General features: G+C 38.7%; 104 protein-coding genes, 4 pseudogenes, 3 riboswitches and 1 other annotated feature (2 of these 112 only partly in view). Of the genes and pseudogenes, 92 read left to right on the forward strand and 16 right to left on the reverse strand.

The features are described 5' to 3' along the window. A protein-coding gene (locus V7108_RS08300; RefSeq protein ID WP_335567866.1) for a DUF2238 domain-containing protein crosses the window boundary here: on the reverse strand, positions 1-342 show its 5' portion. The gene continues 285 nt to the left of window position 1, outside the view; 342 of the gene's 627 nt are visible here — the first part of the coding sequence; it begins with the start codon at positions 340-342; its stop codon lies off the left edge, out of view. Between the two features lie 192 nt (positions 343-534). Between V7108_RS08300 and V7108_RS08305 the strand changes: the two genes are divergently transcribed. Next, positions 535-2,139 carry a catalase gene (locus V7108_RS08305; RefSeq protein WP_335567867.1) on the forward strand — a complete coding sequence of 535 codons (1,605 nt, stop codon included), beginning with the start codon at positions 535-537 and terminating at the stop codon, positions 2,137-2,139. 54 nt (positions 2,140-2,193) lie between these two features. Here the strand turns inward: V7108_RS08305 and V7108_RS08310 are convergent, their stop codons facing one another. Continuing rightward, the gene (locus V7108_RS08310) at positions 2,194-2,643 is read right to left on the reverse strand and encodes a YhcH/YjgK/YiaL family protein (RefSeq protein ID WP_335517542.1); all 450 of its coding nucleotides are present in this window, start codon (positions 2,641-2,643) and stop codon (positions 2,194-2,196) included. 274 nt (positions 2,644-2,917) lie between these two features. After that, positions 2,918-3,168: a binding site (T-box leader), on the forward strand. Positions 3,169-3,292: 124 nt separating this feature from the next. On the opposite strand from V7108_RS08310, the gene V7108_RS08315 reads away from it, so the two are divergent. The 24 genes from V7108_RS08315 to V7108_RS08430 all read left to right on the forward strand — a co-directional run bounded on the left by V7108_RS08315 (position 3,293) and on the right by V7108_RS08430 (position 26,650). Beyond that, the gene (locus tag V7108_RS08315; RefSeq protein WP_335567868.1) at positions 3,293-4,099 is read left to right on the forward strand and encodes a YitT family protein; all 807 of its coding nucleotides are present in this window, start codon (positions 3,293-3,295) and stop codon (positions 4,097-4,099) included. A 149-nt stretch (positions 4,100-4,248) separates the two neighbouring features. Further along, a riboswitch (cobalamin riboswitch) is annotated at positions 4,249-4,451 on the forward strand. Positions 4,452-4,640: 189 nt separating this feature from the next. Beyond that, positions 4,641-5,627, forward strand: coding sequence for an ABC transporter substrate-binding protein (locus tag V7108_RS08320; protein WP_420489180.1), 987 nt, complete (start codon positions 4,641-4,643; stop codon positions 5,625-5,627). Then, positions 5,590-6,660, forward strand: a complete 1,071-nt coding sequence (locus tag V7108_RS08325; RefSeq protein ID WP_335567870.1) for a FecCD family ABC transporter permease — start codon at positions 5,590-5,592, stop codon at positions 6,658-6,660. The genes V7108_RS08320 and V7108_RS08325 overlap by 38 nt, the downstream gene beginning before the upstream one ends. Beyond that, a complete protein-coding gene (locus V7108_RS08330) occupies positions 6,657-8,048 on the forward strand; it encodes an ATP-binding cassette domain-containing protein (protein ID WP_335567871.1) in 1,392 nt (463 codons plus the stop codon). The genes V7108_RS08325 and V7108_RS08330 overlap by 4 nt, the downstream gene beginning before the upstream one ends. A 120-nt stretch (positions 8,049-8,168) precedes the next feature. After that, positions 8,169-8,362: riboswitch (cobalamin riboswitch) on the forward strand. 247 nt (positions 8,363-8,609) lie between these two features. Beyond that, positions 8,610-9,278 carry an energy-coupling factor ABC transporter permease gene (locus tag V7108_RS08335; RefSeq protein WP_335568133.1) on the forward strand — a complete coding sequence of 223 codons (669 nt, stop codon included), beginning with the start codon at positions 8,610-8,612 and terminating at the stop codon, positions 9,276-9,278. Position 9,279: 1 nt separating this feature from the next. Further along, a complete protein-coding gene (locus V7108_RS08340; protein ID WP_335517554.1) occupies positions 9,280-9,561 on the forward strand; it encodes an energy-coupling factor ABC transporter substrate-binding protein in 282 nt (93 codons plus the stop codon). A gap of 18 nt (positions 9,562-9,579) precedes the next feature. Continuing rightward, positions 9,580-10,362, forward strand: coding sequence for a cobalt ECF transporter T component CbiQ (gene cbiQ / locus V7108_RS08345; protein ID WP_335568134.1), 783 nt, complete (start codon positions 9,580-9,582; stop codon positions 10,360-10,362). Between the two features lie 27 nt (positions 10,363-10,389). After that, positions 10,390-11,214 (forward strand): energy-coupling factor ABC transporter ATP-binding protein, encoded by an 825-nt coding sequence (locus V7108_RS08350; RefSeq protein WP_335567872.1) that lies wholly within the window; start codon positions 10,390-10,392, stop codon positions 11,212-11,214. 93 nt (positions 11,215-11,307) lie between these two features. Then, a riboswitch (cobalamin riboswitch) is annotated at positions 11,308-11,485 on the forward strand. A 139-nt stretch (positions 11,486-11,624) separates the two neighbouring features. Beyond that, complete coding sequence (gene cobJ, locus V7108_RS08355; protein ID WP_335567873.1) at positions 11,625-13,247, forward strand: precorrin-3B C(17)-methyltransferase; 1,623 nt, start codon at positions 11,625-11,627, stop codon at positions 13,245-13,247. A 9-nt stretch (positions 13,248-13,256) separates the two neighbouring features. Beyond that, positions 13,257-14,033: a precorrin-6A reductase gene (gene cobK / locus V7108_RS08360; RefSeq protein WP_335567874.1), complete on the forward strand. Its 777-nt coding sequence runs from the start codon at positions 13,257-13,259 to the stop codon at positions 14,031-14,033. Further along, positions 14,023-14,688: a precorrin-8X methylmutase gene (locus V7108_RS08365; protein ID WP_335568135.1), complete on the forward strand. Its 666-nt coding sequence runs from the start codon at positions 14,023-14,025 to the stop codon at positions 14,686-14,688. The genes cobK and V7108_RS08365 overlap by 11 nt, the downstream gene beginning before the upstream one ends. Next, complete coding sequence (locus V7108_RS08370; protein ID WP_335567875.1) at positions 14,663-15,799, forward strand: cobalt-precorrin-5B (C(1))-methyltransferase; 1,137 nt, start codon at positions 14,663-14,665, stop codon at positions 15,797-15,799. Before V7108_RS08365 ends, V7108_RS08370 begins: the two co-directional genes overlap by 26 nt. Continuing rightward, the gene (cbiE, locus tag V7108_RS08375; RefSeq protein ID WP_335568136.1) at positions 15,774-16,967 is read left to right on the forward strand and encodes a precorrin-6y C5,15-methyltransferase (decarboxylating) subunit CbiE; all 1,194 of its coding nucleotides are present in this window, start codon (positions 15,774-15,776) and stop codon (positions 16,965-16,967) included. The genes V7108_RS08370 and cbiE overlap by 26 nt, the downstream gene beginning before the upstream one ends. Next, positions 16,967-17,671, forward strand: a complete 705-nt coding sequence (gene cobI, locus V7108_RS08380; protein ID WP_335567876.1) for a precorrin-2 C(20)-methyltransferase — start codon at positions 16,967-16,969, stop codon at positions 17,669-17,671. The genes cbiE and cobI overlap by 1 nt, the downstream gene beginning before the upstream one ends. After that, a complete protein-coding gene (gene cobM, locus V7108_RS08385; protein WP_335567877.1) occupies positions 17,671-18,453 on the forward strand; it encodes a precorrin-4 C(11)-methyltransferase in 783 nt (260 codons plus the stop codon). The genes cobI and cobM overlap by 1 nt, the downstream gene beginning before the upstream one ends. Next, complete coding sequence (locus V7108_RS08390; RefSeq protein ID WP_335567878.1) at positions 18,446-19,582, forward strand: cobalt-precorrin 5A hydrolase; 1,137 nt, start codon at positions 18,446-18,448, stop codon at positions 19,580-19,582. Before cobM ends, V7108_RS08390 begins: the two co-directional genes overlap by 8 nt. Further along, positions 19,579-20,964, forward strand: a complete 1,386-nt coding sequence (locus V7108_RS08395; RefSeq protein ID WP_335567879.1) for a cobyrinate a,c-diamide synthase — start codon at positions 19,579-19,581, stop codon at positions 20,962-20,964. The genes V7108_RS08390 and V7108_RS08395 overlap by 4 nt, the downstream gene beginning before the upstream one ends. Continuing rightward, positions 20,933-21,562 (forward strand): precorrin-2 dehydrogenase/sirohydrochlorin ferrochelatase family protein, encoded by a 630-nt coding sequence (locus V7108_RS08400; protein WP_335567880.1) that lies wholly within the window; start codon positions 20,933-20,935, stop codon positions 21,560-21,562. The genes V7108_RS08395 and V7108_RS08400 overlap by 32 nt, the downstream gene beginning before the upstream one ends. Then, positions 21,559-22,320 (forward strand): uroporphyrinogen-III C-methyltransferase, encoded by a 762-nt coding sequence (gene cobA / locus V7108_RS08405; protein WP_335567881.1) that lies wholly within the window; start codon positions 21,559-21,561, stop codon positions 22,318-22,320. Before V7108_RS08400 ends, cobA begins: the two co-directional genes overlap by 4 nt. Continuing rightward, on the forward strand, positions 22,314-22,868 hold the full coding sequence (locus V7108_RS08410) for a nitroreductase family protein (RefSeq protein WP_335517220.1): 555 nt from the start codon (positions 22,314-22,316) through the stop codon (positions 22,866-22,868). The genes cobA and V7108_RS08410 overlap by 7 nt, the downstream gene beginning before the upstream one ends. A gap of 91 nt (positions 22,869-22,959) precedes the next feature. After that, a complete protein-coding gene (locus tag V7108_RS08415; protein ID WP_335567882.1) occupies positions 22,960-23,799 on the forward strand; it encodes a class I SAM-dependent methyltransferase in 840 nt (279 codons plus the stop codon). Positions 23,800-23,903: 104 nt separating this feature from the next. Continuing rightward, positions 23,904-25,103: a CbiX/SirB N-terminal domain-containing protein gene (locus V7108_RS08420; RefSeq protein ID WP_335567883.1), complete on the forward strand. Its 1,200-nt coding sequence runs from the start codon at positions 23,904-23,906 to the stop codon at positions 25,101-25,103. A 140-nt stretch (positions 25,104-25,243) separates the two neighbouring features. Then, positions 25,244-25,792, forward strand: coding sequence for a cob(I)yrinic acid a,c-diamide adenosyltransferase (locus tag V7108_RS08425; protein ID WP_335567884.1), 549 nt, complete (start codon positions 25,244-25,246; stop codon positions 25,790-25,792). A 21-nt stretch (positions 25,793-25,813) separates the two neighbouring features. Next, a complete protein-coding gene (locus V7108_RS08430) occupies positions 25,814-26,650 on the forward strand; it encodes a cobalamin-binding protein (protein WP_335567885.1) in 837 nt (278 codons plus the stop codon). A 561-nt stretch (positions 26,651-27,211) separates the two neighbouring features. Here V7108_RS08430 and V7108_RS08435 read toward each other — a convergent pair. Continuing rightward, positions 27,212-27,892 carry a phosphoribosylaminoimidazolesuccinocarboxamide synthase gene (locus V7108_RS08435; protein ID WP_335567886.1) on the reverse strand — a complete coding sequence of 227 codons (681 nt, stop codon included), beginning with the start codon at positions 27,890-27,892 and terminating at the stop codon, positions 27,212-27,214. Positions 27,893-28,052: 160 nt separating this feature from the next. Between V7108_RS08435 and V7108_RS08440 the strand changes: the two genes are divergently transcribed. Beyond that, positions 28,053-28,223, forward strand: a complete 171-nt coding sequence (locus V7108_RS08440; RefSeq protein ID WP_335567887.1) for a hypothetical protein — start codon at positions 28,053-28,055, stop codon at positions 28,221-28,223. Positions 28,224-28,433: 210 nt separating this feature from the next. On the opposite strand, the pseudogene V7108_RS08445 reads toward V7108_RS08440, so the two are convergent. After that, a pseudogene (locus V7108_RS08445) lies at positions 28,434-29,108 on the reverse strand (CPBP family intramembrane glutamic endopeptidase); the annotation flags it as partial. Between the two features lie 236 nt (positions 29,109-29,344). Here V7108_RS08445 and V7108_RS08450 point away from each other — a divergent pair. The 8 genes from V7108_RS08450 to V7108_RS08485 all read left to right on the forward strand — a co-directional run bounded on the left by V7108_RS08450 (position 29,345) and on the right by V7108_RS08485 (position 39,854). After that, the gene (locus V7108_RS08450; protein ID WP_335517238.1) at positions 29,345-29,995 is read left to right on the forward strand and encodes a TetR/AcrR family transcriptional regulator; all 651 of its coding nucleotides are present in this window, start codon (positions 29,345-29,347) and stop codon (positions 29,993-29,995) included. 347 nt (positions 29,996-30,342) lie between these two features. Further along, complete coding sequence (locus V7108_RS08455) at positions 30,343-30,831, forward strand: biotin/lipoyl-containing protein (protein ID WP_335517240.1); 489 nt, start codon at positions 30,343-30,345, stop codon at positions 30,829-30,831. 13 nt (positions 30,832-30,844) lie between these two features. After that, entirely contained in the window at positions 30,845-32,197 is a 1,353-nt protein-coding gene (gene accC, locus V7108_RS08460; RefSeq protein ID WP_335567888.1) for an acetyl-CoA carboxylase biotin carboxylase subunit, read from the forward strand. Between the two features lie 28 nt (positions 32,198-32,225). Further along, complete coding sequence (accB, locus tag V7108_RS08465; RefSeq protein WP_335567889.1) at positions 32,226-32,750, forward strand: acetyl-CoA carboxylase biotin carboxyl carrier protein; 525 nt, start codon at positions 32,226-32,228, stop codon at positions 32,748-32,750. Positions 32,751-32,784: 34 nt separating this feature from the next. Beyond that, a complete protein-coding gene (locus tag V7108_RS08470; protein WP_335567890.1) occupies positions 32,785-34,935 on the forward strand; it encodes a methylmalonyl-CoA mutase family protein in 2,151 nt (716 codons plus the stop codon). Then, positions 34,932-37,097: a methylmalonyl-CoA mutase gene (gene scpA / locus V7108_RS08475; protein ID WP_335520307.1), complete on the forward strand. Its 2,166-nt coding sequence runs from the start codon at positions 34,932-34,934 to the stop codon at positions 37,095-37,097. The genes V7108_RS08470 and scpA overlap by 4 nt, the downstream gene beginning before the upstream one ends. Before the next feature lie 2 nt (positions 37,098-37,099). After that, positions 37,100-38,215: a methylmalonyl Co-A mutase-associated GTPase MeaB gene (meaB, locus tag V7108_RS08480; RefSeq protein WP_335520310.1), complete on the forward strand. Its 1,116-nt coding sequence runs from the start codon at positions 37,100-37,102 to the stop codon at positions 38,213-38,215. Between the two features lie 97 nt (positions 38,216-38,312). After that, positions 38,313-39,854: an acyl-CoA carboxylase subunit beta gene (locus V7108_RS08485; protein WP_335568137.1), complete on the forward strand. Its 1,542-nt coding sequence runs from the start codon at positions 38,313-38,315 to the stop codon at positions 39,852-39,854. Between the two features lie 459 nt (positions 39,855-40,313). On the opposite strand, the gene V7108_RS08490 is transcribed toward V7108_RS08485, so the two are convergent. Then, positions 40,314-41,438 carry an NADH:flavin oxidoreductase gene (locus V7108_RS08490; RefSeq protein ID WP_335567891.1) on the reverse strand — a complete coding sequence of 375 codons (1,125 nt, stop codon included), beginning with the start codon at positions 41,436-41,438 and terminating at the stop codon, positions 40,314-40,316. Positions 41,439-41,697: 259 nt separating this feature from the next. On the opposite strand from V7108_RS08490, the pseudogene V7108_RS08495 reads away from it, so the two are divergent. The 19 genes and pseudogenes from V7108_RS08495 to V7108_RS08590 form a co-directional block, all read left to right on the forward strand. Then, positions 41,698-42,022 (forward strand): annotated as a pseudogene (locus V7108_RS08495) (heterodisulfide reductase-related iron-sulfur binding cluster); the annotation flags it as partial. A 419-nt stretch (positions 42,023-42,441) separates the two neighbouring features. Continuing rightward, positions 42,442-43,385, forward strand: a pseudogene (locus tag V7108_RS26985) (DnaD domain-containing protein). Between the two features lie 388 nt (positions 43,386-43,773). Next, positions 43,774-44,943: a TetR/AcrR family transcriptional regulator gene (locus tag V7108_RS08510; protein WP_335567894.1), complete on the forward strand. Its 1,170-nt coding sequence runs from the start codon at positions 43,774-43,776 to the stop codon at positions 44,941-44,943. Between the two features lie 211 nt (positions 44,944-45,154). Next, a complete protein-coding gene (locus V7108_RS08515) occupies positions 45,155-45,943 on the forward strand; it encodes a crotonase/enoyl-CoA hydratase family protein (protein ID WP_335567895.1) in 789 nt (262 codons plus the stop codon). Positions 45,944-45,964: 21 nt separating this feature from the next. Next, positions 45,965-47,110, forward strand: coding sequence for a thiolase family protein (locus tag V7108_RS08520; protein WP_335567896.1), 1,146 nt, complete (start codon positions 45,965-45,967; stop codon positions 47,108-47,110). Positions 47,111-47,136: 26 nt separating this feature from the next. Beyond that, complete coding sequence (locus V7108_RS08525; protein ID WP_335567897.1) at positions 47,137-47,556, forward strand: Zn-ribbon domain-containing OB-fold protein; 420 nt, start codon at positions 47,137-47,139, stop codon at positions 47,554-47,556. A 52-nt stretch (positions 47,557-47,608) separates the two neighbouring features. Continuing rightward, positions 47,609-49,741 carry an acetate--CoA ligase family protein gene (locus V7108_RS08530; protein WP_335567898.1) on the forward strand — a complete coding sequence of 711 codons (2,133 nt, stop codon included), beginning with the start codon at positions 47,609-47,611 and terminating at the stop codon, positions 49,739-49,741. A 119-nt stretch (positions 49,742-49,860) separates the two neighbouring features. Continuing rightward, positions 49,861-51,447: an MFS transporter gene (locus V7108_RS08535; protein WP_335567899.1), complete on the forward strand. Its 1,587-nt coding sequence runs from the start codon at positions 49,861-49,863 to the stop codon at positions 51,445-51,447. A gap of 240 nt (positions 51,448-51,687) precedes the next feature. Further along, positions 51,688-52,632 carry a DnaD domain-containing protein gene (locus tag V7108_RS08540; RefSeq protein ID WP_335567900.1) on the forward strand — a complete coding sequence of 315 codons (945 nt, stop codon included), beginning with the start codon at positions 51,688-51,690 and terminating at the stop codon, positions 52,630-52,632. Next, complete coding sequence (locus V7108_RS08545; protein WP_335568138.1) at positions 52,632-53,888, forward strand: replicative DNA helicase; 1,257 nt, start codon at positions 52,632-52,634, stop codon at positions 53,886-53,888. The genes V7108_RS08540 and V7108_RS08545 overlap by 1 nt, the downstream gene beginning before the upstream one ends. A gap of 48 nt (positions 53,889-53,936) precedes the next feature. Then, complete coding sequence (locus V7108_RS08550) at positions 53,937-54,359, forward strand: hypothetical protein (protein ID WP_335567901.1); 423 nt, start codon at positions 53,937-53,939, stop codon at positions 54,357-54,359. A 22-nt stretch (positions 54,360-54,381) separates the two neighbouring features. Further along, positions 54,382-54,984 (forward strand): thermonuclease family protein, encoded by a 603-nt coding sequence (locus V7108_RS08555; RefSeq protein WP_335567902.1) that lies wholly within the window; start codon positions 54,382-54,384, stop codon positions 54,982-54,984. A gap of 214 nt (positions 54,985-55,198) precedes the next feature. Further along, positions 55,199-56,257, forward strand: coding sequence for an undecaprenyldiphospho-muramoylpentapeptide beta-N-acetylglucosaminyltransferase (locus V7108_RS08560; RefSeq protein ID WP_335567903.1), 1,059 nt, complete (start codon positions 55,199-55,201; stop codon positions 56,255-56,257). Between the two features lie 641 nt (positions 56,258-56,898). Next, on the forward strand, positions 56,899-58,188 hold the full coding sequence (locus tag V7108_RS08565; protein WP_335567904.1) for a PucR family transcriptional regulator: 1,290 nt from the start codon (positions 56,899-56,901) through the stop codon (positions 58,186-58,188). A 251-nt stretch (positions 58,189-58,439) separates the two neighbouring features. After that, a complete protein-coding gene (locus V7108_RS08570) occupies positions 58,440-60,410 on the forward strand; it encodes an FAD-dependent oxidoreductase (protein WP_335567905.1) in 1,971 nt (656 codons plus the stop codon). Positions 60,411-60,962: 552 nt separating this feature from the next. Then, positions 60,963-61,445: a DUF2975 domain-containing protein gene (locus V7108_RS08575; protein ID WP_335567906.1), complete on the forward strand. Its 483-nt coding sequence runs from the start codon at positions 60,963-60,965 to the stop codon at positions 61,443-61,445. A gap of 11 nt (positions 61,446-61,456) precedes the next feature. Further along, positions 61,457-61,672 (forward strand): helix-turn-helix domain-containing protein, encoded by a 216-nt coding sequence (locus tag V7108_RS08580; RefSeq protein ID WP_335567907.1) that lies wholly within the window; start codon positions 61,457-61,459, stop codon positions 61,670-61,672. Positions 61,673-61,720: 48 nt separating this feature from the next. Beyond that, the gene (locus V7108_RS08585) at positions 61,721-62,968 is read left to right on the forward strand and encodes a DUF4153 domain-containing protein (RefSeq protein ID WP_335567908.1); all 1,248 of its coding nucleotides are present in this window, start codon (positions 61,721-61,723) and stop codon (positions 62,966-62,968) included. 360 nt (positions 62,969-63,328) lie between these two features. Beyond that, complete coding sequence (locus V7108_RS08590; protein WP_335567909.1) at positions 63,329-63,562, forward strand: hypothetical protein; 234 nt, start codon at positions 63,329-63,331, stop codon at positions 63,560-63,562. A gap of 205 nt (positions 63,563-63,767) precedes the next feature. Here the strand turns inward: V7108_RS08590 and V7108_RS08595 are convergent, their stop codons facing one another. Beyond that, the gene (locus V7108_RS08595; protein WP_335567910.1) at positions 63,768-64,835 is read right to left on the reverse strand and encodes a DmpA family aminopeptidase; all 1,068 of its coding nucleotides are present in this window, start codon (positions 64,833-64,835) and stop codon (positions 63,768-63,770) included. Positions 64,836-65,064: 229 nt separating this feature from the next. On the opposite strand from V7108_RS08595, the gene V7108_RS08600 reads away from it, so the two are divergent. Together V7108_RS08600 and V7108_RS08605 are read left to right on the forward strand one after the other, a co-directional pair. Continuing rightward, positions 65,065-65,610 (forward strand): GNAT family N-acetyltransferase, encoded by a 546-nt coding sequence (locus V7108_RS08600; protein WP_335568139.1) that lies wholly within the window; start codon positions 65,065-65,067, stop codon positions 65,608-65,610. Positions 65,611-65,857: 247 nt separating this feature from the next. Continuing rightward, entirely contained in the window at positions 65,858-66,364 is a 507-nt protein-coding gene (locus V7108_RS08605; RefSeq protein WP_335520289.1) for a hemerythrin domain-containing protein, read from the forward strand. Positions 66,365-66,522: 158 nt separating this feature from the next. Here V7108_RS08605 and V7108_RS08610 read toward each other — a convergent pair whose 3' ends face one another. Beyond that, positions 66,523-66,987, reverse strand: a complete 465-nt coding sequence (locus tag V7108_RS08610; RefSeq protein ID WP_335520293.1) for a YfmQ family protein — start codon at positions 66,985-66,987, stop codon at positions 66,523-66,525. A 451-nt stretch (positions 66,988-67,438) separates the two neighbouring features. Then, positions 67,439-67,576, reverse strand: a pseudogene (locus V7108_RS08615) (SDR family oxidoreductase); the annotation flags it as partial. A gap of 481 nt (positions 67,577-68,057) precedes the next feature. Between V7108_RS08615 and V7108_RS08620 the strand changes: the two are divergent. The 10 genes from V7108_RS08620 (at position 68,058) to V7108_RS08665 (ending at position 77,722) form a co-directional block, all read left to right on the forward strand. Beyond that, positions 68,058-68,630, forward strand: coding sequence for an SDR family NAD(P)-dependent oxidoreductase (locus tag V7108_RS08620; protein WP_335567911.1), 573 nt, complete (start codon positions 68,058-68,060; stop codon positions 68,628-68,630). Next, on the forward strand, positions 68,624-68,797 hold the full coding sequence (locus tag V7108_RS08625) for an SDR family oxidoreductase (RefSeq protein WP_335567912.1): 174 nt from the start codon (positions 68,624-68,626) through the stop codon (positions 68,795-68,797). Before V7108_RS08620 ends, V7108_RS08625 begins: the two co-directional genes overlap by 7 nt. Positions 68,798-68,903: 106 nt before the next feature. After that, entirely contained in the window at positions 68,904-69,440 is a 537-nt protein-coding gene (locus V7108_RS08630) for a CueP family metal-binding protein (RefSeq protein ID WP_335567913.1), read from the forward strand. Between the two features lie 301 nt (positions 69,441-69,741). After that, a complete protein-coding gene (locus V7108_RS08635; protein ID WP_335567914.1) occupies positions 69,742-70,494 on the forward strand; it encodes a helix-turn-helix domain-containing protein in 753 nt (250 codons plus the stop codon). 215 nt (positions 70,495-70,709) lie between these two features. Then, positions 70,710-72,074, forward strand: coding sequence for an MFS transporter (locus V7108_RS08640; RefSeq protein WP_335518244.1), 1,365 nt, complete (start codon positions 70,710-70,712; stop codon positions 72,072-72,074). A 45-nt stretch (positions 72,075-72,119) separates the two neighbouring features. Beyond that, the gene (locus V7108_RS08645; protein ID WP_335567915.1) at positions 72,120-72,971 is read left to right on the forward strand and encodes a creatininase family protein; all 852 of its coding nucleotides are present in this window, start codon (positions 72,120-72,122) and stop codon (positions 72,969-72,971) included. Positions 72,972-73,791: 820 nt separating this feature from the next. Beyond that, entirely contained in the window at positions 73,792-74,454 is a 663-nt protein-coding gene (locus V7108_RS08650; protein ID WP_335567916.1) for a DNA-binding response regulator, read from the forward strand. Between the two features lie 396 nt (positions 74,455-74,850). Continuing rightward, positions 74,851-76,098, forward strand: a complete 1,248-nt coding sequence (locus tag V7108_RS08655) for a TerD family protein (protein ID WP_335567917.1) — start codon at positions 74,851-74,853, stop codon at positions 76,096-76,098. A gap of 229 nt (positions 76,099-76,327) precedes the next feature. Further along, complete coding sequence (locus V7108_RS08660) at positions 76,328-77,050, forward strand: 3-ketoacyl-ACP reductase (protein WP_335567918.1); 723 nt, start codon at positions 76,328-76,330, stop codon at positions 77,048-77,050. A 138-nt stretch (positions 77,051-77,188) separates the two neighbouring features. After that, on the forward strand, positions 77,189-77,722 hold the full coding sequence (locus tag V7108_RS08665) for a GrpB family protein (RefSeq protein WP_335567919.1): 534 nt from the start codon (positions 77,189-77,191) through the stop codon (positions 77,720-77,722). Between the two features lie 107 nt (positions 77,723-77,829). Here the strand turns inward: V7108_RS08665 and lspA (V7108_RS08670) are convergent, their stop codons facing one another. Continuing rightward, entirely contained in the window at positions 77,830-78,267 is a 438-nt protein-coding gene (gene lspA, locus V7108_RS08670) for a signal peptidase II (protein WP_335567920.1), read from the reverse strand. A gap of 233 nt (positions 78,268-78,500) precedes the next feature. Then, a complete protein-coding gene (locus tag V7108_RS08675; protein WP_335567921.1) occupies positions 78,501-79,055 on the reverse strand; it encodes a cysteine hydrolase family protein in 555 nt (184 codons plus the stop codon). Positions 79,056-79,174: 119 nt separating this feature from the next. Here V7108_RS08675 and V7108_RS08680 point away from each other — a divergent pair, with 119 nt between their 5' ends. The 11 genes from V7108_RS08680 to V7108_RS08730 all read left to right on the forward strand — a co-directional run bounded on the left by V7108_RS08680 (position 79,175) and on the right by V7108_RS08730 (position 89,564). Further along, on the forward strand, positions 79,175-79,618 hold the full coding sequence (locus V7108_RS08680; protein ID WP_335567922.1) for an Lrp/AsnC family transcriptional regulator: 444 nt from the start codon (positions 79,175-79,177) through the stop codon (positions 79,616-79,618). A 127-nt stretch (positions 79,619-79,745) separates the two neighbouring features. Next, positions 79,746-80,600 (forward strand): peroxiredoxin family protein, encoded by an 855-nt coding sequence (locus V7108_RS08685; RefSeq protein WP_335567923.1) that lies wholly within the window; start codon positions 79,746-79,748, stop codon positions 80,598-80,600. A 440-nt stretch (positions 80,601-81,040) separates the two neighbouring features. Continuing rightward, complete coding sequence (locus V7108_RS08690) at positions 81,041-81,628, forward strand: TetR/AcrR family transcriptional regulator (protein ID WP_335567924.1); 588 nt, start codon at positions 81,041-81,043, stop codon at positions 81,626-81,628. A gap of 20 nt (positions 81,629-81,648) precedes the next feature. Next, on the forward strand, positions 81,649-82,854 hold the full coding sequence (locus tag V7108_RS08695; RefSeq protein WP_335567925.1) for an acyl-CoA dehydrogenase family protein: 1,206 nt from the start codon (positions 81,649-81,651) through the stop codon (positions 82,852-82,854). Positions 82,855-82,868: 14 nt separating this feature from the next. Further along, positions 82,869-83,864, forward strand: coding sequence for an NADPH:quinone oxidoreductase family protein (locus V7108_RS08700; RefSeq protein ID WP_335567926.1), 996 nt, complete (start codon positions 82,869-82,871; stop codon positions 83,862-83,864). Then, a complete protein-coding gene (locus tag V7108_RS08705) occupies positions 83,861-84,637 on the forward strand; it encodes an enoyl-CoA hydratase/isomerase family protein (RefSeq protein WP_335567927.1) in 777 nt (258 codons plus the stop codon). The genes V7108_RS08700 and V7108_RS08705 overlap by 4 nt, the downstream gene beginning before the upstream one ends. A 123-nt stretch (positions 84,638-84,760) precedes the next feature. Further along, entirely contained in the window at positions 84,761-85,519 is a 759-nt protein-coding gene (locus V7108_RS08710) for a 2-phosphosulfolactate phosphatase (protein WP_335513788.1), read from the forward strand. Further along, positions 85,486-86,265, forward strand: coding sequence for an enoyl-CoA hydratase/isomerase family protein (locus V7108_RS08715; RefSeq protein ID WP_335513790.1), 780 nt, complete (start codon positions 85,486-85,488; stop codon positions 86,263-86,265). Before V7108_RS08710 ends, V7108_RS08715 begins: the two co-directional genes overlap by 34 nt. Positions 86,266-86,285: 20 nt before the next feature. Further along, a complete protein-coding gene (locus V7108_RS08720) occupies positions 86,286-87,335 on the forward strand; it encodes a phosphotransferase family protein (RefSeq protein WP_335513792.1) in 1,050 nt (349 codons plus the stop codon). A gap of 70 nt (positions 87,336-87,405) precedes the next feature. Then, positions 87,406-88,581, forward strand: coding sequence for a thiolase family protein (locus V7108_RS08725; protein WP_335567928.1), 1,176 nt, complete (start codon positions 87,406-87,408; stop codon positions 88,579-88,581). 149 nt (positions 88,582-88,730) lie between these two features. Next, a complete protein-coding gene (locus V7108_RS08730) occupies positions 88,731-89,564 on the forward strand; it encodes a 3-hydroxyacyl-CoA dehydrogenase family protein (protein WP_335513795.1) in 834 nt (277 codons plus the stop codon). Between the two features lie 235 nt (positions 89,565-89,799). Here V7108_RS08730 and lspA (V7108_RS08735) read toward each other — a convergent pair whose 3' ends face one another. Together lspA (V7108_RS08735) and V7108_RS08740 are read right to left on the reverse strand one after the other, a co-directional pair. Next, a complete protein-coding gene (gene lspA, locus V7108_RS08735) occupies positions 89,800-90,246 on the reverse strand; it encodes a signal peptidase II (RefSeq protein WP_335567929.1) in 447 nt (148 codons plus the stop codon). A 446-nt stretch (positions 90,247-90,692) separates the two neighbouring features. Then, positions 90,693-91,745: a phosphotransferase family protein gene (locus V7108_RS08740; protein WP_335567930.1), complete on the reverse strand. Its 1,053-nt coding sequence runs from the start codon at positions 91,743-91,745 to the stop codon at positions 90,693-90,695. 273 nt (positions 91,746-92,018) lie between these two features. On the opposite strand from V7108_RS08740, the gene V7108_RS08745 reads away from it, so the two are divergent. The 7 genes from V7108_RS08745 to V7108_RS08775 all read left to right on the forward strand — a co-directional run bounded on the left by V7108_RS08745 (position 92,019) and on the right by V7108_RS08775 (position 99,102). Further along, positions 92,019-93,779: a sigma 54-interacting transcriptional regulator gene (locus V7108_RS08745; RefSeq protein WP_335567931.1), complete on the forward strand. Its 1,761-nt coding sequence runs from the start codon at positions 92,019-92,021 to the stop codon at positions 93,777-93,779. 344 nt (positions 93,780-94,123) lie between these two features. Continuing rightward, the gene (locus V7108_RS08750; protein ID WP_335567932.1) at positions 94,124-95,275 is read left to right on the forward strand and encodes a thiolase family protein; all 1,152 of its coding nucleotides are present in this window, start codon (positions 94,124-94,126) and stop codon (positions 95,273-95,275) included. A gap of 53 nt (positions 95,276-95,328) precedes the next feature. Continuing rightward, on the forward strand, positions 95,329-96,099 hold the full coding sequence (locus V7108_RS08755) for a 3-hydroxyacyl-CoA dehydrogenase (protein WP_335567933.1): 771 nt from the start codon (positions 95,329-95,331) through the stop codon (positions 96,097-96,099). 47 nt (positions 96,100-96,146) lie between these two features. After that, on the forward strand, positions 96,147-96,938 hold the full coding sequence (locus tag V7108_RS08760) for an enoyl-CoA hydratase/isomerase family protein (protein WP_420489057.1): 792 nt from the start codon (positions 96,147-96,149) through the stop codon (positions 96,936-96,938). A gap of 55 nt (positions 96,939-96,993) precedes the next feature. Further along, positions 96,994-97,494, forward strand: a complete 501-nt coding sequence (locus tag V7108_RS08765; RefSeq protein WP_335567934.1) for a flavin reductase family protein — start codon at positions 96,994-96,996, stop codon at positions 97,492-97,494. 66 nt (positions 97,495-97,560) lie between these two features. Further along, complete coding sequence (locus tag V7108_RS08770) at positions 97,561-98,103, forward strand: NADPH-dependent FMN reductase (protein WP_335567935.1); 543 nt, start codon at positions 97,561-97,563, stop codon at positions 98,101-98,103. 18 nt (positions 98,104-98,121) lie between these two features. Continuing rightward, on the forward strand, positions 98,122-99,102 hold the full coding sequence (locus V7108_RS08775) for a 3,4-dihydroxy-2-butanone-4-phosphate synthase (RefSeq protein ID WP_335567936.1): 981 nt from the start codon (positions 98,122-98,124) through the stop codon (positions 99,100-99,102). 162 nt (positions 99,103-99,264) lie between these two features. Here the strand turns inward: V7108_RS08775 and V7108_RS08780 are convergent, their stop codons facing one another. Further along, positions 99,265-100,059 carry a GntR family transcriptional regulator gene (locus V7108_RS08780; RefSeq protein WP_335567937.1) on the reverse strand — a complete coding sequence of 265 codons (795 nt, stop codon included), beginning with the start codon at positions 100,057-100,059 and terminating at the stop codon, positions 99,265-99,267. 213 nt (positions 100,060-100,272) lie between these two features. Between V7108_RS08780 and V7108_RS08785 the strand changes: the two genes are divergently transcribed. Continuing rightward, entirely contained in the window at positions 100,273-101,229 is a 957-nt protein-coding gene (locus V7108_RS08785) for an alpha/beta hydrolase (RefSeq protein WP_335567938.1), read from the forward strand. Between the two features lie 174 nt (positions 101,230-101,403). On the opposite strand, the gene V7108_RS08790 is transcribed toward V7108_RS08785, so the two are convergent. From V7108_RS08790 to V7108_RS08800, 3 genes are all read right to left on the reverse strand, one after another. Further along, positions 101,404-102,366: a DMT family transporter gene (locus V7108_RS08790; RefSeq protein ID WP_335513134.1), complete on the reverse strand. Its 963-nt coding sequence runs from the start codon at positions 102,364-102,366 to the stop codon at positions 101,404-101,406. Positions 102,367-102,414: 48 nt separating this feature from the next. After that, on the reverse strand, positions 102,415-103,137 hold the full coding sequence (locus V7108_RS08795; RefSeq protein ID WP_335567939.1) for an SDR family NAD(P)-dependent oxidoreductase: 723 nt from the start codon (positions 103,135-103,137) through the stop codon (positions 102,415-102,417). 385 nt (positions 103,138-103,522) lie between these two features. After that, entirely contained in the window at positions 103,523-104,245 is a 723-nt protein-coding gene (locus tag V7108_RS08800) for a response regulator transcription factor (RefSeq protein WP_335567940.1), read from the reverse strand. 366 nt (positions 104,246-104,611) lie between these two features. On the opposite strand from V7108_RS08800, the gene V7108_RS08805 reads away from it, so the two are divergent. The 8 genes from V7108_RS08805 to V7108_RS08840 all read left to right on the forward strand — a co-directional run. After that, positions 104,612-106,252 carry a flavin-containing monooxygenase gene (locus V7108_RS08805; RefSeq protein WP_335567941.1) on the forward strand — a complete coding sequence of 547 codons (1,641 nt, stop codon included), beginning with the start codon at positions 104,612-104,614 and terminating at the stop codon, positions 106,250-106,252. A 141-nt stretch (positions 106,253-106,393) separates the two neighbouring features. Next, on the forward strand, positions 106,394-107,893 hold the full coding sequence (locus V7108_RS08810; RefSeq protein ID WP_335567942.1) for an aldehyde dehydrogenase family protein: 1,500 nt from the start codon (positions 106,394-106,396) through the stop codon (positions 107,891-107,893). A 194-nt stretch (positions 107,894-108,087) separates the two neighbouring features. Next, positions 108,088-109,131, forward strand: coding sequence for a zinc-dependent alcohol dehydrogenase family protein (locus tag V7108_RS08815; protein WP_335567943.1), 1,044 nt, complete (start codon positions 108,088-108,090; stop codon positions 109,129-109,131). Between the two features lie 19 nt (positions 109,132-109,150). After that, complete coding sequence (locus V7108_RS08820; RefSeq protein WP_335567944.1) at positions 109,151-109,462, forward strand: carboxymuconolactone decarboxylase family protein; 312 nt, start codon at positions 109,151-109,153, stop codon at positions 109,460-109,462. A gap of 152 nt (positions 109,463-109,614) precedes the next feature. Next, on the forward strand, positions 109,615-111,201 hold the full coding sequence (locus V7108_RS08825) for an AMP-binding protein (RefSeq protein WP_335567945.1): 1,587 nt from the start codon (positions 109,615-109,617) through the stop codon (positions 111,199-111,201). 353 nt (positions 111,202-111,554) lie between these two features. After that, positions 111,555-112,595: a quinone oxidoreductase family protein gene (locus V7108_RS08830; protein WP_335567946.1), complete on the forward strand. Its 1,041-nt coding sequence runs from the start codon at positions 111,555-111,557 to the stop codon at positions 112,593-112,595. A 1,198-nt stretch (positions 112,596-113,793) separates the two neighbouring features. Beyond that, positions 113,794-114,870, forward strand: a complete 1,077-nt coding sequence (gene dctP / locus V7108_RS08835; protein WP_335567947.1) for a TRAP transporter substrate-binding protein — start codon at positions 113,794-113,796, stop codon at positions 114,868-114,870. A 214-nt stretch (positions 114,871-115,084) separates the two neighbouring features. Continuing rightward, positions 115,085-115,343, forward strand: the 5' portion of a protein-coding gene (locus tag V7108_RS08840; protein WP_335567948.1) for a TRAP transporter substrate-binding protein. It continues 818 nt past the right edge of the window; the window shows 259 of its 1,077 coding nt (coding positions 1-259); the start codon lies at positions 115,085-115,087; its stop codon lies beyond the right edge, outside the window.

The raw sequence follows: 115,343 nt of genomic DNA on the forward strand, positions 1-115,343 counted from the left end.
GATGACCATAAGCCCCTTAAGAAAATGACCAAACCGATCATAGTTGTTTCGTTGTAAATCAAAATAATCTTTGATCCATGTAAAGAGAGGAACTTTGGCGTAAGAATAATGCCCTCCGATAAACGTCAAAATGACAAGAAGAGTAATAATGACATAGGAAACAGTGGTAAGCCGAAACTTATTGTAGCTTGATACCAAGAATAGTAAAACCAACACGGAAGGTGAAATCTCCATCATCAAAACCCTATAACCTTCCTCTGGTTTAATTAGAGACCAAATAAGAACTAGCAACACAACAAATAACAAGAGAAAATGTATCGAACTACCTTTTTTACGTGACATTCAAATCACTCCATCAGAAAACATGATGTATATAGTATTAGCTAAACAATTAAATAGTATAGATGCGGTTAAAACGAAGACATTAAACTACCTTGATTAAGATTTAGTTTAATATTTCTTCCAAAATAATACATAACAAACTCCATTTGGAAAAGAATAAAAAGGATTTTTCCAAGTTGTGGAGGGTGAAAAATGGTAGAAGAAAATAAGAATAAAGAGAAGCTGGGTACTGGTGAAGGGAATGATTCCTTAACCAATCGCCAAGGTCATCCCGTAACCGATAACCAAAATACCAGAACCGTAGGAAACCGAGGGCCTTCAACCCTTGAGAATTATGACTTCATCGAAAAGATCTCTCATTTTGATAGGGAAAGAGTACCTGAGAGAGTGGTTCATGCTCGGGGAGCTGGTGCCCATGGATATTTTGAGGCTTATGGAAAAGCAGGGGATGAGCCGATTGCAAAATACACTAGAGCAAAATTGTTTCAGGAAGCGGGAAAACGTACTCCAGTCTTCGTTCGTTTTTCAACGGTAGCAGGTGCAATGGAATCACCGGAAACGGCACGGGACCCTAGAGGCTTTGCTGTGAAATTTTATACGGAGGATGGAAACTGGGATCTTGTCGGAAATAATCTGAAAATATTCTTTATCCGAGACGCGATGAAATTTCCTGACATGATTCATGCATTTAAGCCGGATCCGGTTTCCAATTTAAGTAATCCTGAACGAATGTTTGATTTTCTTTCTGGTACACCAGAAGCGACACATATGGTGACATTTCTTTTTTCTCCTTGGGGAATTCCTGCAAATTATCGCCAAATGCAGGGATCAGGTGTCAATACATACAAATGGGTTAACAAAGATGGAGAGGCTGTGCTAATTAAGTACCATTGGGAACCCTTGAAACAAGGTATTAAGAACCTTACTCAAAAGGAGGCAGATGAGATACAAGGTAAAAATGTAAGCCATGCTACACAAGATTTGTATGAGGCTATTAAGAATGGTGATTATCCTGAGTGGGAGCTTTGTGTTCAAATCATGAGCGATGATTACCATCCTGAGCTGGATTTTGATCCATTGGACGATACCAAATTATGGCCGACTGATCAATATCCATTCTTAAAGGTAGGAAAAATGGTTTTAAACAAGAATCCAGAAAATTATTTTAATGAAGTGGAGCAGGCTGCATTCGGTACAGGAGTATTAGTCGATGGATTGGATTTTTCTGATGATAAAATGTTACAAGGCAGAACTTTTTCCTATTCCGATACACAGCGACATCGGGTGGGCACAAACTATTTACAGCTTCCGATTAATGCACCTAAAAAGCGTGTGGCCACCAATCAGCGAGGGGGACAAATGTCCTATCAAGTGGATGTAGGATCTGATCAAAATCCACACGTAAATTATGAGCCTTCCGTTATCGGTGGGTTAAAGGAAGCTGAACAAATAGGAAAAGTCCATGAGCCACACTATAATGACAAATTGGTCCGCGAAAAAATTGATCGTCCAAACGATTTTGGGCAGGCCGGTGAAACGTATCGGAGCTTCGAGGACTGGGAAAGAGATGAGCTCATCAGTAATCTTGTCGATGCACTGAAAGTTTGCAGGCCAGAAATTCAGGATAAAATGATTGAGTATTTTACGAATGCCGACGAGGATTATGGAAAACGAGTCAAAGATGGTGTAGCAAAAGCGATGGAAATGAGAAAGGATACTACACATACAAGCACAGCTGAAGCAGATGAGACGACACAAAAGGCAAAACAAATGGGACATGAAGCAGATCCATATTAAAATCAAAAGACCGAACTTTTAGTGAGTTCGGTCTTTTGTCGTCAAGCATAATCTTTAATCTAACAGCACCTTGACAACGGCTTTTTTAATAGATTGTGGTGTACGGTCATAAATTTCAGGACTATGGACTTCTTCCGGTAAAAAGATGGCAAATGATCCTTGGTTCACAAGCATTAGATCGCCAGTTCCTTCATAATAATAATGGTCTTTTTCTTCATGCCGCTCGATTTCGTTCATTCCTTCAATCGTTGAATATCCCATTCTTTCCTGACCGCTTATCATGTATTGAATATCTGCGTATTTTAGATGGGATTCCCAACGTCCTTGTTCTTTTGGTCTCGTCTCGTATTCTTCTATAATAATAAACAAATTTAATCCATCTATTTCGTATTTACCTGGTGCGAATGAATTCAAATCATGTTCAATCAGATACTCTAGTCCTTTTTGCATTCTCGGATGAATACCATAATAAAATTTTGCATTCGCTAGCTTATCTATGATCATTGTAATCCCTCAAACTTTCAATTTTTAGAATTTGTTTAGAAAAACTTAGTGTTAATATGAAACGAGCGTTATTCACATAATTACCCATATAGTGAAACCGTTGTACCACTATGCAGTTAGTTTGAGTATATACACTTTTTAAATATATGTAAAACAAATATTTTGAACTGAAATAGAGGAAATTGGGAATTCAATCCATACTATTCAAAATATTGATATATTGGGAAAGTATATTGACAACTTTATTTGCCTTCTGGTAGATTACTCTTAATAATATAAATCAGTGACGAGAACGAGTAAGAAAAGAATTATGTTCCCCAGAGAGTCGGCGCATGCTGAAAGTCGATGAACACAACTTCTCTGAAAATCATCTCCGAGATGCAAAGCTGAACTAGGTAAGCTTTGACGAATTTCCACCGTTACAATGGAACACGTATGATGGTACGTTGACTGAGAGCCGGATTGTTTCATTTTGCGAAACTTGCGGAATAAGGGTGGTAACGCGAGTAATAACTCGTCCCTATTTTAGGGGCGAGTTTTTTTATACAAAAAATAGTAATGCCCATCAGTTATTTCAATCGATTATTCTCGTAAATCAGATCTGTTTATGTCCCAAGTTACTTTTTTTAGAAACGAGGTTTCATGAAGTATGAAAAATATAATTGTTGTCGTTGGATCGTTAATTGTTGCTTTTAGCTTTAATTTCTTTCTGGTTCCATACGGGATTTTAAGTAGTGGAATAAGTGGTATTGCCATTTTGATTGGGTTAATCACTCCATTTGATATAGGTTTAATGAATCTATTGCTCAATCTGCCTATACTTATATTGGGATACTTTAAGCTTGGTAAGTTGATTACGGTTAATACATTGATTTGTGTTGTATCACTTTCCGTTTTCTTATCTCTTTTGCCAGTCGTTCCTGTAACAGACAATATCTTGCTGTCGGCAATTTTCGGAGGAATCATCGGCGGCATTGGGATTGGCGTGATTTTGAAATATTCAGGCACCTCTGGCGGATTGGATATCATTGCGATTATCATTTCACGCACTAGTAATGTTAGTGTGGGTCTTCTCCTGACGGGCATGAATGGCGTCATTGTCCTTATTTCTGGTGCTGCTTTCGATTGGAATATTGCACTATATACGCTATTGTCGATTTTTTTGACTGGTAAAATGATTGATACTATTCACACGAATCACATCAAATTAACGATGCAGATTGTTACGACAAAAGGGGAGTTAATACGAAAGGAATTACTAGAATCAATCTATCGAGGTATCACCATTACAGAAGGTTATGGCGGCTATACAAAGGAGACAAAACAAATATTAATGATTGTGGTTACACGCTACGAAATGCTGCAAGTTAAAAAAATTGTCCGCAGCCATGATGAAAAAGCCTTTATTAATATATTTGAAACGGTAGAAGTCGATGGAGAATTCGCAAAAAATTAGATTCGGGTCAGACCTCCGGCGAGTTAAAGCTTTAAATCGCCGAAGGTTCACACGATTGTGCGAGGTGAGTACGTATAATATTAGATAGAACAGTTGAAATAGTTTACAAAGGTGGAATACTCTACTATAATGACCTTTATAGCAAAAAAATGAATACGAGACAAATAGGTTTCTTAAATAATCTAAAGTGAGATTCATTTGAGACTAAGAGGGAAGTTGGTTAAAGTCCAACACGGTCCCGCCACTGTAAGCGAGAAGGAAGGTTATAAAAATCCACTGTGTTTATAACATGGGAAGGGATAACCAACGGTGATTCGCAAGTCAGGAGACCTGCCTATTATGTTTTTAAGCTTCCTCGAGGAAAGGAATGTTTAAAGTGCAGGTAATCGATTATGTAAATAATTTTTTATTTATTATGAAGATTGCAAGTTACATACAGTCCACAAGACTTAGTAGTATAAAACAAACTGCCTTTTTACTTTAACGCTTTCCTCCGGAACAGCGTTTTTTTGTGTTCAAAAATAGAAGGGGGAAAAAAATGATGAAACTGATCGGAAAAAAATGGGGTCTTTTCCTTGTAGTTCTACTGTTAAGCATGGGTATCATGGCAGGCTGTGGCACGGAAGGACAAAAGACGAAAGAAGATGCGGCTGCTAAAACGGATGAAGTGGAGAAGGAAAGTGGAGAACAATTCCCTATCACCATCACGGATGATGCGAATCGAGAAGTGACGATAGAAGAGGAACCTGAAACAATCGTTTCAATTCAGACAAGTAATACTGAAATAGCGTTTGCACTTGGGTTAGGCGATAAAATAATCGGAGTATCCGATTATGATAACTATCCCCCAGAGGTAGAAAAAATAGAAAAGGTTGGAGCACAGGATATCAATTCAGAGCTGGTTCTGACACTCCTTCCAGACATTGCACTTGTTACGGATTATCATTATAAAACGCATCCAGAAACCTTAAAACAGTTTGAGGAAGCTGGTATTGACGTGGTGGTTGTTGGAAGTGCGGTATCTTTTGAGGACGTATATAGCAAAATTGAAATGATTGGTACGGCAACCGGAAGTAAGACGGAAGCAGATGAAATCGTTACAGATATGAAAGAGCGTCTTCAAGCAATCAAAGACAAAGCAGCAGCGATCAAAGATAAAAAGAAAGTTTGGGTTGAAGTTTCACCGGCTCCAGATATTTTTACAACAGGACAAAATACCTTTATGCATGAAATGCTTGAGACCATTCAAGCCACTAATGCCGCAGAAAATCAAGATGGCTGGGTAAAGATGACGGAAGAAGAAATAGTAAAATTAAACCCTGATGTGATTATTACCACTTATGGCTACTATGTAGATAATCCAACAGCAGGGGTGCTAAGTCGTGAAGGATGGACAGAAGTGCCGGCTATAAAAAATAAAAACGTATTTGACGTAGATAGTGATACGGTTACAAGACCCGGGCCTCGTTTAATTGAAGGAGTCGAGACACTTGCGGAATTTATCTATCCGGAAATATTTAAGAAATAAAATAGGTTGGATGTATTTGATTAGCGGAGGGCTTTTACTTGGTACAAGCCTTCTTGGCTTATTTTATAGTAGTGTCGCAGTTCCAGTCCCTGTCATTTTACATATAATTCTGGAAAAAACGTTTAACATAGGTTGGCTTGAGATGGTACCAAAAAATGAAGAAATGATCATTTGGAATATCCGACTGCCACGAGTTCTTCTTGGTTTTTGTATAGGTGCGTCTCTGGCATTAGCGGGTGCTGCTTTTCAAGGGCTATTACGCAATCCTTTAGCAGACCCCTATACCATAGGAGTATCATCTGGTGCCTCTTTAGGTGCCGTATTGGTTTTATTTTTTCAATTTACGATTGTTGGTTTAGGCAGTTTTACGCTTCCGTTTGTCGCCATTTTATTTGGATTAATCTCTTTACTCGTTGTATTTGGACTCGTTCACTTAAGCAGTAAAAGTCTTGCGATTGAAACGATCATATTGGCGGGAATCATTGTAAGTGCCTTTATTGGTGCAATTGTCTCTCTCATTATTTCATTAAGTGATAGAGACTCCATGACACAAATTATCTACTGGTTATATGGCAGTGTGGGAATGAGAGGGTGGAGTCATGTTCAACTTATTCTCCCATTTATGCTAATAGGTTCTTTTATATTATTCTATCACTACCGTGAATTAAATGCCCTGGCACTAGGTGAGGAAGCAGCAGATCATATTGGGGTGGATGTTAAAAAGGGAAAGACATTCGTTCTAATCGGTGCGTCGTTATTAACAGGTGCAGCAGTAGCGGTTTCAGGGTCAATTGGATTTGTTGGACTTGTTATTCCACACCTAGTACGACTAGTTACGGGCCCAAATCACCGACATGTTCTTCCGCTTTCCTTGATCATAGGCGGAGCTTTTCTCATATTAGCTGATTTAATGGCTAGAACCATCATTGCTCCTAAAGAACTGCCAATTGGCGTAATCACTGCCCTCATTGGTGCACCTGTATTTGCCTTTTTATTGATTAGAGAACGACTTGGGAGGGGGATTAGAAGATGATCAACGTTCAAAACTTGGTAGGAGGATACTTCAATTCCCCCGTTATTAATGGTTTAAATTTAGAAATAAAAAAAGGAGAATTTTTTGCTCTTCTTGGTCCAAATGGGAGTGGGAAAACAACCCTTTTTAAACTCATTACAGGGCAGTTACCGACGATTAGCGGGAAAGTATCAATCTGTGGTAAAGAAATTTCTTCTCTCTCAAAACTAGAGAAAGCCAGAAAAATGGCGGTTTTAACACAGGAAGTTCAAGTATCCTTCGATTATACGGTTGAGGAAATCATTAGTCTTGGCCGCTATCCACATCAAAAGGGAATTTTTAAGCAGCTTTCGAAAGAAGACCGGAAAGTCATTGAGGAGGTAATGGAAGTAACCCAAATTAGCGACTTTCGAAATACTCAATTTCGGCGGATTAGCGGTGGTGAAAAACAGAGGGTCTTATTGGCCAAAGCTTTAGCACAGGAGCCTGAAATCTTACTTTTAGATGAGCCTACCAACCATCTAGATATTAAACATACCTTTCACATGTTGAATCTATTAAAAGAACGACAACAAAAAACGGGGCTAACCATTTTTGCTATCCTGCATGATTTGAATGTTGCTTCGCTCTATGCAGATCGTATTGCCTTACTACATAATGGTAGTTTTTTAGAAGTAGGGGATGTAGACCTATTAAGGAAAGAAGATCAATTAAATACGGTGTACGAGGTAAAAGTGAAATCCCAATCACACCCAACTGTTCCGAAACCGCAGCTTCTCATGACACCAAACTACGCCGCATCAAGTCAGTCATGTAACTTTGAAGAATCTTATAAAATAAAACAAACAGAAGAATATATTCATGTTCAATTTAATCAGCCCTTACGCACACTATCCAATACGGCCATTGGTGCTGGTATACAATGGTTAAAATATTTTTGTCATTTTTATGTGGCGGAGAATGATTTTGGTCTACACCCTGATTTAGAGCAATTGATGGAACAATACTCCATTCCTCATGAACAAGCGGCCGGGATCATGATGGCTGCAAAACTCGAGCATACTGTAATTGTAAAGAAAGAAATAGATGATTTTCATATGATGGCAATTGTGACAGCAGGGAGAGGGACAAACATCATGGTTTTCTTGGATGCAAATTTTACCGATGGTGCTTTAGTGGATGGATATATGGCTGCTACGGAAGCAAAAGTGAAAGCATTACAGGAATACAATTTAGTAGACTCTCATTCTTCAACCGATACACTGCTTCTTGCCCTTACACAGCAAAGGGAAAAATTATCTCACGCTGGTTCAGGAACGATTGTTGGGGAAGGAATTGGCCAAATCGTGTATCATGCTGTAAAGGAAGCATTTAGCAAGTATGAAGAAAAGGTATCAATTTCGTTGTAAAACAAACTATATGTGAGCTCGTTTTTTCATTTGCAAAACAAAGAATAAGGAAATTTCCTTAGGGGTTACAAGCAAATATGGTAGACAGGACCCGTCTGGAAATGTAATATAAAGAAAATCAAATACATATTTTAAACAGGCGTTATGCATCTAAGAATGTATAGCTTAATAGGGAAGTTCGGTGAAAGTCCGACACGGTACCCGCCACTGTAATCCGGAGCTAATTGCACAATGTCACTGCTTTATTTTAAAGCGGGAAGACGCAAAGAGCATCGATGGTAAGTCAGGAGACCTGCCTGTTTAGAAAGCACGACGTGACCTACGGGATATAGGGATGTGTTTACGGAGACGGAAGTATGCTTTTTTTAAAAAGCAGAACATACCATTGTTTTTTGTGAGCATTTAAACCCACCAGGTTTAAATGCTCTTTTTAGTTTGGTCACTATTTTATACGACGGAGGTAAGTTTAAAGTGAAAAAAAGATCATTATGGGTTTCATTTGTTGTCCTGTTAGGTTTAACAAGCTATTTTTGGGCGAACTCTTATCGTCCAGCCTATGCAATGCATATTATGGAAGGATTTCTACCAATTGGCTGGGCTGTTTTTTGGTGGGGAATCACCATTCCATTTGTTGCCGTTGGAATACGATCGATTTCGAAAAAATTAAAAGAAAATCCTGAATTGAAATCAATGCTAGGTCTATCTGGTGCATTTGCATTCGTTTTATCTGCGTTGAAAATTCCTTCAGTGACAGGTAGTAGTTCTCATCCAACGGGTGTAGGATTAGGGACTATTTTATTTGGTCCAACGGCGATGAGTGTTTTAGGAACAATAGTTCTTTTATTTCAATCACTACTGTTAGCACATGGTGGAATTACAACGTTAGGAGCGAATGCCTTTTCCATGGCAGTCGTCGGACCTCTACTCGCCTATGGAATATTTAAGTTTGGAAGAAAAATGAACTTATCTATAGCTGTTGCAGTCTTTTTAGCTGCAATGTTAGGGGATTTTGGGACATATTTAGTGACGTCGGTTCAATTAGCGTTAGCTTTCCCTGCTGAGGTGGGTGGCTTTGTGGCTTCATTTGTAAAGTTTGCTAGTATCTTTGGTTTTACACAAGTTCCTTTAGCGATCAGTGAAGGCTTACTTACGGTAATTGTGATGAATTTACTTCAAAAATATAATATGGCAGAAATAAAGCAATTACTATCAATTAAGGAGGCAAGCTAACATGAAAAATGGAGTACTATTTTTAATTGTAATTTTATTAGCAATTATTCCATTAATTTTTCTAAATGGTGCTGAATTTGGTGGAGCTGACAGGCAAGCGGAGGAAGCGATTATCGAAGTGGCACCTGACTATGAGCCATGGTTTACTGCTATATGGGAACCACCAAGTGGAGAGATTGAAAGTTTACTATTCTCATTACAAGCGGCTCTCGGTGCCATCATCATCGGCTATGTCATTGGATATGGAACAGCTAGAAAAAAGTATTCTTCACCCAAACAATAGTGGAATGAATTGAATGCTATGATAAAAATTGATGATTATGCTTATACCAGCGGATTAAAAGATGTTCATCCCGTTGAGAAGGTTAGTTTTGCACTGATCTTTCTCTTTTTTACAATTATTTCAAAAAATATTTCCGTGGCTTGTTTTACTTTTACTGTAATGAGTATATTGGTGATATTCAAGGCGAAAATCCCGTATATAGCATATTTGAAACTTCTATTCGTCCCTTTTGTTTTCTTATTGACAAGCTTGGTTGCCATTTTATTTTCCATTGCACCTATTTATCAAGAAGATTTAGAAGTGCTTTGGATGGCCGAAATAGGTTTATGGCAAATCTATATAAGTTCATATAGTATCCAACAATCATACGAACTAGCCACAACGATTTTAGCAAGTGTGAGCTGTTTATATTTTCTTGTTTTATCAACACCTCTTAATCAATTTATCTGGGTATTAAAAAAAGTAAAACTACCAACTGTATTTGTAGAATTAATGGGGCTTACGTATCGATTTATCTTTGTTTTATTGGAAAAGATGAATGAAATTTATATTGCACAATCTAGCAGGCTTGGCTATCAAAATTATAGTAGCTGGTTTTACAGCGTTGCACAGCTTATTGTCAGCCTTTTCGTTAAATCGATGCTCTCAGCAAAACAACTTCAAATCGCAATTGATAGTCGTGGTGGAGATGAACATTTGTATGATGTGGATTTATCAATGGGCTATAATCGTGGGCATTTTGTCATTATTTTTATATCGTTTGTAACACTTTTCATGATATATGTTATGTCAAAATCATGAAAGATCAATGAAAAGGACGTATGCAGAGTGAGTGAACAAATAATAACGTTTGAACAAGTTTCTTATCAATATGCAGATGGAACGATGGCATTGAATAATATAAATCTTTCAATTGAAAAAGGGAAAAAAATAGCCTTATTAGGGAATAATGGCGCTGGAAAATCGACACTATTTCTGCTTATGAACGGTATTTTAAAGCCAACAAGTGGAAGCATTTTATACAGTGGAAAGAAGTTAACCTATAAACGGAAAGAGATCCAGCAATTAAGGCAGCAAGTCGGTATTGTATTCCAAAATTCTGATACCCAACTTTTTTCATCTAGTGTTTATGAAGATATTAAGTACGGTCCAAAAAATTTAAATTTACCCACCGAAGAAATAGAGAGGCGTGTAAAGGAAGTCATCACATTAACAGAAACGGAATCGTTTAAAGATAAACCTCCTCACTTTTTAAGTATCGGACAGAAAAAAAGGGTAGCAATCGCTGGAATTCTTGCTATTGAACCAGAATTAATCGTGTTAGATGAACCAACAGCTGGACTCGATCCTTACTATTCAAATAGAATAATGGAAATTTTGGATAAAATTAATCACCGAAATCGGACGATTTTATTGTCTACTCATAATGTAGATTTAGCTTTTGAGTGGGCAGATGAGGTCATCATCTTAAACAATGGGCATTTGATAGCTCAAGGAACAGCCGTTGAGGTTTTTAATAAAAGAGAAATTCTCGAAAAAAGCCATTTGCAAGTACCTTGGATCATGGAAGTGTTTGAAAGATTACAAAGAACGAATTTATCGAATAAAAAGTATCCGAGATCGAAGGCAGAACTGTTTGAAATGATGGAATGACTGCGTATATGGAGTTGCTCTACAAAGCTTTTATAAAATTATTAAAAAATAGTGTATCAAATATTTAGATTATATGATATATTTAAAAAAATTAATAAAGTAATTTAAATAAGTGCTCACATTTGTGAGGTAATAGGGAAACTAGTGAAAGTCTAGTACAGCCCCCGCTACTGTAAGAGCTGATGAAATTACAATGCCACTGAGAAATCGGGAAGGTGTAAGAGTAAAAAGAAGCTTAAGTCAGGAAACCTGCTTATTTAAACGACACTTGCTTTTCGGAGGGAGAAGTATAGGCGGGACAATTTTACCTATTGTTTTTGAGTTTCAGTATGCTATTTTTATACTGTCATATCACATGCCTGTATTCCTTTTAAAAGGAGTGCAGGCATTTTTTATTTGGAGGTAAGCCTATGAAAAAGGGAAAAATTTTTGTTGTTGGCTTCGGTCCAGGTGATCGTGAGCATATTACAAATCGAGCTGTAGCTGCATTGCAGCAAAGTGATTGTATTATTGGCTATAAAACATACGTGGAGCTAATTGAAGCTTTCGTAACAGCAAAATCCATTGTCAGTACGGGTATGACAGAAGAAGTGTCACGTGCACAGGATGCAGTAAAGAAAGCTGAATCAGGCCAAATTGTCTCAGTCATTTCCAGCGGAGATTCAGGCGTTTATGGTATGGCTGGATTAGTGTATGAAGTGCTGATTGAGAAGGGCTGGACTGAAAAAGAAGGAATTGAGGTAGAAATTGTACCAGGTATTTCAGCGATTAATTCTTGTGCGAGTTTATTGGGTGCGCCTGTCATGCATGATTCCTGCACGATAAGTCTAAGTGATCATTTGACGCCTTGGACTGTAATAGAAAAGCGCATTGAAGCAGCTGCGATGGCCGATTTCGTAATAGCTTTATATAATCCGAAAAGCGGTAGACGGACACGCCAAATTGTAGAGGCACAAAATATTCTATTAAAATATCGTTCTCCTGAAACACCGGTGGGACTTGTGAAAAGTGCCTATCGTGAAAATCAACATGTGGTGCTGACAACACTGGCTGAAATGCTTGAACATGATATAGGAATGCTGACAACGGTTATTATCGGGAATTCTTCTACTTTCTTTTATGACAATAAAATCATTACCCCTCGAGGGTATCAGCGTAAATATACGTTAGGTGAAGAAAAGCAAAGTTTAAAACCGCATCAGCGTTTGAAAAAGGAAGCCGAACCATGGGCATTAAATCAAGAAACAGGGGAAGCGCAATCTGGTTATGAGCAAATTGAAAGAAAAAAACAAGAAGTTAGCTCATTAGATTTGGCCTTAAAGGCTTTATCCATGGTGTCTAAATCGGAAATAGAATATCCGCATTTAGTTCAGCAGCCGATTGAAAATATATTTGAATTTGCAGTTTCACCTGGTGTTGCCAATAAATTTATTAAGCCAGAGCAAATGCGCGTATTGGCCGAAACAATTGGCGAGAGCGGCACCATGGAATATACACCAGATCATCGTTTTTTACTAAAGATTCCAACAGATCAACCTGAATCGATTGTTGAAAGACTTAAACAAAATGATTTAATTGTCATGCCTGTCGGCGATGTTTTAAATGTAAAAGCTTGTGATTTTTGCTACGGTGAAAAAGCAGAATCTATTCCATATGCAGAAGAAATAGCAGCAAAATTGGGGGGCTTAAAGCTTCCAAAAGAATTACATATTGGTTTCAACGGCTGCGGTATGGCCTGTTATCGGGCAGTATTCGATGATATCGGGATCGTCTACCGCAAGAAAAAATTTGATTTATTTATTGGCGCAAAGCCGGTTGGCCGAACTGCCCATGCTGCACAGCCAGTAGCAGAAGGAATTGAACCAGATCAGCTGCTGCCGTTATTAACGAAAATGATAGAAGAGTATAAACAAAATGCCCATCCAAATGAACGCCTTTTTAAATATTTTAAACGTGTGAAAAAAATTCAGTATTTTAACTATCAGGATATGAGCTCCAAAATTGAAGTCGAGCCGGCACCATGTGGAGATTAGGAGGAACACATGATTTTATTTTTAGCAGGCACAAGTGATGCGAGAGCATTAGCCATTCAATTACAAAATCAAGGCTATCCTTTATTAGCAACAGTTGTCACAGAATCTGCAGCCGAAAGTTTAAATGCCCACCATATTCCTTATCAAGTCGGGCGGTTATCAGTTAATGACATGATGGCGCTTATTCAGAAGGAAAAGATGACCTGTGTCATCGACGCCAGCCATCCATATGCAGAAGAAGCGTCGAAAACGGCAATGGCAGCAGCAAAAGCATGTGGTATTCCATATATTCGTTATGAAAGACCAGAAGAACAGTTTATTTCTCCACTAATTACAGAAGTTGAAAGTTATGAAGAAGCAGCCAAATTAGCACAATTTCATAAAGGAACGATCATGCTGACAACAGGCAGCAAAACGTTAGAAATATTTGCTAAATATTTAATGCGTGATGAAATCCGGCTTATTTGCAGAATGCTTCCAAATATAGGGAATATGGAAAAGTGTAATAGTTTAGGTATTAAACAAAAGGACATTATTGCGATCCAGGGCCCATTTTCGGAATCATTAAATAAAGCACTATGCGAGCAATATAATGTGTCTCTAATGATTACAAAAGAAAGCGGCAAAGTGGGATCTGTAGATGAAAAAATGACAGCTGCTCTACAATTAGGGATTCCTGTTATTTTAATAAAACGGCCAGCGATTGAATATGAAAATTTTTGTACTTCTTTCGAAGAAGTAACTCAACTATTAGGAGGTTTTATTCTTGGCAAACATGAACTTTAATACAAAGTTTATTCCCGTAACGGTAGATCCAGACAAGATTTATGATCACAGTTTCGCCATTATTAAAGAGGAAATGGGCGAACATTCATTTACAGATGAGCAATGGCTAGTTGTTCGACGGGTGATTCACGCTTCAGCAGATTTTGAGTTAGGCCGCAGCATGATTTTTACACCTAATGCCATTGAGGCAGGGGTTCAATCCATTTTAGCGGGCCGACATGTAGTGGTGGATGTACAAATGATCGAAAGCGGTTCAGGAAGGAAACGATTCCAAAAGCATGGCGGGGATTTACATTGTTATATTGCGGATGAAGATGTGTCAAAAGAAGCGAAGGCTCAAGGAACAACACGTGCTATTATTTCCATGCAAAAGGCAACGCGTTTACATGAAGGAGGAATCTATGCCATTGGCAATGCACCAACCGCATTGCTGGAGTTGATTCGATTAATAAAAGATGGTGCTGCAAAACCGGACTTAATTATTGGAATGCCAGTCGGCTTTGTATCAGCAGCAGAGTCGAAAGCGGAGTTAGCAGTGCTGGAAGGGATTCCATTTATTACAAATGTTGGGAGAAAGGGTGGCAGTACAGTGACAGTCGCTGCACTTAATGCCATTTCGATTATGGCGGATGAACGAGCAAAAGAAACGAAATAAAAAAGACCCTTCACAAATGCGTCATGGCTACACGACAGGAGCATGTGCAACAGCGATGACAAAAGCGGCACTGCAAGCACTTGTGAGTGGAAAGGTACCAGATGAAGTTACGATTTATTTACCGGTTGGTCAGTATGCAACATTTAAAGTAACGGCATTTGAAGTCTCAGATGACGAGGTAATGTGTGAAACGATTAAAGATGCCGGGGACGATCCTGATGCTACACACCAGGCACGAATTCAAAGTACCGTTCGCTATTCAAAAGAAGAAGGTATCCATTTAGATGGCGGGGTTGGTGTAGGACGAGTGACAAAAGCGGGACTTCCTGTACCTGTAGGTCAAGCGGCGATAAACCCTGTACCGCGTAAAATGATATGTGGTGTTGTACAAGAAACAATTGAAAAATATTTATTAAATTGTGGAATTGAAGTGGTCATTTCCGTACCAGACGGTGAAGAGATTGCTGAAAAAACATTGAATGGGCGGTTAGGCATTATTGGCGGAATTTCGATATTAGGTACACGGGGAACAGTGGTGCCATTTTCAAGTTCTGCTTATATGGCAAGTATCGTGCAAGCAATCAATGTAGCAAAAGAATCAGGATGTGAGCATTTAGTCATTACAACGGGCGGACGCAGTGAAAAATTTGCAATGAAGCAGTATCCTCATTTACCAGAAGAAGCATTTATAGAAATGGGCGATTTTGTTGGTTTTACATTAAAAAATATTGCACGGAAGAAGATTCCGAGAGTCTCGTTAGTAGGGATGATGGGGAAGTTCTCAAAAGTTGCCCAAGGCGTTATGATGGTTCACTCAAAAAGTGCACCGATAAGCTTTGAGTTTTTAGCGGGCATTGCCAATAAAGTGGGTGTTGATGAGGCGAAGCAGCGAGAAATTTTACAGGCGAATACGGCTTCACAGGTTGGTGAAATGCTTCAGGGAAACGAGGCATTCTTTGCAGCACTTTGCAAAAACTGCTGCTACTATGCACTGAATCATATGAATACTGACATCAAAGTGTCGACAACCTTGTATGCCATGAATGGAGATTGTTTAGGAAAGGCGGAGAACATTGACAAATTGGATGAAGATGATTGGTATAGGGGATAATGGCGCGGAAGGTTTGCTCCCCCAATATGCTGAGTGGATCAATGAATGTGATGTACTTGTAGGCGGGGAACGTCATTTGCAATTTTTCCCGGAATATAAAAAAGAGAAAAAAGTAATCAAAGGCGGTTTGTCAGCGTTAATAGCTGAATTACAGCAAGAAACACGGAATGCCGTTATCTTAGTGTCCGGTGATCCACTGTTTTATGGACTTGGCAGTGTACTTGCGAAGAAGCTGCCATTAGAGATTTACCCTTATACCAGCTCGGTACAGCTTGCTTTTTCTAAAATGCAGGAAAGCTGGCAGGATGCGTATATTGTCAGCTTGCACGGCCGTTCCATTAAAGGGTTTGCACAAAGAATTGATGGACGTAAGAAAATTGCTGTTTTAACAGATGAAACGAATTCTCCCCAGGCAATTGCAAAATATTTAAAGCGTTTCGGCATGACAGAATATGATGCCTTTGTTGCTGAAAATCTACAAGGTAAAAACGAGCGCTGCCGCTCCTTCACATTGGACGAGATGGAGCAAACTTCCTTTTTTTCATTGAATGTTGTGATTTTAAAACAGCGTGAGTTAGTCGAACGCACCCCTCTTGGTATTCCGGATGATGCGTTTTTTCAGCGAAAACCAGATAAAGGTTTAATTACAAAAAGAGAAATTCGAACTCTTTGTCTGCAGGAGTTAGGTCTAAAAGAAAATAGTATTGTTTGGGATATTGGGACTTGCACTGGTTCAGTAGCAATTGAAGCAGCAAAAATAGCTCGGGAAGGTGCCGTGTATGCAATTGAAAAAAATGAGGGTGACCTTGAAAACTGCTTGGAAAATCAATTAAAACATCGGACAGATTTTGTTGCAGTGCTAGGGAAGGCACCTGATCGTCTGGATGAATTTCCAGATCCGCATGCCATTTTTATTGGCGGCAACGGTGGAAATATGGAGCATTTATTGCACACATGTATCTCACGCTTACAGCCAAATGGACGCCTTGTTATGAATATTGCAACGATTGAAAATCTGGCAGAAGCGCTTCAGCGTCTAAAAGCATTAGGCTGTGAAGTATCGATATTACAGGCACAAATTTCAAAGAGTAAACCAATCTTAAATTTAACGCGTTTTGAACCGTTAAATCCAATCTATATTGTGACAGCAAAGAAAGGAAAAGAATAATGAGAATGGGAACGTTATTTGGATTAGGTGTTGGGCCGGGAGATCCAGAATTAATCACAGTAAAAGCATTTCGTAGATTGCAGGAAAGCCCAGTCATCGCATATCCTAAAAAATTAAAGGGCAGTAAATCATATGCCCATCGTATTGTGGAAGTGTATATTAACCCGGCAGAAAAAGAGATGCTTGGTTTGGTATTCCCCATGACAAAAGATGAAGATACATTGCGCACTGAGTGGACAAAATCAGTGGAAGCGATTTATAGCTATTTAGTTCAAGGAAAAGATGTAGCGTTTGTGACTGAAGGGGATCCGATGCTATATAGCACATTTATTCATTTAATGAATTTAATGAAATCGATGCACCCAGATGTCCCGATTGAAACTGTAGCAGGTATTTCGTCATTTAATGGTTCTGTTAATCGCTTAGGGATTGCATTGGCTGATGGTGATGACCATGTCGCTATGATTCCTGCTACAGAGGATATGGAAGAAATGCGCCGGGTGATTGAAAGCCATGATGCAATCGTCTTTATTAAAGTAGCAAAAGTTTTAGACGCAATGCTCGATCTGCTGGAGGAAATGGGTTTATTAGAAAAAGCACATGTCGTTACAAAAGTTACTTCTGACGAAGAGGTAATTTGGAAGATTAATGAACTTCGGGGTGCAGAATTAAATTACTTGTCATGTATGGTGGTGCGCAAATAATGAAGAAAATTTGGATTATTGGAGCAGGTCCGGGAGATCCGGATTTAATCACGGTGAAAGGTTTTAAGTTATTAAAAGAAGCGGATGTTGTGATGTATACTGATTCACTCGTAAGTGAAACGTTAGTAGCGGAAGCGAAGGAGTCGGCAGAAATTATCCGCACAGCAGGGATGCATCTCCAGGAAATGGTGGATTGTATCGTTGAGCGTGTCAACGCAGGCAAAACGGTTGTACGTTTACATACAGGCGATCCGGCGATGTACGGGGCAACGATGGAACAAGTGGCACTGCTGAAGCAGCATGATATTAGCTATGAAGTTGTGCCAGGTGTAAGTTCTGTTTTTGCATCTGCAGCCGCTGTTGGCGCAGAGTTGACGATTCCTGATTTAACCCAAACGCTTATTTTAACACGTGCGGAAGGACGTACACCTGTGCCTGAACGTGAAAAATTACAGGCACTGGCAAGCCATCACTGTACAATTGCCATGTTTTTAAGTTCGACATTAACAAAGAAAATTACCAAAGAACTGCAGGCAGCAGGCTGGGCAGACGATACACCAGTTGCGGTTGTGCAGCGTGCTTCGTGGCCAGACCAAAAAATTGTACGGACAACAGTTGCTGAATTAGATGAAGCAATGCGTGTCAATGGTATTCGCAAGCATGCGATGATTCTAGCAGGCTGGGCATTAGACCCGGATATCCATGAAAAAAATTATCGTTCGAAGCTATATGACAAAACCTTTACTCATGGCTTCCGCAAAGGTGTGAAGGAGAATGATTAGTTTACATGAAGGTGAAATTCCTGTAATAGAAAAGCGCAAACCATATGCTCTCGTCGCCATAACCAAACATGGGGTGGCACATGCAAGAAGCTATACGGAAAAATTCCCATATGCGGACCTTTATTATATGAAGAAATTCGAGCAGGGTGACGAAGACACGCGCCAAATTCAGTTATTTGATGGTACGGTTCGCCTATTATTGCCTGCTTTGTTCCAGCAGTATAAAGGAATCATTTGCGTCATTTCCCTCGGTGCTGTCGTTCGCATGATTGCTCCGCTTTTGATTGATAAAAAGAAAGATCCTGCAGTGTTAGTGGTGGATGATAAAGGACAGTATGTCGTCGCCGTTTTATCAGGGCATATTGGCGGTGCTAATGCCTTAACCCATGAATTTGCCAATGCGATTGGTGCAGTACCTGTTGTTACAACCGCCTCAGATGTTCAAAAAACGATTTCAGTGGATTTATTTGGCGCACAATTTGGTTGGATTTGGGATAGCGAAGAAAAATTAACTCCCGTTAGTGCATCGGTTGTCAATGAAGAGCATGTTGCGATCGTGCAGGAAACGGGAGAAAAAAATTGGTGGATGTACGACCGCTCATTACCGGACAATTTGAAAATTTATCCATCGATAGATGAAGCGATCATGGCAAAGCCACAAGCGGCCCTTCTTATTACAGATCGGTTAATTGAGGCGCATGAAGAGGTGCTGCTCGAGAACGGCGTTATATATCGTCCAAAATCAATTGTACTTGGCATTGGCTGTAATCGTGGCACGGTAATGGCAGAAATTGAACAAGTCATAGATGAAACATTAGCAGAGCTGCGTTTAAGTAAAAAAAGTGTCAAAGCAGTTTCGACCATCGACTTAAAGAAAAACGAAACAGGCCTGCTTGAATTAACGGCTAAACATAACTGGCCGTTTGTAACCTACACACCTGACCAGCTAAATGAAATACCAATGCAAAACCCATCAGAAACAGTCTTTAAATATACAGGTGCATATGGGGTCAGCGAGCCGGCCGCATTGCGTTATTCGAATGCGAAAGAATTACTGCTCGAGAAAAAGAAAAGCGGAAATGTGACCATTTCCATTGCACGTTTCAACTTTCAGGAGGAAGTACAATGAATCGATTTGTTCTAGCCGGCACAGGAAGCGGTGTTGGAAAAACAACATTCACAATCGGCATCATGCGTACGCTTATGAAGCGTGGATTAACAGTCCAGGGCTTTAAATGCGGCCCTGATTATATTGACCCAACGTATCATACAGCTGTCACAAAACGCCCTTCTCGTAATATTGATAGTTTCATGATGTCCCATGATACAATCCGTGCCATTGTCGCAAGAGCGAGCCAAGATGCAGATGCAGCAATTATTGAAGGAGTGATGGGCTTTTATGATGGCAAATCCCCATTATCAAATGAAGGATCTGCTGCTCATATTAGTGTGATTACAAAAAGTCCCGTCATTTTAATTGTCAATGCAGCAAGTATGGCAAGAAGTGCGGCTGCGATTGTCAAGGGATTTCAAATGTTAGATGAAAGCTCCAATATTGTTGGTGTTATTGCCAATCAATTAGGAAGTAAAAGCCATTTTGAAATTGTCAAGGCAGCGATTGAACAAGAATGTGGAATTCCAGTCATTGGCTATCTGCCAAAAGGAGCTGTACCTTCGATGCCAAGCCGTCATCTCGGTTTAGTTCCCGCCATTGAACGTGGTGATCTAGATTCCTATTTTAATAGTCTTGCAGAAGCAATCGAAGAAACAGTGGATATTGAACAGCTGCTGGAAATTACAAAAACACAATCATTGGACGTTACTGAATCTATATTCGATATACAGGAGCAAAGACAAGAAGTACATATTGCAGTTGCAAAGGATGCCGCTTTTAACTTTTATTATGAAGAAAATTTAGAATTACTCCGTGCATATGGTGCCACCTTGCATTACTTTTCTCCATTACAAAATGAGGAAGTTCCAGAAAAAGCGCAGGGGCTATATATTGGCGGCGGTTTCCCGGAAGAGTTTGCGGAACAATTGGCGAAAAATGAAGAAACAAAGCAATCAATAAGAGCCGCTCTTAAGCAAGGGATGCCAACATTAGCGGAATGCGGCGGTTTTATGTATTTAACAGAGGAAATTGTGAATCGTCAAGGACAGGTATTCCCAATGCTCGGAATCATTCCAGGACGTGTACGGATGCAGGATAAATTAGCGGCACTTGGCTACCGGGAAATTACAGGTGTTCCGGGGAACTTTCTAATCAATGAAGAGGAGCAGGCAAAAGGGCATGAGTTCCATTACTCAACGTATGAGGGGGAGCATACATCACCAGCTTATTTTAGTAAAGGCCGTTTGCGTGCTCAGCAAGAAGGTTATCTACATAAAAATATTGTTGCTGGCTATACACACTTTCATTTTGCTTCGAATCCACAGCTTGTGAAAAACTGGCTTACAGCATGTTTGGAGGTAAACAATGAATTATTTCCCACTATTAATGAATATTGACTATAAAAAGGTTGTTATTGTTGGGGGCGGACATGTAGCACGTCAAAAGGTGGAAGCGCTGCTGCCAACAAATGCGCTAGTGACAGTGATAAGCCCTGAGGTAACCGAAAAATTGCAGCACTATATCAATGAAGGGCTTGTGACATGGAAAGAAAAAGAATTTGAACCTGCTGATTTAGATGATGCAGCACTGATTTTCGCCGTTACAAATGAGGAAGAGGTAAACAATGCAGTGGAAGAAGCGGCCCAGCATTGGCAATTACTCAGCCGTGCGGATGCAAAAGGACGTGTTGATTTCATCAATCCAGCAGTAGTTCGCCGCGGTGATTTCGTTTTGACTGTATCGACGTCTGGAGCAAGTCCAGGTCTGACACGCCAGGTAAAGACGAATTTAGAAGAGCAATTTGGAGTACATTACGCGCAGTATGTTGCTTTTTTAAAGGAAGCACGGCAGCACATTTTACAAGTGTCTACAGGCGATGAGAAAAAACAGCTATTAGCAGAGCTCCTGGATCCACAGTTATTACAATGGATCGAGCAAGATGAAAAACAAAAATGTGAAGCGTGGCTGCAGCAGCGTATAGGAGAAAAGCGGTGAGCGGATTTGTATATATTGTAGGAGCTGGTCCTGGTGACCCAAAACTATTGACGATTCGTGGATTAGAGTGCATTCAGCAAGCAGATGTGATTTTATATGACCGTCTGGTGAATGTTGAATTATTAAAACATGCGAAGCCTGACGCCGAGCTGATTTATTGTGGAAAAGAACCCGGCAGGCATGGACTGATTCAAGATGAAATTCATCGTGTGCTAGTGGAACAAGCCAATCTTGGCAAGCAGGTTCTCCGCTTAAAAGGCGGTGACCCATTTGTCTTTGGACGTGGTGCAGAAGAGGCCGCGATTTTACGTCAAGCCGATATTCCATTTGAAATCGTGCCTGGTATTACAGCGGGAATTGCTGTGCCTGCTTATGCAGGGATTCCTGTAACACATCGTGATTATGCTGCAAGCTTTGCAATTGTTACAGGTCATGGCCGTCAAGAAAAGGAGCAGGATTTTTTAAATTGGTCCGCGCTAGCTCAAATTGATACGGTGGCCTTTTATATGAGCATTGGCAATATCGCGCATATTACGAAAAGCTTAATTACCTATGGCAAAAGTGAATCAACACCTGTTGCCGTCATTGAATGGGGCACAACCAAAAATCAGCGTACGATTACAGGCAATCTATCCACGATTGCACAAGATATTCAAAAACATCGTATCTCTAATCCATCCATGATTTTAGTTGGTGAGGTTGTTAGCGTACGGGATCAAATTGCCTGGTTTATAGAAAAGGAGCATGAATTATGTTAGATGCATTAAAAAAACGCCGTGCGATTCGCCAATTTGAAACGCGCGAAGTCGAACGTGACAAAATTGAGACTTTATTAGAAGCAGCAACGTATGCACCAAATGACCGTATGCGTGAGCCCTGGCATTTCTATGTATTACAGGGCGATAGCTTAAAACGATATGAGCAAGTGGCGCTCGATTATTTACAAAAACGCTTCCCAACAAAACCGCATTTAGTGGAAAGCTCAATGGAAGCTGTCACAAAGACACCGCTTGTCATTGTCGTGACTTCTGCGATTGTCGATGGAGACGAAGGTGCAACAAAAGATAATACCTTTGCAGTCAGCAGTGCGATTATGTCGATATGGTTAATGGCTGAACAGCTTGGTTTAGGCATGGTATGGCGTACACGTGGTGTTGGCTTAGTGCATGATACAGCATTACATGATTTTATTGGTGCGTCGGTTGGGGAGCAATTAGTAGGGACGTTATGTATTGGTTACCCTGCAGAAGAAATCACTTCCGCGAAAAAGCGTACACCATTTGCAGAAAAAACCACTTGGCTATAAGGCGGTTTGTACGTGGCACGATTGTACGGGCAACTGTTGCAAATACTGTATGATTGTCCATTCGTATTGTGGAGATTAAGGAGAAAATTCAATGATAAAAAGCCCCCCTTTACAAATTGATTTTGAAAAGCTGTGGAAAGACGGCATGTTAGACTGGCATGGCAAGATGCCAGAAAGAATGATTCATGATGAACTGGAAGAAGCATATTGGGCTCAGTCCATGATGAAAAAAACATACAAGCAAACAGATAACTATGCAAAAAAAATTTATGAAAAAATGAAACATTATATCCCCAAAAATTCAAGTTGTATTGAAATTGGGCCGGGATGGGGCAACTATACATTCCCACTCAGTCAAGATGTCAAAAGTTTAACGTTAGTTGATAGTTCTGAAAGTGTACTTGCCTACTTAAAACAATACTTTGAAAACGATGCACCTGTTCAGTTCGTTCAAAGTAAATGGGAAGAAGCGCAAATTGAGCAGCATGATGTTGTTATTGGGGTGAACTGCTTTTATCGTATGTATGAAATGAATGCGGCGCTGAAAAAAATGAACAGGCTTGCTAAAAAGCGCGCCATCATTGGTTTAACAACAGGACCTATTCAGCCGCATTACGTTATTTTAGATGAGCAGATTGGCTATGACATTAAATATCCTCGCCGTGATTATATTACCATCGTTAACATGCTGTATCAGTTAGGGATTTATGCAAATTGTGAAATGCTCAAGCTGGAGCGTGTGTATCGTTATGATACATTACAGCAATTATATGAAGCACAAAGCAAAAAAATCTTATCACCACAGTTTGACATGGCGCATGTGAAAGCATCACTCGAACGCTTTATTAGTATGGAGGATGACCAGTATGTGTACCGTCACCCATTCTATGCAGCGATCATAAGTTGGGAGCCAGTGAAGTTACATAACTAAGTTTCGTTTTGCCATTTCAAATATGGGCTTTTAATCGGCGGCACTGTTGATATAACAAAGAGACATAGAGGCTACAAGATGATGGAAGAGGGGGAGGTCACTATATGACAACCTGGAATTTAACGCAAATGCAGCGTCACTTACTCATTTGCAATGGTGCAACCTGTATGGGAGCAGGAGCTGAAGAGGTCACCCAGCAAATTCGTGATGAGATCCGTAAAAACCGTTTGGATGAGCATATTCATACATCGCGTACACGCTGTAACGGTCGTTGTAAAGATAAATGTGTCGTAATTGATTACCCAAAAGGGACATGGTATTCGGTTCAACATGAAGAAACCGCACGTGATATTGTTCATGAAGCAGTTGAACAAGATGCGATCATTTACTCAATGGAGCACGGTGTGCGGAAACGCAGCGAAAATCGAATTAAAGGAATTGATAAATACAAGAAAGATAAAGGACCAATGAAAAAAGCTGTATTATTTGTTGGACATGGCAGCAGGCTCGAGGCAGGGAATATAGAAGTTCGGGAATTTATCGGGCAAATGAAAGAATACATTGATCCAGCCCTTTTAGTAGAAACATGTTTCTTAGAATTCGCGTCACCAAATATTGAAGATGGGATTCAGTTGTGTGTTGAACAAGGTGCGGATGAAATCCATGTAATTCCCATCATATTATTACATGCAGGACACTCAAAACTCCATATTCCAGCAGAAATCGAACATGCTAAAGAGCATTTCCCCGATGTTCAATTTACCTATGGCCAGACGATTGGTATTCATGAGGAGGTCTTTGAGATTTTAAAATCAAGACTTACTGAAGCAGGTTTTGATGTGGATCAAAATCATGAGGATACGGCCATTTTATTAATTGGACGAGGCGGCAGCGATCCATATGCAAATGGTGATTTTTATAAAATCAGCAGATTATTGTGGGAGAAATTAAATGTACCAATCGTTGAAAGTGCCTTTATGGGGGTAACGACGCCAACTGTGCAGGATGGGATGGAACGCTGTATTAAATTGGGAGCAAAAAAAATCATCATGCTGCCGTATTTTTTATTTACGGGAATTTTAATGGAAAGAATGAATAAAATGGCCGAACAGTTTAAAGAGTCTTATCCGCATGTATCAATTGATATTGCTCAGTATTTTGGCTATCATCCAAAGTTAAGAACGGTACTGTTAGAACGTATGAATCAGGCCTTAAACGGTACTTCGACTGGTATGCAAGATTTAGAAAATTTCCGTAAATATGCGAAAGAACATGGGTATGAACATCATCATCACCATAATTAATGGATAGATAACCGGTTTTTGTTTTATAGGCCGGTTCTTCTTAGTCTAGTAGCTGGTTATACTCATTTTCATTTTGCCTCTTGCCCTGAAATGGTTGAGAACTGGATTAGAAAATGTTTAGATAATAGGGGGAAAGAAATATGAATCAACCAATCAATCGAAATGGCTTAACACTGGTGTATACCGGTCATGGAAAAGGAAAAACAACATCCTCTTTAGGGTTAGCACTTAGAGGAATTGGCAGAGGACTGAAAGTGAAAATCTATCAGTTTATCAAATCACCTGAACGTACATATGGTGAACAAATAGCCCTGAAAAAGCTAGGTGTGGAAATGGTTCAACTGGGAATTGGTTTCACCTGGACCAAAACACCAGAGGAACATAGAGAAGCCTTAAAAATAGGATGGCCGAAAGCAAAGGAAGCGGTTATGAGTGGGGAGTATGATTTGGTAATCTTAGATGAACTGAATAATGCGTTAGCCATTGATAAGTTTCCAATCGATGATGTTTTGCCTCTTAACGAAGTCATAGAATTAATCAAAAATAAACCTTCCCATGTTCATCTTGTTATTACCGGAAGAGATGCCAAGCAGGAAATTAAAGACATAGCTGATCTTGTTTCAGTCATTGAAGCGGAAAAACATTATTACAATGAAGGCGTTCCCGCTGTAAAAGGAATAGAATTTTAGAATCATAAAGGAGGCTTTGATATGAGATTAATATCCATTTGTCCAAGTAATACAGAATTAGCAGCTTACTTAGGTTTAACTTCTTCGTTGGTAGGAGTGGATAACTACTCGGATTGGCCGGAGGATATTCAAACATTACCGAGACTGGGGTCAGATTTGGACATTGATATGGACAAAGTGGAAAAATTACAACCAGATTTAGTATTAGCCTCGCTTTCTGTACCTGGAATGGAACGAAATATCGAAGAGTTAAAGAAACGAAACATACCGTATGTCATTGTCCCTAACCCCAAGACATTAACAGAGGTAGGAGAAAGTATATTATTCGTTGGGGAAGTGACGAATACTTCTGACAAAGCAAACCAATTATTCAAGAAATACAATCATTTTCTCGAAAACTACCGATCTTTATGTAAGCAGGTAGAAAAGCCGGCAAACCTTTATTGGGAATGGTGGGCTAAACCAATTTTTACTCCTGGAGCAACCAACTGGATAACTGAGATTAGTAAGCTCGCAGGGGGAAGAAACATATTTGAGGATATGCCTCAGTCAAGCGTAAAAACGCATTGGGAAGAAATCGTACAAAGAAATCCCGATGTGATTTGCGTTATTTGGGTGGGGGTACACAAAGAAAAAGTGAATCCAAAGGTAATCCTAAAACGCCCTGAGGTGGAGAAGATGGAAGCTATTAAAAATAATCAATTGTATATATTGGATGAACCATTATTTTGCAGACCTTCACCAAGATTATTACTTGGGTTAAGTAAGATAGCAAGTATCCTTCACCCTGATATCTATCCAGAGTTTAACGAAAATAATGATCCTTTATTAGATGAAGAGGTTGAGTTTCATATTTAATTAAGGTTAAGTTTGTTGCGTTAAGTAAATGACTTTGGGGTTTATTGGAATAAAATGGTCACTGATTCCCGTTGAACCTGAAAAATCACGCTAGAGGGAATCAGATGAGCCCTCTGATTCCCGTTGAACCTGAAAAATCACGCTAGAGGGAATCAGATGAGTCCTTTGATTCCCATTGAACCTAAAAAATCATGCTAGAGGGAATCAGATGAGCCCTTTGGTTACCGATGAACACGAAAAACCTTGCTAACGGGAATCAAAAGATCCCTTTGGTTACCGTTGAATCTGAAAAATCAAGCTAACGGGAATCAAAAGATCTTTTTGGTTACCGTTGAACCTGAAGAATCATGCATACGGGAATCAAAAGATCCCACTGGTTACCTGTGAACCTGAAATTTCATGCTAGAGGGAATCATAATAGTACTAATCCGCATTTGAACCAGATTTACCAAAATATCAAGGTTTCCGAAAACATCCTTAATTTAAAATAGTGTTTTGGTAATTTTAGTGTCGTAAAAGACAAGAAAGCATCCCCTTCATCTGAAAGGGATGCCTTTTCGTTTATAGGAACATTTTTTCTAATTCTAAAGGTTCGATGTACTCTCCATCTTTATAAGCACGCATGTTACCGCCGGAGATTTCATCAATAAGAACGATTTGCTTGTCCGCACCAGTTCGTCCAAATTCAAATTTAATGTCGTATAACTCGATGCCTTTCTTAGCAAGTTCCTCTTTGACTATATTTCCGATTTGCTGCGTGAGGTCTTTTAACACGATGTATTCATCCTTCGATAAAATACCAAGCATATCTAATGCGTCCTGATTAATTGGAGGATCTTCGCGATCATCATCCTTTAAGGTAACTTCTACAAATGCATCAAGAGGTTGTCCTTCTTGTGCGTACAAGCCATATCTGCGTAAAAAACTCCCTACTGCACGATATCTGCAAATGACTTCTAGTCCTTTTCCAAATACCTCAGCAGGTTTAACCGTCATGGTTGCTTGTTCGATGTCAGCATCAATATAATGAGTTGGAATTCCTTTTGCTTTTAAAACCTCAAAGAAGTATTTCGTTAGTCTTAATCCCGCACGTCCAGCCCCTTCAATCGTTAGACCCACTGTATTTGCACCTGGGTCAAAAACGCCGTCTACACCTGTAACATCATCTTTAAATTTAAGTAAATAATTACCATCTTCCAATGCATAAACATCTTTTGTTTTTCCTGCGTACGTAAGCTTCATGTTAGATCTCCTCGTGTATGAAATTAAAATTTACTTTGATATAACGCTAATAATTATAATAATCTTAAAATTATAGTTGCACAAGGTAAACATTCCGAAACTAAAAAGGTTTTGATTCGTAACACTGAATAGAAGAAAATAAACCGGGGGTGTTTAAGATATGGATTTTTATTTTTACCTAACCATCATTATAGGCTTTTCTCTAATTTATTATGGGTATGTGAAGAAAAAAGATAATGAACTAAAGATAAAAGAATTAGATTTAGAGGAAAAAAAGTTAGAGTTAGAGATGAAAAAATTGGATCATGAAAAAAAGACTAGCATACTATGAGGAAATGCTAGTCAGTGGATTAGGTTATTATCGACGATATTATGCCGGCACTTAAACCAAGTATTATAAGGAGTGCTAAGTATGCGGAGGGAGCCTAAAGTCTTTTTGGATGATATTTATACTGCTGCAGAAAAAATAAAGGACATGGGAGAGTAAGGTCCCAGTGTCCCTCTAGAGAAAAATGACTGTTATTCACTTCTTATAAACAAACTATTTAGCTATATTTTCATTATTACTAATTCCTATTTGAAGTGAAGTTTGGCTATATCCCAGTTTGCCTTTTGTAACGATAAGTATGACCAAAGCGAGCATTGCTAATCCAATAGTAAAAGGCAAATCTGAACTTTTTAATTCAGAGTTTACAAGGAATGGCTGGATCAAACTAAAGGTATTCAGACTAGCATGAACCAACATGACAATAAACAAGTTTCCTTGTTTGCAATTGAAAACCCACGTAAGAATAATCGAAACAGCAAAACACAACATGAGAAAAATCGGCAAATGAGCAAGAATGGTAGAAAGGTTTGAATCTGGTCCACCCTTTTGAGCAGTCGTTAAGAAATGTGGCACATGCCAAAAAGCCCAGAGAATAGCGAGTAGCAGGGTTGCCTTTAAAGGACCAAATTTGGATTGCATACGTGGTAAAGCAAAGCCTCTCCAACCGATTTATTCGGGAAATGGACCACCGCCAAAGAAAACGGCAACGAGATAGAAAGGATATGTAATAAAAAATGCTACAGTAAGACCTTCGAATTTTGGAATTCCTCCATTTACGATCACCATCCCCACATACATCACAGCAGGAATGAGTACAAGAGCAAATAAGTACCATTTTAAACCGACTTTAACTTTCCAAATACTTTTTCTAACGCTTTTCCATGCTTCAAATCGGATTCCTACGAGGTATTAACTCAATTCAATGCATATGTACAGCAGCTTAATTCAAAATCAGTTAGGTGTTATTTTAATAATTGCAAAAGTATTTGCAACTTTTGTATCGATTGTTTATACTATGGGTAATAGTAATTTAAATTTTCAAAAAATTATATTATTTGTGCATTTAGAAAATAAAAATAGTTGCGTCTTAGGGGGTATGATAAAATACACTGGGGTGAATTTAAATGGCTGAACAATCATTAAGAGATCGAATTATAGAAACATCGCTTCGCATGTTTGAAGCAAAAGGCTTTCACAAGGTGACTGTTGATCAGATTGTGAAAGAAAGTAAGACTTCGAAAGGTGGATTTTATCACAATTTCACGTCAAAAGATGAATTGCTTTATCTTATCCACGACCATTTTATTTCCTATGTCTTAGAACAAGGGAAAAAAGCAAACGAACAGTGGGATACGCCTACGGAGAGACTCCACGCGTTTATTAAGTCGTTTGTTTCCATGATTGATCTTTATAAATCAGAAGTAACGGTTTTCTATGAAGAGTACATGTATCTAGCTCCTGAATACATTAATGACATTAAGATAAAAAGGGATCAATATAAACAATTAATATTTAAGGTGATTCAGGATGGAATGGATTGCGGTGAATTTCGAGACCTGCCAGTCCCTATTATTTCGATGGCTATTTTCGGAATGGTGAACTGGACCTATAAGTGGTATAAACAGGATGGTCAATACTCAATTGAAGAAATTGCAGACATGTATGCCGATATTATCTTGCATTCATTATTGACTGAGGAAGCGAGGGAAAATCCCAAATTTTCAAAGTTCTTTCTGAAATCCTATCCGCAAGACTTTAAAACTCAGATGTTCTAAAGGGAAATAGTAATGCTAGTTGGTCAGGATTTGGACTGTTTGAAGGTGTCCTGTAAAGGCCTTTGTTTGATTCAGGGTCATGTAAAAGGGTTAGTTTAATTCAAAGACCAACTAGTTGGTCTCTTTAAAAAGGACTAACCTTCAACACGTTAAAAGGGTTTATTACTAAGGACCAACTAGTCGGTCTTGCGAAAAGGATAACCTTCAACACAATAAAAAGGTTTTTTATCTCTAAGACCAACTAGTCGGTCTTAGCTGAACTTAAGTTTAACGGATCTTCTTCGTCGTGTTCTCGTTCATAGAGATTTGAAAGTATGTCGAAATCAAACTGGCAGGAGTGTTTATTTATGATAAAAATGCTTGAATTACGAGAAATGATTAGATTAGTTAGCAAGTCTTCCATTCAAGAATTTAGCATAAAAAATAATGGAATCAGAATTACGATGATAAAACAGATTTCAAACCCCGGATTCACAGAAGAAACCGTTCAAACGGCATTCAACGAGGCGGCTACCACATTGGAACTAGGACCTCAAAATTCAGCCCGGGTTGTGCCAAAAATAGAAGATGAGGGATTTAAGGCAGCCTTGCACCAAATTGTTTCGCCTGTAATCGGTGTATTCGCTTCCACCTCTGGACAAGGTGGCCAACCGTATGTAACCATCGGTGATCATACCACAAAAGGCACTATTGTAGGTCATTGCAAAGTGGAAAAGTTAGATCTGGATCAGGAAATCATATCCGATGTAGAGGGAGAAGTGGTCGAGCTTCTTGTGGAAGACGGCGAGGTCGTGGAATACGGACAACCGCTATTTTTGGTGAAGTTAAAAAGCTAAGGGGGAAGGTCGAATGTTTAAAAAAGTACTGATCGCTAATCGTGGAGAAATTGCTGTTCGTGTCATTCGTGCATGTAAAGAAATGGGGATTCAAACCGTGGCCGTCTTCTCCGAGGCAGATAAAGAAGCCCTTCATGTAAAATTGGCAGATGAAAGTTTTTGCATCGGGCCGACTGCGTCAAAAGATAGTTATTTAAATATGACCAATATCATGAGTGTTGCCTTGGTATCCAATGTGGATGCCATTCATCCTGGATATGGATTTTTAGCGGAAAATGCTGATTTCGCAGAATTCTGTGCACGAAAGGATGTGACCTTCATCGGACCGGAAGCCGAAGCGATTAATAAAATGGGTGCGAAAGCGGTGGCAAGGGAAACGATGAAACGTGCCGGTGTTCCGACTGTCCCGGGTACAGAGGGGCTCGTCGACGATATAGAAGAAGCAGTAAAAGTTGCTAAAACAATCGGTTATCCGGTGATTGTCAAGGCCACAGCAGGTGGTGGTGGAAAAGGTATGCGGGTTGCGAATGATGAGGATGAATTGAGAAAAGCGATTCGCCAAGCGCAGAAAGAAGCTGAAACCGCATTTGGCAATCCCGGTGTTTATTTAGAAAAGTATTTAGAAGAGCCCCGTCATGTAGAAATTCAAATTATGGGCGATCAATACGGAAATGTGGTTTACCTAGGGGAGCGTGATTGTTCGATCCAACGCCGCCACCAAAAACTTGTAGAGGAAGCGCCATCCCCAGCTCTTGATCAGGAACTCCGTGAAAAAATGGGAGAGGCAGCTGTTGCTGCAGCTAAGGCCGTTAACTACCATGGTGCCGGAACCGTTGAATTCCTATTAGACAAACATGGCCAATATTATTTTATGGAAATGAATACCCGCATCCAGGTTGAGCACCCGGTTACGGAAATGGTAACAGGATTTGATTTGATTAAAGAACAAATTTCTGTCGCTGCCGGAAACCCGCTTTCATTTGAACAAAGGGATGTACAGATTAATGGTTGGTCGATAGAGTGCCGCATTAATGCAGAAAACCCTGCAAAGAACTTTATGCCATCTCCTGGAAAAGTAGAGGTCTATCTTCCACCAGGCGGGTACGGCGTCCGGGTCGATAGTGCCGTTTACCCAGGTTATCAGATTTCTCCATTTTATGATTCGATGGTAGCGAAAATTATTGTTTGGGGAAAGGACCGTGATGAAGCGATTCAACGGATGAAGCGTGCATTAGAAGAATTTGTGATCAGCGGTATTAAAACTACGATTCCGTTCCATCTGCAATTATTGGAGCATGAAGCTTTTGTTAAAGGCGATTTTAATACGAAATTTCTAGAATTACATCCGATTAAAATAGAAGATTAAACCCATTGAAAAAAAGGAGCGAAAGTCCATGTGGAAAATGCATGAAATTAGAGAAATGATTAAGTTGTTTGAAGAATCGGCGCTTGAGGAAATGAAAGTCGAACTAGAAGGATCAGAATCCAATATTTTTTTAAAAAAGCAAGCAGGGGCAACGATTCAATTAAGCAATGAAACTATCGAAACTGTAAAACCAAGCATGAAGCAGGAACCTGTTGCTGTAGCTGTTAAGGAGGCACCGGCCTCGATGAAAAAAGAAACAGTGAAGCCTGTTCAAGAAGAACGTCTGAAACCAGTTAATGCGGATGATTCAAGTTTAAAGAAAGTCGTTTCACCAATGGTTGGGACGTTTTACAATGCCTCATCGCCTGAGTCACACCCGTTTGTGAGAATCGGTGACAAGGTTGAGTCATCCACCGTCGTTTGTATTCTTGAAGCAATGAAGCTATTTAATGAAATCGAGGCGGAAGTAAGCGGTGAGATTGTCGATATTTTAGTTGAAAATGGCCACTTAGTCGAGCACGGCCAAACACTGTTCCTTGTGAAACCAGAATAGGATGATAGTTTCCTAGATGAAAGAGGGATCCCTAATGATAATAAATGCAAATATGGATGAAAAAGAAAAGCTAAATAAAGAAAATAGTGGGTTCGCTGAGTTCCCAGCTCCTTCTTTTAATGAGTGGAAACAAGCGGCGGTCAAGGCGTTAAAAGGGGCGTCATTTGAAGAGAAGCTTGTTACAACGACGTACGAAGGGATTGCCATCCAACCAATGTATACAAAAGAGGATATAATCGGAATTTCTCACCTTTCCTCATCACTCGGGACCGCTCCATTTGTACGCAGCACAAGGGAAATAGGAGAACAAAGAAAACCGTGGGAGGTCAGTCAAGAGCTGCCTTATGGCACACCTTCTGAATTTAATGAGGCGGTAAAAATCGACTTAACCCGGGGCCAGACGATGGTAAATCTTGTTCTTGACCGTGCTTCAGCATTGGGACAGGATCCGGATCAGGCAGCACCGGAATGCGTAGGGGATAAAGGGGTCTCTATTAGTTCTCTAGAGGATGTCAAAAAAGCCCTTGAGGGAATCAACCTTGAAAAAACGCCACTCTTTGTCCAAACAGGGATGGTGGGACTCCCTGTCTATTCGATAATTGTTGCAGAGGCAAGGCAGGCGGGAATGGATGTCCGTCAGCTGCGCGGTTGTGTGGGAATGGATCCATTGGGGACTTTGGCAAAGGAAGGAACATTACCAATTTCGCTGCAAAAAGCGTATGAATGGATGGCAAAACTCACCTTATGTTCCAAAGGCGAAACGCCGGAATTAAAGACGATTCTAATCCAGGCTGACCCTTATCACCAAGCTGGCGGAAATGCAGCGCAGGAATTGGCATTTGCATTGGCAACAGGGGTGGAATATATCCGGGAAATGCAGAACAGGGGATTGTCAATCGGAGATGTGGCCCAAAGCATGATTTTTACCTTTTCCGTTGGGTCCAATGTCTTTTTGGAGATTGCAAAGCTGCGTGCGGCACGCCTCCTTTGGTCAAATATTGTTGCTTCATTTGGCGGAAAGGAAGAAGAGCTGAAAATGTCCATTCACGCGCGCACATCTTCCTGGACAAAAACAGTATCCGACCCGTATGTAAATATACTGCGAGGAACAGCAGAGTCGTTCGCGGCTATTATTGGCGGGGCAGATAGTCTTCATGTGTCACCGTTTGATGAAGCCGTTCGAACACCTGATGAATTTTCTCGTAGAATCGCACGAAATACGCAAATTATTTTAGATAAAGAGGCACACCTCTCAAAAGTGGCAGATCCAGCAGGTGGGTCTTGGTACGTGGAATCCCTTACCGATTCACTTGCCAAACAGGCTTGGCAGTTATTCCAGCAAATTGAAGCGAGCGGTGGTATGTTCAATTCTCTTGAGAAGGGCGAGATTCAGGAACAAATAAATGCGATTGCGAATCAGCGATTTACCAATATCGCCCACCGCAAAGAACGCTTGGTCGGAACAAATATGTATCCGAATTTAACAGAAAAAAAGCTTTCTAAGAATGCGGAATCCGTTTATGAAGTACGTTGCAAAGAGGTACGCTCGTACCGGGAGACCGCCTCTCCAGAAGGGAAGGAAACGTTGCTTCAGCGATTGGGAGCCGAACAAAACCTAGAAAGTTTCTTAAACGTATTTCGTCAAGGGCTCACCATTGGGGAAGTGATGGATACTATTCAACAAAATAATCCAGATGTACCAAGCATCCAAGCGTTGCCTGCCCGCCGAGCATCAGAACAATTTGACTCCTTACGGGAACGTGCTGAAAGCTATAAAGACACTTATGGTTTTTATCCAAAGGTGTTCCTAGCTAATCTCGGTAAGCTTGCACAGTTCAAGCCAAGGGCGGATTTTGCAACGGTATTTTTTGAAGTCGGCGGTTTTGAAGTTCTTTCAAATAACAGATTTGAAACGGTAGATCAAGCTGTTCAGGCTACGGTAGAATCGGAGGCTTCGATTGTGGTCATTTGTTCTCATGATGACGTCTATGCCGATATGGTCCCAACGCTTGCAGGCGAACTGAAAAAGATGAATCCGGAGCTAACGTTATTATTAGCTGGTTCCCCAAGTTCCGAACATGCAGAATTGTTCAAGCAAGCTGGGGTAGATGAATGGATCCATATGAAATCAAATTGTTATCAAGTGCTGTTTGACCTTCAACAGCGGAAAGGGATTGGACAATGAGTAGAAATCCAGATTTTACGACCATTGCCTATAATGAAAACGCTCCATCTCTAAAAGGGAAGCCAATGGTTCAAACTTCATTCGAACAAGAAGCATGGCAGACGATGGAACAAATTGCTGTAAAGCCTTTCTATGAGGAAAAGGATTTGGCTGGGATGGAGCATCTTGATTATGTAGCCGGGATGGCCCCGTTCTTGCGCGGTCCTTATCCAACGATGTATGTCACAAAGCCTTGGACAATTCGCCAATATGCCGGATTTTCAACTGCTGAAGAAAGTAATGCTTTTTATCGCCGAAATCTTGCGGCCGGTCAGAAAGGACTTTCGATTGCCTTTGACTTAGCAACGCATAGAGGCTATGACTCTGATCACCCTCGCGTCGTCGGGGATGTGGGAAAAGCAGGTGTGGCTGTCGATTCGATTCTCGATATGAAGGTATTGTTTGATGGGATTCCACTTGATCAGATGTCGGTTTCAATGACGATGAACGGTGCAGTTCTGCCAATCATGGCTTTTTACATTGTTGCAGCTGAGGAGCAAGGGGTTGAGCAAGCGAAACTAACTGGAACCATTCAAAATGATATTTTAAAAGAATATATGGTCCGGAACACGTATATTTACCCGCCAGAAGCTTCAATGAAAATTATCGCCGATATTTTTGAATATACATCCAAAAATATGCCTAAATTTAACAGCATTAGTATTTCTGGCTACCATATGCAAGAAGCGGGTGCCCCAGCAGACATTGAGCTGGCTTATACATTGGCGGACGGCTTGGAATATGTTCGCACAGGGATAAAGGCCGGCATGGATATTGATACATTTGCGCCAAGACTATCATTTTTCTGGGCGATTGGCATGAATTATTTTATGGAAGTGGCGAAAATGAGGGCCGGACGGATGATTTGGGCGAAACTCATGAAACAGTTTAATCCGAAAAATGAAAAGACGATGGCACTCCGCACTCATAGTCAAACTTCGGGGTGGAGTCTGACCGCGCAAGATCCGTTTAATAATGTCACAAGGACCTGTGTGGAGGCAATGGCAGCGGCATTGGGCCATACACAGTCGCTTCATACGAATGCACTTGACGAAGCAATTGCGCTGCCAACGGATTTTTCCGCACGCATTGCCCGGAATACGCAATTGTTTTTACAGGATGAAACGGGAATTTGTAACGTCGTGGACCCATGGGGAGGTTCTTATTACGTCGAATCGTTAACGAAGGAACTTGTCGACCGTGCTTGGGAGCATATTCAAGAAATTGAGTCACTTGGCGGGATGGCGAAAGCCATTGAAACAGGATTGCCGAAGATGCGAATTGAGGAAGCCGCCGCTCGTCGCCAAGCACAAATTGATTCGGGGAAAGAATCAATCATTGGCGTCAATCAGTATCGGCTTGAGAAAGAAGATCCGCTTGAAATTCTTGAAGTAGACAATACAGCGGTTCGCGAAGCGCAACTTCGCAGATTAGAAGAATTGCGCATCAATCGTGATGAGGCATTAGTAAAATCAACCCTTGAGGCAATCACAAAATCGGCTGAAACTGGGGAAGGCAATCTGTTAGCTTTGGCGATTGAGGCCGCACGGGCAAGAGCAAGTCTTGGAGAAATATCGGACGCTTATGAAAAAGTGGTCGGTCGACATAAAGCGGTAATTCGTTCAATCTCCGGAGTCTATAGTGCAGAATTTGGCGAGAACGAACAAGTAGCCGTTGTAAGAGAAATGGCAGCTGAATTTGAACAACAGGAAGGAAGACGCCCAAGAATCATGATTGCAAAAATGGGTCAGGATGGCCATGACCGCGGCGCAAAAGTGATTGCTACGGCTTTTGCAGATTTGGGATTTGACGTCGATATTGGTCCGCTATTCCAAACGCCGGAGGAAACAGCAAGGCAAGCCGTTGAAAATGATGTGCATATCATTGGTATGAGTTCCCTAGCTGCTGGACATAAAACTTTATTGCCTCAATTAATCGAAGAATTGACGAAGCTTGGTCGTGAAGATATCGTTGTCGTTGCCGGCGGGGTCATTCCGGTACAAGACTATGAATATCTCAAAGAAAATGGAGCTGCAGCGATTTTTGGACCAGGTACTGTAATCCCTGTTGCGGCGCAAAAAGTATTAGAAGAAATTAACCGCCGACTTGAGGATGAAATGTAATCATGGATAACAATAAGATAAAGCCGGAATGGATCCCGGAAGGCGGGGGAAGGGAATATGCTTCCCGTGTAGTGAAGGGGGTGTCAACGGAGGAAAAGCAGGAAAAAGCGCCAATCGTCCCTCGCTCCCCCCGCCGGCGCCGGTTAAACGTCAGTGACTATGTTGAAGGTGTCCTTTCTAGGAACCGGACGGTCATTGCCCAAGCAATTACGCTCGTTGAAAGCAACCATCCGGCCCATATGGAGCTTGCACAGCAAGTGTTGAAAGCGCTCCTTCCGTATACCGGAAAGTCAATTCGTATTGGAATCAGTGGTGTACCTGGTGCGGGGAAAAGCACGTTGATCGAGAACTTTGGAACGATGCTTTGTAATCAAGGAAATCAGGTGGCTGTCCTCGCAGTTGATCCAAGCAGTTCCATTACGGGGGGAAGCATTCTTGGTGATAAAACAAGAATGGAAGAACTGTCGCGAAATCCCAATGCCTTCATCCGACCATCAGCAACAGGAGGAACTTTAGGTGGAGTCAATCGTAAAACACGGGAGACGATGCTAATTTGTGAAGCGGCAGGGTATGATGTGATCATCGTTGAAACCGTTGGCGTCGGCCAAAATGAAGTGACGGTCCGCTCGATGGTCGATTTCTTTCTATTGATTATGCTGACCGGTGGCGGAGATGAACTTCAGGGGATTAAAAAAGGGATAATGGAGTTGGCTGATGCGATCTTCGTCAATAAAGCCGATGGTGAAAATAAACAGCGTGCTTTAGCCGCAAAATCGGAATTTAACCGGATTCTGCATTTTTTACATCCAATTACAGAAGGATGGGCACCTAAGGCCTATATCTGTTCTGCTTTCACAGGGGAAGGAATGGCAGAAATGTGGCAGTTGATTAATGATTTCAAAGAGAAAACAACTGTGTCTGGAGTGTTCGGCAGGAGGCGGCAAAAACAAACCCTTGACTGGATGTATACAATGGTTGAGGATTACTTGCGGTCAAGCTTTTACAACAATTCAGAGATAAAAAGGATGCTGCCGGGAATTGAAACAGTAGTTCTTAATGGGGAAATTTCAGCAACAATGGCAGCAAAACAGTTATTAAAAACATATGAGGACCATTAAAGGAACATAAAGGGACGGGGAAATATCGGTTAAACCACCAAATCAAATTAGGAATTCAGATTAGAAGAAAGCAAGGTGAGTAACTTCAATGAGTACTATGTATGAAAAAATAAATGAGTTAATGGATAAAAAGTATAAAGTTGAGCTAGGCGGCGGGGATGATCGGATTGAAGCCCAACATAATCGCGGCAAGCTAACTGCTAGGGAACGTATTGATCTGCTCTTAGACGAAGACACATTTGTCGAATTAAATCCATTTATTCAACATCGAGCCACAAACTTTGGAATGGATAAAATTGAAGCCCCAGGGGAGGGCGTCGTCACTGGTTACGGAAAAATTAATGGCCGAATTGTTTATGTGTTTTCACAGGATTTTACCGTTTTCGGAGGGGCGCTTGGTGAAGCACATGCGCTGAAAATTTCGCGCATTATGGACTTGGCGGCCAAAAATGGAGCACCGATCATTGGTTTGAACGATTCAGGAGGCGCACGAATTCAAGAAGGAGTCGAGGCACTTGACGGCTATGGCCATATTTTTTATCGCAATGCGATTTATTCTGGAGTCGTTCCGCAAATCTCTGTTATTTTAGGACCATGTGCCGGTGGAGCCGTTTATTCACCGGCGATTACCGATTTTGTGTTTATGGTCGAAAAGACAAGTCAGATGTTTATTACCGGTCCAAAGGTAATTGAAACAGTAACAGGAGAAAAAATTAGCTCTGAAAACCTTGGCGGAGCAAGTGTTCACTCAAGTATAAGTGGTGTAGCACATTTTACTGCAGAATCTGAACCCGAAATTTTAAATGACGTTAGAAAGCTAATCAGCTTTCTGCCGCAAAATCAGTCGGAACAACCACCGGTTGTAGAAGCAGAAAAAGACAATGGCTGGAGTGATGAAATCATTGATCTCGTACCGATTGAAGGGACAAAGGTTTATGATGTGTGCAAAGTGATAGAAGAGGTCGTCGATCATGGGGAATTCATGCAAGTTCAACAAAACTTTGCGAAAAATATTGTCGTTGGATTTGGCCGTATTGATGGTCACAGTGTGGGAATTGTAGCGAATCAACCGAAAGTGATGGCGGGGGGATTAGACATTAACTCGTCTGATAAATTGTCCAGATTTATCCGCTTCTGTGATTCATTTAATATTCCTTTGATCACGTTTGAAGATGTTACAGGTTTCTTTCCTGGAATCAACCAGGAGCATGGCGGAATTATCCGTCATGGTGCGAAAATTCTCTACGCTTATTCGGAGGCAACGGTGCCGAAAATTACCGTTATTCTAAGAAAAGCCTTCGGAGGAGCCTATGTTGCTTTGAATTCGAAATCAATTGGCGCCGATATGGTTTACGCATGGCCAAACGCAGAAGTTGCAGTAATGGGACCTGAAGGAGCAGCGAATATCATCTTTGCGAAAGAAATTGAACAGAATGAAGACCCAGCGGCAATGAGAGCCCAAAAAATCGCTGAATATCGCGAAACTTTCGCGAATCCATACCAAGCAGCATCAAGAGGCATGGTCGACGACGTCATCGACCCACGTGAAACCCGAAAAAAACTCAAAGAATCCCTTGAAATGCTACGGACGAAAAAAGAAACAAGACCTGCGAAGAAGCATGGGAATATCCCACTTTAGCGACAACTAGTCGGAGAGAGCCGAGCCAAGGGGACGGTTCTCAGAGCCAAGGGGACGGTTCTTGTGGCTTTTTTGAAGGAGGGAATGGACCCAGGAGAATCGTCCCCGTGTTTATCTTATTTTGATTTATTTTCATTATAACCCCAATTTGATGAGAAGAATGGCTATATCCTAGTTTGCCTTTTGTAACGATAAGTAGGACCAAAGCGAGTATTGCTAATCCAATAGTGAAAGACAAATCTGAACTTTTTATAGAAGAGTTTGCAATTGAAAACCCACAATACCTTTTAGAGAAAAATCGAAAACTTAATTTTTGTTTTTAGTACTGATGGTAACCCTGAATAAACACTGAAAAAGTGAATCTGTTACAGTTGAAAAAAATAACACCTACAAATGTTGATATATCAATGTTTGTAGGTGTTAGTTGCAGTCTGATAAAATGTGCGTTCTTGAATGTAATTAAATCAGGGATTTCTCAGATTCCTTCGTATAATGCAGTACTTGATCAAGTTTACCATTTTTTAGTTTTACTGCCCATTCTGAATCAGCTAGCAGCGCACGGCCGACTGCTACATAGTCAAATTCGCCTGCTTTGATTTTTTCATCTATAATTTTGAGATTGTCTACAATTGTTACATGATCATTATCCTGATTGCTCAAATATGCACGGTTAATTCCCACAGAACCGACCGCAATCGTTGGCTTTTTAGTAATTCGTTTAGTCCAGCCGGCTAAGTTTAAGGATGGATCTTCCTCTTTAAATTCAGGTTCCCATATACGTCTTGTAGAGCAATGGAAAATATCTACTCCAGCTTCAACCAAGGGGGTGAGCAATTGTTCAAGCTCAATAGAATTCTTAGCCAATTTAGCTTGATAATCGGTTCCTTTCCATTGTGAATAACGAAAGACAATTGGAAAATCAGGTCCGACTTCTTTCCTGCAAGCACGAACAATATCTGCCGCGAATTTTGTCCGCTCTCCTATATCCCCACCGTATTCATCGTTTCGCTTATTCGTTAATTCCCAAAAAAATTGATCAATTAAGTATCCATGCGCTCCATGCAATTCAATTCCATCAAAGCCGATGGATTTGGCATTTGAAGCAGCTTCGGCGTATGTATCAATCATTTCAATGACTTCTTCTTCCGTTAAAGCCTTTATTTTTTCACTTCTGTGGCCTTTTAAAGTAAAACCAGACGGACTCACAGGAGGCGCGTCAATATTTGGTTCACTACCTGCTTTTCGTGCTGCACCTACATGCCATAATTGTGGTATGATTTTGCCACCTGCTTGGTGGACTTCATTAACTACCTTTGCCCAGCCACTTAAGGCGTCCTCACCATAAAAACGGGGAATATCGGCACTCATTGCTGCAGCTGGGTGGTTGATCGCTGTTCCTTCAGTTATGATGAGCCCAATCCCATTCTCTGCACGTTTGCGGTAATAGTGTGCAACATTTTCCCCTGGGACCCCTTTTGGCGAAAAGATTCTTGTCATTGGGGCCATCACTAATCGGCTTGCTAAGATTTCATTTCCGAACGGTACAGATTGTAACAAAGTATGTCCTGCGTACTTTTTATCCAAGGCGAGCACTTCCTTCCATTAATAGGTATTATCTTGTTTCTTTAATTCTACAATTCCACTATACAAATATAAACTGATAAGTCTTATGTATTTACTTATATCTAAACATTGAGTTTTCTTTTCCCATTAGTCGGAAGGGATGTAAGGTTTTGTGGATTGATTAAACTACTAAATTTATATTTTATCATTCTGAGGGATCTCCATTAATAATGTAGATCCCTTTAAAAATTAAAACCAATTGAATACCAAGTTAAGATGTTCAAGTAAGCTAGGCTCAATTAATGTATACGATCCACCTTGTGAAATCTTAAAATCGATTCCTGGGGTCAAGCTCAAGGAACCTGAGCGGAAACGTGAGTCAACGATGTGCTACGGCGCAGGAGGAGGTCTAATGTGGATGGAAGAAGATACAGGTACCTGGATCAACGTTGCCAGAACAGCTTCTTGAAACAAGCGCTACCATCATTAGTACAGGCTGTCCATATTGTTTAACCATTATCAGCGATAGAACGAAAGCAAAAGAAGTAGAAGATAATGTACAAACATTAGATGTGTTAGAAATTCTTGAAAAATCGTTACTATAAATTCGTTATAAATGATCATGAATAATTTAACGATACGTTACGACTTGTTAAACGATACGAGGACAAAAAGAAAAACAAAAAGAAAAATAAATTAAAAATAAAAACAACAACAAAAAAACTAACAGCTCCCCATCCCAAATGACACGTTTCCAAAAAATATTCAAATAAAATGGATTTAAAAATAAGTATGTATGTTGTAGTTATAAAAACTTTTAATACACTCACCAACGATCAATGTTTGTGAGTGTTTTTGTATGGAAAAATGTGTGCAGCATACAGTTTTTTATTTAACAGTCCTACAAAAATATCTTGTCACAAATCATTCACATGTTTATAAATAGCAGCCTGTCCTTTTTCCGACTTACCTCATATATAAACGGTGAAAGGTATTTTACTAGTTGAAAGGATTGTGGTTGAAGATGGCAAAGTATCGAATGGTGCGTACGGATTTTTGGAAGTGTCCGATTGTTTTAGAAGAGATGACCCCTGAGGATAAGTATTTTTACCTCTATCTGCTTACGAATTCAAATACCACTCAAATTGGGATCTATAAGATTACTAAGAAACAAATGGCTTTTGATTTGGGTTATTCGATTGAGGGTGTTCATGCCTTAATGGAACGATTCATCCATCATCACCAGTTGATTCGTTACAATCCCGAGACAAGAGAGCTTGCCATTAAAAACTGGGGGAAAGAGAATCTGCATAAAGCTGGAAAACCGGTTATGGATTGTATTTTGACCGAATTAAAGGATGTCGAGGATCACTTTTTGATTGAATATGTTGCGGAATCCATACAGAGACAGGATATTCGTAGTTTGAATGAATCTTTTTGCGGGACCAAAGAGATGTTTTCTGACAAGAATGAATTGGATCAAGATGAACCTGATAGATACATAGAACAAGAATATCGAGAGCTTAACGATGTGTTAGGTTTGGCGAGCAAGCAGAACAACATCCAAATAGTAAAAACAAACCAACCATAGAAAACACATTCCAAACTAATCAAGAAAATGTAAAAGAAATTATTGAGTTCTGGGACTCAAATGGATTCGGTTTTAATAATGTGAATGCGAAACAGCAGCTGTTATCTTGGTTAGATGATTCGAGCTTTTTACATCCGAAAGATGTGATTTTAATGGCGCTGAATATTGCCTGTGCCAATAACAAGCGAAGGCTGAATTATGTGGTGGGGATTCTGAAAAACTGGGAAAACGAATCTTTACTGACTGTTGAAGAAATTGATTCCTATCAGGAAAACCAAAAGCCGGTTAATAAGAATAGGCAGGCAACTGATTGTGTTCCAGGCGGAAGACCTTTCCCTGGTAAATTTGTACTTGATCTAACGGATGGTGAAGAGTGATGAGTATTGCTGAAAAAACGTTTTTAGGAAGCTTGATGAAAGAAGAGTACTTACTCAAGGATACGGTAATTCAACCAAAAGAAAGTATAAAATGATACTTTCTTTTGGTTGAATCATTTGAGAATCAAATTTTCGAGGATCTGCCAATCTGATTCTTTATGTAAATAAGATTACAAATGTAACTATATCAAAGAAAATTTAATTTTTATATAGTATAATAACACTGAAAGGTACAGAATATTTTTTATTATCTGAATGATATGATTTATTAAAATTAATTGCAAATTAGTATTTATTGTTTTTAGGATTCATTAGCTACTTCCGAAGTGAAAACAAAAAGAAAATTTTCAAAAAAAGTATTATAAATATTAAGATGGAGGAGAGGTAGTTGAATCCTAAAATAGATGATAGAGTCAAAAGAACAAGGAAATCATTTAAAGATGCCCTTTTAAAGTGTCTCTCAGAAATAAAGTTTGATACAATAACAATCTTTGAGCTTTCTAATCAAGCAGGTTATAACCGCGTGACATTCTACTCCCACTATCAAGATAAGTATCAATTATTAGAGGAGTTAATCACTGATATTTTGGACGGGTTCGATCGTGAAATTGCAAATGCCAAAATAAATGATGTACAAGATCCATTAACGCAACCTAGTACAATTGCAATGTTTCAATATATTTATACGAATTCAAATTTCTTTCAATTAATGTTAAGTAACAAAAGAGTTCCTGGATTCATACCGCGATTTATTCAATCTTTGTTTGATCTATACAAGGATACGGTTAAGCCTGAAAAAGAGGAAATTGATAATGTTATGTATTTGTATTATGTGTCAGGGGCAACTTTTGGAGTTATAAGCCATTGGGTTACGACTGGATTTAAATATTCACCAATTTTTATGGCAGAGCAATTGACACAAATTGTATTTCAAAGACCGCAAAAAATTTTATTTAAAAATGAAACTAATTTACATTTGAAACTTAATGAAGAAAAAATCGATAAAAGAATAGTTAGAACAAAAAGTAATTTCAAAGCATCATTATTAAAATTAGTATCTGAAAAGAATTTTGAAAGTATAACAATTACCGAAATATGTGAAGAGGCAAAATACAATAGAGCAACCTTTTATTCACATTACGAGGACAAGATAGATTTAGCTTCAGAGCTAATAGACGAAGTAATACAAAACTTAATTTGCAAAATGAATACTTTAAACGATATATCTGAAAATAATGATGAACAAGTTAAGTCAATCATTTATCTATTTTCTTATATACAAAAGCATAAGAAATTTTTTGAAATTATGTTAAATGGTAAAACGATTCCGGGCTCATTATACATAATTAGGGGACATCTCCAAGAGTTTTTTCGGAAAAAAGTTGATATTCTAAAGGATTATTCCTATACTGTTGAATGGGAAATTTTCCTAGCTTATATTACATCTGCAACCCTTGGCGTCATTTCTGGCTGGGTTTATAGTGGAACGAAACAAACACCATCCTATATGGCAGAGCAATTATATTTAATATTAAAATATAAACCTATACCAAAATAGTATCATGTATAAAAAACTTTTCTGGTTACCAGAAAAGTCTTTTTATACATTTTTTTTGATTATGTAAATTTTCATTGTTTATTTTTACAGATGCATTATATCTGTATGTTACATAACAAATCCAACAAATCTGTATATTGATAATATTCTGGATAAAAAATAGTATTAAGTTATGTAAGTGCTTACATAATTGAAAAGGAGGAGAAAATGAATGTCTTTTGATTATATTATTTTTGAAAAATCCGAAAGGCTTGCAGTTATTACCTTAAATAGACCGCAAGCAATGAATGCTATTAATAGTCAGATCTGGATGGAAATTGGAACCGCTATTGAGGAGTTTAACAATGACCCCGAATTATGGGTAGCTATTATTACAGGAGCTGGGGATCGGTCATTTTGTGCGGGAGCAGATTTGAAAGAAGTGGCAAGTGGAGGTTTTAAAATTTCGAGTGAAATGGAGAAATGGGGATTTGCAGGTATTACCCAGCATTATGTTTCCAAACCGATTATTGCAGCAGTTAATGGTTTTGCTTTAGGTGGTGGAACAGAAATTGCACTTGCTTGTGACTTAGTTGTTGCATCTGAAAAAGCGACGTTTGGATTACCTGAAGTTAAGAGGGGAATTATCGCAGGGGCTGGTGGATTATTACGTTTGCCAAAACAAATTCCCCTTAAGGTAGCGATGAATGCAATATTGACTGGAAATCCTTTAACTGCGAATGAAGCTAAGCATTGGGGATTAGTAAATGAAGTTGTTCCACATGAGCAAGTTCTTGAAGTTGCTAAAAAACTAGCAAATGAAATCATCCAAAATGCACCAGTCGCAGTGAGAGCAAGTAAAGATATTGTTTATCGAAGCTTAGACTCTACTATTACATTTCCTCCTAATGCATGGGAAATTAATGAGGACTATTCTACGACAGTAATGAATAGTCAAGATGCAAAAGAAGGTCCACGAGCCTTTGCTGAAAAAAGAAGCGCTGTTTGGTCAGGAAAATAGAGAAAAGAGGGAAGTGTTAATATGACTGCTAAATCTTCGATCGTTGGTCTAGGGATTACAGAAATGGGAAAAATTTATGGGAAAACTTCTACAGATTTTGCCGCTGAAGCTATAAGATTGGCAATTGATGATGCTGGTATGAAAGTCGAAGAGATTGATGGTTTATTAATTAATAGCGGTGTGACAGGTGAACTTGGAATAGGACTAGAAAAAAAACTTGGGTTAAGAGATTTAAAGTTACTAAATCACATGAATTCATACGGTTCTACAGCGGGTGCCATGATTCAGTTTGCGATAATGGCATGTGAAAGTGGAATGGCAAATGCTGTTGCCTGTGTATTTGCAGATGCGCCGCTCGTTCCAGCAAGTTCGGTAGGAAGCAGTTATGCTACAGCTGGCAATACCAAAGGACTAGATTCTATCAATAGTGCTTATGGTCTATTTGGCGCACTTCCTTATTATGCGATGGCTGCAAGAAGACATATGGAATTGTATGGAACTACGAATGATCAATTAGGCGCTATAGCAGTATCACAAAGAAAATGGGCACAAATGAATCCCAGAGCTCAAATGAAAAAAGACATGACAATAGAAGACTATCATACTTCCCGTAAGATAGCCGATCCATTTCATTTATTTGACTGTTGTCTCGTTTCAAATGGAGGAGTTGCAGTTATCGTAACTACAGCTGAACGAGCAAAGAATTTAAAGCAGAAACCAGTCAATATATTAGGATGGGGACAAGGCCATCCTGGTGACAGAGCAGATAAGGATGTTAGAACAGGTGCAGAGGAAAGTGGTAAAACAGCTATGAGCATGGCAGGAGTAAAACCTGAGGATATTGACATTTGTGAAATCTATGATTGCTTTACTTACACTGTATTAGTAACACTAGAAGACTACGGATTTTGTGAAAAAGGAGAAGGTGGTGCATTTGTGGCGGATGGTAGATTAGGACCAAACGGGTCACTGCCAACCAATACTGGGGGTGGACAGTTATCAAGTTATTATATGTGGGGAATGACACCACTTTCCGAAGCGATTATTCAGGCAAGGGGACAGGGAGGAGAAAGACAGGTTGATAAAAATGACCTTATTCTCGTCAGTGGTAATGGAGGTATTTTAGACTATCATTCCACACTGATATTAAGTTCAAACCATCATTAAATAGTAGAGTTGAAAGGAGAAAGAGTATGGTAAAAAGTGAACGAGATTTAAGTATACCATCACCAATTCGTGATGAGAATTCAAAAATTTATTTTGATGCTGCGTCAGAAGGAAGATTAATGATAAAGCATTGTACAACCTGTAATGTATACGCAGCACCAGTAGAAAGATACTGTGGAAAGTGTTTAACAGAATTACAATGGGAAAAAGCATCAGGAAAAGGCAAGGTGTTTAATTGGACTATAATTCATCAGGCAGCTCACCCAGGCTTTATGAATGAAACTCCTTATGTTATTGGAACAATTGAATTAGAAGAAAATGTAAGAATATTTGCAAAAATTCCTGATGTTAATCCCGAAGAATTGCATATTGGAATGGAAGTAAATGCAGAATTTAAGCGATGGCCAAATGGAGAATATCTACCCGTTTTTGTTCGATCAAAATAAACGCTAGAAATAATTAGTAGTAACAAAAAAATTTAGAGGGGATGTTTTTCATTTGAGTAACAAATTAGAATCATATATTCGTCCTAATTCAGTAGCTGTAATTGGAGCTTCTACAAGGAAGGGTTCAATCGGAAATACTACAATCAAAAATTTTAAAGACTTAAATTTTAAAGGAAAAGTATATGGAATTAATCCTAGATATGATGAGATTGAAGGTTTTCAGTGCTTTGGATCATTAACTGATGTTCCAGCAGAAATAGATGTAGCGATTATTGCAGTTGCAAGCCATTTGGTTGAAGCTGCAATTCGGGATTGTGTTACAAAGAGAGTAAAATTTGTTGTTATCTTTTCTTCCGGCTTTGCAGAAAAGGGAGAGGAAGGATTACAAAAACAAAATGAAATCCTTCGATTATGTAAAGAAAATGACATTCGGGTTGTCGGTCCCAATACATTAGGTGCATTTAATATTAAAGATCAAATCTTTTTGAGTTTCACTCCAGCAACAATTGATGGTATCTCTGGGGAAATCGGGATTGTGTCACAAAGTGGTGCAACTGGATCAATTATTATGGGAATGGCCATGGAAGAGAAACTTGGTGTTACTTATACCCTAACAACTGGTAATCAAATGGATTTAAATACAATTGATTTTATGGAGTTTTTAATTAGTGATGAAGATACCAAGATTATTGGTACTTACTTAGAGGCAGTTCCTGATGGCGACAAGCTTCGAGATTTGGCAGACAAGGCATTGGTCGAACATAAACCGATTGTTATGTTAAAAACAGGGCGTTCCGAAGCTGGACAAAAAGCAGCACTATCACATACTGCATCGTTAACAGGCTCAAGTAGGGTCTTTGAAATGGTAACATATCGTCATGGTATAACACTAGTTAATGGAATAGATGGAATGGTCGATGCATTGAAAGTATTTAGAAGTGGAAAAAGACCAGCAGGAAATCGTGTTGCAACTGTTGTTATTTCAGGTGCTACAGGCATTATGGTAGCGGATAAATTAGAGGATCATGGGCTTAAAATGGCAACTTTGTCACAGGAAACTCAAAATAAATTATTAGAAGTGGTGCCTAGTTATTGTTCTGTATTAAATCCTGTTGATATTGGGCAAACGCTATTAGATAATCCTATTTTATATAAGCATTGTATTGAAACACTAGTAGAGACGGATGAAGTAGATATTGTCATTCTTCATTTACCAATTGGAATTGAAAAATTTGCTTACGATATCATTGAAGTAGCAAAGGGTACCGACAAACCAATCATTGTCATGCATACATGCCCTGAACAAGTAATTGGGAATGTAAGAAAAATTTTAAACGAAAATTATATACCAGCATACAATTCAATTGAAAGTGCTGCAGAAGCAGCCAGTCATTTGGTTTTTTATGAGGACGCTTACAATAATTATCAGATCAATAGATTAACATTTGGCGAAGACCAATCTAAAGTTACATTTGATTTTGATTTAAAAGGACAAACTGTTACAGAGCCACAAGTGAAAAGTATTCTTAACCAAATGAATATCCCTACACCAAAGGGAGTTGTCATCAATGATGTAACAAAATTAATTGATCAGTCAAAACATCTAACATATCCTCTTGTTGCAAAAATTGTTTCGCCTGAAATTACACATAAGAGTGATGCTGGTGGAGTTGTCTTAGGAATAAAGGATTTAGATTCACTAATGAACGCTTTTCATACAATTATTCAAAATGCTAAGGAATATGCTCCGAATGCAATTATAGAAGGTGTATTAATTGAAGAAATGGTAGAAGGACCTTTCCTAGAAGCATTTATTGGTGTTAAAAAAGATCCGATTTTTGGTCCAGTGATTTTATGTGGTTTAGGTGGCATTTATGTTGAGATTATGAAAGACGTTTCACAAAGTCTCGCACCGATTTCAAGACAAGATGCATTAAGAATGATCCAACAATTAAAGAGCTATCCACTGTTTACTGGTGTACGCAATGGACTTAAGTATAATGTCGAGGGATTTGCGGAAGTATTAGTAAATTTATCTAATTTAGCGGTGAATTTAGAAGGGAATTGGACTGAGCTGGAAATCAATCCACTTATTGTTTTTGAAGAAGGTAAAGGGGTTATGGCACTGGATGGTTTACTTACTTTTGCTTCAAGTGAAAAAACAAAAGATGGTGTACTTCAATAGCTTCCATTCGCAGTAAATTTGTTTTTGAAGTTTTAGTACGGAGCAGCAAAAGGTATGCTGCTCCTATCCCGAAAATATAATGAAAAATTTCTTAAACAATTCGAAAAGGGGGCAATACAATGGAAGTTAAAAGACCATGGTTTAGCTATTTAGGACTACTGTTTGGTACGTTTGTTGTAATCGAGGCAATGGCATTTCAGATTCCTGCAATGCCTGTTCTAACAGCAGAATTTGGTATACCCGTTGCGATAGCAGGATTAATCAGTTTATTTTACTATATGGGGCATACGGTTTTTGCACCAATGTTTGGAAATATTGCAGATAAAGTTGGGAGAAAAAAGATTATCATGCTCGGTCTTACGATATTCATCGCAAGTGAATTTATGGCTGCTCTTAGTATTAATTTTCCAATGTTTCTAGCAGCTAGATTAGCCCAAGGGATTGGTGCAGCATGTGTTGTTCCAGCTAGTCTAGCATATGCATCGTTTTTATTTCCCGCTGAAAAGCGAGGAATGCCGCTAGGAATTGCAGCAGCCATAGGGACGTTAGGCGCAGCTGCAGGAGGAATACTTGGCGGATTGTTAATCAAAAGTTTTGGCTGGCAGAGTATTTATTTAGTTAGTGGTACTTTGTCTATATTAGGTATGATTCTAATTTACTTTACTCTTCCAGATACACCTAAAAGAGAATCTAATAAATTTGATTATGCTGGATCAATTTTATTATTCTTATCGGTTGGTCTTCTCCTTTCCGTTACTACATTAATAGCTAATCTTGGAATAAGTTCCCCTTATACTATAATAGCTATGATAACAGGATTAATTTTCATTATTAGTTTTGTATTGGTAGAAAAAAGAAAATCAAATCCATTAATAAATTTAAGCTTTTTGAAAAATAGAAAATTTATTATTCCACTATCGATGGTATTTATAATGGGTATTTGTTACCAAGGGATTCTTTATACAAATGCGTTTTTTGTGACTTCCAAACCTGGTGGTGGACCAGAATTGTCAGGTATGATGACGATGTATGTATATCTTGCAGGTGCGGTTGCTGGTTTAATCGGTGGAAAGCTAGTTGATATCTTGAAATCAAAGACAGTGATATTAACTAGTGTGGTCATCTTTATAGTGGGAACCATTATGTATTCGACCTATTCTTCGTCAACTCCATTTTGGTATATCGTCACCACAGTTGTTGTTATTGTGTTCGGATTTTGTATGATGGCACCAGCATGTATGAAAATGGCGCTGTCCGTTATTCCTGAAAAAGAATTAAGTGGAGGCTCTGGAACATACACAATGATTCGTGATTTAGGAAATCCAACTGGTCAAACAACGATGTTGGCCGTTTTTGGAACACTATCAGCGTCTTCCTTGGCGGGTGCCCTAAGAGATCAGGCGGAGAAAGCGGGTGTAGGTTCATCCCTTACGTCTTCTGTTGAAAAGGCAGGCTTATCAGGTGGGGCAAATGTTGATTCAGCGTTAACAGACAAACTTACAGAGTTAGGTATTACTTTCCAACAAATATTAGATGCCGCTAAATTAGAAGGAATGGTATCTGCATTAAATACCTTAAGTTACTTGGTTATTGTATTAGCGATTATTGTCTTTGGCATTACATTTTTCTTACCGAAGAGCCCAAGTAAAAGTAAGGAAAGTGTAATCAATAGTCCACAGATTCCTGTTGAAGAAAGCAAGATGTAATTTAGAATATGGTCTATATCAAGGTCAAATGTATTTGATTATTATTAGAATATATTGTTTATCAACGTTTCTTACACTATGTAAGGAGCGTTTTTTTTATTTTTCCCCGAAAAAACGGGCAGTGTCAATTCTGTCACAAATCATTCACAAATTTATAAAAAGCACCCTGTCCATTTTCCTCTTTAACCCATATATAAACGGTGAAAGGTATTTTACTGGTTGAAAGGAAAGTGGTTGAAGATGGCAAAGTATCGAATGGTGCGTAGTGATTTTTGGAAATGTCCGATTGTTTTAGAAGAGATGACCCCAGAGGATAAGTATTTTTACCTCTATCTGCTTACGAATTCAAATACCACACAAATTGGGATCTATAAGATTACCAAGAAACAAATGGCGTTTGATCTGGGTTATTCGATTGAAGGTGTTCATGCGTTAATGGAACGATTCATCAACCATCACCAGGTGATTCGTTACAATCCTGAGACAAGAGAGCTTGCCATTAAAAACTGGGGGAAAGAGAATCTTCATAAAGCTGGAAAGCCGGTTATGGATTGTATTTTGACCGAATTAAAGGATGTCGAGGATCACTTGTTAATTCAATATGTTGCGGAAACCATACAGAAACAGGATATTCGTAGTTTATATGAATCTTTTTGTGGGACCAAAGAGATATTTTCCGACAAGAATGAAATGGTACAAGATGAAACTGATACATACATAGAACAAGAAAATCGAGAGCTTAACGATGTGTTAGCGTTTGACGAGCAAGAAGAACAACATCCAAATAGTAAAAACAAACCAACCATAGAAAACACATTTCAAACTAATCAAGAAAATGTAAAAGAAATCATTGAGTTCTGGGACTCCAATGGATTCGGTTTTAATAATCTGAATGCGAAACAGCAACTGTTATCTTGGTTAGATGATTCCAGCTTTTTACAGCCTAAAGATGTGATTTTAAAAGCGCTGATTATTGCCTGTGCCAGTAATAAGCGAAGGCTGAATTATGTGGTTGGGATTTTGAAAAACTGGAAAAACGAATCCCTACTGACCGTTGAAGAAATTGATTCTTATCAGGAGAACCAAAAACCTGTATCCAAAAATAGTCAGTCAACTGTTTCAGTTCCTGGTGGAAGACCTATCCCTGGTAAATTTGTACTTGATCTAACGGATGGTGAAGAGTGATGAGTATTGCAGAAAAAGTGTTTTTAGGAAGCTTGATGAAGGCGGAGTATTTACTTAAGGATACGGTGATTCAACCTGAACAGCTAGAGAGTTTACGACATAGGGAAATCATGCGAAAAATAATCGAGTTAAACCATGCCGGCAAAGGGATTGATTTGATTACCTTAACAACCTTGCCCGAACTCGAATCATTAGGAGGAATCTCTTACCTTTCGGAGTTACTGTCATTTGCGAATGTTGAAAAATTTGATGCTACAGAGAAGATTATTCTGGATCTGTGGAAGGAACGAGAAAAGAGAAACATCTTACAGCTGGCAGCGTTGAGTGATTGGGAGATTGAGAAAGTCATTGCCGAATTGGAGAAAATTAACCAGTTGAAGATGGAGGATCACACGTACTTACAACAAGCATTGTCTAATATCTATGAGGCCCCATGGGAGGATCAGTTATTGTCGAGAAGTGTAACAACGGGTATTAAAGAGCTTGACGAAATGACGGGTGGCTTTCAAGGTGGGGAGGTCACGATTCTCGCAGCAAGACCATCGATGGGAAAAACTGACGTCATGCTTCACTTTGCAAAAACAGCTGGCTGGGCAGGATATTTGCCGCTGGTATTTTCCTTGGAGATGCCTGAAAAGCTGATAACCTCCCGATTAATGGCTTCGACAGGAGGTTTTAACCGTGCCAAAATGCGGGATCCGAAAAGGATGCTAACTGAAGACCAAAAGAATAAATGGTCGGATGTTATTGGTAATCTCACGGCAACAAATATGCAGATTTTTGACGGCGCTGGACAAACGATTGCCGAAATGAGAGCGAAAACAAGAAAGCTAATGCACCAATTTCCATATAAGAAACCAATCCTATTCATCGATTACCTAACGTTGATTCGTTCAAGTCAAGTTTACGGAGGGAATTCCCATCAACAAGTAACGGAAATATCAAAATCTCTCAAGATAATGGCAAAGGATTTTGATTGCCCTGTCATTTGTTTGGCACAGCTAAACCGTTCGGTGGAATCCAGATCCGATAAACGGCCGATGATGTCTGATATTCGGGAATCGGGCAGTGTCGAACAGGATGCGGATGTCATTATGTTTTTGTATCGTGATCGCTATTATAACAAGGAATCTCAGAATTATTCCCTTGAAATCATTGTCTCGAAAAATCGAAATGGGCAAGTTGGAACCGTCGATGTGAATTACAGAGAGAAGACAGGAAAGATTGTAGCACAAAAGGAACAGAGTGTTATTTAACTCTCAGCCAGAGGTTTATATAATAAATCAAATAAAGAGGTGTATCACATGATCGTAAAAGATCTATACCATGATTGTTTACTCTATGAAATATCCCAATTGGCTCACTGCATTCACCATTTATTAACTGAGAAGAAAATTTCATTAAATGACGATGTTTCAACGGTAGATTTTGATCAAGCTGATCATCAGAAAGTAGCGGAACTGGTTCAAAACAATGTTTTAGGTTTTCGTAAGATTAAAAATTACTCACTTAAAAAGAATCAGAAGGATTTTGTCTTTATCTTTGCAGCCAGTGAGCAAGAAGCCATCCATTTCTATCGTGAAACATTTCATCAACACCCTCTTAACTGTCATGAAAATTGGCTAGATTTCAATTTTTATAGAGGAAATGATGTGATCACGTTTCGGGACTTGATAAAGGAATTTAACAGTTTTCCTGCTATAGCGGGGTATTCGTTTAGGTATTGATCGTCAAGAAAGGGGGATAGTCATGAGAAAACGGATGGGTGGCGCCGCCCTAATTACAACCGCTGCCTTCCTAGCATACTATACATTTCCATCAGAGGAAGAAGAAATTGACGTTCGCCCTCATGTGATTGAGAAAGATTTAAGTAGCTTATTGGATGAAATAGTTGTCCTTCCACCTAATCAGGTTCCGATTACCCTAGTTGATATTGTCGATGGTGATACCATAAAAGATAGAGTAAACGGAAAAATGGAAACCATTCGCTATTTATTGGTGGATACACCGGAGTCAAAAAACCCTTATAAATGTATCCAACTCTATGCAAAGGAAGCGTTCTTACGGAATAGTAAGCTAGTAAAGAGCGGTCATCTCACCTTGGAGTTTGAACAGGGGAACACGCGAGATTCCTACTGGCGCATGTTAGCTTATGTGTATGTCGATGGAGAATCGATTCAAGAAACGCTTTTAAAAGAAGGATATGCTCGCGTGGCTTATATCATGGATCCTCCCTATACATATCTTGATCAATTTAGGGAGGATGAAAGTCTAGCAAAAAAGAGAAAAATAAACATTTGGAGCAGAGCATATTTTGTGACGAATTGGGGATTTAGTGGGTGTGTGCCATAATTGGTTGGGGAATTGGAGGTGCTAGGTGAAAATAGATATCAGTTTGGTGTTCCATTCATGAAGTTAGAAATACCATTTCTGTACATAACCATCGATTGCAGTGGTTTTCAACATAGAAATCCACTGCTTTTCGCGTTTCTTAAAGGATAAATATGTTAAAATTATCAACAACAAGACGATAATATAATCCAATTACTGATAATCAGGAGGGTGTATGTCTAAAAAGAAAATCGTTTTTACTGGTGGAGGCTCGGCTGGTCATGTAACGCCAAATATAGCCATTATCTCTGAGCTGAAAAATTGGGATATTCATTATATTGGCTCGCGAAAAGGGATTGAAAAAGAATTAATACAAAAAATAAACATTCCTTACTATGGAATTAGCAGTGGGAAACTTAGGAGATATATAGACTTTGAAAATATCATCGATGTCTTTAGGGTAGTAAAAGGATGTGCGGAGGCTAGAAGGATCCTAAAAAAATTGAAGCCTAATTTGGTTTTTTCCAAAGGAGGATTTGTTTCGGTACCAGTTATTTTAGCTGCGAAATCTCTTGGGATCCCTATATTTATTCATGAAAGTGATATGACTCCTGGATTGGCAAATAAAATTTCTACTCGATTTACAACCAAGATTTTCACTTCTTTTGAGGAGACGAAAAAATTTTTTCCAGCTCAAAAGACTACTGTGATTGGTTCACCGATAAGAAAAGAGATACTAAATGGTTCGGCTGAGAAAGGAAGATTGTTTCTAGGGTTTGATCATAACCGTCCGATACTAACTATTATGGGTGGCAGTTTAGGGGCGAAAAAAATTAATGAGGTAGTCAGAAGCTCTATAAAACAGCTTACTCAGCATTTTCAAGTTGTTCATTTGTGCGGAAAAAATAATACAGATCATCATTTTTCTACCATTCCTGGGTATCGTCAATTTGAATATGTTCACGAAGAGTTACCCGATATTCTGGCTACTACCGATTTAGTCATTTCTAGAGGTGGCTCGAATGCCATTTTCGAATTTTTAGCGCTAAATATACCAATGTTAATAATTCCTCTAGGCTTACAACAAAGTAGAGGAGATCAAATTTTAAATGCACAAGCTTTCCAAGAAAAAGGATACTCACTTACCTTAGAAGAAGAAAAACTTAATGATAAAAGATTAATTGAATATTTAGATACTCTCTATAAAAATAAGGAGAAATACCAACAAAATATGAGAGATTCCCATAAAGGAGAAGCGTTACAAACACTGGTTGATGAAATTAATAAATATTAAAATCACAATGTGGAAATGGCTTCTTTTATTTTTTGCATAACGGTATTGGATAAAACTATTATAGGTCCCCCGGTATGTTAAAGCTTTACTTCACCTGGGGCCCCATAACACTCATAAATTTTTAGGAAGCAAAATAGACGGAAAAATTTCGCTTAATGAGTAATTACTTATAAAAAATAGCATTATAGACGGAGAGATTCCGCCTATTGACTCAAAAAACGTGAAAATGAGGGATTTTGCGTTACTTACCGGAAAACCTCCGCTTATATACCCCAAAATGAGCTCCAATCTGCATTTAACCGGAAAGTCTCCGGTTATTTTACTATCGCTACTAACTATTAAGGATAGGACTTATCTTTAAATAGAATCGGCCCTATGGAAACTATCTAATACCCTAACAACGAAATGTTGTTAGGGTTTTCACTTATACAGGGGGCCGGATAAACATTTTCTATGAATCACGTTTCTTCCACTTCACTCTGCAAATCATTCGTCAAAGGATTATCACATAAGCACCAGTTTAAAGCACTTTTCCTCTAGTATAATAAATATAAATCTACTGCTTACATATCCAGGGGCAGTTCCCAGAATTCCTGCTAAACAGAACGAACTATCCTAGCATCACAAAGGAGTGAAATAAAATGCTGCAAAAGATTGATGTAGGAACTTGTTACCGCATAGTTTTTGAGGCGCTAGCACTAGGCGATGGGGTACAGTCGATTGTGGATGCATTATTCGACTATACAAAAATGCCAATTCACGTCGTGGATAACTCTTTCAAGGTGCTTGCAGCTTCTTTTGATAGAACTACAGGCAGTCCTCACCTCGATGAAATGATTGTTAGAAAAATCGTCCCACTTGATGTCGTCATCGGAGACTATTGCCGTTTAGGATATTTAGAATTGCTAGAAAAACATCAAAAGTCGATTGTTGTGGATTGGGGTGTAATTGAGGTTCCTCAGGCTTCGGCCGCCATCCGCATTAACGGCCATATTGCAGGATTGTGTGCCACCACTTTTAGTAATCAGGAACAGGCGCTTGAAGCACTTGAGGTGAATGATATTCTTTGCAAAGCTCTTGCTATTGAATTCGATCGGCATCAGCGGGGTGAGGTATTACCAGCTGATCCCATCCATCAAGTGTTGACGAGAGAAATCTTTTGCGATCTCATACCTGAACAGATACAAAAAGGAAGCTCAGACCTAATAAATAGCAGCCTTCTACAACCAGGCTATCAAATGGCTGTTATTACCTCAATCGTACCAAACAATACGATGGTTCAATATGTCCAAAAGGCCATCGAGGATGTATTTCCTGGTACTTTTTATTTGAATACAGGAGAATATTTATATCTGTTTATGGACAATTTTCCTGAAGGCGATAGTGCTAAAAACAGGAATAAAACGGTGGGGCAGCTAATGGAAAAATATCAATGTTTTTGTGGGTTGAGCGGCGTTTTTGATGATCTAGCTAAAAGGTCCAATTTCCGTCTTCGTGCACAAAAGGCGTTAGAGATCGGACATGCTATTCACCCTGATAAAAATTTGTATTTTTTCGATGATTATTATTTGGAGATAGTAGCTTCCTATGCAGCAGAAGGACTTGGCGAAGCGGGATATACCTTGCCAGAGCTTGAAAAACTGTTGGAGATTGATAGAAAAAAAGGAACAGATTACTACCTTACCCTCAAAACCCATTTGGTTCTTGGAAATAACATGAACCTGACGGCAGCCAAAATGCACATCCACCGCAACACCTTAGTCTACCGGCTTGCAAAAATTGAAGAGATTATAGAAGTGGATATTAATGATCTAGAAGTGGTTCGACGTCTTAAGGCTGCCATGACTTTACGATATGTGGCAGAAACGATGCATCACCATGAAATTTCATCCTGCCCTCAACACCAAGATTTTTGGGCAAGGCTGCCATAGCTTCATTAGAAAAAAAGCATAAAGCTGTCATTGCCGATTATGGACAAAAAATGAACAAGGCGCACCGACTTTGTGCATTACTGCACAATATAGACGAAAAGATTGGTCTTCCTATCCGATGAATCGAGGCTGGATAAGGGATAAAATGTACTTAACAGGGTTTCCTCTGAAAGGAGAATCGTCACCTGAGATTGCCCGTTGTTAACATCAAATTCCTTATTTGAAATCGACTAAGAAGGGAAGTAAGTGGAATGACTACTACAGTATTAGAACGAGTTAAGCTGGAAAATCAATATGCGAAACTATTTGAACCAATGAAGATAGGAAAAATGACCCTAAAAAATCGCCTAGTAATGGCTCCGATGGGTACCTTTACGCCAATGCAGGATGGTACGGAAAGCGAAGAAGGCATCGCATATTATGAAGAACGTGCCCGTGGCGGAATTGGAATGATTATCATCGGTGCACAATTTCTCAACGAAAAAACGGCACAGGGCGGACCAACGATGGCCGTTGACAATAATCGTGCGATTCCTAAGGCTACTGTTTTATGTGAAAGAGTTCACAGATGGGGTGCAAAAATCTGTGCTCAAATCAGCCCGGGAACAGGGCGTAACGGCATGCCGGATATTGGGGAACGTGTACCGATTTCTTCATCTGAAAATCCTTCTTTTCACAACCCGGAAATGATTTGCCGCGCGTTAAGCACGGAAGAAATCAAGGATATTATGAAAGACTGGGCTCAAGCAGCTCTGTTTGCAAAAAAAGCTGGATTTGACGCCATCGAAATCCATGGTCACGCCGGCTATCTCATTGACCAATTCCTTTCACCAATCTGGAACAAACGGACCGATGAATATGGTGGCTCTTTTGAAAATCGTGCCCGGTTTGCTGTAGAAACCGTTCAAACGATTCGCGAAGCGGTTGGTCCAGACATGCCAATTTTATTTAGAATTGCTTTGGATCACCGATTTGAGGGCGGCCGCACCATTGGGGACAGCATGCCTTTGATTGAACTACTTGAAAAAGCTGGCGTTGACGCTTTGGATATCGATGCCGGTGCATATGAAACGATGGATTACATCTTTCCTCCTAGCTATTTGGGAGATGCGTGTATGGGCTATGTTTGTGAAGAAGCGAGAAAGCACGTAAGCATTCCGTTGCTTAATGCAGGTAGCCATACACCAGAAACGGCCTTAGAGCTAGTCAATTCAGGAAATTGTGATTTTGTGATGTTTGGACGCCAAACAATTGCCGATCCAGAATTTCCTAAAAAGCTGATGGAAAACCGCCGCGAGGATATTCGCCCATGCCTGCTTTGCAATGAGGAATGCATTGGACGCGTATTTAATAGAACGACACAGATTAGCTGTACCGTGAATCCTCAAGTTTGTATGGAAAAATATTTTCAAATTGAAAAGACTTCTTCACCACAAAATATTGTCGTGATTGGCGCTGGCCCAGGCGGATTGGAAGCAGCCCGTGTCGCCGCTTTAAAAGGCCACCATGTAACGGTTTATGATAAAGGTGAAACATTGGGTGGTACATTTGGAGTCATTGCCACTGGACCATTTAAAAAACGAATCCGTGACCTGATCACTTGGTATGGAGTACAACTGAACAAACTGAATGTAGAAGTACACCTAAATACAGAAATTAATGTCGATGATTCTATTTTGGAAGCTGCAGATAAAATTTTTGTTGGGACAGGTGCAATTCCATTTGTTCCGAACATTCCTGGTATTGAAAGTCCTCATGTACTGGGCGTGGTGGACGCTCATAAAAACGGGGTACAGGGAGAAAAAGTCGTCGTCTGCGGCGGAGGGATGAGCGGCTGTGATACCGCATTAGAATTGGCACTGGAAGGCAAGCAAGTAACAATCGTTGAAATGTTAAGTGAATGTGCACGGGATGTCATGGTGATTAATAAAATTAGTCTGATGCGCCAGCTGGCAGAAAACAATGTAACACTGTTGACAGACAGCAAGGTAGTCTCTATTGATGAAACTGGCGTCACCATTGAGAAAAAAGATGGTACCGTGGAGCTAGTAGCTGCTGATACCGTCATCACCGCATTCGGCCAAAAGCCAAGCACGGATTTCCCAGATGCCGTCAGAAAACAATACAATATCAAAACAACGGTCATCGGTGATGCTGAGAAAGTTTCCAAGGCTGCCAACGCTATCCATACCGGCTTCTATGCTGCCATGGCAGTAGAATAAGAGAAAGCCTTGGGGCGATTCTCATTTCAATATTTGTAAGGAAAAAAACTCCTCGGTCTATTAAAGAAAGAAGAGTTTTTTAGTAAGGGTTCCGTTTCCTATCGCAAACATTAAAATTGTAAGTTAAAATGAGTGCCAATTTTCATATGAAATTGACACTCATTTTTAATTGGTGTAAAGCCATTTATCCGAAAATCATATAAAATTTGTATAGGAAAATGGACCGCAAATTGTATGGGTACACTGGTTGCTGTACCCATACAATTTTACTCTCGATTTAATATAAAAATGGAAGTTTTAATTGGAAATATATAGGTTAAGAGAAATAAAGTTAGTAAAAAGATGCACTTACGCTATCGGGTAGGTTAGCAGTACAAGTTATAAATTTAATAGTTTAAAGTTATAGAGCATTTCTTTGAATGAGGATGCTTTTTATTTTTGCTTTAAACAAAAATATACAATAAAAATGTTTTCTAATTTAATAAAATTTTATTGATAATCAATAAAATTTATATTAAAATCAAAACAGAATAAATAAGTGAGGTGCTTTTTATGGAGAAAGTAACAACGTTGTTTTTAAAAATAGCTGTTATTCTTTTAGGAGTCCCAGTTCTTGCTCTGTGCATCTTTTTGGTGCCTGAGATGGCGAACCTTGCAGCAATATTGCTTCCAGAGTTTGCTTTTATAAAATATCTCGTTTTCGTCGCTTTTGATGCATCGGCAATACCTTTTTACTTTGCTTTGTATCAGGCTTTCAAACTCTTACGCTATATTGACAAAAATAAAGCTTTCTCCGATTTATCTGTAAAAGCTTTAAAGAAAATCAAATACTGTGCCATCACAATCAGTATTTTGCATGTGCTAGTTTGGCCGCTCTTCTATATCTTTGCGGAAGTAGACGACGCACCAGGAGTTATCTTTGTCGGATTGGTTGTTCCTTTTGCTTCGATGGTTATCGCAGTCTTTGCGGCTGTTCTCCAAAAACTTTTACAAGAAGCAATTAATATCAAATCAGAAAATGATTTAACGGTCTGAGGTGAATAACAATGGCAATTATAATCAATATTGATGTGATGTTAGCAAAAAGGAAAATGAGCGTAACAGAACTTTCGGAGAGGGTTGGAATCACAATGGCGAACATTTCTATATTGAAAAATGGAAAGGCCAAAGCGATTCGAATATCAACTTTAGAGGCAATTTGTAAGGCTTTAGAATGTCAACCTGGAGATATTTTAGAATACAAAAGTGACGAAGACAGTTAAACATTGTGGAGAGAACTTAATATAACAATTATTAGGGGAGGTATAACTATGGACATTAACAATTTGATTATTGAAAATATTGCTAGCCCTCATGAGCTGGAGAGAATGTATAGAAAAGACCCGAAAGCTTTTAAAAAGTCATTCTCACACGCATGGGAACAAAATCCTGATTCTCAGGTTCTTGGTGTTTGGTATGAAAGATTGCATTTCAAGGAGACGGCAAATACGGAAAAATCTGCCTTGCTTCAAAATGGTTTCTTATTTATGGGCATTTTAGCCATTCTGGCCGGGATAAGCACCAGGATCATTTTCCATTTTGTCGAACAGGAAGCAATGGCTCCAATTAACCTGGCTTTTGGTATAATTCCCTTTATTGCTGCTTATTTTGTTTACCATAATACTCCGAAAAAAAGTGTTATTTATTCCCTTGCAGCGTTGTTCCTAATTTCCGGGCTTTACCTTAATATGCTGCCATTAAATTATAAAGACAGTACTATCCTTGCTTATTTACACCTTCCCATATTCTTATGGGTATTAGTAGGGCTTGCATTTACAGGAAATGAATATTCAAAACCTAGTTCAAGATTAGGCTATATTAAATTTAATTTGGAATTTTGTATTCTCTACGCCAGTATGGCAGTAAGCGGAATGGTGCTAGCCGCATTAACCATGCAGTTATTTAGCTTTGTTGGCTTGGATATAGAAGACTTCTATTTTAGTAATGTCGTTTTATTTGGTGCTGCCGCTCTTGCTATTGTGGCCGCATACCTGGTATCAATGAATCTTAAACTAGCTAAGAATATTACACCATATATAGCTAAAATTTTTAGTCCTCTTGTCTTGGTCACATTGTTGGTCTATCTTATAACAGTTTTATGGGTCGGGAAAAATCCATTCATGGACCGCAATTTCCTGATAGCCTTCAACGGAATACTCCTTGGTGTATTGTCTGTTACCATATTTTCCATTACCGAAAGCGACGCAGACGAGAAAAAGAACATTTCAGATTATATAAATTTTGCCTTAATTGTTCTTGCGCTAATCATTGACACTGTGGCTTTATCAGCCATTGTGTTCAGACTTTCTTCTTATGGGATTACGCCTAATAGACTTGCTGTTTTAGGAGTAAACATACTTATCTGTGCAAATTTAATTTGGATTATGCTTTCCTATATTCGTTTTCTACAAAACAAATCCGGACCTTCAACTATCCAAGATGCCGTTACTAAGTATTTGCCGGTCTACGGACTTTGGGCAGCTTTCGTTACATTTACTTTTCCTATAATTTTTAATTAGAAAGGCTCTGTTAATGTAACGAAAAGATAATCTTCTATAACGTATAAAATCCTTAGAGCCGATATTATGCAGCTTTTTATAAAGAGTTAACTGGATTCTTTAAAATATGTCCAGTTTCATGTGCCCACCGAAAAGGGACTTCATGAAACGTATTTGATAAGCTAAACTTGCAGGTTTTAAGTTTGAGTTTGATTAAGATTAAATGTGAAAAGATGTACTTACACTAAAGAGGGCTTTACTTTTTTAAAAAGTAGAGCCCTTTTCTTCTTAAAGGGGCAGAATACTTCAATAAGGTTTATGGGTTTTTGTGGTAAAGTTAGAGGGGGTTCAATAAAATTATGTTCAAAAGGGGGGGGTACAATGAGAAAAAGGAAATTATCAATTACAGTATTTTTACTGAGTCTTTTTTCATTGCTTATTTCGCTTAAATTATTTTGGAATTTAGGTGTTTTTGTTGATGAGTATAGTTTAAGCCCTGATATTGTTAATGGCGGAGACTTTTGGCTAGCAATGGATTGGTTAAGATTATTATTACTGTTATTGCTTTGTGTTGTATCTGGTATAAGTATTTTTAGAGGTAAACAGAATAAGTGAAATTATACATATAATATTAAATAAACATTGTGAAGAGTTACACTATAAACTATAGGGTAGCAAGAGTAAAATAATGAGTGGCTGCGTGTTGCTCTTTTTCTTTTTCAGATAAAATCGTAGATTAGTGGGATTAGAAATAACTAAGAACGTCTTGTGATAAGAAAAAACAAAAGGAAAGAGGTCTCCCACTTTTCTTTTGTTTCAGTTAGGTTAATTTAATTTTAAATTCTTCTATTAAATCTTTAAAAGCTGGGCGTTCATTTCCATCTCTTCCAACAACATGTGATGCTGTAACTAACGAATTTAAAACTGCCTCCTCCGTTGCTTCTCCAATAGCTCTAAAAGCTAAGTCCATATCTTCTTCATGAATCATAGAAAGTGAAAGGCAATGTGAAGTTTTTTCATGAGGTATTTTCATTGCTGTTGAAAAACCAATAACTACCTCGCCACTTCCAGTTGTTATTATGGACCCAGTTCGCGATAAACCTGTTACTGCCCGTTTAATTATACGATTTAGTTGCCTTTCAGACACTGGGAGATCTGTTGCGACAATAATTATAATTGAACCTTTATCTTTCTCTTCCTCACGAGACTTGAGGATAGCATCTCTTAATTCTTTTCCAATGGGTTTACCGTTTATCATTAAATCACTTAAAATTCCAAAGTTGGATAGTACTAGAACTCCCATTGTGTAAGTGCCATGTTCGATTTCCATGATACGCGAGGAAGTTCCAATACCACCCTTTAATGAATAGCAGAGCATTCCTGTACCTGCTCCCACTGTTCCTTCTTTAAATATGGATGATGCATTTGATAATGCTTGAAAAATATGTTCCTTTTTTATAAATCTAGCCCTAATATCATTTAACAGCATATCATTACACTCACATATTATTGGATTTACAGTACCTGTTGTTATTCCAATCTCAGGATTAAGTTCTAACATATATTCGATCAATGCATCAGCAGCTGTTCCAATACTTAATGTATTAGTTAAAATTATTGGAGTTTCTAGTGTTCCTAACTCATTTATTTGAAATGTTCCCATGGTTTTTCCAAAACCATTTATTACATGGCTTGAAGCGATAAGTTTTTCTTTAAACAGATTCCCTTGGTGTGGTAAAATAGCCGTTACCCCCGTCTGAATTTCCTTATTGCTCAGGGTTACATGTCCAACAGTAACGCCTTCTACATCAGTAATTGAGTTGTAGTTTCCAGCTTCTAATCGACCTATTTTCACTCCGAAATCTCTTAATCTCTTTTGACCATTCATACACAACCCGCCTTTTATTTTATAAACCCATTTTTCCAAAAGGCAAAGTGTTAATCAAGATATTTTACTATTAAAACTAATATTAATTTCATCAATGGCGTTTATTTCTTTTCATTCTCATTTTCAAAAAAGGAATGCTTCCAATTTTTAGAGTCCTTTATGTGAAAAGATTTATACCTATAATAGATCCATAGTCGATTCGAATCAATAATGGAGGGGAGTAATGTATATGATCATGAACCAACAAGATTTCAATGTCAAAGAACTAAACTATACGATTAGATCTGCCAGGAAAAGTGATGCGAAAGATTTGTCAGAATTAAGATTACAAATTGATGGGGAAACTGAAAACATGAACCGGGAGAGGGGAGAGGCGTTCATTGATGAAGAAGGTTTTGAAAAAATAATTGAAGCTGATACGAACCATCCAAGAAATCTGTTTTTGGTTGCAGAAGTGGATGGGAAGTTAGTTGGATACTTAAGATGTGTTGGGAATGATTTGAAAAGATTCCTTCATAAGGCCGAGTTTGGACTGGGCGTACGGAAGGAATTCTGGGGATATGGGATTGGAAAGAATCTTATGAAAGAATCCATTTCTTGGGCGGATACAAACAGCATCAAAAAAATTGTGCTGGATGTCATAGAAACCAATCATAACGCTATTAAACTATATAAAAGACTCGGTTTTGAAATAGAAGGAATCATGAAAAATGACAAAATCCTATCAGACGGAAAATACTATCATACATACATTATGGGTAGATTTAAGGATTAATCCCTAAACGAAAACGGACACAAATTGATTTTATCCGAAATGACAATAAATATAAGATTTCTAACTTCCTTCTATTATATTCACGTCATTTATTTTGTTAAGTCCATCATTTTTAGTGTGTTTCCCATCACAATATTATCTTCCCATTTGGCGTATGCTTTAAGAAAGAAAAACGAATACGATGTGACTTAAGCCATTAGGGATAATAAGGAAGAATGCTGAATTCAGTCTAAGGAGGGATTAAAGGATGGAGGCTTCGAACGATGTATTATCTGCTTCACTGCAACAATTAATGGACGAGCATGTGTCGCTCCGGACAGACATGGATCATTTTTATGAGATCACAGAAGACATAGAAATTGAAACGGGTCCAGCTGTAGTAGAATTGTTTGCAAAATTATACGAAAAAGTTTCATCTTTTAATCATAAGCTGAAGGCACATTCTAAACGCGAGGAAGAAGGATTGTTCCCGATGATGACCCGCCATCTTGGTGAACATGATCGGACCATCGAAGTGATGGAATTTGAACATGAAAAGGCGGAGCAGCATCTACAGGATTTTTTAACGGAAGCGGATATGAAGGGACATTCCCTGGATGAAGACGATGTACAATGGATCACCGTTTACGCCGTCCAGGCTCATGCTACCTTAACTCAACACTTTGCGAAGGAAGAAAAAGTGCTGTTTCCGTTGGCAGAGAAAATACTATCGGTTGAGGAGAAGGTGGAGCTGGAACGAATGTTTCGGGATTGATTGAGCATTGCTTTACGCCAGCCAGCAAAGCTATTTTTATATGAACAGTTTGATAGAAAAAGCACTCAAAATATTGATTTATCAAAATTTTGAGTGCTTTTTTGTTTTGTGGGGAAAAAACTGGAATTACAGATTGTCGCGAGTAGTTTCCATATTATTTATATAGTCTGAGACAATAATTTTGATTTAGTCATAGTTGGTAAAGTGAATTTTTGCAAATTATCAGACCTAAGACGATATGAAACCACTTTTTTATTGAACTGCTTGACTACATCAACGTGATCAGCGTAGCAAAACACAAAGATATTAATATCTTTTTTGCCTCTTTTTATGTTGATTACAAATGGACTAACATTCGTCTCTGGATGTAGAAAGAATTTTTCATTGCCCGGAAATACATCATACTGTTTTAATAACCTAGCTTCATTAAAATAGTCAATAAATCTAATCTTTTCTTCCTCTTCCAAGTGATGCTCGTTATAGGTTACAGTAACTTCATTTAAAATAAGTTTTGGATGAAGTGCAATTTTATTTACAATCCATCCCACAACGGCGCTTGGTGGACTCATAACCATTTTAATAATAATTCCAATCAATAACCAAAGAAGAACAGTCCATGTCATACAAATCGACTCCTTACGTAATGAGATCCGATGATTAATTTAGTAATCTACTAATCATTAGGATGAAGAGTATCACAAACTATCATAAGGTAATCTTTAAAGTAACGAACCATCCAATTCATCAGAATTTTAACCAACCACTTAGTAACTCGAGAGATAATCGAAACATCGAAATGTTAAGAATCTAAATAGACGGAAAAATTTCGCTTAATTAGCAAATACTTATAAAAAATAGCTTAATTAGACGGAGATATTCCACCAATTTACTAGAAAAACGTGAAAATGAGGAATTTTGCTTTGCATAATCGGAAAACCTTCCCTTATATACCCCGAAACGAGCTCAAATTCTGCAAATAACCGGAATGTCTCCACTTATTTTATTTTCGCTGGTTACTTAATTCAAAGACTTCTATTTTGAAAAAAATACAAGCGAAGGTAAGTCCTCTATTAATTAGTATTTATAAGATTGACCTCCGTCAATATTAATAACAGCTGCATTAACAAATGTAGCTTCAGCTGATAATAAAAATGCTACAACTCTAGCTACTTCTACAGGCCTTCCAAAACGTTTGGTACGGTTAACACTAACAAAATCTTTACCAGCTTCCTCCCAATTTTCTCCGCCTAACTATTTTCATATCTCTTGTTTAATAAACTATCTATTCATGAATAAACACCCACACAAATTTATTGCGTGGGTGTTTATTTAATAGTAGGAATTGAAATTGGGGGGGCTTACTTCACCCATTTTTCTTGATGATTGTTTATATGTTTTTAGGGCGTCACGTAAACTAAGCATGAGAGGTCTGCATATATGTTCCGACTTAATGGTTCACACTAAAAAAGTTTATAGTGTTGTTACACTAACTCAATCATCTTGGTAAATTTTCATGTTGGGCAGAACCAAACTATTATTTCATAAATAAGTTGAGAATTTGACACATGTAATTTTCCATGAATATTGCAAAGTGATACAATAAATGTACCGATTGCTCATTATTTCACATGAGAAGGATCTTGTACTGGATTTATCATGAATTTAACAAATAAACTATGATGGAGTGATTCAAATGCAGGGAAAAACAGCGATTATTACCGGTGGAGGCAGTGGATTCGGAAGAGAAACTGCAATAAAGCTTTCTCAAAAAGGAGTAAATATCTCAGTAGTAGATTTGTCTAAAGAAAACGGTGAAGAGACAGTACAGCTTTGTAAAAAATTAGGCAGTGACGCTATTTTTATTCAAGCAGATGTGAGTAAAGTAGAAGATGTAAAAAAATATGTAGCCGAAACAGTTGAACATTTTGGAAAAATTGATTTATTTTTTAACAATGCAGGAATTTCTGGTTCGGGAGTTCGAACTTTGGAATGTTCCGAAGAAGAATTCAATGCCATTGTTGATGTGAATTTAAAAGGCGTTTTCTACGGTTTGAAATATGTAGTCAATGAGATGTTAAAGACTGGGGGCGGGTCTATTGTCAATACTGCTTCTCTTGGCGGTTTAGTCGGGATGCCTACCTTAGGAGCTTATTCAGCGACAAAACATGCTGTCATCGGACTAACAAAAACCATAGCTGGTGAATATGGAAGAGATCAAATTCGTATCAATGCAATTGCTCCAGGCACGAATGAAACGCCATGGTAAAAGCATTCCCTGCAGAAGCTATTAAAGCAATGGCAGAAGCGGTACCGATGGGCAGATTAGGACAACCTCATGAAGTAGGAAATGTAGTAGCATTTCTTCTCAGCGATGAAGCATCCTATATTCATGGTGCTGTCATTTCAATCGATGGTGGCTCTGCTGCATTATAAACATCAATAAATTAATTGCGAAGTGTTAGTCTATTACAAGTATGGGATGCTTGTAAAGTATAGAAATGATATGCTGAGATTGTAAGAGAAAAGAGGTGAATAGTACATGAAATTAAAAATCATTATGGTTATCTTATTGGCAGCGATTGTACTGGGTGCTTGCAGTGGAAGTAGTAAAAATGAAGGAAGTCCGTTAAAAGAAAATGAAACAAATGATATTAAGGGATTGGTAAGTGATTACAGTGCCGGTAACATAAAAAGCAAAAATGCTTCGATTACATCTCAGCAGCTTATTGTGACCAATAGTGGAGGCAAAGAGACCGCCTATGACTTGCCTGAAGATGAATTTTTTGTATCCATTGCTCCTTACATCCATGAAACACATCCTTGAACCAATCATAGCTTGACAGGTTGTCAAGGTGAACTGGTAAATAAAGAGTTTGATTTATACATTGAAGACAATGAAGGTAATGTGGTAGTCGACGAAAAGGTAACATCGCAAGCGAATGGATTTATCGATTTGTGGCTGCCGCGTGATAAAACGTATGAGATAAAGATAGAGCACGACGGAAAAAAGGTAGAATCCGAGATCTCTACTTTTGAAAATGATGCAACCTGCATTACAACTATGCAGTTTATGTAGTGAATGAATAGTTTAATACGATTTTTAAACAACAACTATGTGTACGAAAAGAGTATAAAGAAAAATGGAAACTGCCTTTCATGGGCAGTTTTTCTTATGTCTTATCCAAGGCATAACAAGAATGACATGATGGGGAAATTTTGTTATACCATCCTAAAATTAAAAATCTCTCGGAAAGAGCTTCCTCATTTTGACGAATCATAGATACTAGGTGCAGCTCATGGAATCCAATGTAAGGAGTCGCTAAGAAAAATATAATATGATAAAATCTTATGTAAAAATGTATAAGGCAGGGACTTAAATGAAGGAACATCGACAATCAGATACTCCAAGTTCAAATATAAAGCGAAATGGACCTACGCCCGAATACATGGAAACTGTCCATAAGCTGAGGGAAAAATTACTCTATGGAATCCAAACGAGTGATCGGGATTTGATAGCTCAATATGAAAAGGAAGGCACCCTAAAATTTAGCGATGAACAATTAAACATTCTTAACAGAGTCCCCAATAATAAACTCCGCTCCTATAAAAATATTCTTTTATCACACAATACACTTTATAGTTATGTTGCCGAAAAGGGAAGGTTAAGTGCATGGCAATGCCACTTTATATCGGAAAAATATGCCATCATGATTGAGCACGCCGAAACCTTAGCTGAACTAGATATGATTCATTCAAATATGATAACAGAGTATTCCGACCCAACCATCCGAAAATCTAAAAGTGATAACGTATCAATTGTAGAGAAAGCAGAAAACTATATAGAAATGAATTTTTCGGAGGACCTTTCGATGGAAGAAATGGCAGGGAAATTACATGTTCACCCATCCCATTTAATGCGTGCCTTTAAGAAAGAAAAAGGAATGACCATTAGTCATTATCGAAATCTAAGAAGAATAAAAGAAGCAAAACAACTGATCCTTTTCTCCAATCTTTCGATGACGGAAATTGCCATTATGGTTGGGTTTAGCAATCCCCAGTATTTTTCTAAACTTTTCAAAGAGGAAGAGGGAATCACTCCTGTAGAGTATAAAAAGAAGACTAAGAAATAACCATATCTATATGTAGTGGTGCATGAAAAATCATGCACCTATTTTTTTTGCTAACATTCGTGCAATTATACTATAAAAACATGCAATTGTAGTGCAAAAGTGTTTTTACTATCAGATGTATACTAATAATCAAGTATTAGCTGAAGCGCTTACAGATAGAAACCGAAACAATTTTTTTACTAAAATGTAAACGGTTAAAAAGGGGAGAGTTGATCATGAAAAAGTTTGGAGTAAAAGACCAAGTTGGGTATATGCTGGGCGATGTTGGTGGAAGTTTCGTTAACTTGTATATTGGGTCTTTCTTTATTGTGTTTTGTACCTATGTATTGGGTGTAAGCCCTTACTTTATGGGGACGATGTTTTTAGTTGGTAAAGTATTCGATGCCATTGTTACTGGTATTATGGGGACGATTACTGACCGATATAGAATAGGAAAAAGCGGAGACAAGTTCTTGCCTTGGATTAGCTTTTCGAAATGGATACTAGCAGCAGCCTGTTTAATTGCTTTCGCTGATATCTCTAGTTGGGGATCTACCGCGACTCATATTTGGGTAGTAGCTGCTTATTTATTCTTTTGTGTTGCTTATACGGCTGATGCCATTCCGTATGGTTCATTAGCATCTGTTATCACAAATGACCCTGTTGAACGTACAAAGTTATCTCGTGCCCGTTCAATCGGCGGTATGATTGTTGGTGTTGGATTCTTATCTTTTGTTCCTATGTTTATTTATGATAAGGCTGGAAATATCGTTCCAGAGGCATTCTTCTATATCGCTATTGTATTCAGTATTTTATCATTATTATCTTATACAGGGCTTGTAAAATTAACAACTGAACGAATCCGTGACGAAAAACCTGCTGGAGCTAAGCCTGATTACGATTTTAAGGATGCATTTAAAGAGGCATTTTCCAACAGACCATTAATCGGTATGATGGTTGCAACTCTTGGTTCTACCTTAATTATTTCTGGTGTTGCTACTTTAGCTGCTTATGTATTTGCAGAGTATTATAACATGCCTAGTGCCTTTGCCATCAACTCATTCATCAGCATGGGAATTATCCTTGCGTTATTCGTTGTTATTCCAAAACTAGTAGCAAAATTCAATAAACGTAACTTAATTCTTGCTACATCAGCATTCAGTTTAGCAGCATCCGCTTTAATGACACTTATTACGTTTGAAAATGTATATGTATTTGCAGCATTATACAATATCGCAACAATCGGTTCATCCGTGTTCGTTATCCTGGTTTGGGCTTTGGTTACAGACTGTATCGATTATACAGAGTACAAAACCGGAAAGAAAATTGAAGGAACCCTTTATTCCCTCTATTCCTTCGCTCGTAAAGTAGGAATGGGATTAGGAGCAGCGATTGGAAGTTACTCTTTAGGCTGGGTTGGATTTGTATCTGGTGCAAAATCACAACCACAAGAAGTGGCTGAAGGTATTTTAAAAATGTACACAGGTATGCCAGTTGTTGCATTTATTCTTATCCTAATTGGTGTAGGACTAATTTTTAACCTAAATTCAAAGAGAACAAATGAAATGTATGCTGTATTAAAAGAAAGAAGAGCGTCTTAATAGTTAGGCGATTCCTTAAAAAAGAAAAGCAAGGAGAGATATAAATTGCGTACTAGATTCCTTTCAAAACTAACAAATGGGGAAGTCGAAGAGTATTTAAATCGGAACGATATAATATTTGTTCCAGTTGGAGTAACGGAAACTCACGGAGCTTTGCCGCTCGATTCTGAAACTGTTTTAGCGGAAGCGATTGCTTTAAAAATGGCGGAAGAATCAGATGGGCTTGTTTTGCACAACTTGCCTTATTTCTTCCCAGGAGGAACGATTGTTGGCCGGGGAACGGTTCAAATGAGCATTAAAGACGGCATGGCTTATTTGGATAAAATTGCAAAGTCATTACTAAATCAAGGTTTTAGACGACAAATCTATATTACTAGTCATGGTCCGGCCCATATGACAGTCAGCGGTATGGTTCGTGATTTCTTTGATGAAACAAAAGTACCAATCCTTTATATGGACGTATTAAAAGCTGCAGAGGCTGCCAATTTCAAACTGATGAATTTATTTCATGACATGACCATTGGTGCATATAAAGTTTTAGGCAGATTAGAAGACGTTCCATTGAATGTACCTGAATCCCATTCAGTTACGTATGATGTGCAGCATATGTTAACAGGGATGGGGAAGAATCCTGGGAATTTATTAGGACAATATGCTTATCAATCCGGTGCAGTAGGTTCTTACTTTAACGAACCATCCGATCATATGGCTACACCACTTTTGACAACACAGGAAGAAAGAGAAGAATTTGCTGATAGGGGTGTTCAAGCGATTAATGAACTTGTACAGGCATTGGATATGCCGGCGATCGTTGAAACACTTCGTCTAGCGGATGTATACACGAAGGAAACAATTCTTCCTAGATACGGGGCATACTTGCCAGGCGAAAAAGCGTAAGAAGCAAATAAAAGGTTGTGCGAACCATATGGGAGTCGCACGACTTTAGCCAAATGCCTCCCCTTAATGTTGGGGAGGCTAGAACATCATAAGTCTTCTTAACGTGATATTCTCATTAAATTTTAAGGATCCACATAGACGGAAAAATTTCTCTTAATTAGTAAATAGCATTGAAAATAGCCTAATTAGACGGAGAGATTCCGCCTATTGACTCGAAAAACGTGAAAATGGGGGATTTCGCTTTGCATAATCGGAAAACCTCCGCTTATATACCTTCGAAACGAGTTGCATTCTGCATCTAACCGAAAAATCTCCGCTTATTAAAGGACTCCTATTAAAATAGAAGTAACGGGTTATTTAACAAAAAGGGTGCTTTGATTTTAGCATTCTTTTTATTATCTAAATAATCCAATGGATAAATGGGATTTTATCCAATTTCCTCTTCTTAAGGGTGGGAAGGCTTAAGTTTTCTTACCGGAAATAGAACTGATAAGACGGTATTGTCGAAATATAAGGAAATAGATTGACAAATTTAGGAATTCTATTAAACTAAAAATAGTTCTATCCACAAATTCTTCTCTAAATATTCTTTTTTATATTAGCGACTCCGCAAATGTTCTACATTCTTCAATTGTAGCCACATTAAACCACTTTTTTTTCACTCGCCTTAACACTTATTAATTTTAAGAATCTGTCTGAAGTTCAAATGAATGATTATTTACAAAACTCATGAAGTGCATCTTTTTTTTATGAGGTTTTACTACACCAAATCAATAGAGAAATATTCCGTAAACAATATTGGACTCAGTGGAGGGATGATATGGGATTTGAAGAAGAATACCAAGCTTTTATGAATGCTCACATGCAGGCAAGAACTGGTGAACGGTTGCGGCGCTTACAAGAAGGCCACAACGAGGCTGAAAAGTTGTTTTTGAAGCAAGTGTGGTGGCCTTTATTTTCCCAGTTTCGATATCTTCATCCAGAATATGAAGTCGATGATTTCAAGGATGGTAAAAGGTATTTGGATTTTGCTTATATTCGTCCCGCCATCCGGATTTGCCTTGAGGTTGACGGATATGGCCCTCACCTTAAGAACATAAGCAGATGGCAATTTTCCGACAGCCTGGAACGTCAAAACCAGTTGGTGATTGACGGATGGACAGTGATTCGCTTTTCTTTTGACCAAGTGAATGAGAAGCCTCGTCGATGCCAACAAATCGTTCAGCAAGTGATTGGCCGATGCCTGGGTGATGAACTGGACCAAACATCTCTGTCCTTTTTAGAAAAGGAAGTGCTTCGGCTGGCAATTCGAAAAGGGGAAGCCATATCCCCAATAGAAGTCGAGAAGTATTTGAAGTTAAGTGACAAGACGGTAAAAAAAGTACTTTCTGAATTAGTCGATAAAAAGATGCTGATTCCCGCATCGGGGACCAAGAGGGTCCGCACCTATCGATTGGGGGATCAGGTTAAGCGCCCGCTCTGATAAATAGACGGAGAAATTTCGCTTAATTAGTTTTTTTTATTAAAAAAGGCTTAAATAGACGGAGAGATTCCGCCTATTTACTCGAAAACCGTGAAAATGTGAGGTTTTGATTTGCATAACCGGAAAATCTCCCCTTATATACCCCGAAACGAGCCCCATTCTTCCTCTAACCGGAAAGTCTCCGCTTATTTTATTTTCGCTGGTTACTTAATTAAGGATAGAACTTCTATTTAAATGAAGTGAAATGAAAACCATCGCGAAACGGGTTTTACTGATAAGTTTTGGGTATATTATCCTTGATTGATAGATAAATACAAAGGGCTATAAGCCGATTTTGTGCTGATTAATAGATAATTGTTATATGATAAGTGGATATTGATGTAGGGAGTGGAATAAATGAATCAAATTCTTCAAATGGGAGCAAATACAGCATTACGTTCTCCAAAAGGTAATGTTACGGTTAGCTATGAAATATCTAATTCAATAGATATTTCATTAACAGCTTTTCTTTTAACGGATTCAGATATGGTACAAGGAGATAACGGAATCATATTTTATAATCAGCCAACGAGCTCTTCTGGTGTAGCTACCCTTATCCCTTCGGAGCAAGTTGGTAATACAAAAGTACATAAACTAAATTTTGACATGAGTAAAGTTCCTGTTGGTATTACGAAAATAGCGATAACACTTACAGAAGATAATAACACTGGATTTTCAAATGTAAAAAATTTAAAGGCAGAGATATATACTGATCATGATAGTATCCAGCTAATTCCATCCAGTTTCACCAATGAAAATGGAATTGTAGTATTGGAATTATACCTAAGGAATGGTCAGGTAAAGGCAAAATCAATCTGGCGTGGATTTGATTCTGGGCTTGAGGGACTATGTAAAAATTACGGTGTTGAGGTTGAATCTGATGAGCAAACCAAGCCTGCTGAACCTCAATTGATTCAAAAACAAATCCCAAAAGCACCTGATAAGACTCTATCTGTTCCTGAAAATAAAAATAAACAAACCACATCGTCAACGATAAGCCTTGAAAAGGTAACGGGTAAGGTAAGTCTAAACAAAGGTCAAAAACCAGTAATCATTGAAAAAACACCAGAAATTACGGCTACGGTATCTTGGGAGACTGGGACAGATTATGATATATATGCTTTAGTCTATACAAAGAATGGGAAGCAGATAGATGTAGCTATGTTTGGGGCGAAAAAAACACCTCCCCTCAGGAGTTTTGGCAACGGGGCAGTCGAACATATGGGGGATGTTAGGAGAAATAATCAATCAACGAAGACAGAAGTAATCAAATTAAGGTTAAATGATGATATTCTCGCAGTTGTTCCTGTGGTTTATTCTGCTCAGTCAAATGGAACAGGCTCATTCTACAGATATAAAGTGTCCATGAGTATAGATAATAATCAGGGAACTTCGGTTACTATATTCGCAAAGAATGCAAATAATAATGATACCATTTATTCCTGTGTGCCCGGGATCCTTCATAATACTCAAGAAGGAGTTATTATCAGTCCATTGGAGCTTTATAGCAAACCGAACTCAGAGCGTAGACCTAAACTTAGGATGGGGTCTTCAAATATGGTAGAAGTTTTAATGGATGAAGGACCGGTAAATGATTATAAGTAGAAAGGTTTTACCTATAATCGAATAAGGATTACTACCTTAGTACATAGCTCCCAAATAGGAAAAAAATAGTTGAAACATTAAAACTTAAAGGAAGAAGGCTGTCACTTTTTATAAGAAGACAGTCTTTCCTATTTACACAAATAAATGAAAGAAATTAGAGAAAAATATTTTAAAATAATATAATAGAGTGGATTGGTAATTGAGTATAAACAAGAAGGAGCTGTTTGTTTTGGTACAATCTTTAACAGGTAAGGTAGCTTTTATTACAGGTGCAGGGAGAGGCATTGGAAAAGCAACTGCTATCGCACTTGCGAATGAAGGAGTTAACCTTGGTTTACTTGCAACAACTGAATCAAATTTAAAACAAGTAGCAAGCGAAGTGGAAGGACTAGGAGTGAAAGTGGCTTACGCAGCAGTGGATGTTTCAAACTTTGAGCAAGTCCAACAGGCGATTGAAAAAATAACAACCCAATTAGGCAAAGCTGATATTTTGATTAACAGTGCGGGAACGAGCAAATTTGCTTCTCTTTTAGACATGGATCCAGCAGAATGGAAAAGGATTATTGACGTAAATTTAATGGGTACCTATTACGTAACACGTACCGTGCTTCCTCAATTAATTGAAAAAAATAGTGGCGACGTGATCAATATTTCCTCCACCAATGGCTTGAATGGGGCTGCGACTTCAAGTGCTTATAGTGCTTCTAAATTTGGTGTCATAGGATTAACGGAATCATTAGCCCAAGAGGTTCGTCGAAATAATATCCGGGTAACGGCTTTAACTCCAAGTACAGTCGCAACAGACATGGCACTTGATTTGAAATTAATCCCTGAAAACGATGAGAAATACATGCAGCCAGAAGATATTGCGGAACTGATCGTTTCTCAATTGAAATTAAATCAAAGAATCTACATAAAAACAGCTAGTGTATTGGCTACGAATCCATTCTAATCCATATTGTTTAAGATAAAAAGACGACAGCACCATCCGAATATGGGTGGTGCTTGTCGTCTATTTATGAAGTAGCCAAGAGTGGCGGTTTATTTCTAATCAATTTAGATTCTATAAGAAAAAAGGGGAGAAGATGGTATGAGAAAGGTCGAAGTGTGTTCATACAATGAAAATTGGTGTGTAATGTTTGCGGAAGAAGCGGAAAAACTGAATCTCATTTTTGGAACAGAAATTGTAGACATTTATCACTTTGGCAGTACAGCTGTTCTAGGATTAAAAGCCAAGCCGATTATAGACTTGATGCCTGTCGTAAGAGACATTGATGTCGTTGATCAATACAACGAAGAGATGAAGAAAATTGGTTATGAACCAAAAGGGGAGAATGGAATTCCCGGACGAAGATACTTTAAAAAAGGTGGAGACAATCGTACACACCACGTACATATTTATCAGGTTGGAAGTGATGAAATAAAACGGCACTTAGCCTTTCGAGATTACTTACGAAGCCATCCAGATGTAATGAAGAACTATGGTGAGTTAAAAGAGAAATTGGCAAAACAATATCCATATGATATTGACTCCTACATTAATGGTAAGGACCGATTTGCTCAGGAAGTAGAAGTTTCAGCACTGAATTGGTTTAATCAAAATCAAATTGATTCTGTTGACTAGACGAGTACAATTGTTAAACAGAAGGGAAATTCAGTAAAAGTTGGGTTCCTAATATAGGTAATGCCCTACTGATACAGGGGGCCTTACTCATTTCTGATTTAGAGTATCTAGCGCTTTTCTTTCCACCAGCTAACCACTCCATAAATAATAAGCAGTACCAACCCGATCTCTATAGCATGGTCGGCTATGTTAAGAATTCCACCTGAGCGAGGGATAAAATCTGTCACTTGCCCAAACAAAAGCCGGTCAATGCCATTCCCAATTGCTCCTCCGACTAGAAATCCAAAACTACTATCGATGAGTGCTCCTTTCATTTCTTCGTTTCTACGAATATAGAAAACTACAATCACGAACACTACAGCTGCAACCCCAAAGAGCCGTGCATAGCCTGGAAAATAACCACCTGCCATCCCGCTATTCTCAATATGAGTGAGTGTTATGCCCCACAATGTAAATGTTTCATTTATATCAATGCAGATACGAATTAGATATTTAGAAATCTGGTCCATCATAAGAACGAGAATAGCAAATAGATAAAAAAGCATATACAGACCTTCTTTCTAGCAGTATTATTTGCATTCCAATCCTCAGTATAATGGAAAGATTTTTTCTTTCCTATTATTAAGCTTTTGTTCATATAGGTAAACGCGATTGTAAATTTCAACAATTTGGATTATTGCTCTTAAACTAAATTATGCAGGTTTGTTAAATAAGGAGATTTTAAAAACAACAGCAAAAAAGGGAGATTGTTGGTTAGACAAACTCCCTTTTGTAGTATTTAGTCGTTCTGCTGAAGAAAATCCTCGGTTGAAATTACATTGGCATACATACCGTTAAGTGCACCAACAAACGCATAATGAACCTGTTCAGCAGGCACTTTACTGTCTTTATATGATAAGTCCCTTGTCGCACATGCATCTTCAATAAGTGTAGTTTCAAAGCCTAGCTCCACTGCACCTCTAACTGTAGCATCAATGCACATATGCGTCATCATACCAACAATCACTAGCTTGGTTACTCTTTTTTCTCTTAATTTGCTTTCTAGTTCGGTTTTGAAAAAGCTGTTAGGCGCATGTTTTATGATAATACATTCGTTTCCTAATGGGAAAACACTTTCATTTAGTTTAACCCCCTCTGTATTTGGAAGAAAGAAGCCTAACCCTGGGTCACTTGCGATATGCTGGACATGAAAAATATTGTCTTTGTTATTCTGTCTAAACCATTCAAGAACCTTAGCAGCATTAGCGGCTGCTTTTTCAGGGTTGCTTAATTCCATCTTTCCATTTGGAAAATAGTCATTCTGAATATCAACAATAATTAAAGCTGTACTCATTTGTTACCACCTCATAATATAATTTTGTATAATAAAATGATAAACAATATTTTGAATTTAATCGACGCTTTGCTGAAACACTTTTATATCAAACACTTTCATGGTGAAAGGAATTTATAATGGAACTTGATAACATTGATTTTCAGATTCTTCGGTTACTATCTGAAAATTCACGTATTCAATGGAAAGACTTAGGTGAACAAATTCATATGACGGGACAAGCAGTAGGGAATCGTATAAAAAAACTTGAGGAAAGCGGTATAATTAAAGCATACTCTCTAATAGTAGATGAAATGAAATTAGGTCTGACTTTTACAGCTTTTGTAATTATTTATATGAAAACAGCAAATCATGATTTATTTATTCGTTTTATTAAAGATCGAAATGAGGTAGTCGAAGCTCACCGAATATCTGGGGAAGGATGTTATCATTTAAAAATAAAAGTTAAATCCCAAGAACAATTGAATCTTTTTCTTGATAAACTTCTCAGTCATGGGAACTATAGTTTAAATTTATCCATCCAAAAGATTAAACAACATAATCAGTTGATTCCACATGATTGAAATTTTTGGCCTCTTTTATTTTTGAATACATTTATGAATTAAGAATGCTAACAGCCCTTTTTAACAATATTTTTAAAAGTAGGGGGAGAGGGTAATAGAGGTTATCCAAATTGGTTCTTTTACCATAATGATGAAATGGATTGTTCTTGGTATTGCCATTGTGATCGGATTTATTTTTTTAAAACTATGGCTTCTGCATTCACATAAAAATGAAGCTGGAAAACAATTATTTGATTTGGCATTAAACAGTGTTTTTTTGGGTTTTCTGTTTTGGAAAGGCAGTCAGCTGCTGCTGGAACCTAAATTAATTATTGAAAGTCCATTGTCTTTATTGTATTTTACCGGTGGCACAAAGGGATTAATTTTAGGAGCACTCGGTGCGTTAATTTATTTTTTGTTTAAAGCCAGAAAATTAAAAATAACAAACCTTATGATTCTGCAGTCGACACTTGTTTTTGTCTTTGCAGTTATGAGTGGGTCTTTCTTATTAAATCTTTTCTTAAATGATGATAAGCCGAAAGTGAATACAGCCGGCACAAAAATAGCAGAAATCGGTCTCCAGGAAGGAAATAGAGCACCTGATTTTCAATTAAAGACGTTAGAGGGTGCTGACGTTAAACTGTCTGATTTGCGAGGAAAAAAGGTCATTTTGAATTTTTGGGCAACCTGGTGTCCACCTTGTAAAGCTGAGATACCTCATATGCAGGATTTTTATGTCTCAAGTGACAAAACCAAAGTAGAGATACTCGCCATCAATTTGACCACATCAGAGAAACATCCGAGAAATGTAAAGGAATTCGTAAAAGATAAAAATGTAACTTTTCCTGTTTTACTCGACCAAGATGGAGATATAGGCACCCAATATCAAGCGATAACAATTCCAACAAGTTATCTGATCGATTCCCAGGGGATTGTTCGGAAGAAAATAGTTGGGCCAATGGATAAAGATATGATGAACCAATTAATAGAAAATGTTGATTGAAAAAATGTTTAAAGAAGGTGAAAATCCTTTACTATTTTGTTGCCGGGATTCTCACCTTATTCATAAAAGGGGCTATTCCAAAAGACCTATTTTAAACATTTCCGAGTCATAAATATGTTATTGGCATTTTTATTCTTGCAATGTGCAGTTGGACCTTTTGGGTAGATAATCTTAAGAGTCAGCTACTCGTAATAGAAAACTAACCTCTAGATTTTGAATTCATGAATATCAAACAAAGGAGTAGTTACAGCTACTTCAAATTTTTGCGAATAAAAATTAAACAACGTTTAAATTTTAAACAATATTCAAAAAAATACTTGCAAAGTAGGAAAGGAGCTGATAAATTATAATCAATACAAAATATTCAGATAATTAAAAGGGGTTTAAAATTATAATTGTAAGCTGTTACGGCTTGCAAATTTTAATAAAGCGGTGATTCTATGAAACTTTCTGAAAAGAAAATTCTTCGAAAGAAAGAACAAATTCTTGCTTCTGCAATTGAAATCGTTAATAGAAGAGGCTACAGCGGCGCGACCATGGAGGAAATTGCTGCTGAGCTTTTAATGACCAAAGGGTCTCTCTATTATTATTTCAAAAACAAAAGTGATTTAATGTACCAATGTCACAACTTTGTCCTTTCACAGGCAATAGAGGATTTGGAAGAAATTCTAAATGACGAGGACAGCAGTGCAACAGAAATTCTCAAAAAAATGATTGCTACCCACATGGAGTATGCGATCGAAGAAAAAGAAGTGTTCAACCTAATTATGGAGCCAAAACGTTTTTTTAACGAGGAGCAGCTTGAACTAGTGTTAAAGCTTAGAAAGAAATATGAGGATTTATTCAACCAAATCATCAAAAGAGGGTCTGCTAGTGGAGAATTCCTAGCAGAGGAACCTTCGATTGCAAGGATGATCATACTTGGAGCCATGAACTGGGTGCAACAATGGTATAACCCAAAAGGTCGATTAAAGAAAGAAGAAGTGGTTGATTTATATACAAAATATATTTTAAAAATATTAATTTAAGGAAGAAAGAAGGGGAAACAATGTTAAAAGAGGTGTCTAGTCAAACAAAAAAGCTTCGAACACAACTTATTGAGTTCATGGAGGAGCATATATATCCTTACGAAATGGTATTTGAAGAAGAGTTGAACCGCCAAGAAAACAGGTGGGAAATTCCGCCGATGATTGAAGAATTGAAGGAGAAAGCAAAGGCACAGGGCCTATGGAATTTATTTATACCGGATGAAGAATACGGAAAGGGACTATCAAACTATGAATATGCCCATCTATGCGAAATTATGGGCCGCTCTCTTCTTGCACCGGAGATCTTTAACTGCAATGCCCCTGATACAGGTAATATGGAGGTGCTCATCAAATACGGTACCGAAGCGCAGAAGGAGCAGTGGCTTGAGCCGCTGTTAGAAGGGAAGATTCGTTCCGTTTTCTCGATGACTGAACCGGATGCGGCATCTTCAGACGCAACGAATATTCAAAGCAGCATTGTTCGAGAAGGCGACGAATATGTGATAAATGCTAGAAAGTGGTGGTCAACGGGGGCGTTAGATCCACGATGCAAAATCGCTATCGTAATGGGGAAAAGTGATCCAAATGCCGAACGTCACAAACAGCAGTCTATGATTCTTGTTCCATTTGATACACCTGGAGTGGAAGTGAAAAGAAATCTACCGGTATTTGGCTACGACCATGCACCAAACGGACATGCTGAAGTCCACTACAACAATGTGCGTGTACCAGTTTCCAATATGTTATTAGGCGAAGGAAGAGGGTTTGAAATTGCTCAAGGCCGCTTAGGACCAGGGCGAATTCACCATTGTATGCGTGCAATTGGAGCCGCAGAACGGGCCCTGGATTTAATGATCAAGCGTGCCAATAGCCGGGAGGCGTTTCGTTCGAAGCTAATTGATAAAGATACGATAAGGGAACAAATTGCAGAAAGCCGGATTGACATTGAGCAGGCAAGACTTCTTACCTTACATGCGGCAAACAAGATTGATCAAGAGGGTGCAAAAGCAGCAAGAAAAGAGATTGCCATGATAAAAGTTGCTGTGCCGCGAGTATCCATTCGAGTCATTGATCGTGCCATCGAAGTATATGGCGGAGCAGGTGTCTCCGAGGATTTCCCACTTGCCGCTCATTATGCCAATGCAAGAACACTTAGGATTGTTGATGGACCGGACAAAGTCCATTTAAGAGATATTGCTAGAATGGAAATTAAAGAACAACTATAGGAGGGTTGCACCGAATGAAATCTTGGTTCGTGACAACGTTAGGAGATCCGGAAGAGGCTCTTGAAATAAGGGAAATCAAAAGGCCGGTTCCAGAAAAAGGGGAAGTAGTCGTTCGAGTGAAGGCTTTCGCGCTTAATTTCTTTGATATCTTGCAATGCCAAGGAAAATACCAGGAGAAACCAGCACTTCCGTTTACCCCCGGTGCCGAAGTAGCAGGAGTCGTCGAAGAAGTGGGAGAGGGAGGTTCTCTGTCTGTCGGTCAGCGTGTTCTCGCAGTTCCGCTGCTGCCGCATGGTGGATTTACTGAAGCAGTGGTTGTCAAAGAAGAGGATGTGTTTCCGATCCCGGAGGAGCTTTCGTATCAGGAAGCTGCTGCAATGTTTATTACCTATCATACCGCTTACTATGCGTTACAGACGAAAGCCCAACTCAAGCCTTCTGAGAAACTTCTTGTTCACGCTGGTTCAGGTGGAGTGGGTTCCGCCGCGATTCAAATTGGAAAAGCAATTGGTGCTAAGGTTATTGCGACTGCTGGGTCTGCTGAAAAGCTCGAAATGTGCAGACAGCTGGGAGCCGATGTTGTGATCAATTACCGAGAGGAAGACTTTAGTCAAAAAGTAAAAAAAGAAACAACGGGGCATGGAGCTGATGTAATCTTTGACCCTGTTGGGGGAAATGTGTTTCATTCATCACGCAAATGTATTGCATTTGATGGCAGGCTTCTACTTATTGGGTTTGCGGGAGGAAACATTCCTGAAGCACCGATGAATCATGCCTTAATTAAGAATTACTCACTCGTAGGCGTACACTTTGGATATTTCCGTAGGCTTTTTCCAGAAAAAGTGAAGGCTGCCCATGATGAGTTAATGGAATTATACAAAGCAAAAAAAATTAAGCCGCTTATTTATCATAATTATTCCTTCGAAGAAGTCCCATTTGCCCTAAACCAATTGGGCAGCCGGGAAACATGGGGGAAATTAGTAGTGGGGACGAAAGGGGTAAACAGATGAATGAATTCGTTGAAATAAAGGTTGAACAAGGAATTGGTCATATTGTTCTCAACAGGCCAAGCAAGTTAAATGCCATATCAAGGGAGTTAGTGCAGGAATTACGGGAAGAGCTTCTGAAACTTGAGCACAATCAAGATGTGAAGGTAATCATTCTATCAGGCAGTGGTAAATCCTTCTGTGCTGGTGGAGACATCGATTCCATGAAGAAATTGAAAAATCAAGCTGAGGCAGCCGAGTGGATTGAATATGTTTCAGGACTGACTAGACAGATTCTTGAGCTCAATAAATACGTTATTGCCGCTGTCCATGGCTATGCTGCTGGGGCAGGATTTAGTCTTGCTCTCGCATGCGATTTCATTGTGGCTGAAAAGGGAGCAAAATTCGCTTTGAGTTTTTCGAATATTGGGTTAATTCCTGATCTGGGATTAATTAAGCTTTTATCTGAAAGGGTTTCACCACCTTTGGTAAAAGAATGGATTTCCGCAGGCAGAAAGATTACCGCAGAGGAAGCGATGTCGTATCAAATGATTAATCGCCTTGTTGAAGGGGATGTTGTTAAGGAAGCGGTTACTTTTGCTGATTTCATTGTGAACGGGCCTTCAGTGGCAAACAAGTACGTTAAGTATCTCGTCAATACCGCTCCATCTCTACATCATGAAACAGCACTGATGCAGGAGAATTCGATTCAGGCAATGTTGCTTCAAACGGACGATCACAAAGAAGGGGTTTCGGCCTTTTTGGAGAAAAGAAAAGCTAGTTTTATTGGTTCATAATTAACAAGATGAATTTGGTATGAGAAAGGGAATAGAGTGGGTATTACGGACACAAATTATTTAAAAAAACTGATGGAGAAGAACCATCCTTCATATTTAAAATAGAAAGAAATGGTTAATAGAATGAGAAAAATCCATGTAATAACGCAAAAGGAATTAGTAGATTCCGAAAAAATTCGTAATTGTACGGCGGTAGTCATCGATGTTTTATTGGCCACCTCCACCATTACCTATCTACTCGAAAAGGGCTATGAATCTGTGTACGCAGTCAAAGACGCTCCTTCAGCACTCGAAATAGGGAAGAAGCAGGATGGTCCCTATATGTTAATGGGCGAATGGCAGGGGGAACCGATAGAGAGTTTTCTTTATCCAGACCCCGCGTTAATTGAGACAACATTATCAAAAAAAGTGGCAATCATTTGTTCAACAAATGGAACGATTGCGATTGAATCAGCTAAACGGGCAAAGACATTATATGCGTCCTCACTATTAAACGGGCACCGTGTCGCAGAACAAATTGGGGAACAGGAAGATAGGGCATCGATTGTTCTCATATGTTCCGGAAATACTGGCCGCTTCTCGATGGAAGATTTTATTGGAGCTGGACAAATCGTTGACCACCTTATGAGGATGGAGGCCTGCCAACTTTCCGATGCAGCAAGGTTAGCAAGAGATGCATTCGTTCAAGCTAAGGCCAAACATTATGTTAACCTGCTAGAAAGCGAAACAGCAAATTTGTTAAGAAGAACCGGTTATGAGCATAGCACTCAATGGGTGATTGACCATGTTGAAAAAGTAGATGTGGTGCCTGTTTATAAGAATGGAAAAATTTCTGCTATTGGAAAGGAGTGGTCAGATTGTTTGTTACATACGAACAAATAGGATTTGTCTATAAGCTGACCATTGCAAATCCGCCTTTGAATGTGCTGACTGACCCACTATTAAGTGATTTGGACAAAGTGATTGATGAAATCATTACCAAACCGGATTGCCGTGCGGCCGTGATTACAGGAGCAGGTGAAAAGGCATTTATTGCAGGGGCCGATATTTATCAATTTCTTCATCTTGATGCCAATAAAGGTGCGAGATTAGTAGAAAAAGGAAAACGGATTTTTGATAAGCTGGCGTATGCACCTTTTCCGGTCATTTGTGCAATAAATGGTCTTGCTCTAGGGGGTGGACTTGAACTGGCGCTAGCTTGTGATATTAGAATTGCTGAGCAAAAAGCAAAACTCGGTTTCCCGGAAACTGGGTTGGCGATTCTGCCAGGCTACGGCGGTACACAGCGCTTGACCCAATTAATAGGACCTGGACGGGCAAAGAAAATGATTTTTTCAGGAGCAAGCCTTACTGCGGACGAAGCATACGAATGGGGAATTGTTGAAAGTGTAGTACCAAACGGTAAATCTATCAATGAAGCATTGGCACTCGCTGAACAAATCGGAAATAAAGGCCCGCTGGCCATAGCGAAAGCAAAACAAGCTATAACACAAGGCTTAGACTGTACGCTTGCGGAAGGCCAAAAAATTGAAACACAATGTTTTGCCGATCTTTGTATTACTCAAGACATGCAAGAAGGAGCAACAGCGTTTATTGATAAACGACTACCAACCTATTATGGCAAGTAAGCAGGGGTGAATGAAAAATAATGAAAATAGCTAACCAATCTATTGATTCCGAACATATTAATTGGGGATTGCTCGAAACTTTGATTCGCGAAACGATTCCGGGCATTCCAAATGAAGCACTGAAGGTAAAGAAGTTTTCCGAAGGCTATTCCAATCACACCTACCTACTAACGTTTGAGAAATGGGAGGCAGTGTTAAGAAGGCCGCCATTTGGGGAGATTCCGGCGAAAGCACATGATATCAAACGTGAATATAAGATTCTGTCAAGTCTGCATGGAGTCTATCCCCTTGCCCCAAAACCATACCTATACAGTGACGACCCTGCCATTATGGGGAAACATTTTTACCTTATGGAAAAAAAGCAAGGTGTAGTCATTAACGATGCTCTTCCTGAAACGTATGGATCTTCTGACTTGGTTGGTCCTGCCATTTCAAAAAGTATCATCAATAGCTTAGTTGAGCTTCAAAAAGTAGATTACAAGAAAGCCAACTTAATGGATATCGGGAAACCAGAAGGGTTTTTAGAAAGACAAGTTCATGGCTGGATCAAGCGCTACAGCATTTCCAAGACGCATGATATTGCTGGAGTTGCAGAACTAGAGGCATGGCTGGTAAAGCAAATCCCAAAAACCGTCGATACGACAATTGTTCATAATGACTTTAAACTAAACAACCTCGTTCTAGACCCGGACGATCCTGGGGAGGTAAATGGGGTACTCGATTGGGAAATGGCCACCATTGGAGATCCGATGTCAGATATAGGAGCGGTTCTTGCTTACTGGGGAGAAGCGGGCGATCCAGACATGGGGATTTCGCTGGTGACAAACCAGAAAGGCTTCTTCTCAAGACGGGAAATGGCTGAACTGTATGCAAAGGTAAGCGGCCGAGATATCTCACACATTGACTATTATACGGCATTCGGATTTTACAAGCTTGCCGTCATTTTACAGCAGCTCTATTATCGCTGGAAAAAAGGCGCAGCGGATGACGAACGGTTTGCGAAACTTCATATCCCAATCGCCAATTTATTTAACTTAGCGAATTTAACACGTACAAATAAACTCTTGTAAAAAAAGGATGAGATAAAATTTGAAATAACTCATCACTACAAACCATTTGAGAGAATTGGAGTGAAAGAACATGATTGAAGTTTATTTAGTTGATGGTGCAAGAACCCCGTTTACGAAGTTTGGAGGGTCGTTTGCACAAACTGGTGCTACGGAGCTTGGAAAGACAAGTGCCATAGAGGCGCTGCGCCGCTCAAATGTTGATCCGGTGCAAATAGATCATGTCATCTATGGAAACGTGATTCACACTGAAAAAAACGCTTCCTATATTTCTAGACACATCGGATTATATAGCGGTATTCCTCAGGAGGTGCCAGCACTTACATTGAACCGGCTTTGCGGGTCTGGTCTGCAGGCTGTTGTTTCAGCTGCCCAGCATATTTTAGTCGGCGATGCCAACATCGTCCTTGCAGGTGGGGCGGAAAATATGTCGCAATCTCCTTACTCTAATTTCACGCAGCGTTTCGGCGGGGCAAAAATGGGGAACCTCTCGTTTGAGGATATGCTGTTGGCAACATTAACGGACCAATACACAGGAAATGGGATGGGTCTTACCGCAGAAAAACTGGCTGAAATGTATGAAATTACAAGGGAAGAACAGGATGCATTTGCAGTGGAATCAAACCAAAGGGCTGTGAAAGCAGCTCCTGCCTTCCAAGAAGAGATTGTCGCGGTTGAAGTGAAAACAAGAAAAGGCAGCTTAATTGTCCGTGAAGACGAACATATAAAACCGGATGCAAACATGGAAGCCTTATCCAAGATTAAGCCTTCTTTTAAAAAGGACGGAACGGTAACGGCGGGGAACGCCTCAGGCATTAATGACGGTGCAGTATCACTTGTGGCAGCCGGGAAACAAGCTGTACAAAAAAACAACCTAAAGCCAATTGCGCGTATTGTATCCTGGGCTGTTGCTGGAGTTGATCCATCCATCATGGGCATCGGGCCCGTTCCAGCAATCCAACAGGCCCTTGAAAGAGCAAAGCTCACGCTTGATGACATGGATGTTATTGAAGTGAATGAAGCATTCGCTTCACAATACTTAGCGGTAGAAAAAGCGCTGGGGCTTGACCGCAAAAAAACCAATGTGAATGGCGGGGCGATTGCCTTAGGCCACCCGGTTGGCGCAAGCGGGGCAAGGGTGTTATTGTCTGCTGCTTACGAGTTAAGACGTAAGAATGCACGATTTGCGGTTGTAAGCTTATGTATTGGCGGTGGTCAGGGTATTGCAATGGTGATTGAGAGTGTCTAAACTGCCATAGTTTTTTAACGCTTTTAACCAGTTCTATTTGGTCAGCAGGGCATGGGGGGGAAATACCCTCAAAAACCAGAAAAACGCCCTGCGCATTTTTCCATTAAAAAACAGTGATGTTCCAAATTTTTTTCAGGGGGATATAGTAGATGAAAATCGCAGTATTAGGGTCAGGAATCATGGGGAATGGCATTGCACAGGTGTTTGCGACTAGTGGACATCATGTCACAATCGTAGATATATCAAACGAAGTTCTCAGAAAAGCCGAAAATACAATCGCAAAAAGCCTTACCAAAATCGCGCAAAAGGATGAAAAGATTGTTCCAAGTGAGGTGTTAGCACGCCTGAATTATACTACCGACAAACAGGAGTTACGTGATGCGGATCTTGTTATTGAAGCGATCACTGAAAATATCGAGGTAAAGAAAAAAGTGTTTCGAGAGCTTGATGAGTTGTGTGAGCCAAAAACGATCTTAGCATCGAACACGTCTAGTTTAGGAATAGCCGATATGGCTGCTGTCACAAACCGAAAGGATAGGGTATGCGGCATGCATTTCTTCAACCCTGTGCCACTTATGAAACTAGTAGAAATTACAGCGACCGATGAAACATCGGAAAAAACGATTCAAATAGCGGAAATGCTTGTGAAGCAAATGAACAAAGAAAGCATTCATGTAAAGGACACCCCATTATTTGTGGTCAATCGGCTGCTTGTACCATTTATTTGTGAAGCTATTACATTAGTTGAGGAAGGGACCGCATCCCCAGCGGATATTGATAAAGCCATGCAACTGGGTGCTAACCATCCAATCGGCCCCCTATGGCTGGCTGATATAATAGGACTTGATACAATGCTCCATATACAGGAAGCTCTTTTTGTAAAGACGAATGATTCCAAATACCGGGTGCCAGAATTATTAAGAGAAATGGTAGCCAGAGGTGAAATAGGAAGAAAAAGTGGAAAAGGGTTTTATCAATACTAAAAAAATTGATAGATTTCAAGTTTAGTACACTTTTGGCATAAAACGAAATAACGACATAGAAGAAATAAAAGAAAAAACAAGGGACGATTAGGCTGTTTCATTTAAATATGAAACGGACAAAACGTCCCTTATTTCTGTTGAGAATTCCCAGCTCTACTGCATTTATATAGTTGATTTAAAATGCTTTTTATTTTCGATTGCCAAAAGGGTAAATAGCACTTTTTTATGTTTTTTTCTAGTGAGCCTGACGCTTCTCTTTCCACCAGTTAACCAATCCATAAATAATAAGAAACACCAACCCTATCTCAATAGCATGGTCCGCTACGTTTAGAATTCCACCCGAGCGAGGGATGAAATCTGTCACTTGCCCAAACAAAAGTCGATCAATGCCATTTCCAATTGCTCCTCCGACCAGAAATCCGAAACTACTATCGATAAGTACTCCCTTCATTTCTTCGTTTCTACGAATATAGAAAACAACGATCACAAACAGTACAGCTGCAACCCCAAAGAGCCTTGCATAGCCTGGAAAATAACCACCGGCCATCCCGCTATTTTCGATATGAGTGAGTGATATGCCCCACAATGTAAATGTTTCATTTATATCAATATAGATACGAATTAGATATTTAGAAAGCTGGTCCAGCACAAGTACGAGAATAGCAATTAGATAAAATAGCATATATAGACCTTCTTTCCTACTGATTTATTTGCAGCCTAATTATCAGTATAATGGAAAGATTTTTTCTTATCTATTATATAGCTTTTTTGTAAAAAGTAACCTAATCAATGTACATTAGATGGAATCAAAACTTACCATTTAAGAGAACGGATTGTTGAAGGCAGCTGGCTACAGTAGAGAGGGCTCACACTATTATAGCCAGCCAAGAAACATTAAAAAACAGCGTTTTGGTTTATCCAATAATTTTTCAATTCGGGTAAAATGAACTTTCCTAAAGATTGGTAACACTTTTTTGTTGTGTATTTAGTAAGGAAGATTCCTCTTCATCGTGCTTTAATAGTTCAATAGAGATAAATAGTTCAAACAAGTACATTATTTTCCCCCTCCTATCCATAGATGGACTAAACTCTCTTGATAACTTAAGATGTACGCGCTAACATTTATTGTTAATTATTCAAATATATAACATCATGAGATAATGACATTAAATTATTAATACCATCATTTAAAGTACTAAATCGATCATCTGTAAGATGCCCTTCCATCCATCTGTAATAGATCTGCTGTAAAATAACTGCAATTTTAAAATAGGCGAAAGCTAAGTAAAAAGGAAAATTAGAAAGATCCCTTTTACTTTGCTTAGCATATCGCTCGATAAACTCTTCCCTAGAAATAAATCCGCCTAATGTTGTTACAGAATTTATAGCAGTAAATGGGTCATTTTCATCTTTCCAATAAGCAATTGCAGATGCTAAATCAGTAAGAGGATCCCCAATCGTAGACAATTCCCAGTCAAAGACCCCAACGATTTTTCCAGGATTGGTTGTCGAAAGCATCATATTATTAAGCTTGAAATCATTGTGGACGATGGTTGGGCTTGGTGAATTTGGGATATTTGCCATAATCCACTTTTCGATAGCAGGATAAACTTTAATTTCATCGGTTTTACAATTGTGATATCGTTTTATCCATCCATGTACTTGTCTTTCTAAATAGCCATCTGGTTTCCCCATAACTTGCAATCCAGCTTTTTGATAATCAATTTCGTGAAGCTGAACCAATGTATCAACTGTCGATTCAGAAATGGTTTTTTTAATATTTGGTATCGCACTATATCCAGCAGGGATTGTATCGTCAAGAACTATCCCATTTTTTTTCTCCATTACATAAAAAGGTTTATCCATAATTGCAGGATTGTGCATACAAAAGTATGGTTTTGGAGCAAGCGGGAAAACTGGGTTGATTTTCTCTAGCAATCGATACTCCCTTTCAACATCATGAGCTTTAGGCGGGATTTTCCCAAAAGGAGGCCGTCTCATGACCGATTCCCATTTCCCTACTTTAATAAGAAATGTTAAGTTTGAATATCCTTCTGAAAATTGTTTGACTTCCATTGGCGCTGCATCAAGCTGGATTTGACTCCTTAGATACGTTTCAAACTCCGTCCAGTTAATTTCACTTTCTGATTGAGCCGAAACATTAATTTTTTGTGTTAACATTGTTTAACCTCCTATAAACCTTCACTTTATATAAATAGATGCAAAAACCATGCCAATCATTAAATCTTGGAATATAAACGTTATCTACGTGATTGATATGGAATTTGGATTGTACATCCTAACCTTCAGTTGATTACTTTTCAGACAAAGTCCTATTTAGTGTGTTGTATTATCGAACAGTTTAGGATGTTGAAGAGTTTTTATCTTGACTATTACCCATTTTCAACAGATACTTTAGGAAAATACATATGGATGAAAAAGGAGATGAATGATTTGGAAAACGTTAGAAACCTTATGACCCCAATACAAGAATATTTACAACCAAATCAAACCCTGCATGACGCCATCTTCCTTATGAATAAATATAGGTTGAATACATTACCGGTAGTTGATGCGTCAGAAAAACTCATTGGCGTTTTTACTCGGAGTGTTTTATATCAACAGCTTTTATTAAATAAAGAAATGGAAACATCCATCGGGAAATTTATTAAAAAAGATATCGGTACTATTTCCGAAGACATTTCTGTGGAAGAATTGGAAAAACAGATTGCAGTAAGTGAAGTGGGTACTGGTTTTGTTGTAGATAAAACTGGAAAGCCAATTGGGGTCATAGATAAAGCAGATGCTGTTAAAAGCTATCTTCAGAAGACACAACTGCTTACAGAGCAATTAAAATGGAAAAGCCTGCTTCAAACAGTGATTGAGAACTCATACGATGGCTTTGTCATGGTAAATGAAAAAGGAAATATCACTTTTGTAAGCCCTTCCTTAATAGAACTTTTTGATCTTAACCGAAAAGAAATCGAAGAAGTTCCCATTGACTCTATTTTTCCGCATTTTGAATTAACAAAAGTATTTAAAACAGGTATTGCGGAAATAAGTGATTTTATGGAAATCAAAGGTATCAACTACATTGTTCATCGAATTCCTGTGTACCAGGAAGATAAAATCATCGGTGCTATCGGAAAAATTGTTTATCGTCAGCTTCAAGAGGTTCGTGAGAGATTTAGAAGTTATGAAAGATTGGAAAAACAAAATGATTTTGCAGCCAAGAATGCGGAAGCATCACGATTTACCTTTGATGAAATTCTTTCCAACAATTCTCAAATGGAAAAATTGTTTCGAAGTGGGATGAAAGCGGCTAAAGGGAAAACAACGATTATGATTCGCGGTGAAAGTGGTACAGGAAAAGAACTATTTGCCCACGCGCTTCACAGTGCCAGCAACCGGAAAAATGGCCCGTTCATTACTGTAAACTGTGCGGCGATACCTGAGCATTTATTAGAGTCAGAATTTTTTGGATATGACGAAGGCGCTTTTACAGGTGCAAAACAAAAAGGGAAAGCCGGAAAATTTGAAATGGCGCATGGGGGAACCCTTTTCTTGGATGAAGTTGGAGATATGTCTCTTCAACTTCAGGCAAAGTTACTTCGCGTGTTACAAGAAAGAGAGTTTTACCGTGTTGGTGGGACAAATAGAGTATCCGTCGATGTTAGAATTATTACAGCAACCCATCAAAAATTAGAAGAAATGGTTGAAACAGGAACATTCAGAGAAGATTTATTTTATCGGTTAAATGTCATATCGATTGAGATTCCTCCTCTTCGAAAAAGAAAAGAAGATATTTTAATGTTGAGTCATGCATTTATTAGTGAATTAAATAAACAAAATGGCACAAGTATTATTGGTTGGGATCCATTAGTAGAACAAGCTTTAATGGAATATGATTGGCCAGGTAATATTCGTGAACTCCGCAATGTATTTGAACGAGCAATGGTTTTTGCGGAAAATGGAATGATCTCCTTAGAAGATTTACCTGATTATTTACTAAAGAAAATCGGGATGAGTATATTTTTAGAAGAAGAGAATGAAAATTTTGATAAAACATTGCTAGAAAAGGCCGAAGAGATGGCGATAAAAATAGCTTTAAAGAAATCGGATGGAAACAAAAGTCAAGCATGTAAACTATTAGGCATTAGTCGTTCAGTGCTATATGATAAGCTGAAAAAATACGATGATATAAAAATGCCCTAATATTTGTTCCCCATAAATTCTCTAAAAAAAAGCACATGTGTGTGCTTTTTTTTGTTGGCCACCAATACATACCAATCTAGCACTTGTTTGATTTTCAAACACAAAGATCAATCTTATACTATTTTTCCTACATTTGCTCACCGCTTGTTTCAGAATTTTCCTTTTTCCATTCTCCCTCATTACTAGTCTTGAAAGTGTTATATCAAAGGAAAAGTATTTTTTTTAGAAAAAATGAGATTAAATTAAAAAACTGGCACAGATTTTGCATTATAAGAAGTGACGGCTTAGATATTTTAATTTTGAAAATAGTAATCTGGTATTTATTTTGTTGAAGGAGGAAAAGTATGCGTGAAGTAGTGATAGTGGAAGCGGTTAGAACCCCTGTTGGAAAAAGAAAAGGTGTGCTGGGGAATATACGTCCTGATGATTTGGCAGCTGAAGTGTTAAGAGAATTGGTGAACCGAGCAGGAGTGTCTCCCAATTTAATAGAAGACGTTATTTTAGGTTGTGTCACTCAAGTGGGAGAGCAGGGAGTAAACATCGCTCGTACAGCTGCACTTACTGCTGGTTTCCCAATACATGTTCCTGGGACTACCATCGATCGCCAATGTGGGTCCAGTCAACAGGCTGTCCATTTTGCAGCCCAGGCGATTTTAAGTGGTGATATGGATATCGTGATTGCGGGTGGGGTTGAAAGCATGACACGAGTTCCGATGATGTCAAATTTTACAGGAACTTCATGGAGTGAAAAGCTTACCTCTCAACACGAAATCATTCATCAAGGATTGTCAGCAGAGCGAATTGCCGAAAAATGGGGAATTACCCGCGGACAGGCAGATGAATTTGCATTAGAAAGCCACAGAAGAGCGATAAAAGCCCAAGAAGAAGGTCGGTTTGATCGAGAAATCATGCCAATTGAAGTGACGTTAGAAGACGGGTCAAAGCAAGTGATTACACATGATGAAGGTCCACGTAAAGACTCGACAATTGAAAAGCTTGGAAATTTAAAACCCGCATTTATTGAAAACGGAGTCATTAGTGCAGGAAATGCCAGTCAAATGAGTGACGGGGCTTCTGCAATACTGCTAATGTCAAGAGAAAAGGCGTTAGAATTGGGTCTTCGCCCCCGTTTTAAAGTTTTAGCCCGCACTGTAGTTGGCTCAGATCCAACTTTAATGCTAACGGGTCCGATAGAAGCAACTAGACAAGTACTTAAGAAGGCAAAATTAGAAGTATCCGATATTGATATTTTTGAAGTAAATGAAGCGTTTGCTCCTGTCCCTATGGCTTGGCTAGAAGAGATTAAAGCGGATCCATCTAAGCTGAATCCAAATGGCGGTGCGATTGCTCTCGGCCATCCATTAGGTGCAAGTGGAACAAGAGTGATGATTACCCTTATCCATGAGATGGAGAGAACAGGCAGTAAGTTTGGTCTTCAAACGATTTGCGAAGGAAACGGAATGGCTAATGCAACCATTCTTGAAAGAATGGAGTAACAGAAAGACCTGATTAATAGAAAGAATAAATTTTTTTGAAGGAGGACTTATTTATGAAAATGAATGAAGTAATTACAGTGGTAACAGGAGGAAGCTCTGGTTTAGGAGAAGCAACCGTAACACGAATTGTTGAAAACGGTGGAAAAGCGGTCATTATTGATTTATCAGAGGAAAGAGGAGCCGATATTATTGAAAAATTAGGTTCTGATAATGTCCTATTTACAAAAGCAGATGTTTCAAATGAAGAAGAAGTTTCACAAGCGTTATCACAGGCAGTTGAAAAGTTTGGTCAAATCAATACAGTGGTGAATTGTGCTGGTATCGGACCAGCTAAAAAATTATTGGGTCGTGATGGTGTTCATGATCTTGCTGGTTATAACAAAATTATCCAGGTTAATTTGGTTGGTACGTTCAATGTTACTCGATTAGCAGCTGAGAAAATGGTGAACAATGAACCGAATAGTGAAGGTGAGCGCGGGGTAATTATTAATACGGCTTCTGTTGCTGCTTTTGAAGGACAAATCGGTCAGGTTGCTTATAGTGCTTCAAAAGGTGGAGTCGTAGCCATGACACTGCCAATCGCAAGGGAGTTAGCTCGATATGGAATCAGGGTAATGACGGTCGCACCAGGTCTTATCCAAACACCATTATTTGATACGCTTCCAGAAAAAGCAAGAGATGCACTAGGAGCTATGGTCCCGTTCCCATCCCGTCTTGGATACCCAGCTGAATATGCGCAGCTTGCCCAAAGCATCATCGAAAACCCAATGCTAAATGGAGAGGTAATCCGGTTGGATGGTGCCATTCGGATGCAGCCTAAGTGAGATACTAGTAGGATGATAGATTTGATTAAATGATGAAGAAAAGGGGAATCAGAATGAGTCAACTCGTTCAATTTACAAAACAAGATGGTGTTGCTACGGTAACAATTGATAATCCACCAATGAATGTATTAAGCACTCGTGTAGCTCAAGCGATAAAAGATGTTTTCCTTCAGATAAAAGAGGATCCAGAGGTTATTGCGGTCATTCTAACAGGGAATGGAGATCGGGCATTTATGGCCGGAGCTGATATCAAGGAATTTCCAAGTTGGATTCAATTAGGGAAAGAAGAGGTAAGAAAGATTGCGAAGGCGAATCACGAAGTCCTCAATTTGATTGAAGAAATTCAACAGCCCACCATTGCTATGTTAAACGGCTTTACATTTGGCGGAGGCTGCGAATTAGCATTGGCTTGCGATATTCGGATTGCAGAAGAACATGCAAAGCTTGGTTTACCAGAGGTGAATTTAGGTTTATTCCCTGGAGCCGGAGGTACTCAAAGGCTGCCTAAACTGGTTGGACCGGCAAAAGCAAAGGAAATCATGTTTTTAGGAGAGGCAATCTCAGCAAATGAATCCTTGAGTATTGGACTAGTGAACAAAGTTGTACCTAAGGGAGAAGGCATGACAGCGGCAAAGTCTATGGCCCAAAAAATTGCTGGCCAGTCGTTACAAGCTTTAAGCCGAATCAAGAAGGCAGTGAATGAGGGAGCTGATCAATCTTTAGAATCAGCCCTTGAACTTGAATTAAATCTTTTTGTAGATATATTTAGTACAGACGATGTTCGCGAGGGAGTTCAAGCGTTTATTGAAAAGCGTCCCGCCCAATTTACACATAAATAGAAATGTGATTTTTAGATAAAATCTCTACTATAAAAACAAGGAAAGGTGATATATAATGACTGAAACTATTAATAAAGTAAATATATTTAAGCAAATCATGGGTGAATATCCGACGGGGGTAACGATCGTAACAACGATGGATGCACAAGGAACACCAGCCGGATTAACAGTCAATTCTTTTGCATCTGTCTCGCTTGATCCCCTTATTGTACTATGGAGTATTGATAAAAAAGTTTCCTCTTTAAATGCATTTATAGAGGCAGAGGGGTTCGCAGTACACACATTAGCAACGGATCAAATTGATGCGTGTTGGGCATTTGCCGGAAAAGAAGCGGATCGTTTTTCAAAGGTAAATTGGAAGGTATCTGAGAATGGTCTGCCGGTTATTTCGGATTCATTAGGAACACTAGAGTGTAAAACGATTCAACAAATTGATGCCGGGGACCATATCATCCTGCTTGGTGAAATAATTGAATTAAAGAAAGCAGATAAGAATCCATTACTTTACTACAATAGAAATATAGCTCCGATTCCAGCCAATTGGCCAGAAAAATAGAGATTAGCTTAGTCACCTAAAACATGAATAGGTGCCCAAAATCTCAAACTAGGGGAGTAGTGATGTATGAAAATATTAGGAATTTCTGGAACGATAACCGGATCTAAGACATCAATTGTTATCAAGAAGGTAATAGAAGAAATAAAAAAACTAAATCCTGAAGCAGAAACTGAAATACTAGACCTTAAGCAGTTTAATGTTCAATTTTGTGATGGCCGTCCACCCGTAGAGTATACAGGTGATACGAAGAAAGTGATTGATTTAATATCCTCTGCTGATTCCTATGTGATTGGGACCCCTATTTTCCAAGGGTCCTTCAGCGGGGCATTAAAAAATTTGATTGATTTGGTGCCTCCAGTTGAATTTAAAAATAAGGTCATGGGATTCGTTGCTACAGGAGGGAACCACCAACATTATCTTGTGATTGAAAATCAATTAAAGCCAATCGCAAGCTACCTAAATGCTTATGTGCCCCCAAGTTTCGTATTTGCGCATAATGAACATTTTAGTGCTACTAATGAAATCGAAGATGCGGAATTATTGAAAAAGATTGGAGAGCTTTCTCATCAGATTGTCTACATGCACGATAAATTAGTTAACTCTAAATAAGAAAGTGGATGGTGGAGTATGAATGTGTTGTCGGCGGTTAAACTTCCGGTAAGCCAATTAAAAGATGGCGGATTAATAATCATGTATGATGATATTAAAACACACATGGGGTTCATAGTTGGTTTAGGTGAATACGTAAATGGGGAAAAAGTTAATTTTATGACAAAAATCGGCAGAGGGTTGGTTTATGCTTGTATTACCGAGGAAAGAGCTAAACAACTAGATATCCCAAAAATGGATGATAATATGGATGATACGAAACCGTTCGCTGTTTCAATTGATTTTAAAGACACAACAACTGGAATATCCAGCTTTGAACGATCAGATACAATTAAAGCATTGACTTCTACAGAGGTTCAAGCAAATGATTTCAAAAGACCAGGTCATATTTTTCCCTTAATTAGTAAAGAAAGAGATTTATTGGACCGTGTTGATCTAACGGAAGCGGTTATTCATCTGACAAAGTTGGTATCAGATATTCATATTGGATATATGTCAGAAATTTTAAATCTAAATGGGGATGTAGCAAGTAAGGAAGAGGTTCTTGAGGTTTCAAGGGTATATGATTTACCAATTATACAAATGAGTGAAGTACTTAAAATGACAAAAGACCAAGCAATATGTTCATTTCATGCGATGGTTATAAATGGGAGAAAGCTTGGCAGAAGTATCGGTTTCCCTACTGCAAATCTTAATCCGCAAGAACAAATTGTAGATTTGTTTAAAGGCGTTTATGGAGTGAAGGTTTATATTGACGGTCAAGAATTTATTGGCGTTATGAATGTTGGATCAAGACCAACATTTAATGAAAATGGAGAATCCATTCATTACGAGGTCCATATCCTGGATTTCGATCAAGATTTATATTGGAAAAATATTGAGGTCAAGGTATGTTTTTATCTAAGAGATGAAATCTCCTTTCCTAGTATTTCTAACCTGGTCTCTCAAATAAACAAGGATATTAAATCGGTCAAAAACAGATTTAATTTATTTATATAAGAATAATGGACAGTCTTCAATATCAAGGAGATTATCATGCAGCGCCTACAAATTTAGGCGTTTTCTTTTTAATCATGATTAGTTCCATTTCTAGCTTCACATACGAAGGGCTAACTGGATACATTAAAAAGGGTATGTATTGAATAAAGAGAGAATGGAAGGTTATCCCTCCGTTCCCCCATAATCTTTATCAATCTTCACTTGAAAAGAATAATCTTTGTCTTTATCTGAGCCGTGATTTAGTGTAAATATATATTTGGTCCTTTCACCAAGCACCACTCTTTTTTCCACTAATACAAGTTTTTTTTCAACAAAGTACAGTCTTTCAACGGATAATGCAGGTTTCCCAGGTGTGGATTTTAGATATTGGGCATGAAAATCATCTAATATGACTGGTTCGATTTCTAATATTGAATGGGTGAAATGGATGTGATGATCATTCTCTAAGTACTCGAAAAATACTGTTTTTTCAAAATTGTTTTTTTCGATATTTGGTGCAAATTTTAAAGGAAGGTAACTTGTACCTAAAATGAGTGGGTCATCGTTAGCGCTGGCTACAGCACAAATCTTAAAAAAGCTTTCTGATGAATTAAGGTTAAAAAGATTAAAAATTCGATTAGGTACCTCTTTTTCAATGCCTGCTTCAATGACATTAACACTTGGGTGCAGACCCTGTTCACCAATTTGACGGGCAAAGGCTATTTCTCCGGTTAAATCCTGCAAAACCTTTTTTGCTGTGACAAATGTCCCGATCCCTTGTTTTCTGTCGATAAGACCTTCAATCATTAGGTCATCCAGTGCTTTTCTTGCTGTTGCACGACTAATGCTGTACATTTCCATAAGTTCTCTCTCGGAAGGCACCATTTCACCTTCTTTCCAAGAACCATCTTTTATTTTTTCCTTTAAGATTTCTTTTAACTGATAATAAAGCGGGATTATACTTTTTTCATCTAACATATTATCACTCATCCATCTAAATAGATTATTATTTAAAACTCTTACTATATTATCCAAACCTTTAGTTATATTTTAAATATTATAAATGATTAAAACAATAGAATTTATTTTAATTATATCATCCATTTTGGTTAGGGAAGATACCCCAAAATAGGGAATGTCTTTATTACAAAATTCTCTTTAAAATAAGTAGTCATAAAGGGGGTTCCTTATATGGATTTTATGAGCAGAGTGAGACCTGAATTAAAAGAAATTATTTCGGTTTTTCCACCCATTAAACTTCCCGAAGGTTTGATGGCAGCCAGGCAGGCACAAGCAGCTCCAATCGAAAGGTCAGAACAGGTGAAAATCACAGAAAGGACCGTTCCAGGAGGAGATGCGCAGCCCATGATGGTTCGTATATATGAACCGGTAAAACGAGATCAAACGAGGCTGGGAGCTTTGTTGTTTATCCATGGCGGTGGGTACGTAATCGGCAGCCCGGACAACAATGATACGACATGCCAAACGATTGTAGAGACTGCAAATTGTGTCGTGGTTTCTGTTGATTATCGCTTGGCTCCCGAGCATCCATATCCTGCACCACTGGAAGATTGTTATGCGGCATTAGTATGGATGAAAAACAACGTAGAAGAGTTAAATATCGATGATGAACGGATTGCAGTTGCAGGACAAAGTGCGGGTGGCGGGTTAACAGCTGCTCTGTCTTTGTTGGCTCGTGATCGAGGAGGTCCGGCAATTGCGTTTCAGATGCCGCTTTATCCGATGATTGATGATCGAAATATAACACCATCTAGTTACGAAATTACAGACGAACGGGCTGTATGGAACCGTGGCAATAACTTAGCAGCATGGAGAATGTATCTCGGGGACCATATAAATGAAGAAATTTCTCCGTATGCCGCACCGGCACGAGCAAAAAACCTTTCTGGTCTCCCGCCAACATACACATGTGTGGGCCAATTGGACCCATTCCGCGATGAAACACTCCAATATGTCGCACAATTGGCACGAGCGGGTGTACCAGTTGAATTTAATTTATATCCGGGGGCTTACCATGGGTTTGAAATGTTGAATCCTCAGACAGAAATAGGTCAACAAGCGGTAAACAGATATGTTCAAGCGCTAAACAAGGCTTTAAATTCAGAGCCAATAGAAATCAAAATATAAAAGAATGGCCGGTTCCATTGGAGAACCGGCCTTTTAACCTCTAAAGATAGGTTTCCCATTTTCGAGACACCAAAGCGTTGGTATATGAGCGTGTGACATGTTCTCAGTATAGCAAAGATTGTTTTAAATTCTCCCTGGACAGCATGAAAATGAAGCAGAGGACCATCCCCTGCTTCACATTGTTGTACTAGAAGTCTTTTTCTCATCTTTTATTACTGCTACAGCTGCTGGTTTACTATTTTGAGAACCCAGGAACACCCCAGAACCAATGAAGAGAAAACCAATGATTTGTAACACCAAAATAGGTTCATCTAATATCAATAATGAAGCAATAGCTGTAACTAACGGAATTCCGTTCATAAAAATGGCGGATTGACTGGGACCGAGAACACTAATCCCTCTATTCCACAGCATATTCCCTACTCCTAGAGGAAAAGCACCTAAATAGAGTAACAATAACCAGGGAATTATACTAGTAGGCATCTGACTCCAACCTTCTATTGTTAGCTCCCAGAATGACAAAGGGAAGTAACAGATTGTAGAAATTCCAAAGAGGTAAAAACTAATGATTTCAGGTGAAACGTTTATGTCAATTGCTTTTTTTATAAAAATAAAGCTTATACTAAAAGTTAATAAGGCAATAACAATATAAAAATCACCAATGCTAAAGGATAAATGAATTAAATTTGTGAGTGACCCTTTTAATACAACCAGTGTAACACCAAAAAAACCGAGACTAATACCAAGGATTTGCTTCCAGCTTAAAGGAATACTAAAAACTAAAAACGACATTAGCGCAGTAACCAAAGGGGTTAACCCCATAATAAGTGCGGCATTTGTGGGTAGTGAATATTTTAGTCCAATTAGAAATATGGCGTTATTAATAACAACACCTAAAAGAGAAGCACCTAAAATATACCCCCAAGCCCTCTTATTTCTTGGCAAAATAAAAGGGGACTTTCGAATAAACCAAATCAAAGCAATCGTTGCAAAAAGATTCCGAAAGAATAATAGACTCCAAAAAGGGAATTGCTCAACCAGTATTTTTGTTAGGACGAAATTACTGCCCCACATAATGATTACAATGGATAATATCCATTTTATTTTTGTATGAGTCAAGTTTTCACCTATTTTCAATTATTTTGAAGGAGAGCATGAAATGATCCGGAAGATGGTTATCACATGTTATAATGCCGTATATCCACCATCCACTGCAATACTTGCGCCAGTAACAAAAGAAGCGGCATCGCTTGCTAAAAATTGAATCACATTGGCTACTTCATCCGCCTGACCTAATCGTCCCATTGGGTGCCGATCTTTAAACACCCTCTTGGCTTCTTCAGGGACAAGAGGAGTTTCTATTACCCCAGGGCACACCGCATTTACCCGTATATTTTCTTTCGCATGCGAGGTCCCAGCGGCTCGCGTTAAGTTTACGACTCCACCTTTTGACGCACTATAAGCAACACTACTGGGGGTGGCCACAAGCCCGAACATAGAAGCAAGATTTATTACGGAACCCCCATGACCTTGTTTTTGCATTTGCGTGATGGCGTATTTATTGCATAAAAAAACACCAGTATAATTCACATCATTTACTTTTTTCCATACATCAAGGCTTTGGTCTACGATGTTTCCTGGCCCGCCAATTCCCGCGCTCGCGACCAAGATATCAAGCTTCCCAAACATTTCAACTGTATACTGAACCATCTGCTTCACATCCTGTTCGTTTGTTACATCTGTTTGAACAAAGGGAGCACCAAGAAGTTGGGCTGCTTTGTTGCCCAACTCAAAATTGAGATCTGCAATCATCACTTTTGCTCCATTTTTTATAAAACTTTTAGCCGTTGCTAATCCAATCCCGCTAGCTCCGCCGGTTATAAGCGCTGCCTTTCCTTGTAGATTCATCGTTTTTGCCTCCTTTTAAACTATTAGGTTGCATAATAGGATCGCTCTCAACGAATACAAATGGGTCTGTACTCATCTCGAATGACCTTTTTTAAAACGCTTCCAATGTATTCATTATTTAACAAAAATGCGTTCGCCTAAAAATCTAGTAATAATATCGTAATCTATTTTGGAAGATTCGAATATTCCCTCTTTTAAGGGGGATAGATACCCCTATAAGTAATGTCTACAGGGAAGAATTACCTTTAAGAAGGATAATAATGTTAACTAAAAGAGGGGGTGACGATAGATATCATTGCGGTTTTAGAAATGAGTGAGAAGAGGATAAATTGGAAAAACCGGGGCAAGGGAATGCCGCGGTTTTTAGTTTAGTATATAAATAAAGTTACGAGAGGATGCCTCGACGAAACAATTCTGAAACCGCATGTGTTCGATTCTGAACTCCTAGTTTCCGTAAAGCTGTCTTTACATATTGTTTCACAGTTAATTCACTTATTCCCATAGAATCAGCCATATCAGCTGTTGTTTCTCCATATGAAATTCTCCTCATAATCTCTAATTCTCGATTGCTTAACTGACCTGGATTATCTTCCTTCATTGAAGAATAAATAACTCTACCAACCAATTTTCCATAATATGTTAACGCGGAAAGCAGTTCTTCATCAAAAACGGGAGACTCTCTGAAATCGGTTGTCCCAATATAACCTAATGCCACTGTGTTAAAGGTGATTGGAACAATGAGACCTGATTCATGGGAATAAATATACCTCGTTCCCATTTGTTTTATGTAATCTAAACCTGTATAGTATTTTGCTCTTCTCTCTTGTAGGGCTGAAAGAATCCCAGGTGCAACCCGAAGGTCGTCTCGCTTCGTGCTAATATTGATAGAATCGATTTCTGTAAGACAAATCAGCCCTTCAGCAATGAAACCTAATGGTGAATAACGATAGAGATGGGCATTTTTGACTGGGAATATCTCGATATATGTTTTTACAATAGATTGCAATTGTTCCTCGTGATTTGAAATTTCTTCTATTTCTCGTACTTTCTTTTCAATTTTAATGAATTTATCCTTCAATTTAGCCTGAATGGGATAGTGAGAGTTCACAAAGAATCATTCCTTTCAAAACTATTATATAGATGAATATTTAAAATAGTCAATAAATTTAGAACTATAAAATAGTTATACTTTAAAGGATAGCAAGGAATTCTTAAAGTTTGAGGAAACCAAAAGGAGGATAGCCTTTAAAGAAGATTACCCTATTAGGGGAGTAATTTCACTCTAAATTCGGTAATTTCCAACTTATAGCAGTCATTATATACTATAACTTATAGAACTGAACAACATAAGAAACATGATAATAGTTTAAATGATTAAAAGTTGAGATGGCAACGCTTTCAGTTGCGGTAATGAAAAATGGCCACGCTTTCTAAGGAAAATCTAGAAATCTATTTTTAAAAAGGAGGAAAAATAATGAATAACAAAAAACAAAGGGATAAAAAAACGGATTTTGATGCAGTGATAATCGGTGCTGGTTTTGCCGGGCTCTATATGCTTCATAGTTTAAGAGAGCAGGGGTTAACTGCCCGAGTATATGATACAGCCGATAATGTTGGCGGTGTATGGTATTGGAACCGTTACCCAGGAGCTCATTGTGACTCAGAGGCTGCATACTACGGGTTTACCTTTTCCGAAGAACTATACAAAGGCTGGACATGGTCGAAACGATATGCTCCTCAGCCGGAAATTTTAGATTACTTGAATTATGTCGCTGACACATTAGACTTACGAAAAGACATTAAATTTAACACTCGTGTCAATACTGCTGAATTTGACGAAGAAAAGAATATTTGGCGAATCGAAACCAGCAATGGCTCGGTTGTAACTGCTAAATACTTTATTTCCGGTGTTGGCTGCCTTTCTTCATCAAATGTTCCTAATATTAAAGGTTTAAATGATTTTAAAGGAGAATGGTACCATACGGGAAGATGGCCGCATTCAAAAGTAGATTTTACTGGGAAGCGAGTAGGTGTCATTGGAACTGGGTCTAGTGGAATGCAGTTAATTCCGGAGGTTGCCAAAACTGCAGACCATTTAACGGTCTTTCAGCGGACGCCTCAGTACACAACTCCAGCTGGAAATCGTCCGTTAGATAAAGAATATATCGATGAGTTAAAAGCGAATGTCCAACAATTAAGAAAAGATATGCTAAGCTCGCCAACAGGTCAGCCATTTAAACGCGCTCCGCTTTCGGTTTTGGATGATACACCTGAAGCACAGGATAAGAAATTTGAAGAGGCATGGGAAAAGGGACTGCCATTTTTCCCACTATATAATGACATTTTGACAAATGAAAAATCGAATGAAATTGTGGCTGAGTTTGTCCGAAAAAAAATCGGCGAGGTTGTCAAAGACCAAGAGACAGCGAGAAAATTAATGCCAAATTATTACTTTGGGACAAAACGCCCAGTAAGAGATAGCTATTATTATGAAACGTTCAATCGTGAGAATGTTTCATTAGTTGATGTAAAATATGAAGAACCAATTCAAGAGATTACCGAAAATGGCGTGCGTACGAAAAAAGGTGAATATGAGCTTGATATGATTATTTTCGCAACTGGCTACGATGCGATGACAGGCTCCTTAATAAAGTTTGATCTCATCGGTAAGGATGGAATCACTCTGAAGGAGAAATGGGAAAATGGGGCAAGCGTTTCTACCTACTTAGGCATTGCACACGCCGGATTCCCAAATTTCTTTACGATTACGGGTCCCGAAAGTCCTTCGGTTATCACGAACGTACCAACAGCAATTGAACAGCATGTGGAATGGATTTCTAATTGTATTCAATACATGGAGGACAACGAGATTGATGCGATTGAAGCCGATTCTGAGGCAGAAAAAGGATGGAGTGCACATTGCCGCGAAATGGCCGAATCTACGCTATATGTGAAAACAGAATCCTGGTATACAGGTGCGAATATTGAAGGAAAACCTAGAGGGTTCTTAATCTATGTTGGCGGACTTAATAATTATAAAAAGATTTGCGACGAAGTGGCAGAAAACAGTTACAAAGGATTTTCGATCAAAACTTCAACTAAAACAATAGTTTAAGAGTTTCGTAGAACTATAGTAACCCTTTTAAGCCTGTTTTGCTTGAAAAAAGCAAAAACAGGTCTAATGAACGCTTCATTAAGTGGATTCAGCTGTAAAACCACAAATCACAAGGTGATCAGTTAAAGGAGGATTTATACTATGTCAACCAATACATTAATTCCATTAAATAGAAACGCAGCCGAATTTATTTCAAAACCTAAAAAAATGCTCATAAACGGAAAGTGGGTGGAAGCCCTTTCTGGTGAAACGTCACAAACGTATAATCCGGCTACAGGGGAGGTCATCACATCGGTAGCAAAAGGTGGAAAGGAAGATATTGACCGCGCTGTAAATGCTGCTCGAAAAGCATTTGAAGAGGGACCGTGGCCAAAGCTAAAACCGAACGAAAGAGCGAAACTTCTTTTAAAACTTGCTGACCTCTTGGATGAAAATGCCGAAGAAATCGCTCACCTTGAAACGCTGGAAAATGGTCGATCCGTAAAATTCTCGTCAGCGATGGCACCGAATGCTGCAGGACACTTCCGGTATTATGCAGGCTGGGCAACAAGGTTGACAGGGGAAACCATCCCTACTTCACGTCCAGGAGATGTGTTTAACTATACCAGACGTGAACCGATCGGGGTATGTGGTGCCATTAACCCTTGGAACGGCCCATTCATGGCAGCGGTGATGAAACTAGCAGCACCACTTTCCACAGGAAATACCGTCGTGCTTAAACCAGCTTCAGAAACGCCATTAGGAACGTTACGCTTAGGTGAATTAATTCAAGAAGCTGGTTTTCCTGACGGAGTTGTTAATATCGTAACAGGTCCTGGATCAACTTTAGGAAATGCCTTAACTTTGCATCCAGAGGTAGATAAAATTGCCTTTACTGGTTCAACGGATGTTGGGAAACAGATTATGAAAAACTGTGCGGAAACGATAAAGAAAGTAACATTAGAACTTGGTGGAAAATCGGCACACATTATTTTTGCCGACGCTGATTACGAAGTGGCATTGAAAAATGCAGCCAATGCGATTTTCATGAACTCTGGGCAAGTATGTTTTGCCGGATCAAGGCTTTTCGTAGAAGGAAAAATCTATGATAAATTTGTTGCCGACCTAGCAGATTACGCTAAGACTTACAAGCTCGGCAATGGTTTTGATCCAGATACAATTTTGGGACCTGTCATCTCTGCAAAACAGAAACAGTCCGTACTTAATTATATTGACATTGGTCAAAGTGAAGGGGCAGAGGTTATCACTGGCGGAGATGCTGCGGAAGATGGTCTTATACAAGGGTATTATGTAAAACCCACCGTGCTCGGCAATGTTCGAAATGATATGAAAATTGCTCAAGATGAGATTTTTGGCCCAGTGGTTGCAGCCATTCCTTTCCATTCGGTTGAGGAGGTAATTGAAATGGCCAATAAATCAATCTATGGACTAGGCGGCGGCATCTGTACAACGGACGTTCGCAAAGCCCATAAAGTGGCGCACGCAATGAGGACCGGGAATGTTTGGGTGAATACCTATAGTCTAGTCGATCCGGCGTCCCCATTTGGAGGCTATAAACAAAGCGGAATCGGCAGGGAAAACGGTTCTGCCGCAATTGATGCCTACACAGAAATTAAGAATGTTTGGATCAATCTAGATTAACATTCTCAGTTCATTAATCTTGTCATTAAAGGGGGATTATCCCCTTTTTATGATGAGGGTTTACAGAGTAAGAATCTATGATTGGGAGCTTCCAGTAAAATCATACCTTATTTTAGAGGGAGAAGAAGCGGTTTTTTTGATTAGAAAAAGAAGCTTAAATCGATCAATTTCGATTTATACTAGGAGGAAATATAATGAAGGCTTTATTAATGGAAGAAGTAGGAAGGCCAATGACTGTGCAGAATGTTGCTGATCCAATGCTCACTCCTGATGGTGTCATCATCAAGGTAGAGGCAAGTGGTGTTTGTAGAAGTGACTGGCACTTTTGGAAAGGGGATATGGAAATGAGAGCTCCCCTGCCACATGTACTAGGTCATGAGTTTACCGGCATCGTGGAGGAAGTTGGCAGTCATGTAACACAGTTTAAGAGAGGCGATCGAGTAGTTGTCCCTCCAATTCAAGCTGATAACACTTGTCCATATTGCTTAAATGGCCATCAAAACTTATGCGATAACAAATATACGTTAGGTGTCCGTCAGTGGGGGGGCTTTGCTGAATATGCTTTAATTCCAAAAGCGGAAGGAAATCTGGTTAAGCTTCCAGAGTCGATTGATTTTGTCTCTGCTGCTTCATTAGGCTGCCGGTTTGTTACGTCCTATTATGGAATGATTGATCAGGTTAAAGTTCAAGCAGGCGAGTGGGTAGTTGTCCATGGTTGTGGCGGAATAGGTCTATCTGCGATTCAAATTGCAAATGCAATCGGAGCAAAGGTCATCGCGGTGGATATTGGTGATGATAAATTAGAGCTGGCAAGAAGTCTCGGAGCGGTGTATACCATTAATGGGATGAAGGAAAATGCCATTGAGGCGGTAAAAGAAATCACAAAAGGCGGAGCCAATGTTTCGGTTGATGCATTGGGCATCACGGCAACCTGCCAAAATGCCATTTTGAGTTTAGGCAAAAGAGGCCGTCACCTTCAAATCGGGGTTACAACGAAGGAAGAAAAGGGCTTTATTCCTGTTCCAATTGATGAAATTGTAACAAAAGAGCTGCAAATTATCGGTAGTGTTACCATGCCGATTTCAAGGTACACTCCGATGCTTCACCTCATCGATACGTTAAACATCCAACCAAGTAAGCTAGTGACAGAAAGAATTTCACTTGATCAAGCAGGGGATGTTTTTGAAGCAATGAGCAGTTTTTCAAACATAGGGATTTCGGTTGTAGATCGTTTTTAAAAAAGAGGAGGGTAATAGGGTGCAACAAAAAATAACAAAAGACTGGCGTGACACCATCAAAGAATTTGATCCTGAGATGGACGAAAAATTATTTAACTACATTGGTCACATTTTGGCTCGGGAATCTGAAATACCAAGGAAATATAAAGAATTAATACTAGTCGCCACCTCTTCGGCCATGAGAAATGTAAATAGTCTGGAGTCACATGCTCAAGGTGCTTTAAATCATGGAGCGACAAAGAAAGAAATTTATGAAGCGATTTCTTTAGCTTCCTTGTCAGCGGGAGTGCCTGCTTTTATAGAGGGGTTAAAGGTGTTAGAAAAGTTATAATGTTTGATATAAATAACCTTATATAATAGAAGGGAACTCTAAGAAGTTCAGTTTCTGTGGAGAACCATAACAAATAGCACATCGGGAATTATGATGTACGAATGTAGAAGTTAGGATGCTCATGTTCCTTAAATTTTGGGAGGAGAATCAAAATGTATAGTGGATTAAAAACATTTGGGAAAATTATTGAACATCGTGCTAAAGAAAAGCCGGATGCCCGGTTTATTCGTTTCGAGGGGGAAGAACTTACATTTGGCCAGTCCAATGAAAATGGCAACAAGATGGCAAATGTGATGACAGGATTAGGGCTAAGCAAGGGAGATACTTGTGCAGTAATGCTGCCTAACAGCCCTGAATTTTTAGCCGCTTGGGTTGGTTTGGCGAAGCTTGGTATTATTGAGGTACCGATCAATACAGCGTACCGCGGAGACCTTTTTTCTTATATCTTGAACAAAGCGGAATGTCAGGCGATTGTCATATCATCTCAGTGGCTAGATCGATTAAGAGAAATTAGCGGGAGTTTAACCCATTTGCTTCATGTTATTGTGGTTGGCCATGGTTATGAACCATTACCTAGCCCGTTAATTACTCACTCCTATGAGTATGTTATGGCGAATGCTTGTGACCGAGAGGTGGATGTAGAGATCAAGCCAAGTGATACATCCCTAATTATGTTTACATCTGGGACGACAGGACCTTCCAAAGGGGTCATTCTCACACATAGTGCCAATTTTAAGCTGGCTGAACATCAAGGCGTTTATAGAGAGATTTCACCTAACGATCGAATCTTCACCTTTTTCCCGCTATTCCATATCAATGCCCGCTATACACAAATCCTTGCCGCACTTGTTGCCGGGGCTGACATCGTGTTACATAACCGCTTTTCAGCTTCTAAATTCTGGGACATCTGCAAGAAGGAGAATGTAACCCAATTTGGCTATATGGGTTCCGTATTAACGATTCTCTTAAAACAGCCTCAGCGTCCTGATGATGCGGATAATCCGGTTCAACAAGCATGTGGGGCGCCGGCACCTCCGGAAATTTACGAGGAATTCAAAAGACGCTTTGGTGTCAAAATTCATGAAGGCTACGGTGCTACGGAGTTGGGTACCGCAGCGATTAATCACGCAGATTCGTTCCGTCCAGGTTCTTGTGGGAAAGCAAACCCACATTATGAAATTGAAATACATGACGACAATGATCACCCATGTCCACTAGGGGTAGAGGGAGAAATTGTTGTACGACCAAAAGAGCCAGGTGTCATATTTTCAGGATATTATGGAAGCCCCGAGGAAACGGTCAAAGCGTGGAAAAACTTATGGTTCCACACCGGCGACAGAGGACGGATGGACGAAGATGGCTATATTTACTTTGTCGACCGGAAAAAGGATGCCATCCGCAGACGTGGGGAGAATATCTCATCGTTCGAAGTGGAACGCGTCATTAACGATCATCCAAAGGTTCTTGAAGCTGCGGCAATAGGTGTTCCGTCTGAACTCACAGAAGAAGAAGTGATGGTGGTGGTATTACTGAAGGAAGGAGAAGAGTTGAATCCTGAAGAGCTGCTTGACTTCTGCCAGCCCCGAATGGCTCATTTTGCGCTTCCACGCTACATTCGGTTCGTTTCACAGCTTCCGAGGACTCCGAATGAAAAAGTCGAAAAGTATAAGCTACGGGTGGAAGGAATTACCACTGATACGTGGGATCGTGAACTAGTTGGATATAAAGTGCTCCGTTAAAACGATATCAATTCTCTAGGGCAACATAAAATTGAAACCCATGCTTGTTTACAGCGTGGGTTTCTAAATTATTTTTATTACTTCCATAGGTTCTTATCATTTAAGGAATGAATTGCGAATCATACAGGGGTACGACTAACCAAGTTATAGTTCGTGAAAATCATATGTTATAAAAAATATTCTGAATACATTGTTAATTATAATCTGCTATGTTAGTATACAGACATTAGGTGGACCTGATAACATGACTGTATTTATGACTCATACTAATTATCTGTATATTGCATTGGACAAGTCTCTAAAACTATTACTTTTTAAGATGTGTTAAAAGTGTATAGAGGAGGGGTTTCATTGTGAAGGCAATCGTTTTGAAAGAAGCAGGTGGACCGGAGAAACTAATATATGGAGAAGTGAATACACCGGCTCCAGAAGCAGATGAAGTGCTAGTAAAATTAAAATATGCTGCAGTAAACCGGAGAGATCTATTTAATACCTATGGTGTGCCTGGAGTAAAACTACCTGCAATTCCAGGTTCAGATGGTACTGGAACGATTGTTGAATTAGGAGAAAATGTAAAAGACATGGAAGTAGGCAGTAATGTAATCATTAACCCGGGTGTGGGGTGGGGAGTAGATGACAAGAAGCCTGATCCTAATTTTTATCTCTTTGGATTACCTAAACAATTTCAAAATGAAATAAGTAAAAAGATGTATGTAAACGGAACATTTGCTCAATACATGATTGTCCCTGCGGAAAATCTTCACCCAAAGCCTAATTATTTGACTTGGGAGGAGGCTGCTGGACTGTCATTAGCTGGGGTAACAGCATACCGTGCACTGATATCGAAGGGGCAGGTGCAAAAAGGGGAGACAGTGCTAATACCTGGTATTGGGAGTGGAGTAGCCCTTTTTGTCCTGCAAATGTGTGTTGCTTTAGGGGTAAACGTGTATGTTACATCTGGAAATGAAGAAAAGATTGAACGTGCAAAACAACTTGGAGCTGCTGGTGGAGTGAACTATCGATTGCCGGGTTGGTCAAGAAAGCTTCGGGAAATGATGGGTTCTGCTGATCTAATTGTTGATGGTGTGGCTGGGGAGAGTTTTAATATCCTGCTTGATCTTGTTGCAGAAGGTGGTCGTGTTGTAACGTATGGGGAAACGAACGGTTCAGTTTCTCAGTTCATGTTATCGAAAATTTTCATGAAAAATTTAGATGTCAAAGGAACAAAGATGGGCAGCCCACGGGAATTTGTTAAAATGCTAGAATTTTTTGAGACCCATCACATTCGCCCAATCATTGATCGTTGTTATCAACTTGATCAGGCAGCTGAAGCTTTAACCTATATGCAAGAGGGGGGGAACTTTGGGAAAATTGTTCTCAGTATCCCAGGTTAAAACAATCGAATTTTATAGTTTTAAATAGATATAGTAATTTAATATATTTATAATGATTTAGAACTGGGGTATCTATGTGACTGCCCCTTCTCTTTATTTCTGCTATAGATTTAAGAATTGAGATTTCTTGAATATCCTCTTTGCGCATTGTTTACAGCTCGTCCTGACCTTCTTTCACATTTTTCCATGTCTTTCTGTAATATAAATCCCAATCATAAAGGGTTCCGACCGTACCAAAGTTGTAAAATATGCTTTTGTTTTCGGATGTAGAAAGTATTCAGAATATATTCAGTATGCTTATGTCCTGACAAAGAAGGAGATTAAATGTATTGTAACTAAAAACCTGCAAGTAAGAGTTCGTGTGTCTGTTATAAAGAGAAAAAAACATAATAATGAAGCAAATGAAAATGAGTATGTTATTTTAACCCTATCAAATTAAAAATGTCACATTAAAAAATCGAATCTTCATGTATGGGAAAGCAGTACGAAAAAGGCGGAGGGAACAGCGGCCAAAATTGTACTTCTAAGCTCTCACGATTGAGTTTTAGAAAAAGTCCATAACATTCTGTAATTTTTTGTACTCCACTTTTACTATAGGCATCGATTTATAATGACTAATATTAGAAACGACCTTATGTTGTAAAGTAAAGATCAAAATTGTTCTGCTAACTGATGTCTTTCTAAAATCAAAAGGAGGAAGTTTCGGAATTTACTGCTTCCCGCTTTATCCTAATACATAAAAAGTCCTTTTTAAGTATAGTCACTCTAACAGAAACAATACCGCATTGTAATATGCTTATAACCCCCATTTTCTCTTTGTTTTCAGTGATTTCGCAAAAGACGCTAACGTTTAAAGAGAAAATATTATGAATTATTTGACAACTATTACAAAGTGAGATAATCTATAAGTGCAAACTAGGTGGTACGTATAATCTAATAACAGATTAATATTGTATGCTGATATTAATCTGTGTTGCTTTTTAAAGATTAAAAAGTATTTACTTCAGAAATCTATCAAAGATGAAAAGAAAGGAGAGCCTGCTCACAATTTGATTTATTTATAATAACTCTAACATTTGTTTAATTTGAACAGATACGAATAATTTCTATTAAATTTTGAAAATTAATAAACACAAAACAATACGATGTAATGTAAGACAAAAGCGATAAAAAACTTAAATATAGGAGGATGACTAGTGTGCTTAAAAAGAAACTCTTAATGATGTTTTGTTTATTCTTCTTATTAGTTGTATTGATTGCTGGATGTGGGTCTAATTCAGAGAACACAAGCAGGCAGGAAAACAATAATGATGACAATAGTGAAACAATAACACTAAAATTAGCAACATCTACCCCAACTACACATCCATTTGGTCAGTATTTAATCGATCCATTTATGAAAAGGGTTACTGAGTTAACAAATGGACAAGTACAATTTAAATACTACCCGGGTGAGCAATTAGGAAAAGGTCAAGACTTATTAGATTTAATGAGTGATGGTGTAACAGATATTGCATATATTTCGAGCCCTTATTATCCCGATAAGATGCCAATAGCAAGTACTCTGTTAGGTATGCCAGGCCTGTTGGATTCTTCTTATCAAGCGTCTATGGCTTTTCATAGTCTTAGTAAACAAGATCCGGTTCTTCAAACTGACTTTTTAAGAAATGGTGTAAGACCGGTAGCAACATTTGTAACTCCGGCATATGGTTTCTTCACAAAGGACAAATTAGAAATTAAAGTACCAGAAGATTTAAGTGGTTTAAAGGTAAGAGCAGTTGGAGGAGCTGTTACTGAAGCCTTAGAGTTTGCTGGAGCTACCCCGGTAAATATTGCAGCTACAGAAATGTATGAAGCGTTTGAGAAGGGAATTGTTGATGTACAATTTGCTTACCATTTATCAATGAAAGGCTATGGTTTAGATGAACTAATTGACTACGCAACAAAGGGCGTTCCGTTTGGAGCCGGAGGAGTAGGGCTGGCAATCAATGAAAACGTATGGAAAAAGCTCCCTGAAAATGTTAAAGAAGCTATAACACAAGCTGGTGATGAAGTTACAGCATCAAATGCCAAAATACAAGATGAACAAAATAAAGAAGTTATTGAGCAATGGAAATCTAATGGAGTTAAAATCCATCAAGTAACTGAGAATGAAAAGAAACAGTGGCAAGAATTATTTGATAAGTTTAATAAGCAATGGTTGGAAAAACAAAATAATGAGGACATAATGAAAGTATTTGAAAAGTACCTGGACGAAGGGGGAAAATATAAATAATAAAGTTTATATGTATTGTATATTCAATCAAAATAATAAAGAAAGAATAAAATATTTTTTATCACTCTCGGAAAATATTAAACATTATTCTACCAAATATTTGTAACTGTTAAACTATAATCGACATTCATAGAGTGCTTTTCTAAATTTTAAAGTAAATTACAAAAATATGAAATCCTATTAGAATCAAACGAAATAGTATGGGGGAAATACAATGTTTATAAAAAGGTTTTCTATTTTAATTGGTTTTTTAGTTTCGATTATAATAATTGCTGCCGGATGCACTTCGAGTTCAAATGCAGATCCTGTGGATAAACAAGAAAAGGAAAATTCAACTAAAGAAAAAATCACTTTGAAATTAGCAACACCGGTTCCTACAACTAATTCTTTTAGTAAGAACCTTGTAGAACCATTTATGGAAAGAGTGACGGAGTTATCAGATGGTCAGGTTCAGTTTAAATATTTTCCTGGGG

Source organism: Neobacillus vireti, assembly GCF_036962345.1.
GTDB lineage: Bacteria > Bacillota > Bacilli > Bacillales > Cytobacillaceae > Neobacillus > Neobacillus vireti_A.

Coding starts and splice junctions, on each gene's coding strand:
- V7108_RS08590 (WP_335567909.1), top strand. CDS start 63,329: ATGAGAAAAAGGAAATTATCAATTACAGTATTTTTACTGAGTCTTTTT.
- lspA (WP_335567929.1), bottom strand. CDS start 90,246: ATGCTATTTTATCTAATTGCTATTCTCGTACTTGTGCTGGACCAGCTT.
- V7108_RS08785 (WP_335567938.1), top strand. CDS start 100,273: ATGGATTTTATGAGCAGAGTGAGACCTGAATTAAAAGAAATTATTTCG.
- V7108_RS08765 (WP_335567934.1), top strand. CDS start 96,994: ATGACTGAAACTATTAATAAAGTAAATATATTTAAGCAAATCATGGGT.
- V7108_RS08825 (WP_335567945.1), top strand. CDS start 109,615: ATGTATAGTGGATTAAAAACATTTGGGAAAATTATTGAACATCGTGCT.
- V7108_RS08725 (WP_335567928.1), top strand. CDS start 87,406: ATGATTGAAGTTTATTTAGTTGATGGTGCAAGAACCCCGTTTACGAAG.
- V7108_RS08340 (WP_335517554.1), top strand. CDS start 9,280: ATGAAAAATGGAGTACTATTTTTAATTGTAATTTTATTAGCAATTATT.
- V7108_RS08420 (WP_335567883.1), top strand. CDS start 23,904: ATGACAACCTGGAATTTAACGCAAATGCAGCGTCACTTACTCATTTGC.
- V7108_RS08520 (WP_335567896.1), top strand. CDS start 45,965: ATGACTGCTAAATCTTCGATCGTTGGTCTAGGGATTACAGAAATGGGA.
- V7108_RS08540 (WP_335567900.1), top strand. CDS start 51,688: ATGGCAAAGTATCGAATGGTGCGTAGTGATTTTTGGAAATGTCCGATT.
- V7108_RS08665 (WP_335567919.1), top strand. CDS start 77,189: ATGAGAAAGGTCGAAGTGTGTTCATACAATGAAAATTGGTGTGTAATG.
- V7108_RS08685 (WP_335567923.1), top strand. CDS start 79,746: ATGATGAAATGGATTGTTCTTGGTATTGCCATTGTGATCGGATTTATT.
- V7108_RS08365 (WP_335568135.1), top strand. CDS start 14,023: ATGAACTTTAATACAAAGTTTATTCCCGTAACGGTAGATCCAGACAAG.
- V7108_RS08330 (WP_335567871.1), top strand. CDS start 6,657: ATGATCAACGTTCAAAACTTGGTAGGAGGATACTTCAATTCCCCCGTT.
- V7108_RS08430 (WP_335567885.1), top strand. CDS start 25,814: ATGAGATTAATATCCATTTGTCCAAGTAATACAGAATTAGCAGCTTAC.
- V7108_RS08640 (WP_335518244.1), top strand. CDS start 70,710: ATGAAAAAGTTTGGAGTAAAAGACCAAGTTGGGTATATGCTGGGCGAT.
- V7108_RS08415 (WP_335567882.1), top strand. CDS start 22,960: ATGATAAAAAGCCCCCCTTTACAAATTGATTTTGAAAAGCTGTGGAAA.
- V7108_RS08525 (WP_335567897.1), top strand. CDS start 47,137: ATGGTAAAAAGTGAACGAGATTTAAGTATACCATCACCAATTCGTGAT.
- V7108_RS08535 (WP_335567899.1), top strand. CDS start 49,861: ATGGAAGTTAAAAGACCATGGTTTAGCTATTTAGGACTACTGTTTGGT.
- V7108_RS08780 (WP_335567937.1), bottom strand. CDS start 100,059: ATGTTAGATGAAAAAAGTATAATCCCGCTTTATTATCAGTTAAAAGAA.
- V7108_RS08650 (WP_335567916.1), top strand. CDS start 73,792: ATGGGATTTGAAGAAGAATACCAAGCTTTTATGAATGCTCACATGCAG.
- V7108_RS08435 (WP_335567886.1), bottom strand. CDS start 27,892: ATGAAGCTTACGTACGCAGGAAAAACAAAAGATGTTTATGCATTGGAA.
- V7108_RS08570 (WP_335567905.1), top strand. CDS start 58,440: ATGACTACTACAGTATTAGAACGAGTTAAGCTGGAAAATCAATATGCG.
- V7108_RS08595 (WP_335567910.1), bottom strand. CDS start 64,835: ATGAATGGTCAAAAGAGATTAAGAGATTTCGGAGTGAAAATAGGTCGA.
- accC (WP_335567888.1), top strand. CDS start 30,845: ATGTTTAAAAAAGTACTGATCGCTAATCGTGGAGAAATTGCTGTTCGT.
- V7108_RS08545 (WP_335568138.1), top strand. CDS start 52,632: ATGAGTATTGCAGAAAAAGTGTTTTTAGGAAGCTTGATGAAGGCGGAG.
- V7108_RS08585 (WP_335567908.1), top strand. CDS start 61,721: ATGGACATTAACAATTTGATTATTGAAAATATTGCTAGCCCTCATGAG.
- V7108_RS08485 (WP_335568137.1), top strand. CDS start 38,313: ATGTATGAAAAAATAAATGAGTTAATGGATAAAAAGTATAAAGTTGAG.
- V7108_RS08470 (WP_335567890.1), top strand. CDS start 32,785: ATGATAATAAATGCAAATATGGATGAAAAAGAAAAGCTAAATAAAGAA.
- V7108_RS08690 (WP_335567924.1), top strand. CDS start 81,041: ATGAAACTTTCTGAAAAGAAAATTCTTCGAAAGAAAGAACAAATTCTT.
- V7108_RS08600 (WP_335568139.1), top strand. CDS start 65,065: ATGATCATGAACCAACAAGATTTCAATGTCAAAGAACTAAACTATACG.
- V7108_RS08700 (WP_335567926.1), top strand. CDS start 82,869: ATGAAATCTTGGTTCGTGACAACGTTAGGAGATCCGGAAGAGGCTCTT.
- meaB (WP_335520310.1), top strand. CDS start 37,100: ATGGATAACAATAAGATAAAGCCGGAATGGATCCCGGAAGGCGGGGGA.
- cobJ (WP_335567873.1), top strand. CDS start 11,625: ATGAAAAAGGGAAAAATTTTTGTTGTTGGCTTCGGTCCAGGTGATCGT.
- V7108_RS08305 (WP_335567867.1), top strand. CDS start 535: ATGGTAGAAGAAAATAAGAATAAAGAGAAGCTGGGTACTGGTGAAGGG.
- V7108_RS08400 (WP_335567880.1), top strand. CDS start 20,933: ATGAATTATTTCCCACTATTAATGAATATTGACTATAAAAAGGTTGTT.
- V7108_RS08560 (WP_335567903.1), top strand. CDS start 55,199: ATGTCTAAAAAGAAAATCGTTTTTACTGGTGGAGGCTCGGCTGGTCAT.
- V7108_RS08695 (WP_335567925.1), top strand. CDS start 81,649: ATGTTAAAAGAGGTGTCTAGTCAAACAAAAAAGCTTCGAACACAACTT.
- V7108_RS08675 (WP_335567921.1), bottom strand. CDS start 79,055: ATGAGTACAGCTTTAATTATTGTTGATATTCAGAATGACTATTTTCCA.
- V7108_RS08425 (WP_335567884.1), top strand. CDS start 25,244: ATGAATCAACCAATCAATCGAAATGGCTTAACACTGGTGTATACCGGT.
- V7108_RS08455 (WP_335517240.1), top strand. CDS start 30,343: ATGATAAAAATGCTTGAATTACGAGAAATGATTAGATTAGTTAGCAAG.
- V7108_RS08450 (WP_335517238.1), top strand. CDS start 29,345: ATGGCTGAACAATCATTAAGAGATCGAATTATAGAAACATCGCTTCGC.
- V7108_RS08390 (WP_335567878.1), top strand. CDS start 18,446: ATGATTAGTTTACATGAAGGTGAAATTCCTGTAATAGAAAAGCGCAAA.
- V7108_RS08610 (WP_335520293.1), bottom strand. CDS start 66,987: ATGACATGGACTGTTCTTCTTTGGTTATTGATTGGAATTATTATTAAA.
- accB (WP_335567889.1), top strand. CDS start 32,226: ATGTGGAAAATGCATGAAATTAGAGAAATGATTAAGTTGTTTGAAGAA.
- V7108_RS08795 (WP_335567939.1), bottom strand. CDS start 103,137: ATGAATCTACAAGGAAAGGCAGCGCTTATAACCGGCGGAGCTAGCGGG.
- V7108_RS08775 (WP_335567936.1), top strand. CDS start 98,122: ATGAATGTGTTGTCGGCGGTTAAACTTCCGGTAAGCCAATTAAAAGAT.
- cbiE (WP_335568136.1), top strand. CDS start 15,774: ATGAAGATGATTGGTATAGGGGATAATGGCGCGGAAGGTTTGCTCCCC.
- V7108_RS08440 (WP_335567887.1), top strand. CDS start 28,053: ATGGATTTTTATTTTTACCTAACCATCATTATAGGCTTTTCTCTAATT.
- cobM (WP_335567877.1), top strand. CDS start 17,671: ATGAAGAAAATTTGGATTATTGGAGCAGGTCCGGGAGATCCGGATTTA.
- V7108_RS08550 (WP_335567901.1), top strand. CDS start 53,937: ATGATCGTAAAAGATCTATACCATGATTGTTTACTCTATGAAATATCC.
- V7108_RS08730 (WP_335513795.1), top strand. CDS start 88,731: ATGAAAATCGCAGTATTAGGGTCAGGAATCATGGGGAATGGCATTGCA.
- V7108_RS08770 (WP_335567935.1), top strand. CDS start 97,561: ATGAAAATATTAGGAATTTCTGGAACGATAACCGGATCTAAGACATCA.
- V7108_RS08335 (WP_335568133.1), top strand. CDS start 8,610: ATGCATATTATGGAAGGATTTCTACCAATTGGCTGGGCTGTTTTTTGG.
- scpA (WP_335520307.1), top strand. CDS start 34,932: ATGAGTAGAAATCCAGATTTTACGACCATTGCCTATAATGAAAACGCT.
- V7108_RS08740 (WP_335567930.1), bottom strand. CDS start 91,745: ATGTTAACACAAAAAATTAATGTTTCGGCTCAATCAGAAAGTGAAATT.
- V7108_RS08625 (WP_335567912.1), top strand. CDS start 68,624: ATGGTAAAAGCATTCCCTGCAGAAGCTATTAAAGCAATGGCAGAAGCG.
- V7108_RS08605 (WP_335520289.1), top strand. CDS start 65,858: ATGGAGGCTTCGAACGATGTATTATCTGCTTCACTGCAACAATTAATG.
- cbiQ (WP_335568134.1), top strand. CDS start 9,580: ATGATAAAAATTGATGATTATGCTTATACCAGCGGATTAAAAGATGTT.
- V7108_RS08310 (WP_335517542.1), bottom strand. CDS start 2,643: ATGATCATAGATAAGCTAGCGAATGCAAAATTTTATTATGGTATTCAT.
- V7108_RS08635 (WP_335567914.1), top strand. CDS start 69,742: ATGAAGGAACATCGACAATCAGATACTCCAAGTTCAAATATAAAGCGA.
- V7108_RS08620 (WP_335567911.1), top strand. CDS start 68,058: ATGCAGGGAAAAACAGCGATTATTACCGGTGGAGGCAGTGGATTCGGA.
- V7108_RS08555 (WP_335567902.1), top strand. CDS start 54,382: ATGAGAAAACGGATGGGTGGCGCCGCCCTAATTACAACCGCTGCCTTC.
- V7108_RS08565 (WP_335567904.1), top strand. CDS start 56,899: ATGCTGCAAAAGATTGATGTAGGAACTTGTTACCGCATAGTTTTTGAG.
- V7108_RS08395 (WP_335567879.1), top strand. CDS start 19,579: ATGAATCGATTTGTTCTAGCCGGCACAGGAAGCGGTGTTGGAAAAACA.
- V7108_RS08810 (WP_335567942.1), top strand. CDS start 106,394: ATGTCAACCAATACATTAATTCCATTAAATAGAAACGCAGCCGAATTT.
- V7108_RS08705 (WP_335567927.1), top strand. CDS start 83,861: ATGAATGAATTCGTTGAAATAAAGGTTGAACAAGGAATTGGTCATATT.
- V7108_RS08580 (WP_335567907.1), top strand. CDS start 61,457: ATGGCAATTATAATCAATATTGATGTGATGTTAGCAAAAAGGAAAATG.
- V7108_RS08815 (WP_335567943.1), top strand. CDS start 108,088: ATGAAGGCTTTATTAATGGAAGAAGTAGGAAGGCCAATGACTGTGCAG.
- V7108_RS08710 (WP_335513788.1), top strand. CDS start 84,761: ATGAGAAAAATCCATGTAATAACGCAAAAGGAATTAGTAGATTCCGAA.
- V7108_RS08370 (WP_335567875.1), top strand. CDS start 14,663: ATGAACGAGCAAAAGAAACGAAATAAAAAAGACCCTTCACAAATGCGT.
- V7108_RS08515 (WP_335567895.1), top strand. CDS start 45,155: ATGTCTTTTGATTATATTATTTTTGAAAAATCCGAAAGGCTTGCAGTT.
- V7108_RS08755 (WP_335567933.1), top strand. CDS start 95,329: ATGAAAATGAATGAAGTAATTACAGTGGTAACAGGAGGAAGCTCTGGT.
- V7108_RS08805 (WP_335567941.1), top strand. CDS start 104,612: ATGAATAACAAAAAACAAAGGGATAAAAAAACGGATTTTGATGCAGTG.
- V7108_RS08720 (WP_335513792.1), top strand. CDS start 86,286: ATGAAAATAGCTAACCAATCTATTGATTCCGAACATATTAATTGGGGA.
- V7108_RS08410 (WP_335517220.1), top strand. CDS start 22,314: ATGTTAGATGCATTAAAAAAACGCCGTGCGATTCGCCAATTTGAAACG.
- cobK (WP_335567874.1), top strand. CDS start 13,257: ATGATTTTATTTTTAGCAGGCACAAGTGATGCGAGAGCATTAGCCATT.
- cobI (WP_335567876.1), top strand. CDS start 16,967: ATGAGAATGGGAACGTTATTTGGATTAGGTGTTGGGCCGGGAGATCCA.
- V7108_RS08315 (WP_335567868.1), top strand. CDS start 3,293: ATGAAAAATATAATTGTTGTCGTTGGATCGTTAATTGTTGCTTTTAGC.
- V7108_RS08320 (WP_420489180.1), top strand. CDS start 4,641: ATGAAACTGATCGGAAAAAAATGGGGTCTTTTCCTTGTAGTTCTACTG.
- lspA (WP_335567920.1), bottom strand. CDS start 78,267: ATGCTTTTTTATCTATTTGCTATTCTCGTTCTTATGATGGACCAGATT.
- V7108_RS08655 (WP_335567917.1), top strand. CDS start 74,851: ATGAATCAAATTCTTCAAATGGGAGCAAATACAGCATTACGTTCTCCA.
- V7108_RS08680 (WP_335567922.1), top strand. CDS start 79,175: ATGGAACTTGATAACATTGATTTTCAGATTCTTCGGTTACTATCTGAA.
- V7108_RS08750 (WP_335567932.1), top strand. CDS start 94,124: ATGCGTGAAGTAGTGATAGTGGAAGCGGTTAGAACCCCTGTTGGAAAA.
- V7108_RS08575 (WP_335567906.1), top strand. CDS start 60,963: ATGGAGAAAGTAACAACGTTGTTTTTAAAAATAGCTGTTATTCTTTTA.